The following is a 115343-nucleotide window of genomic DNA, read 5'->3' as shown; positions in this document are numbered from 1 at the left end:
AAGCAGGAATCAAAGTAATTGTATGTATTACTGAAGGTATTCCTGTAGCTGATATGGTAAAAGTAAAATCTTATATCGCTGACAGAGACTGCAGATTAATCGGACCAAACTGCCCTGGAATCATTACTTCTGAAGAAGCTAAAATTGGTATTATGCCTGGATTCGTTTTCAAAAAAGGAAAAGTTGGAATCGTTTCAAAATCAGGTACCCTTACTTACGAAGCTGCTGACCAGGTAGTAAGAGCAGGTTACGGTATTTCTACAGCAATTGGTATCGGTGGTGACCCAATCATCGGAACAACTACAAGAGAAGCTTTAGAATTATTCATCAATGACCCGGAAACGGAAGCGGTTGTAATGATCGGTGAAATCGGTGGTGGATTAGAGGCTGAAGCTGCTAGATGGTACAAAGCAAGCGGATCTAATAAGCCGGTTGTAGGATTTATCGCTGGACAAACAGCTCCAAAAGGTAGAACAATGGGACACGCTGGTGCTATCGTTGGTGGTGCAGAAGATACAGCTCAGGCAAAAATGGAGATCATGAGAGAGAATGGTATCAACGTTGTTGATTCTCCTGCTGATATCGGTGCTACTGTAGCTAAAATTCTAGGATAATACAAAACCCAAAAACATATGAAGAAACTTTTATTAGCCTCAGCTTTGACCCTCTCTGCTTTGTCTTTTGCGCAAGTGCAATGGAAAAGTACAAGATTTGGTCTTACTGCAGGTTTAAACTATTCAAGAGTAGCAAATGCTCATAATCCTTCAGGCCCGAGATACACTTTTCAAGGTGGAGCTTTGGCTTTAATTCCCGTAGGAAAATCAAATCAGTTCTTTATACAACCGGAAGTTTTATACTATGGTGCCGGAGAAACTGGTAAAGATAAAGATGCTAAAGGTAAAGATGGTTATGATGCAGTATATGCCAATAACTATCTGAGTGTACCTCTTTATTTTAAAGGATATTTTTCAGAAGCTGAATCAGAATTCTTTGGATTAGTGGGACCACGATTTAATTTTTTGGTTAATCAAAATGTTAAAAATGCACCTATAGGAAGACCTTATTATGATCCGGATGTTACCGATCCTAAGCAACCTGCTGGAGTAAGTGGCAAAGCCAATAGCTTTAACTGGGGAATAGGTCTTGGAATAGGATACAGCTACAAGAGACAACTGGAAGTTGCTCTTAAGTATGATTTAGGTCTATCTGATACCTATCCTGACCTGAAAAGAGAAACAGGAGGTACTGATAAGAAAAAATCAGAACAGGTGCTTGCACTTACCCTAAGCTACATATTCAAATAAATAATTATTCAGAATATAATAAAACCCCGGAAAGTAATTTCCGGGGTTTTTGTTTTCTATAGATTGAGAAAAATTAAATAAAAAGGCAAACTGCTTATTTGCCGATTTGCCTTTTTATATTCTGTACCTTCTCAGGCTTCTTCGGTTTTATCCTTTAATCCACTTCCAAACCTCTTTTAAGGTAGCTTTATTGCCGTACATTAAAATCCCTACACGATAGATTTTTCCAGCCAGGAATATCATAAAAATGGTTGTTCCCAATAAGAGTACAATAGATAAGGCAATCTGCCATGCCGGAACCCCAAAAGGGATTCTTGCAATCATTGCAACCGGTGAAGTAAACGGAATGATTGATAACCAAAAGCCCAAAGGACCGTCGGGATTATTCATTAATGAGAAACTTCCGTACATCCCCAAAGTCAGAGGCAAAATCGCAAATAAAGTAAACTGCTGGGTTTCGGTTTCATTATCCACTGCAGAGCCGATTGCGGCATAAATAGAACTGTAGAAAATATATCCCAACAGGAAAAAGACAATGAATACAAAAATGATTAACGGAAAGTTCATTTCCAATAAACTATGAGAAATTTGCGTCGCAAGATTGGCAATATCCAGCTTATCCGCTATCTCATTACTTCCTCCGGGAATATTTTTTTGAATGGGAGAAAAGCCTGTATTTAAAACTAAAGCTCCGATAACAGACATCGTAATCCAAATCAGAAACTGAGTCAATGCGACCAATGTTACTCCTAATATTTTTCCCATCATCAGCTCAAAAGGCTTTACGGAAGAAATAATAATTTCGACAACACGGTTATTCTTTTCTTCCAGAACACTTCTCATCACACGAACTCCATAAATAATAATAAACATGAAAGTAACATACATCAGAACCATACTAAGACCTGTTTTTACTCCGAAAGCAAGATCAGAATCTTCTTTATTATTATCCGTAACATTGATGGTTTTTAAGCTGAAACCTTTGTCCAGATCAATAAGCTGAGCTTCCTGAATACCTAATTGCTTGATCTTTTCTTTCTTAATAACATTATTGATATCAGAAACAATTTTTTGTTTTGTGTCAAGTCCTATTTTAGTATTGACTACCAGTCTTGTCTCTTTTTCAAGCTCATCAAAATTTTGATTTTTTAGTTCAGGTAAGATCAGAATGCCTGCCAGAGACTCATTTCCTTTTAAATTATTGATTTTTGATTTTTCGTCTGCTGCAGAAACATAGGCGTAATCTACTTTATCATTGGATTTCAGTTGGTTTGTAAATAAACCGCTTTTATCAACGACTTCAATAACACTGTGTGACTCATTGGCTTTAAACATCAATCCGATTACTGCTCCAAAAGCAATAATCATAACAGGCGCCAATAATGTCAATATGATGAAAGATTTTTTCTTAACCTGAGTAAGAAATTCCCTTTTTGTAATTAAAAAAATATTATTCATAAAACTTAAGAATGATTACTTACTGCGTTAATAAACACTTCATTCATACTAGGAATTCTTTCGTCGAATGATCTCACTTTACCTACATGTACCAGATCCAGAAGAATATTGTTCTGATCAGTCTCATTTTTCAGATCAAATGAAATAAGGTTATTGTCATTTGAAAAATTAAAAATTTCATATTTATTCTTAAAATTTTCAAATTGATCATTACTTACTTCAGATAGTGTAATTCCAAAAATATTTTTCTTGAATTTTTCCCTTACATCAAAAACTCTCCCGTCAATAATTTTCTTTGAGTTGTTGATCAGGGCGACATAATCGCACATTTCTTCCACACTTTCCATTCGGTGGGTTGAAAGAATGATGGTTGTGCCATTATTTTTAAGCTCGATAATCTGATCTTTGATTAAGTTGGCATTCACCGGATCAAAACCGGAGAAAGGTTCATCAAGAATTAAAAGATGAGGTCGGTGAAGCACCGTTACCACAAACTGAATTTTCTGAGCCATTCCTTTAGAAAGTTCAGAAAGCTTCTTCTTCCACCATTGGTCGATGTTCAGTTTTTCAAACCATTTTTTTGCTTCGGTGAGGGCATCATTTTTACTCATTCCTTTCAATTCTCCGAAATAAAGGATTTGATCACCCACGCTCATATTCTTATATAGCCCTCTTTCTTCAGGCATATAACCGATATCTTTAATATGGTTGGGATTCAGCTTTTCTCCATTGATGAATATATCTCCTGAGTCGGCCTGAGTAATTTGGTTGATGATACGGATAAAAGAAGTTTTTCCGGCTCCGTTAGGGCCTAACAGACCATAAATACTGCCTTTTGGAACATGGATGCTGAAATCATCCAAGGCGACCTTTTCCCCTGCACTATAGGTCTTTTTAATATGCTCAGCTTTTAACATTAAAATGTTCTTTTACAATTAGTATAAAAAAGTCCTGAAAGTTACGGAAATATTAAAGAGAATTGATGCAAAAGAAAAAATCCTGATGATTATCAGGATTTTAATTTATTGTTTCACGATTTGAGTAACTTTTTGCGTATTGTCACTTAAAATATAGCGAATCAGATATTTTCCGGGTTTTAATTTTTCAATATTAATCTCTCCGGAATTCATATTGACTGTATAATTAGCGACCTGCATACCCAAAATTGAATAGAAAGTTACGCTCTTGATTCTTAAAGCAGAATCCTTTGCCTTAATGATAAGGAAATCCTTTGCAGGATTTGGATAGGCAAGCAACACCCCATCATCTGCCTTCTGAGTGATGGAATTGGGCTCTCTAAGCTGTGCTTGTAAATTGTTGGAAAATCCAACAAAAGTGCCTAAAAATAAAATTAAAAGTAAAAGTTTTTTCATCAAATTTATATTTTCTCGAATATATATAACAAATATAAAAAATTCTACAATCTCTTACAATAGTTTTTTATAGAACTTGTAGTAAATTTGTAGAAACTTATTCAAAAAGTATTCCAAAATGATACATTCAAGAAATAGAAGACTTAGAGTTAACGAATCTATCAGAAGTTTGGTAAGAGAAAGTATTCTTACAACTAATGATTTTGTAATGCCTATCTTCGTTATGGAGGGCGAAAACATGCAGGAGCCAATCGCATCGATGCCGGGAATTTTCAGGCGGAGCATAGATTTGACAGTGAAGGAATGTAAGGAATTATTCTCTCTAGGTGTTAAAGCTGTCAATTTGTACATGAAAGTGTCAGATCATATGAAAGACAATACCGGAAAGGAAGCGTGGAACAAAGACGGGTTGATGCAGAATACCATTAAGGCAATCAAAGATGCTGTTCCGGGAATGATTGTTATGCCGGATGTGGCCTTGGATCCTTATTCAATCTACGGACATGACGGGATTATTGAAAATGGTAAAATTTTAAATGATGCTACCAATGATGCATTGGCCAGAATGTCAGTATCCCATGCTGAAGCAGGAGCAGATCTTGTGGCGCCAAGTGACATGATGGATGGCAGGGTCCTTACAATCAGAGAAGCTTTAGAAGAGAGCGGATTTACAGATGTAGGAATTGTAAGTTATGCTGCAAAATATGCAAGTTCATTCTACGGGCCTTTCAGAAGTGCTCTGGACAGTGCTCCAAAAGATGACATGGAAATACCGAAAGATAAAAAAACGTATCAGATGGATTTTCACAATTCCCGTGAAGCATTAAACGAAGTTTTTAAAGATATTGATGAGGGAGCTGACGTAATTATGATCAAACCGGGACTTCCTTATCTGGATATTGTTTCTAAGGTACGCGAAGCTATTGATCTGCCTATTGCTGTGTACAACGTAAGTGGAGAATATGCAATGGTAAAAGCTGCGGCTCAAAACGGATGGATTGATAATGACAAAACCATTATTGAAAGTCTTACCTGCTTCAAAAGAGCCGGAGCAGATATGATCTTTACCTACTTCGCAAAAGAAGCTGCGATATTGTTGAATAAATAATAGTTCATAAATTCTGATTTTTGAAAAAATGTTAATCTAAAGTTAATGACCTGAAAAGAGAGATTTCAAGCTTTTTTTACAAATAAAATTAGTTATATTTGAATGAACTTATTTCAATACATGAAATAATAAAAACAAAATAACCTATGAAAAATTTAAAAAAGATTGAGAGAAATCAATTAAAGGCAATTAAAGGAGGAGAAGTAGATAATCCCAATTGTGGAACATGGTGCAGAGATATTTGGTATCCGTGTGTTATTGAACATTTAGCATGTATTGATTAATCATATTCAATATAAAAAACAAAGGCTGTCTCATGAGACAGCCTTTTATATTACTCACCTGATGTGATTTTTTTATCTCCCCTGGCAGAAGGAATCTTCAGGGCGTATAGGATTCTCTGGATGATCTAAAAGACAAATTTTTGTCGGACATAAATACCATCCCGGAAAGCAATTCCCGTTTTTATCAGGATAGGTATAATAATAACCTCCTTTGGTTTCTTTTAAATTTTTTCTTGTTAACTTTTTCATGGTGAATATTTTATTAATTAGTTAAGCTAAAATTAATGAAAATATATCACATTGATTGGAAGTATATTAAAGCCAGCCTTTTCTGCCATACACATAGGTGTCATCAAACTGTTTGTCGCTCATAAATAAATATAGAATTCCTTCAATAAAAGGAATGACAGAGGCTGCTCCTAGGGTGACAATGTTTAAAACCAACTGGATGATACCTTCTTTAGTATATCCCAGGTAGAATTTGTTCAAAGCCAGCCATCCCACAATTATTCCCAATAAGGCAGCGGGTATTTTCTTTTCCGAGCGATATGGCATGTTATTTTGTTGGTTCTGAGAATTTTCTGTTTTTGTATAACTGTAATTTTCCATTTCTTACTATTTTAAACTGATTTCGTTACCATATAAGTAGCTCAGAATCATTAAAAGTTACAATATGATGAATGTAAGCAAGTTTAGGCTTTCAGATAAACAAAGTTTACATTGCTGCTAAGTGAATTTATATTTTTGATATATTTGCCTCATGATTTTACGCGGAGAAAACTTAATCAAAGAATACGGTCCTAAAAAAGTTGTAAAAGGCGTTTCTGTACAGGTTCAACAGGGAGAAATTGTTGGTTTGCTTGGCCCGAACGGGGCAGGAAAAACCACCTCGTTTTATATGATCGTAGGGTTGGTTAAGCCCACTTCAGGAAAGATTTTTCTGGATAAACAGGAAATTACAACCGATGCGATGTACCGCAGGGCTCAAAAAGGTATTGGATATCTTGCTCAGGAAGCTTCTGTTTTTAGAAAACTATCTGTTGAAGAAAACATCATGGGTGTTTTGCAATTAACAAAACTTTCCAAACGTGAACAGCAAATCAAATGCGATGAGTTGATCGAAGAATTTTCTTTGCAACATGTACGTAAAAACAGAGGGGATCTTCTTTCCGGAGGAGAAAGGCGTAGAACGGAAATTGCCCGCTGTCTTGCCACAAGCCCGAATTTTATTCTTTTGGATGAGCCTTTTGCAGGGGTAGACCCAATTGCCGTAGAAGATATTCAGAAGATTGTAAGAAGTCTGGTTGATAAAAATATCGGAATTCTGATTACCGACCACAACGTACAGCAAACGTTGGCAATTACCAATAAGACCTACATTATGTTTGAAGGAAAGATTCTGAAGGAAGGACTTCCGGAAGAGCTTGCTAATGATCCGCAGGTAAGAGAAGCTTATCTTGGTGAGAACTTCGTGTACCAGAGTATTTTGGATAAGCCTAAAAAGAAAAAATACGCTTATAATATCTGGGCAGGTAATTTCGATTCAAAAGCTCATTTTCAAGGATTTGTAAATGAAAACTTCAAACAGTTTGATGATCTGAGATTGATGTATGGATTTGAAGATATCAGCTTTGCCTCACTGGCAAATTCTGAAATTGAACATATCTTTAATGATGTTGTTGATAAAAATGCCAATAACTCGTTTGTTTTCCAGAAAAAAGAAATAAACTCCCAGTACTCTAAAGAACAGGCTGAAGCAGATTCTAAAGAAGTCAGCAGACCAGAACTGCACTACCTTACGACTTATATGTATGAAGGATAAATATTAAGCAATTTATTTGCTGAAAATAATAATAAAAACGTACCTTTTCTCTTGAAAACGGTACGTTTTTCAGTTTAAATAATTCCTATGGCAAAACCTTTCAACAGAACCGTTACTTTATTCGGAATTTATAAACAGCTTGTTCCCTTTATAAGACCTTATCGACCGATGATTTACGGAACTTTGTTTCTTACTTTTCTGGGAGCACTTGCCGCACAGGTCAACCCGATTGTTTTGAAATATACCGTAGATGAGGTGACCAATCTTACTCATCTTCCTGATCCAATGACGGAGGGAATTCATATCTTAATTATTATTTCCATCATCTTGTTAGGTAAGGAATTATTGAATATTTTCATCAATTTCGGACAGAAATTTTACGGAGAAAAAATCAGGATCAATATCAGTTCTGTATTGGCGCAATCGGCTATTGACAAAATTTTGATGTATAGGGTTGCTTATTTTAACGATGAAAATCATGAATCTGGTAAATTACAGATCAGGATTGATCGTGGTATTGAAAGTTTAACAAAATTGGTTCAAAATTTTTTCATTGATATTTTACCTCTTTTTTCTAACGCAATCATTGCCCTGATCATCATGTATATGCAGAATGTGTATGTGGGAATGGTTTCTACAGTGATTGTTCCCATCTATTTTTATATCAGTGCACTTCAGGCTAAGAAATTAAGCGGAGTACGTCGCCAATTAAGAAATCAAAGAGAAAAGAAAACTTCCGGACTTTTGAATCTGATCAATTCAATCATGGTGATCAAAAGTTTTGTCCGTGAAAAGTTTGAAGGCAAAAAACAGTATGATCTTCAGATGCAGTTGATGGAAAGCCAGATGTTTACCCGGAAGACCAACTTTATTTATGATGGATTGAAAACATTTATTGAACAGTTTGGAGTCGTTTTAATTATCATTTTAACGGTTTATCTCGTTCTTGATCAGCAGATGACCATAGGGGCGATTATGCTTCATATTATGCTTTTTAATAATGTTTCGGCTCCTATACGCCAATTACACAGGATTTATGACGATATGAACGATGCCATGATTTATGCTGAAGGATATTTTGATATTTTAAATGCTGATAACGAAACAGAACCCAACGGAGCCTTTGTAGAAAAAGAAATAAAAGGAACTTTCGAATTGAAAAATGTAGATTTTACTTATCCTAATGGCACAAAAGCATTACGCAATGTTTCCATGAAGATTGAAAACGGGAAAACGACCGCATTGGTTGGATTAAGTGGTGCGGGAAAATCAACAGTGATTAATTTGTTGTGTAAGTTCTATCTTCCGGATTCAGGGGAGATTATATTGGATGATGTTAATTTAAATGAGTTTGATAATACCTTTTTACGAAGTGATCTTGGGTTGGTGCTTCAGAAAAATCATATCTTTCAGGGAAGCATCGAGGATAATATCCGTTACGGAGATATGAATGCCAGTTTTGAGGAAATCCAGGAAGCTGCCAAAAAAGCGTATTTACATGAACAAATTATGGATCTTCCGGATCAGTATCAGCATGATGCGACCCAGCTGTCTGGAGGGCAACAACAAAGAATAGCCATTGCCAGATTATTTTTGAAAAATCCACCCATTATCTTTCTGGACGAGCCTACAGCAAGCCTTGATGCTATTGCTACCGAACAGATTAAAAATTCTCTGGATGCGATAAAAGAAGGCAGAACAGTTATTATTATTTCCCACTCATTATCTCAGATTTTGGATTCGGACACGATTTACGTGATGAAAAAAGGTCAGGTAGTAGAAAACGGAACCCACGATGAATTGTACAATAAAGATGGTGTTTATCGTGAAATTTTTGATGCTTCCGCCAGAAGTTTAAACCTCGATAAACTGGTGAATACTTTTAAAGAAAACTAAAGATAAAATGATAATTTTGCTGATTATTAATTATCTCCCAATACATGAACGACCATTATCTTAAGAAGCTTGACCGGGTAACGGCAATTCTTACCCAGCTGCAATCTAAGTCTGTCGTCAGGGCACAGGATCTGGCGGAAAAATTTGATGTCAGTATCAGAACAATTTATCGTGATGTAAAGACGTTGGAAAATGCTGGTATTCCTATTATCGGTGAAGCCGGAAATGGATATTCTTTAATGGATGGTTATAAACTTCCTCCCGTAATGTTTACCAAAGAGGAAGTGCTTAGTTTTATCACGGCTGAAAAACTGATGCAAAAGTTTTCTCATCAAAGTTTAGGCAACCATTACCAGACAGCCATGGAAAAAGTAAGGTCGGTATTGAGACATTCGGATAAAAATCTTATTCAGAATATTGAAAAACAAATCGATGTTTTTAACTTCCATACTCAACCCGGGGATTCCCTGAAAAATGTAATTCCCATTATCCTTGAAAGTATCGAGGAAAAGACACAGCTGAATATTGAATATCAAACGGTAGATTCCAGAGTTACCATCAGAATTATTGAAACAGTAGGGGTGTTTTTTGAATTTAATTTTTGGTATATCATGGCATATTGTACGTTGAGAAATGATTTCAGACAATTCCGGATTGACAGAATTTTGAAGATTTCCAAAACACAAACTCCTTTTTTACAGGAATATGGCCAGATCAATGACTATCGAAAAAGATCCAATGAAAATAAGGTAATAGCCAGACTTTTAGTAGACAAAAAAATAATGGCCCATCTTGTGAATTCTAAAAGATACTATGGATTGATTCAAGAAGAAGAAACACCTCAAGGGGTCGAACTGACTTTTGAAACAGAATGGATTAATGACGGATTTCCACGCTGGGTGGTCACTTTTGCAGATTATGCAACAATTCTTGAACCCGAGAGCCTTCGCACCCGACTTAATGAATTGCTTTTAAAAATGACTGAAAGACATCAATAAAACCCCAGCAAATACTGCTGAGGTTAATGACTTTTATTGACAAATAGATGAAATGGTTGTAAATTGAGTGAAGCAAAAAGTTAATTTGCTTTTTTAGTTTTATTAAAATCTTTCCCAGAAGAAAGGAGGTTCAATACCCAAAGCTCTTAAATAGGTATAGCCTTGTCCACGGTGGTGAATTTCGTTATCCACGAAATAAAGAATATTTTGATATACCGGGAATTCATATTCTCCGAATAAATTAAAAGTTTCCTGGAAACGTTCTTCAGAAATCTGCCCGAAATAATGATTGATTACTCCTGTTTCTTCGTCCCATTTTTTCAGGATTTCTTCTTTTGTTTTTGGATTAAAAGCTTCTTCGTTGTAAGCTTCTGTAGTCCCGTCAACAATTCCCTTTAAAGCAGGACCGCCAATACCGATCAGCTCTAATGCAAGTTTTGCGAAAGGTCTCATACCACCCACTGAAAATTCAAATAATTCTTTTTCAGGAAAAGCTTCAATCACTCTTCTAGTCAGATTTCTATGCCCTTGCCAATGCTCTAATAACTGTTCGGTAGACATGAATTGTTTTGTTGCTGTTGCTGTAGTTGTCATAATTGTATGGTTTTTGTTTGTTATTGTTGAAACAAAGGTAAGGGCAGGTTATGACAACAGTTTGTCAGCAGTATTTTGAACACCGGAAAAATATTTTATTTTTTGCTAAAATATCTGAACCTACTTTTACGTTAGAAAGAAAGTGAGTTAATAAAAAAAGAAAATTGACCTATTAGAATAGAATTATGAAGAAGTATATTTTGCCTGCAATGGCAGCTCTTTTATTAATATCATGTAATAAGATTGAAGAGAAAATAGACCAAACTGTTCAAAAAACAACGGAAACGGTACAACAAAAAGCTCAACAAGCGGTAGAGGAAACTGTTAAAAAGACAGTCAACGAATCTATCAATTCCTTAACCAACTCTCAGGACATTAAGTTTAATGATGTATTTCCTACTACCGGAACGCCGGTAGTTTCAGAAGACAAGGGGAAAAAGTTCAAATTTCCAACCGGTACGGAAGGGTTTATTTTAAAATACAAAGCAGATATTAATGTATTGCTTCCTTTTCTGGAAAGTCAGCCAACTTCTGATGAAAATAAGTCAGATAAAAAGGCTCGCAAAGTAGATGGGCAAAGTATTATTGATAAAATAGATTTTGTTGCCAAGTTTCTTCCGGAAAATACTTTTGATACCAGCTTTTTAGATGATATTAAAACGGATAAAAATATTCAGTATTATAAACTTAAAAGATTTCCGAACAGTAGTACTATTATCTACAATCCCCAAAATCAGACCATCATACAATACGTAGAGGTAAATAAATAATTTGGATTGGCCGGTTTCTACCGGCCGTTTTTTTCTGTCATTGCGAGCCGAAGGCGAAGCAATCTTATTGCAGTGGTTATTATGGGCAGCTAAAAACCACCCCGTCAAAAATTCTTTGAATTTTTGCCACCCCTCCGAAGGAGGGGAATATTCACTCTTTCAACTGAAATATTGGTAAAAATAGGAGATTTTCAAAAAGCTTACTTGTACTTCTCCAACATTTAGTAGTCACTTAAAAATAACTTAAATGTTTCAAAAAGCTTTGTGTTTTTTACAGTTGAACTTACACAAATAATGATTGGGAAGTACATCATCAAGACTTTAGTACACATAAGTAAGTTGAGAAACTATCGAATAAGTAAGTCCACTTCAAATGAAAATCAAAGATTTTCAAAAAGCTTAAGTGCACTTCTCTAACATTTAGTAGTCACTTAAAAATAACTTAAGTGTTCCAAAAATTTTTGTGTCTTTTGTAGTAAAACTTATGCTAATAATGATTGACAAGTACATCATCAACATATTTTACTTTTCACATTGTACAAAAAGAGGTATTTTAGTAGTATGAAAATTTATACAAAAACAGGAGATAAAGGTCAGACGGCTCTCTACGGTGGAACAAGAGTTTCCAAAGCCAGTGCAAGAGTCGACAGCTATGGAAATATAGATGAACTCAATTCATTCATCGGAATTGCAAAAAGTCATATTGAAGATGCAGAAGTGTTGAGGCAGTTGAAGAAAATACAGTTTGATCTGTTCACGGTAGGTTCAGAAGCTGCAACACCGGTAGATAAGTTGATGTTGGCTAATGGAAAATCGCGTCTTCCTATCATTATTTCAGAAACGGAGATTGAAGAACTGGAACAATGGATGGATGCTTTCGAGGAAAAATTAGAGCCGCTTCAGTATTTCATTCTGCCTGGTGGTGGGAAATCTGCAACATTTTTACATGCCGCAAGAACTATTTGCCGAAGAGCAGAACGTTCATTGGTATTTTTAAATGAATCTGAAGAAGTACGTCCTGAATTAATTAAATATTTAAACAGACTTTCCGACTATCTCTTTGTATTGGCAAGATATATTTCAAAATTGAATAACGAACCGGAAGAATACTGGAATCCGAATGAAAGATAAAGTATTACTTTTCATCAACGGAGATGCTCCGAAATCATTGCCCAATCCTGAACATTATGAGTTGATCGCCTGTACAGACGGTGCTTTTCATTATTTAAAAAGGATGGGATTCCCTTTGGAGAAGCTGGATTTTATTTCCGGGGATTTTGATTCGCATCCCGGGTCTGATGAAGATATGTATCGGGAGAAATTTATACTTACATTAGATCAGGATAAAACAGACTTTCATAAGGCATTGGAAATCATTCTTGAAAAAGGATTTTCTGATATAGATGTACTTGGTGGAAGTGGAGGAGAGCAGGATCATTTCCTTGGAAACCTTAGTGTTGCCTATACATTTAAGGACCGTGTGAACCTCAGATTTTTTGATGAGTTTTCAGAATATTATTTTATTCCTAAAGATTTTACATTGAAAGGGGTTAAAAATAGGATGATTTCTCTTTATCCTTTTCCCTCAGCGGAGAATATAACAACTAAGGGCTTGAATTGGCCTTTAACAAATGGAAATCTAAGCATTACAACAAGAATAGGCACTCGAAATTTTGCCGTTGAAGATGAAGTTTCAGTGAGATATGAAGCAGGAGATGTCTTATTTTTTGTAGGGATCGATGAAATAGAATATCCCTCAATTTATTAGAAATGAACTTTACTGATAATTATAAATGAAAGTGTGCTTTAGTCCGATTAATAAATTAAAAATAAACCCACCGGCTTTCCAAAACTTAAAAATAAGTATAATTTTAAAGTATAGAAGGTAGACAAGTGATTTAATAAACAAACCTATTGAATAAATTAATCAAAATATCAGTTACCACTATTTCATTATTTTGTATTTTATCTTGTAAAACTCAAAATTTTGAAACACCCGAATATGGTAAAAATGAAACTGAAAATGGAATTGCAATCAGGAAGGTATACAACTTTCGAACAGTTGGCAATATTAAAAATACTGAGGGAAAGGTTTTAAAAGATAGTGTACTGTATAGAAGTGGTCATCTTCATAAGCTGAAAAAAAAATCCTTTAATACTCTTGAAAAAATGGGTATAAAAGAAGTCATAGATTTAAGAAATTCAAAAGAAATTGCCCAGAAACCGGACGAACTGCCGAAGGAAATTGTTTATAAAAACTATTCTGCATTTGAAGATGAAGGAGACCAGCTTGATCAGGCCAAAAAGCTTGTCTTAAAAGGAAAAGTAAACGGTTCTGATGCCGACAAAAGGATGATCAATTTCTATCGTGAATATGTTACAGAAAAGCCTGAAACAATAAAGAGAATTATTACAGAGATTCTGGAATCTAAAGAACCGATCCTCTATCATTGTACCGCGGGAAAAGACCGAACAGGGATTATTACTGCTTTGATCCTGAGTATTCTAAAATTTGATAAACAAACTATTTATAACGAATACCTTCTGTCTAACAACTACAGAAAAGACCTGGTTCAAAAAAGACTGCACCTGGCCAATAATCTGCATTTTCTGTATCCTAAAATGGATGTACAGGTTTTGGAAAAATTAAGCTGGGTTGAAAAAAGGTATCTTGATGCTGCTTTTGAAGAGGTTAATAAAAAGTATGGCTCAATGGATGCATACATTCAACAGGCTTTAGGAATCTCTGAAAGCAAACGAAACGAATATATTGAAAAGTTTACACGTTGATTATCAGAATAAAAAAACGACAGAATACAATATCATGTAATTATAGAAAATTATAATAATTTTAACGCTCAAAAATCAAACTTTTTTAGCAATTTTGCATTTCTTAATTCACTTGTTTAGAAATGAAAATAAAGTACTCGGAACTTATTGATCAGACATTATATTTTCCTACGGAGGAATTTAATGTTTCTGAGAACAATTTGTTGTTTCACGATGTTCCATTGATGGATGTGGTTGAACAATTTGGCACTCCGCTAAAGATTAGCTATCTGCCGAGAATTTCTCAAAATATTCAGAAAGCCAAAAGCTGGTTTAAAGAAGCTTTTGAGAAAACCGAATATAGAAAGAATTATACCTACTGTTACTGTACAAAATCCAGTCATTTTAATTTTGTATTGGAAGAAGCTTTGAAAAATGATATTTCAATAGAAACTTCTTCTGCTTATGATATGGATATTGTAAAGTCTCTTTATGAAAAAGAGAAAGTAGATAAGAATATCGAAGTAATCTGTAATGGGTTCAAAACAGATGATTATCTGGCGAAGATCTCAGATATGATCAACAACGGTTTTGAAAATATTACGCCGATTCTGGATAATTATCGTGAGCTGGATAAGCTTACGGAAAGTATTGATTCAACATTTAATATCGGGATCAGAATTGCTTCTGAAGAAGAACCGAAGTTTGAATTTTATACCTCAAGATTAGGGATCGGATATAAGGATATCATTCCTTATTACAGTCAAAAAATCGCTGAACACCCGAATGCAAGATTGAAGATGCTTCATTTCTTCATTAATACGGGGATCAAAGATACTTCCTACTACTGGAACGAATTGTACAAATGTCTTCGTGTGTATGCCCGTCTGAAGAAAATTGCTCCGGAAGTAGATTCATTGAATATCGGTGGTGGTTTCCCAATCAAAACTTCTTTGAATTTTGACTACGATTACCAATATATGGTAGAAGAGATCGTTTCTCAGATCAAAAAGTTCTGCGAAGAAGAAGGAGTAGAAGAACCTAATATTTATACGGAATTTGGAAGCTTTACCGTTGGGGAAAGTGGTGCCAACCTTTATAAAATTATTTCTCAGAAACGTCAGAATGACAGAGAAAAGTGGAATATGATTGATTCTTCTTTCATGACTACACTTCCTGATACCTGGGCAATCTCAAGACACTTTATCATGCTTCCGTTAAACCGATGGGAAGATACCTATGAAAGAGTATTTTTGGGAGGATTAACATGTGATTCGGATGATTATTATAACTCTGAGCAGCATACCAATGCCATTTACTTACCGGTTTTCAGTGATACAAAGCCTTTATATATCGGTTTCTTCCATACGGGAGCTTATCAGGAAACAATTGGTGGTTATGGTGGCGTTCACCACTGTCTGATGCCTCAGCCAAGACACGTCCTGATTCAGAAAGATGAAAATGGTGAATTGCAATACGAGATTTTCCGTGAAAAGCAGGAACCTGAAGATATATTGAAACTTCTTGGGTATAAATAGACCTCAATCTGTCATTGCGAGGAACGAAAGTGACGTAGCAATCTCATTTTAAGATTCTTCATTCCACTTCGTTTCATTCAGAATGACAAATAGTAAATAAAAACAAAGCTCTCAATTTTTTTGAGAGCTTTTTATATTTAGAAATATTTAGAAATTTTATCCAGTTCAAGATCTTCATAATCGGAAATGACCGTATCAGCTAATGTATAATCCTGATTTTTTGAATGAGGACTTCTATACGCTGCACAAAATATTTTAGCCCGATGTGCTGCCAGAATTCCGTTGGTAGAGTCTTCAATCACCATGCAGTTTTTCTCAGGTTCTCCTGCCATTTCAGCAGCAAGTAAGAAAACTTCCGGATGAGGTTTGGATTCCTTTAAATCGGCACCGCTTATCTTTCCGCTGAAATATTTTTCCAGTTCAAACTTTTCAAAAACCATATCGATGGTCGTCATGGTTGCAGAAGAAGCCAGAATAAGTTTTATACCGTTTTCGTGATAATGTTCAATCAGTTGCCTTACTCCGGGAATTAAATCAAATTCATCATCATTATAAAAATAATCTTTGAAGTGAGCCCGTTTGATGCCTGCAATAGTTTCGTAGGTTTGATTTAAATTAAACTCATTGATTAATGTTTCAGAGACCCTTTTTGTAGAAGCTCCTGTAAAAGAAGTATATAGATCTTCGGAAACATTAATTTCCAATTCATCAAAAGTTTTGAAATAAGCTTTTCTATGCAATGGCTCTGTATCTACAATCACTCCATCCATATCGAAAAGAACAGCTTTTAAAGGCATATTTAAAGTTTTTGTAAAAATAAGGGTTTGAGTTGGAAATGGAAAATTAAAAGCCGAAAGTTGAAAATGAGAACAGATTGACTAAGATCAGTCATTTTATTTCTAACAAAGAGTGCTTTTCAATCTTTCCCAACCCAATTTTCAATTTTCCACTTTCAACTCTTAACTTCTTCGTATCTTTGTAGCCAATATTTCAATCTTAAAACATTAAAATTTTAAAATAAAGCATGAAAACATACGCTGGAATTCCCGAGGAAAACGCAACGTTGGAAAATTCGAAAATAATGTTGGTAACTGTTCCTTACGATGGAACATCAACATGGGGAAAAGGAGCTGATAAAGGGCCTGAGTTATTCTTAAACGCTTCAGAAAATATGGAGCTTTATGATATCGAAACACAGACAGAACCTTACCTTCAGGGAGTATACCTTGCAGGAGAAATTTCTGAAAATTCTACTCCGGAGGCAATGACAGAAGCTGTTTACCAGAAAACAAAAGAGCTTTTGAATAATGAAGGAAAGATATTTACGTTATTTGGAGGTGAACATTCTGTTTCTATCGGTTCTATTCGTGCGGTAGGAGAGAAGTTTGAGAACTTAACGGTTCTTCAGCTGGATGCTCACACAGATCTACGTCCTGATTTCCACGGTTCTACTTCAAACCATGCATGTGCTGTTTTTGAAGCGAACCAGAAACATAACTTAGTGCAGGTGGGAATCCGTTCTATGGATGTGGAAGAAGCTCAGTATTTACCGGAAGGAAGAGTATTCTTTGCTCACGAAATTGCAAACAATGAAAACTGGATTAATGATGTATTGGAGAAAGTTTCAGGAAATGTCTATATCACCATTGACCTTGATGCTTTTGATCCTTCCATTGCACCATCTACAGGAACTCCTGAGCCGGGTGGATTACAGTGGTATCCAACATTGGAATTATTAAGAAAAGTATTTGAAAAATGTAATGTAGTAGCATTTGACATTGTAGAATTAATGGATTCTCCGATGGCTAAGCCAACTGCTTTCTTAGCAGCAAAGTTATATTACAAAATGCTTGCTTACAACGATATTTATAACAACAACTAATATTCCGCAAGAATCGGATTTTTTCTGCCGTATATTCTTTGGAAATTTGTGAGGTAAAACAGAATAAAAATGTCCACACAAAATCAAATAGATTACAATAGAATTGCCAAAGCGATAGAGTATATCCAGAGCAATTTCAGACTTCAGCCAAGTTTGGAGGAAGTGGCAGAGAATATTCACTTGAGTCCCGCTCATTTTCAGAAAATCTTTACGGATTGGGCAGGAACAAGTCCGAAAAAATTTTTGCAGTTCATCAGTCTTGAACATGCTAAAAATTTATTGAAAGAAGAAAAAGCAAGCTTGTTTGATGCCGCTTACGAGACAGGATTTTCCAGTACAAGCAGACTTCATGATCTGTTTGTAAAAATAGAAGGAATGTCTCCGGCGGAATATAAAAACGGTGGAAAAAGCCTTGCTATCAATTATAGTTTTTCAGAAAGTCCTTTTGGAAATATATTGGTGGCATCTACAGAAAAAGGAATCTGTTATATGGCTTTTGAAAACGATAAAGAGGCAGCATTGGGAGATTTAAACGACAAATTTCCCAATGCTTCTTTTTTTGAAAGACAAGATGCACTTCAACAAAATGCATTGTCCATATTCGATAAAGACTGGACAAAACTCAATACAATTAAACTCCATTTAAAGGGAACCGATTTTCAACTTAAAGTCTGGGAAAGTCTGCTGACAATTCCAATGGGAAAGCTGTCTACTTATGGTAGTTTGGCAGAAAGAATAGGAAATCCAAAGGCTTCAAGGGCAGTAGGAACGGCAATTGGCAGCAATCCCGTCGCTTTTCTTATTCCCTGTCATCGTGTGATACAATCTACAGGACACCTTGGTGGATACCGATGGGGAAGCGACAGAAAACAGCTGATTGTGGGTTGGGAAAGTTCTCACGTTTATTCTTAATTATCTTAGCCAAAAGCACAATTTTTTTCATTTACAGAATATTCAATAATACGTTTTGGCTAAAGCCGATGGATTGATTATTTTTGATTGAACGGGCTTCCTTCATGAACTTCGTTCGTAAGCTTCCAGCTTATGCTCAGGATCATAGTCCGTTGTTATTCATAAACATGTAATCGTGTTATTTGTGAAAATATTTGTGTAATTTGTGTTTAATTAAATCATATAATTTTTCAAATTAAAAATGATAATGAGCCTCTTTGAAGATATCTCAGATTACCCGCTTAACATACTTCCGAACGACGGAACAGTTCATTATTATGGGAAAATCTTTTCAAAAGAAGAGTCTGATAGGTATTACGATTATCTTTTCAATCAGATTCCCTGGGAAAATGATGAAGCTATGATTTTTGGTAAATTGATTTTGACAAAGAGAAAAGTGGCCTGGTTTGGTGAAAAGGCTTTTGAATATACCTACTCAAAACGAACGAAATATGCTCAACTATGGACACCGGAATTACTGGAATTAAAACAGAGATGTGAACAAGTTTCCGGAGAGACCTACAACTCATGCCTTCTCAATTTATACCATGACGGTAGTGAAGGAATGGCTTACCATAGTGATGGGGAAACCGACCTGAAAAAACATGGTGCCATCGCTTCTTTGACCTTTGGAGCGGAGAGAAAGTTTCTATTCAAACATAAAACAACCGGAGAAAAAGTAGAAGTATTCCTCGAAAACGGAAGCTTGCTGATTATGAAGGGAACGACCCAGGAAAATTGGCTTCACAGACTTCCACCTACCACCAAAGTGAAAACCCCAAGGGTTAACCTTACTTTCAGAACAATTGAAGAATAAAGATCTTCGGGAGATTTCAACGCAAGCCTTGTCAAGGTTTTAAACCTTGACAAGGCTGCGTCGTCTACTAAATCATTAAAAACAAAAAAGCTGTTCAAACGAACAGCTTTTCAATTTATTTCAGGATATCAGCTTCAATAGAGCTGTCATCATAGACTTTAATAAACGCTTTTGTATAATCTTCTTTTGTAGCAAAATTCGGATTATCTAAAAATTTCTGTGGATTGATAGCAAATAATGGAAACCAGGTACTGCTGATCTGAATCTGGATTTTATGTCCTTTTTTAAACGTGTGAACAACATCCTGAAGTCGGAAATTGACTGCTGTTTTCTGACCGGGAACCAATGCTTCTCCTTTTTCTTTTGTATTTCTGAATCGGGCAGGCATTATTTCACTTCTTACCATCTGGTGATAGTTTCCGTAGATGACCCCTTCTTTCTTTTCAGCAGGTTTAAAGTCTTCAGGATACACGTCAATTAGTTTTACGGCAAAATCAGCGTCGGTAGAAGAGGAGGCAATATTTAATTTGGCCATTATTTCTCCGGCAAAAGCAATATCTTCGGTCAATATATCCGTTGTAAAGGTCAATACATCCGGTCTGCCTACAGCAAATCTCTGGTCTTCCGACATATAATTTCTTGGCGTGAACCCATTAAAATCCTTTAAATGATCAGAACTTACAACCGGATTATTCGGATCGCTATAATATTCTGAATATCCTTGTCCTGAAGTTTTCTTTAAGGTTTTGTCTGACAAATAAAAATTAATTTTTTGTGCATTTTTAGGAGGATAGGAAGCAAATTCTTTCCATACTTTAGCTCCGGTGTCATACATCAACGCTTCAGGAAGTCCGGCATCTTCTTTGGTGTTTCCTTTCAGGTAATGGTTGAAGAATTTTGTTTCAACATTTTTTTGGTAATAGGTGGCGATACTGTCTCCAAAATACGTTTCACTATGAAAATGTTTACCCTGCTCTTGTCCCCATCCACCATGAGAAAACGGTCCCATGACGATTGTGTTTTTTGCTTTCGGACTGGTCTTTTCAATAGTTTTATAGATATTTAATGGCCCTGAAAGATCTTCTGCATCAAACCATCCTCCGACAGTCATTACAGCATGATTGATGTTTTTCAGATGAGGAAGGAGCCCTCTTTTTTGCCAAAATTCATCATAGTTGGTATGATTCATAATTTCTGTCATGAAGAAATTATTCTTATAATATTTTTCATAAGCATCCTTTAATGTACCAAGATCCCTGTAGAACTTTAGTCCATCTTCAGAGGTTTGTTTGATGAAAGAATCCATATACCAGGCCTTGTTTTCCGGCTTTGTTTTTTGAACTCCAAACACGGGAAAGGTTCTGAAATAGCCTAACATAAATCTTCCGTTGTGCAGAAAATCGTCATTCCAGAAATCCGAAATCGGAGCCTGAGGCGATGAAGCTACTAAGGCAGGATGTTCTGCAAGAGTTCCAACCGCAGTATAAAATCCGGGATATGAGGTTCCGAATTGTCCTGCTTTTCCATTATTGTCTTTTATGTTTTTCAAAAGCCATTCAATGGTATCATACGTATCGGTGCTTTCATCGACATCTTTCTTGGTTTTATGTTCTACCTGCGGCGTCATATTGGTGAAAGTTCCCTCACTCATATATCTTCCACGTACATCCTGATAAACAAAGATGTATTTGTCCTTCATAAGATAGCTATTGGGACCAATTTTCGTTTTATATTCATTTTCACCATAAGGAGCAACACTGTAGCAGGTTCTCTGCATCAGAAATGGATATTTGTTTTTGTTTGAAATATCTTTTGGAATATACACCGAAGTAAAAAGTTTAACTCCATCACGCATCGGAATGTAAAATTCTTTTTTAGTGAAATTATCTTTCACAAAAGTGTCCTTCTGCTCGGTACTTTGGGCTTTCCCCAAAAGAAAAAATAGAATAAATAAAACTGAAATATGGATTTTCATAAAAAAAATTTACGGCTAATTTAAAAATAAAAATACTCTTATTACAGCTTATTCTGCGAATCTTCTTTTAAAAATTAAATATGCTTATACTCTTCAGATGAAAATTAAAGATTTTTAGAAAACTTACGTGTGCTTATCGAAGGGTTGCATTGCAGAAATTAGTAAGGCTGGATTACCGTGAAATGACAAAGAGAAGTTTGCATCATAAAATGAATGATTAAAGCAATAGGTGTCATTCCTCAGGAATCTAAACATGGTATCGGAACCTCCAATTGGTAAGAATAAGACTGAGATTGCTTCGCCTTCGGCTCGCAATGACGATTAAGAAATAGCCGGAAAAGTTTCCGGCCATTGATAGAAAATATATATAAAAGTATGGTGTTACATTTTTTTACCGGCAAATTTATTCAGCTTCATACTGATCGAGAACATAATATATCGTTTCAGAATAAGGTCTTCACGGTCTTCATAATAAGAATCTGTGATTGTTCTCCTTACACTTTGGTTCTGATTTAAAATGTCATAAACTTTTACTTTTGCAGTAAATTGTTTTTTAAAGAATGAATATCCCAGACTGGTATTCCAGAAGTAGAAATCCTTTTTGAAACCGGGTGCTATATTGGAGTTGGTATTGTATTCAAAATCATTTCCGAATACAAATCTGCTCTGGAACAGATAATTGGTAAGTTCCAGTTTTAAAGACTGATTGGCTGTATTGATCTTGTCAATGCTATAATTGGTGTAGTTGGAAAAGCTATATCCAAGGCGGTATGAAGGTTTTATCGTCATCTTATCTTTAATCTCATAAATAAGATTCAGTCCCGGATTGAGAGTATAGGAATTACTTGTAAATGCCTGTCCGTTGATAAAACCATTATTATAAGCGTAATTCATATTAAACCGGGGATTAATGGTAAACTTATTGTTATTCCATTTAAAGGTTTTGGTGAAGCCTCCGCCTGCATTAATGCTCTTATTCCCGCTTACATTGTCGTAGGTGATAATCTGTTTACCCGAGGCATCATATCTGGAATAATTAATAATATCATTATTTCTGTAAGTAAAACCGGCATTGACGAAGTAACTGATATTTTTAATCTTATTATAATTGCTGAAATAAAAAGATAGACTATTCGTCCATGTATTTTTCAAATCAGGATTTCCGGTAGAAGTAACCAAAGGATTAGATTCATCTTTATAGGGAGTCAACTGCTCTGCGCTGGGAATGGTGAAATTGGAATAGTTGTAGATACTTAGATTTTTACCTTCCGCAAGCTGATAATAAAAGTTTACATTATAGCCGGGCAATGCAAAATTTTTCTGCAGATCATATTGTTGTCCGTTAAAAATAGAATTAACCTTCATATCTGAAATATCAAGATTCAGGGAAGCCCAAATATTCAGCTTTTTTTTGCTAAGCTGATAAGTCAGTTCCGGAGAAATCTGATTGATTTTTTGCCTCATACTGTTAGATAAAAGCATATTGTATTTTGAATATTCTCCCGTGGCTATATCAAAATCATTTATATCCCTTATATCCCTTGACGATTTGGTAGTATATTTTACTTCAAGACTTACCGTTGCAGAGTCTGAAATGGGTTCAGTATATCCCGCATTGAAATTAAAATCATTATTCTGATTTTTACTTTTAGCCAGCTGATCCCGGTTATCTGTTGTATTTCCTGAGTTCTGATAAAATGTATTCTGAGACTGGCTTAGGTTGTCTCTATTGGATTCAGAAATAGTCGTGTTGATATTCGCAGAAACCACACGTCTTTCTTTCTTAAATTTCCTGGAAAAATAAATGGTGGGGTTAAATGAATTACTTTCCGATTGATTATTCGAATAAGAATTGCTTTCATTCAATAATGTGTTGTCTCTCAGGGTTGAAGATTGTGACTGGCTGACTGAAAAGGTACTGTTTTTACTAAACCTTGGGGAAATATAAATAGTTGTCAAAGAGTCCAGTTTAATCTTTGCTGAGGCGTCAAAACCATATTGCCTGGATTCATTTTTACCGGTATTTTCAGATTGAGTCTGAAGAGTATATTCCGGAAGAAGTGTAGCCCTGGAAACTTTAGATTTTGTATCTGTATTGGAGTTTGAATAGGTTAAACTAAAAGCATCCAGATGTGCATCTTTTCCCAATTTATCACTGTAGTTCAGTCCTAAGGTGGTAGATCTTTGTATGCCTTTTCCTCCGCCCTGGCTACCTCCGGATCCTCCCTGGCCCGTCCAGGAATTTCTGCCGCTTCCCATACTGTCAAAAACATCATCACGGGAAAAGCCCTGAGAATTGATATTATTTGACGAGGCTAAAACACTGATTTTCGTATCTCCTTTGAAATAACTTACAAGTCCGCTGGCTTCATACCGCTTGTCTGAACCATAACCAACAGAGAGTCTGGAAAGCAGTCCCTTGTTTTTCTTTTCATCAATATTAAAATTAATAGTAGTATTTTGAGACTTTGGTGTTTTTCCGCTAAGTTCTTCTTCTTTGGTTTTGGTGGTTGTAAACTGAATATTTTTAATGATGTCAGCCGGTAAATTCTGCAGGGCAATTTTACCGTCTTTATCAAAGAAAGGTTTCCCATTGATCATGATCTGATCCACATCTTTTCCGTTGACCGTTATTTTCCCGTCATTGTTGATTTCTACACCGGGAATCTGCTTCAGAAGTTCTTCAATTTTACTATCGGGACGCACCTTGATAGATGAGGCATTAAATTCTATGGTGTCTTTTTTAATTTTAACAGGAGATACTGTAATCTTGACCTCATCAATTTGGGTAACAGTATTGCTTTTACTGAGCTTAATATCTTCCAGGGATAGAGACTGAGAGATTGTTTCAAATTTTTTTGAGTAGGGTGATAATTTGTCAGCGTCAATTTTTAAAAGCGAAGGTTCTTTCATTTCATCCATTTTCAGAGAAAACTTACCTTCTTTATTGGTGGCGGTGTAGTTGATAATAGACGAATCCTTTTCTTTCAACAAATATACGGTAGCATTTTCTACAGGCTTTTTATCAAAACCCAATACTTTACCATCGATATGTATTTTCTGAGCGTGTAGAATAAAGGCTGTGAATACCAAAGCCAGTACCATTACTATTTTCTTCATTAGTCTTTTCACAGCGGTAAAAATAAAAAAACATCCCAATATAGGGATGTTTCTTTAAAAATATTTCTTTAAAATTGAATTTTTCAAAATTAAGCTTTCAAATATCTTGAATAAGCATATCCTTCCTGGCCATCGGCAGTTTTCACTTTCCACCAGTCATCAGAAGTTTGCTCAATTAAAGTTACTGATGCACCTTTCGCAGCTTTTCCTACTACAGCAGCTTCTGTAGAAGGCTCCTGTCTGATGTTAAGATTAGACTCGTCAGTTGCTACAGTTAAAGAAGCTCCTGAAGCAAGACCTGCTACCTGTACATCGATATTGATATCTGAAGCAGAGTATGTAGAATCAATTGCTCCTAAAGCATTCCATACTGCGTCTTTAGCAGCGGTGTTGGAAGCATTTCCGGAAACATAAAGAATTCCGTCCTGCTCCTGAACCTGTAGATTTGAAATTCCTGCAGATTGTGCTGCTGAAACTACTCCTGAATATTTATCTTGTAATTCGCTCATTTTAAATTATTTTACAATTAGGTTATTGTTATACTTCCCGATTTTCAAAGCATCTACAGATTCTTTGATTTTTCTTGCCTGTTGAGCAGAAACGTTTCCTGTAAGAGTTAATTGTCCGTTTACTACTTCTACTTTTACAGTAGGGAAATCTTTTACAGCATCCTGAACTTTTTTCTGAACAGCAGGATCTACAGCAGAAGCCGTATCAACTGGTGCCGGTGCCGGAGCTGCTACAGTAGACATATCCATAACATCTTTTACCCCGCTAATTGCTTTTAATTTTGCAATCATCGCATCTTTAGATTGTTGGTCTGCGAAAGTTCCGCTTAAGTGAGCAACACCTTCTTTTACTTCAACAGAAGCATTGGGATTAGAAGTTACTACAGTTGTAGCTTGAGTCTGAAGATCAGCATCAGAAACTTTCTTTTTGCAAGAAACTGCTCCGAAAGATACAGCTACAGCCAATGCAGCCATTGCGATAGTTTTTTTCATATTGTATATTTATTAATGTTGTTATACAATCAAATGTAATAATAAAATTTATACCAAAGGAATAAAAATTCAATAAATGTTTCTTAAATTTTTTGCAATATTTTCTAAACCAGGGAATTAATTTTTAAAGATTAAAAACTTAATATAAAATTAACCTCTATTGAATAAAATCTGATGCCAATTGAAAAACCATTATATTTGCGCAAATTGAACTATATATATGAAAGGACAAAATAAACTTTTTATAGCGATTGTCATTGCACTTATTCTGGGAGTAGGAATCGGAGGCATAGTACATGTGAAATATCCGGAAAGTGCAGAACCTTTTTCCAAGAACATAAAATTGTTGGGAACTGTTTTCATCAGGTTGGTACAGATGATTATAGCACCGTTGGTTTTTACGACCCTTGTAGTGGGAATTGCTAAAATGAGTGATATCAAAATGATCGGAAGAGTAGGAACGAAGGCAATGCTTTGGTTTATTTCCGCTTCTTTGGTTTCTCTTTTTATCGGATTAATGTTGGTGAACTGGCTTGAGCCGGGACATGTAACGAAATTACCAATTCAGGATGTGGCTTCTGCTGAAGATCTTCTTAAAAGCAGCAAAAGTTTTTCCATGGAAGACTTCGTAAAACATATGATCCCTAAAAGTTTATTTGAAGCTTTTGCAACCAATGAAGTTTTGCAGATCGTTGTATTTGCTATTATGTTTGGTGTTGCCCTGGCTAATTTGGGCGAAGAATATGCGCAGCCTGTAGTGAAACTTTTTGATATTATAGCCCATGCCATCCTTAAAATGGTAGGATATATCATGTGGTTTGCTCCTTTCGGTGTATTGGGAGCAATCGCTGCAGTAGTTGCGACCAACGGATTTGAAATTTTTAAAGTATATGCAATTTATTTGAGAGATTTCTTCTTTGCATTGGGAGTTCTTTGGCTGGTACTTTTATTGGTAGGTTATTTTATCTTAGGAAACCGTCTTTTCGATTTACTGAAGAGAATTAAAGAACCTTTATTGATTGCCTTCTCTACAACAAGTTCAGAAGCCGTATTCCCTAAACTGGTAGAAGAGCTTGAAAAATTCGGATGTAACAGCAGAGTAGTATCATTTATTTTACCCTTAGGATACTCTTTCAACCTGGATGGAAGTATGATGTATATGACATTTGCCTCTATCTTCATTGCACAGATTTATGGCATCGAAATGACGCTTGGACAGCAGATTACCATGCTTTTGGTGTTAATGCTTACCTCAAAAGGAATTGCGGGTGTCCCAAGAGCCTCATTGGTAATTATTGTAGCCACCTGCTCAATGTTCGGAATTCCACCGGAAGGTATTGCCTTAATCTTGCCAATTGACCATTTCTGTGATATGGGAAGAAGTATGACTAACGTATTAGGAAATACATTAGCGACGTCCGCAGTTTCCAAATGGGAAGGACAATTAACGGAACCTTTAGACAAAATCTAAATAATGAGTTTAAAAGACTTAGAATTATATAAAAGCCATATTCATGAATATGGCTTTTCTGTTATCAATACCGTTTTTTCTGAGGGAGAAATTGAAAAGATAATTGATGTTCTCAACAGTATTGATACCTCCAGAGAAAATTTCAGGAAATCTGAAGATCTGTTTGCTATCAGACAGTTTTTAAAAGAAATCCCGGAAATTAAGGATCTGATTTTTAATGACAATATCAAAAGAATCATAAAAGACATCTTTGGAGAAAAATATTTCGTGGTAAAAAGTATTTATTTTGATAAACCGGAAACTTCCAATTGGTATGTTGCCTATCATCAGGATCTGACAATTTCCGTGGATAAAAAAACAGAATTATCAGGCTTCGGACCATGGACGACAAAACAAAACCAGTTTGCTGTACAACCTCCGCTGAATGTGCTGGAAAATATATTCACCATCAGAATTCATCTGGACGATACGGATGAAAATAACGGAGCATTAAAGGTCGTTCCGGGCTCTCATGCCAAAGGAATCTACAGACCTGAAACGATTGATTGGACGGTAGAAAAAGAGAATATCTGCAAGGTGGAAAAGGGAGGAATTATGATCATGAAGCCTCTTATCCTTCACGGCTCCAACCGGACAACCAACGGAAAGAAGAGAAGAGTTATCCATATAGAATTTTCAGACATGGAACTTCCGGAAGTCCTGCAATGGTCAGAAAGAATGAATTAATAAAAACAAACCCTTCTTCAAAAATACTGAAGAAGGGTTTATTTTAGTTCTAATCAGAATATATTACTTCGCTTTCAGGATCTTCAATACTATTTTTATCGTAACAGAGAAATAACAGAAATTCTTTTGGTTCAGAATCTGAAGAACTGTGGGGCATGTCAACCTTAAATTTCGTTTTCAGAATATCCCTGATTGTTTCATCTTTATGGCTAAAACCTGCAATTGGAGAGATTTCCTGAATTCCAGCCAGATTATTAACTTTTACTTTATAAATAGCGAATTCCTGCTTTGGGTTGAAATCGCTGATTTTAGATAAATCCGATTTATCATCGGTTGGAGTTTCCTGGTAGCAGGTGGCAAACTGCAGATTTTGAAAACCTGATTTGTTTTTTTCTAAATAAGAAATGGCTTTACCCAAATATTCAAACCATGACTTTTCATCTTCTGTTACTCTGTTTTGTAGTTTGGACTTTGGTGTACAATAATCGATAGAATAAATGTTATCATATTTTTGTAAATAGATCAGGTATCTTTCTTGAGGTTTTACATTCAGCTCACATGCTGCAGATTTTGATTTTCCAATCAGTCCGCTCACAATAATTGTTTTGATTGATTTTCCTTTAAAAATTTCTTCGAATTCAATATCAACTTTATATGTTCTTCGCTGTTTATTTTGATCATATACTTTTACTATTTTAACCACACCAATTACATCAGCGTCCTGATAGTTCTGTGAAAAGGAATTGCCAATGCAACTGCAGGCAGATATTTCTACAATACTTAAAAGCAAAAAAAGTAATAATAAGAGTTTTTTCATAGATAGTTTTTATTTTGCAGAAATTTCATCAATAAAAATATAGGCATCCCCGCCTGCTCCCTGATGCCATTCCGGAAGTTTTCCGAAATAATAAGCTTTTACTTTGATGTAGCGAGCCTCTGTAGGAAGAATTTCAGTGGAAAATTCTTTGATCTGTACTTTTTCATCTTTGGGGTCAATATCATTATCGATCGTTTTCAACAGAAAGAAATCCTTGTTATTCATCGAGGCATAATATTCTACTTTTTTAGGCATCAGAATCCATGCTTTACTGTCCTGAAGATAGCCCGAAGATAATTTGGTAATTTGCTGAGGTGATTTAAAATCAATAACAGCTTCAAAATTCTGCCCCTGATATCCCTGCCATTCTCCTTTTCTCCAATTCACATCACCTCTGATTCCATCGATAAGAGCCAGCTTTCCGTTGGCTGTATATTGTGGAGTTACTTTTGAAAGAATATTAATGTCCCAATAATTAGGTCTTCTGTTGAAATTGGCAACAGTCACCGAACTTTTTTCACCCTTTCTTTCAGCATACGCCGTAACCTGGGTCGATTTACTGATGGTGAAAGGACCTTTATAAGGAATAAATGTTTTTCTTTTATTGGCATCACTGTCATCCAGAGTCATAAAATAAACTTTATCATCAGGATTCAAAGTAGTGATTGCTACCTTGGTAGAAAAATCGAAAATTCTATCGGCTACAATAACCGGAGACGTTGTAAGTTGGGCATACTTCAAGTCCTTTGAAGGTTGTATATTTTCAAATCCTAGCTTTTTAAGCTCTGCTTTTCCTGTATTTTTTGTGATAGTTCTGGTGGTTCCGTCTTCAAGATGGATTTTAATTTCGTCAAAATAAGGAGTCGTCGTTTCCCATTCCGGTAATCCCGGTGTTACTGAGTAAATGCCCATAGCACTCAAAATATACCAGGCGCTCATCTGGCCGCAATCTTCATTTCCGATTAATCCGTCCGGCGTGTTTTTATAGAAATTATCCAGAATATATTTGATTTTAGCATCAGTTTTTTCAGGTTTATCCACAAAATTATAGAGGTAAGCAATATGATGGCTTGGCTCATTACCCTGTGCATACTGGCCGATAAGACCCGTAATGTCCACCTGCTCTCTTCCTGTCGTTTTATCCGGAGCCGCAAAGATGGCATCAATAAACTGTTCAAACTTTTCTTTTCCGCCATGTGCTGCTATAAGTCCCGGAATATCCTGTTGCACTGAGTAGGAATAATGCCATGAATTCCCCTCGGTATAATTATTATTTACTTCTCGCGGATCAAAAGGCTCATACCAGTTTCCATTCTTTCTGGGTTGCATAAAACCATTGTTGGGGTTATAAAGATTTTTCCAGTTCTGAGAACGTTTCATAAAATACTGGTAATCATCTTTTTTGCCTAAAATCTTTGCCATTTGAGCAATACACCAGTCATCATAAGCATATTCCACGGTTTTGGAAACACTTTCAGATTCATCATCCATGCTGATATAGTTATTCTGTTTGTAGGCATTTAAACCAAAAATATCCAGCATGGCAGAGTTTTTAGAAGCCTGAAATGCTTTTTCATAATCAAAACCTTTGATTCCTTTAGCCATCGCATCAGCAATTACAGAAACAGCGTGGTAGCCGATCATGCATTCTGTTTCATTGGAAGCCAGTTCCCAGACCGGAAGTTTCCCGCCCTGTTCGTATTGTTTGATGAATGTATTGATAAAATCGGATGTTCTTTTTCTATCAATTAAAGTCATTAGTGGGTGCGCTGCTCTGAAGGTATCCCAAAGTGAAAATACCGTGTAATAATCGAAGTCTTTAGCTGTATAAAGCTTATTATCTCGGCCTCTGTATCTCCCATCAACATCCATATTGATATTGGGTTGTGTAAAAACATGATAAAGAGCTGTATAAAAAGTAGCGAGCTTATTTTTGTCATCAGATTTTACTTCAATTTTTGATAGCTCCTTATCCCAGTCAGTTTGCGCTTGTTTTTTTACAGATTCAAAATCTTTAGCTTGTCCTTCTGCCAGCATATTTTTCCCTGCTCCTTCATAACCTGTTGGAGAAATTGCTACTTTTATCTGGATTTTTTCTCCTTTCTTAACATCGGTTGAAAAGGCCAGTGCAAGTCTTGTTCCGGTAAAAAGGTTGTTGTCCTGTTTTCCATTCACTTCTTTTTTAGAGATCTTCATTGGTTTTGAAAATTCTATTCTGGCGTAGATATATTGATTAGTGGCCCAGGCTTCACTCCTCCGGAATACTTCAATGGTCTTATCGTCAATAATTTTAACCTCACCTTCAAGCAATTTATCCCGATGATTAAGATCTAAAATAATATTGGCATTCCCGGTATTATTGAAAGTATATTCATGATAGCCGACTCTTTTTGTTGTTGTAAGACGAACATCAATATTGTTTTTATCTAATTTCACTGTATAAAATCCTGCTGCAGCCTTTTCATTTTTATGAGAAAATTTTGACGAATAATCTTTACTGCTCAAGCTCGGATTTCCCATCGTCGGCATCAGCATAATATCCCCATAATCTGAAACTCCGGTTCCGTTCAGGTGAGTATGAGAGAATCCATAGATGAGAGAATCTGAATAATGATATCCGCTGCATCCGTCCCAGCTGCCGTCAATTCTGGTATCCGGGGAAAGCTGTACCATTCCGAACGGGATAATGGCTCCGGGAAAAGTATGTCCGTGGCCTCCGGTTCCGATGAAAGGATTTACGTATTGAGAATAGTTTTGAGCCCAAATAATCTGAGTAATAAACAGGGAAAATGCAACCAGATTTCTTTTCATATTTAAATTTTATAAAAGCTAATATATCGAAAAACCACAAAATAGATGTAATAAAGGGCAGAGATGGTTTGTCTTATTAAAAACTAGTAGAATCAATGAAGAAAATTGTACTTGCTGTAATGCTGCAGTTACCGATGCTGGCATTTTCCCAGACGCTAACGGGTAAGATCACTCAATCCGGAAAAACGCTGTCGTACGTTGAGGTAATAGCTGTTAAAGATCAAAAAAAACATACCGCAATTTCTGATGAAAGCGGAAATTACTCTCTGAAAGTTTTAGAAAACGGAAACTACAATATTAAGCTGATACAGGATGGTTCAGAAATATCCACTATTGATATGTTAATCAATGGAGATGTAAAACAGGATTTTTCTATTGAGAATAAAAAGGAAAAACAAATTGAAGGCGTAACGCTCACTGCCAGAAAAAAACTGATTGAAAGAAAAGCTGACCGATTGGTTTTCAATATCGTTAATTCGGTTGCCTCTCAGGGAATGGATGGTGCAGAGGCTATGGCTGCCACACCGCTGATTAAAGTGGATGACAATACCGGAATTTCGATCGCAGGGAAAAGCGGCGTCACTATTATGATCAATGAAAGAATACTGAATCTATCTGGAAGTGAACTGGTGACCTATCTTAAAAGTTTACGATCCGAAAATATTGAAAAAATAGAAGTAATCACTACACCTCCCGCCAAATATGAAGCTCAGGGAAACAGTGGCCTCATCAATATTGTTTTGAAGAAAAATCAGAATCTCGGATGGAGCGGAAGTCTTACAACATCACTCCAGCAGCAGACTTATACAGGATTTTCAAACAGTGTAACGGTGAATTATCAGAATGAAAAGCTGCGTTCCTCGATTAAATTGAGACAAAATAAATATGAAAAGCATTCTTACGAAAATTACAGGATAGATGGAGCAGACGGTCTTAAAAGTTCTGACGACAGAAGGGATTTTGGAGACGGATTAGGCGCTAATGTAAGTGTTGATTATTTACTGAGTTCCAGATCAAATATGGGATTTATTTACGATTATGGATTCGGGCATTCTAATATGGATATTGTGAATACTTCAGATTATTTTCAGAATGGAAATTATACCAATACCTTACTGACTTCAGCTGAGCACAGGGGTAGGAGTGTTCAGCAAACGATCAGTGCTTATTATGATCTTAAATTTGGAAAACAAGACAATAAATTGAGCATCACCGGAAATTATTTTTCTAACGTTCCCAAGACGACAATTGATTTTATGACAACGGAAAATTCCGGAGATCAGTTTACGGTAAAATCACCTTCTATGGTAGATTATAAAATTTATTCAGGGCAGGCTGATTTGACCTTGCCTTATCAATGGGCAAAGACAGAAGCAGGGGTGAAGTTTACCAATTTTGATAATAATTCAGAAATATCCTATAAAAATTTCACCGATGGGAATTATATCACCGATCCTGAAAAAAGTAATGCATTTAAGTACAATGAAAAAAATTATGCCGCTTATATCAGTTTTGAGAAGTCTTTCAATGAAAAATGGTCTGCCAAGGCAGGATTACGGTACGAATATGCTACGGTCACAGGAAATTCTCTGACTTCGGGGCAACAATCGGAAAATTCCTACGGGAAGTTCTTTCCAACGGCTTATGTCTCTTATAAAAGTAATGAAAGTAATACATTCAGTCTTACGTATTCAAAAAGGATCAACAGACCCGGGTTCCGTGCCATCAATCCATACCGGTGGTATATCAATATCAATTCTTATTTTACAGGAAATCCCTTCCTGAAGCCTTCTATTAACCATAATTTTGAACTTTCCTATGTATATAAAGGAAAATTATCTGCTTCAGCTTATTTCCAGAGAACCTTGGATGGATTCAGCCAGATTGTAAACCTTAGCGGAGAAAACAGGATCAGTACTTTCGCTAATTTCTTTAATCAGAACAGTGTTGGACTTACCCTGAATTATTCTGATACATTCTTCAAACGCTGGGAAGCCAATTATTCTGCAGATCTTTCATATATGGAAACAAAAGTATTTGCAACAGATGCTGCTTCCAGAAAAGGAAATGGGTTTGATTTTGATTTTCAGAACAATCTTTCCCTCAACAAAAGCAAAACAATTCAGTTTGTGCTTAACTACTGGTTCCGTTTACCGTCTAATTTTGAAATGATACACTGGGAGTATACCGGAAATGTAACTTCCGGGCTGAAGCTAAATCTTATGGAAAAAAGTCTTCAGATCAATGTGCTGGTATCTGATATTTTTAAACAATCGAGGAGCAGGGGGCAAATCTTTTATACGACGGGAACTCATTCTTTCAACAACTATTATGATGCAAGAAGACTTACGGTGTCGGCTACTTATACTTTCGGAAATAAAAAAATAAAAGGAACGGAGCGTAATGTGAAGTTCGATGAGAAAAACCGGGCGAATTAAAACCAGAAGTTTTGGAACAATCGAAGACTAATATTCATTTTAAGAAAGTTGTAATTATTGATTAATCCTATCCAACCAAAATGATACTTAGATTTCTACGAAATGACAAAACAAGTTGGCGTCACAAAATACATGATACATACAAACATTGTCATTGACTTCGTCGAATCTTTGATTTCCGTAGGAACTACAAGTATGCAATATGCTATTTTCTGTAATGATAGTGAAATTGAGCTCGAATTTGTATATACAGTACATATATAGTGTTTTTCGTTTTATTTTCCATTGCAATATATTTTATATAGTTCCATTGATATGTAAAAATATTGACACAAATTTTGACACAATATATCAGTTTTGTATATTTGTTTATACCTTAATATATAAACAGATGGCAACGGTTACTTATTACTTACGATCAAAAACAAAGAACAGCGTTATTCAGATGCAATTATCCGTTTCAAAGTCCCTGAAAATGCGTAATGCCACAGGTTTACAGATTAACTCTATAGATTGGAGCGATAAAACCTCTCTACCCAAACAAAATAATCCAGAGAATAAAAACCTGGTATCTGATTTAAATGATTTAAAAAACTTTGTACTGAAGGAATATAATCAGGATTTTGCCGCTGGTGTTTTATTTGATAGCCATTGGCTTAAAAAGAAAATAACTACCTTTTTTTCAAGAGTGGATATAAAAACGGATGATAATATTGTGGTCAATTATATGAGGGGTTATAATGAGCTTCGCCAATTGGCCAAATCCAAAAAGACGACTGATGCTCATTATGTAACACTTGAGGATAAATTTTCACGTTTTCAAAAGTTTCAAAAAAAGAATTATGTATTTTCTGAGATAGACAAAAGAGTGATGTTTGAGTTTAAGAACTGGATCATGGATGATTTAAGGTGTATGGAATCTACCTCGAATAGAATCTTAAAGAATTTCAAAACGATATTATATGATGCTCGGGGAAATGGAAAAACTATTCATCCTCAGATTAGTGGATTGATCATTGAAGAAGTTCCCTCGATAAAAGTATTTTTAAGTTTTGAGGAAATATCAAGAATTAAAAAGGCACAAATTATAGGGGAAGATTTACTCCATGCCCGGGACTGGCTTCTGATTGGTTGTTATACAGGCCAGCGTGTGAGTGATCTATTGGATATGAAAAAAACAAAGATTTTCAAGAAGACGGATTCTGATGGTGAGAGTTTCATGTTTATAGATTTGATCCAAATCAAGACAGGCAAACACGTGAGTATTCCCATCCATGATGAGGTGGAGCATATTCTACAAAAATATGATGGAGGTTTTCCTCCTTTATTCAGAGGATCAACCCTCAATAGCAATGCCACCCTCTTTAATGAGCATATTAAAAAAGTATGTGAACTCTCAGGAATCCATCAACTCATGAAAGGCAGGATTTATAATGATGAATTAAAAAGAAACGAAATCAGAGAAACGGCAAAATACAATCTGGTAAGCAGCCATATTTGCAGAAGAAGCTTTGCTACTAATTTTTATGGAGATAAAAGATTTACCACACCCCAAATCATGGCTATTACAGGACACAAGACAGAAACGACCTTTCTACAATACATCGGTAAAACCTCATCCGACCACGCTTTAAATACGGCAAAAACATTCAGGGAAATAAAAAATCAAAACAGGCAGGCTTTATAATCATCTATTACTAGGCCAAATCATTTGAATACTATCTTTTTTGGAGGCTTGGATCTTATTTTTCCTTTTTATTAAATGCATTTGTAATAAAGCGTAATGAAAGTTTAGATAGATCTATATCCAATAAGCTTTCATTTTCATTAACTATCCGCAACGTTCTGTTATTTAGGTCAAATTCTTCAACAAAACAAAAATAAAGAATTCGTGTAAGCACTTTTGGGTTTATATCTTCCTTGGCGTGCAGCCGAAAATAAAGATAGGGGGACTCAGCTTTCTTTAAGCAGAGAGAGAGAATCTGATCTTCTTCATAGAAATGAGTGCCAACGGTCCATCCGCTTAATCGTTTTATCCTTCCTTTATTGGAAATAACATATTTACCGCCAAAACCAGGTAATGGTTTCCAATATTCATCTGGTAAATCTCTTAGAGATAGATCCAAAATAGCAGGTGGATTTTTCATATTAATCCGGGGCCTATTCAGTTTCTCCCAGAGAGAATCGTTGAATACTTTTTTTGAATTAAGTATTTTTCTGATCTTGGTTTTATTTCTTTCTGTAAGTATATCATTAATGGACTGTAAGGAGAGTTTCAAAATATCGATATCCCATTGTGAATCATTTCCGTTTACAATTACCAGATTCCTATTTTTGAGATCAAATTTTTCAATAAAACAATAATAAAGCATTCGGGTAATTGCTATAGTATAGCTTTTTCCATTACAACTTAACTTAGTGTAAAGAAAATATTTTTCACTATCAGACCTGTGAACAAAGAGCGAGATGATATGTTCTTTCCAAAAAGTTTTATTTCTATTTTGTGTCCAGCTGTTTAATCGTTTTACTCTCCCTTTATTTGAAATCTCAAAATATTGTTCAAGATTGGGAAGTGGCTGCCAACTTTCACCAGGAAGAGTTTTGAGCAATAAATTCATACAGGCTGGAGGATTATTTTCATCAATTGGCGGCTGTCCGAGTCTTTTCCAAAGTCTTATATTGAGGGCCTTTTCAGGTTTACTTTTAGTTTCCGGTATAAAATCTTCTTTAGTAAGTGTATAATCTTTGGCAAACCATCGAAATTTTCCTGCAGTAGTCCTTTTTCTATTAATGACAGCTAAAATATGAGGGGGAGAGATTCCGAGACTTTCACTTGCTGCATAAATATTTTCATAGGTAGCTACAAAATCACCTTCAACTGTGTATTGGCTCACTGTCTGCTGATAATTCCCCTTCTTTCCTCTGCCTTTGTTCAGTGCTTTACTACGTACCTTATTGGCAGTTAACTTCTCTAGATTGCTAAAATGTACATTAAATCGATTATCATCTTTAAAAGACATACGAAATGAAAGATCGTCCATGTCAAATTTTTCAACAAAATGATAGTAGACCAAACGAGCTACTGATTTTCCATATATTTTCCCTTCAACACAGAGGTTACATCTCACATTATAAAAATGAGTATTTAGATATTTGTTAAAATATCTGAAGGCTTGTGGTTTTAAAATTCTATCTGATAGTTTTTGCATTCCTCCGTTGGGAGTTGCAACCCATCGTTCCAAGCTTTTTATCCGTCCGTAATTTGAAATAGCATAATTTTCAAAATCTTCTATCCATTTCCATTTTTCACCCGAAAGATTTTCTAAGGAAAAGTTAGAAAGGACTGTGTTTATATACTTATCTCCTAATTCAATAGGTAGTTTCATAACTCAAAAATTTCTTTTGTATACGTTGATATAATATCTAAATTTAAAACAAAATTTTATAAGATCGTTCAAAATTGTCTAATCTCTATAGACTTAACTTCAAAATTTATGAGCATTGATTCTGGATTGTATTTATTCCAAAAGCTTATCACCATGAATAGAGCATTGTGTTTACAATCGTATATGTATTGAAAATATATAAATAAGGTAGAAGTTCAAGAAGTACCGTTTGAATAAGCTCAACAATAGAAATATTAACGACATAAAAACTCACATTGCTTGAATGTATCAAAAATAGATCTAAATATTAAAATCTATGAGACCCAAAGCAAATAAAAAAACATAAAACATTACAATATAGCGATTTAATGCTTATTTAAGATTCTGCTTGTGTCGCACGTGCCGGATGTGTCGCAGAAAAAACAAAATTATTTTTCATAAAAAAAGTTACCAGAGTTACTCAAGTTACTCTCCAAAAAAACATTTTTTTTAAGAGCTATCTCATTGAAAGGAAAAAATAACATTCCAATTTTCCAAATTTTTTTAGACTTCGAAAATTGATATACAAGTAAATTATAATGCGCCATACTTTGACGCATTTGCTTTATACCTTAGCATTCCAAATCACAAGTTATGGAAATCCCGTTTTATTTAAGTTATAAAGAATTTGAAAAGAATTACCCCACAGACCTCTCTAAGTGGTTTGGATATTACGGTGATTCCGATGAGGTAGATTTTTTAAAAGAGCTGGTAGGCCAATATCATTACTTTTTAGATTATGATTGCACGCAGGATCAATTAATCCCTGATATTACCATTACCCTTACTGACTGTATTTTCCCTTATCATGAAAAAAGTGAGTGTAGATTTATTGCAGCATATCAGGACGGAAAGAAGAAAAAAGTATTTTGGGATGAAAATCAAAATGTGCTTGAGTGGAAGAAAGTTACCATGATGCAATATGCCGGGCATATTGTAGATAAAATACATAAATATTTCAAAGCCACTCATACTATTTTTCCTGAAAATAAAACATTGCATGACTATATGAATAATGAAGAGATTATTAAATATGATGAATTTTTCGGGTATCAGATTGATTATAGCCTTCATCAGAAAGCCCTTCCATTCTTAAAAGCTTATATGCCTTTGCATGGTAAGGAGGTTAGTGAATCACTATTTCGAAATTTTAATTTTGCTATTGTGAGGATAGCAGAGTACATTGATTGGAGACTAAAAGCATTAAAGGCCTTTCAATGGAGTATTTACCATAGGGTAAAATCCGGGGCAAAAGCAGATGTAGAAAAAAATGCTGAAGAGCAGCCCCCGCAGATTTCTTATGTACCTAAAATAAAAGTTAATGGCAGTTTACAGGCTTTGGGATATATTTTAACGGAGCTTATGGATAAGGGGTATATTGAACCTCAGCGTAAAAATGGCAGCCTCAATGTACAGGGAACAGCAAAAATGATTTTAGATCACTTTGAATTTACCAAGGAAGAGTTTCAGCCTCCCTTAGAAAGTGTCAGACAGTGCTTATTTACCCAAAATAAGTTTAGTAATGATAAACAGAATCTTTTTAAAATCCCTTCCTCCCAACAGTTAGAAAAATAGTTTTTGTTTTTAGGTAGAATGTACTCTATTCCCCGAAGCTTATTTTCGGGGAATGTTTTTTTAAGATATATCGTGCTGAAGATCAATATTATAGCATCAAAACTGGATACACTGTTACCAAAACTGGATAACACTTGCACCTTGCAATACTCCAATTTTGTACTCAACAATTAAAAACAATTTATTATGAGTGCAATACAGTTTATAGCCACTACGCCATCGGAATTAATCAAAGAGATTAAAGAAGAAATCATTCCTGAGCTAAAAGAGCAGCTCAAACAGGAATTTCAACCCAAAGAACCTACCCACTACCTGAGCCGTCAGGAAGTTTGCAAAATTCTCTCCATTGACTTAAGTACCCTTCACCGCTGGAGAAAAGAAGGAACTCTCATTGCCTATGGCCTTGGAAACAGAGTCTATTTCAAAAGAAATGAGATTGATGAGCTGATCAACCAAAACAGACTGAAGTAAAATCCATTATATACAGATACCTTATGAAACTCACTCCTGTATTTGAAGACCTCAACAATCCTGCTACTTTTACAAACCACATGGAGGAGTTGTTAAACTCACGTCCTCAGGTAACTCCCCACGACCAGGTACTGCAAGCGTTAAAAGCTCAGTTTGAGCAGTTGGATTTTCAGCTCTTGACCTTTCCACAGGTCGGGGAGCTCAGAAAAGAGCTAGAGAAGCTCCCAAGGGAAAGCGAACAGGCCAACCTCATCCGTAAAGAACTGGCCCGGCTCAAACTTACTCTCAAACATTATTTGATTCTATCTATTGAAAATGTATTGAGACTGGCAGAAAAGAATCGTTGGGGTTTGTGTAAGAATCACGATTTTATTTATCTCTACAATGGCAATTTCTGGAGTGAACTGGATAAAGAAGCCTTCCAGAAGTTTTTGGGAGAAACCTCAGAAGAAATGGGAGTCACTAAATTTTCAGCAAGGTTTTACCTATTCCGGGAACAATTATTTAAACAGTTTTTAGCCACTGCTTATTTACCTACTCCTGAAAGTAAAAAAGATGAGGTACTGATCAACCTTTTAAACGGAACTTTTGAAATTAGTTCCCAGGGAACCCAATTACGAGCCTTTAACCGCGATGATTTTATAAGCTATCAACTCCCATTTATCTACGATCCTAAAGCAGAAGCCCCATTATTTAAAGCGTATTTAAATAAAGTTTTACCGGACATGGAGCGCCAAAGGGTCTTAGCTGAGTACTTTGGTTTTGTATTTATCAAACATGGTAGTAATGCTTTGAAAGAGGAAAAGGCACTCATACTCTATGGAACAGGTGCCAATGGGAAAAGTGTCTTCTTTGAGATAGTTAATTCCCTCCTGGGTGAGGAAAATGTAAGCAGTTACTCTCTTCAAAGTCTAACCAATGAAAACGGATATTTTAGGGCAAAGATTGCTAATAAACTGGTGAACTATGCCAGTGAAATTAATGGAAACCTGGAAGCCTCAACCTTTAAACAGCTCGTTTCTGGAGAACCCGTAGAAGCCCGTTTACCGTATGGAGAGCCATTCATCTTAAAACAATATTCCAAGCTTATTTTTAACTGCAATGAGCTGCCTAAAGATGTAGAGCATACCAATGCCTATTTCAGAAGATTTTTAATTATTCCTTTTGATGTAACCATTCCACCGGAAGAGCAGGATAAAAACCTCCATACCAAAATCATTGAAAATGAACTCTCAGGAGTTTTTAACTGGGTACTGGAGGGATTAAACAGGTTATTGGAACAAAAACAGTTTTCTGAATGTGAAGCAGCACAAAAAGCTGTTGAAAATTACAGAATGGAAAGCAACAGCGTACAAATGTTTTTAAATGATCATGAATATCAAAGCAGTTTAAAAAGATATAGGCTCATTAAAGAACTCTACTATGAATACAGAGTCTTTTGCACAGATGAGGGGAATGTACCTTTTAAGAAAACCAATTTTATAAAACAGTTAAAGACATTAGGTTTGATTGTGGATAGAGTTGCACAAAACCAGTTGGCAGTATTTATTGAAACTTCTTAATAAAACTGTCATAAAAAAAATGTTTTTCTGGAGAGTAACTTTAGTAACTCTAGTAACTGATCTGGTTTTTCATTTGGTAAAAGCGAAAATCACAACTGTTTAATTACTATTTGCTTATGTTAAAAACACATTACAGTTATCATTTCAGACATTACTCAAGAATAATATATTAACTGGTTTTTCAAGCTTAACAAAAAAGTTACTGGAGTTACTAAAGTTACTTCCGTAAAACAAAAATATTTTTTATCAAAAAGTAGATCACAATACCAGAATATAGAAGAAAAGAGCAGGAAAAAAAGTTTTTTCTACAAGCGACATACCCGACATGACAAACAATTAATGCACTAAAGTACAATCATTTATATTTTATTCAAATTTCTATCCATGTCAGACATGACGGATATGTCGCAAGAAAAACAAAAAAAACTACTAAAATGAAAACAGAGTACAGGTATATATTAGAGAAAGGAAGCAAAAAATATCCTTGCCCTCATTGTAACAAAAAAAGCTTTGTCCGTTATCTCGATACTTTTGAGAGCGAATATTTACCAGAGCAATATGGGCGTTGTGACCGTGAAAGCAAATGTGAGTATCACCTCAGCCCCTATAAAGATGAATATGCAGAAACAATATCTGACCAAAGGGAAAAAGTTACTTCCACAAAACAAAAATATTTTTCTTTAGGATCTACATCACATGTTCACAATAAGCTTATGACAGTGAAAAAGCCCACATATTTTGATATTGATGTTTTTACGAAGACTTTAGAGAGTGAAGGCTATGACAAAAATATCTTTATTCTTAATCTTTTATATCATGTCCCTTTTCCTTTTCAGAGAGATGAGGTTGGAAAAGTAATAGATCTCTATCAGCTTGGAAGCATAACCAAAGGGTACAGAGCCGGAGCTGTTACTTTTCCTTTTATTGATTTTGATGGAAATATTAGAGCAGTACAGGTAAAACAATTTGATAAGGAGAATCATACCATAGGAACAGATTTTTTACATTCCATCATAGAAAAGCAGTATATCAAAAACAACCATCCATTACCCGGTTGGCTGAGTGCATATAATGGGAATGAAAAGAAAGTCTCTTGCCTCTTTGGTGAACATCTTTTGAAAAAGTACCCCCTGAATCCTGTTGCCCTGGTAGAAGCACCCAAGACGGCTGTTTATGGAAGTTTATATTTTGGAATGCCTCAGGAAAGTTCTAAGAATTTAATCTGGTTAGCGGTGTATAATAAAAGCAGCTTTTCACTAGGTAAGCTCAATGTTTTAAAAGACAGAGACGTTTTTGTTTTTCCTGATTTATCAAAAGACGGGAATACCTTTAAAGAATGGGAAACTAAAGCTAAAGCTATGGAGAATAAACTACCCGGTACCCGTTTTATTTTTTCAGATCTGTTAGAAACTCTATCTGGCGATGATGACAAAAACAAAGGCTATGATCTCGCTGATTTTTTAATAAAGCTGGATTGGAAGCTCTTTAGAAATAAGCCCAAAGCTAAACAGGAATATGACTGGCAAAAGTGGCAAGCAGAATCTATTGACCTTACCTCTTCCAGAGAAGAACCTTTTCACTTACCTGAGCCTTTAAAAGCTATGACTGAAGTAGAAAATACGGCAGAAAAAGCAGATACAATAGAACCTACTCAAATAATTTCATCCCATAGGGTATTTCCAGGAACCCAACCCAATACAAGAACTCAGAAAAAACAGGATAAAACATCAAAAATGTGGGATAAAAAAATTCAGGAGCTTGAAACATTCTTTTCGGACTGTGAGTTGTTAAATTGGAATTCCATTCCATTAGGCTCATATGGAAATATTTCTGATGTACAGCTATTTATTAAAAATCATCTTTCCATTGTAAAAGCAAATGCAGGTAAAACGGTATTTCTTCCCTATCTTCAAAGATTAGAAGAGCTAAGAAGCACTTTAAAGCTCAATCCGCCTTAGATGAGTTCGTTATCCAATGTAAAAAAAAATTGTTTCCAGCTTTTCATACTTTTCATGTTTTACATCGATCAGATCATTAAGGCAATATATAATAAGGTAAGGCCACTTTCAAACTATATTTTAAACAGTGATATGGGGTCTATAATGTCAAAAGGTACTTTACAACGTTCTACTTCTACGGGGCTGCGACCCCCGAAAAAATGCCAGACACAGAAATTTTTAGAGATTTCCACCTAGAGAATACCTATCAAAAACACAGTATTCATAGGATTTATGAAAAAAAAGACTGTTTTTTGGTTTCCACAGAAATAGAAATAGGAATGAAAAAGAATAGGTATCAATAAAAGCATATGCAAAGTTTGTAAGCATAAACCGCGCTGCTACCTAGAAAATGATTGATCCAGAGAAGAATGTAAAAAATATGATTCTCAGAATCAAAAACTAACTTATCGGGTTACAAATAAGCAATATGGTTTCCAGTATTTCATATTTTTCACTTCTCATGATTTCTTTAATCTGAAGACAAGACAGAAAGATTTTTTACTATCAAATTAGGCTGATATAGCTCCCGGAAATTATAGATGAGGCGTAAAAAATCTGATACAAATTATAATCCTCAAACCGGACAAAACCATACATTAAAAAAAACAAACCTATCTCAACCCAGAATTTAAAAATCATCCTTTACATCATTAATTTAAATTAAAAGCAAAATGAAAACAGATAAAAAATCCATTACAACAAATCATAAAGGTTTACAAAAGTTGACAGAATCAGAAAATAATTTAGATACCATACTGGCATTACATAAAATCACTTTAGAAGACCTGGGTACTCTCGATGAAACAAATAAAAATGAATTTCTAAACATAATGACTCAAAAACTTAATAGCTTAAAAGGAGATGAATTAGAAAATTTTTGTACTCAGATTGAAGACATCATGCATCCTAGGGTTAAAAATGAGCTTTGGGAAAAGAATCACATCAATATTATGTGGGGAATTTCTGTCCTTATCAGAGAGAATGGTCGTATGCCCACTAAAACAGAGATTTCAAGCAAAACCGAGCTGAGCAGGCAGACTGTACACAAACACCTGAAAGAATATAAAAACAGTATTTATTATACGGAGTTTCAGGAGCAATTCGGGATTCTGCAATCTAAAATAATGTCATCCGTATTTCAACATGCTATTGGTGGAGATATGAAAGCAGCTAAGTTATATCTAGAATGTATAGGAGCTTTGAAAAACACCTCATCAGCAAACCAGCAAAGTCACGTTAATAATACCTTGATACAAAATCAAAACAATATGATCCAGATTAATGGAATGATACTCAACCAGGAAACTATACAGAAGCTCAAACCAGAACAGTTAAACACCATTGAAGGAATTTTAAAGACTATAGAGATAAAAGAATCTGATCAAATATAATAAATTGGTTAATAGACTAAAGCACTAATACTGTCTATTCATAATTTGATCATAAAGAATGATTTAATATTTCTGCATAACAAAAAAGAATTATATTCGTATCGAAATAAATTTTCATTATTTTGTGGTTTAGCCTTCCTACATCAATACGGAAGGCTTTTTTATTACAATCCTTTAAAAGAAATTTAGCAAGGTTTTTGTAAGGTCACAACATGCGTTAGGAAAATAGATCATTTAAAATAAGAGATATTAAATCTAGCCGTTTTTCTTACCCATAAAAAAGCTTTTATCTCTACAGGGTAAGCTCTAATCACCTAATAAGTTCTAAGATAAGAATATCTATTTTCTAAATGTTAACAACAAGATTAATAAAATTTATCACTTTGAATTGAAATATATTTTTAATTTTGACCAAGCTTTTCATTAAGTACAAATGAAAAGAGAGTTTTGTTCTTCATAATCTAAATTCAAAAGCTTTACAGGACGGTTTTATTATTCTGTCCTGTTTTATTGAATTTTTTTCACCCTAAATTAATTAGTTTCCTGCCGGAAGTTAGCCTTCCGGCATTATTTTCTCCTATTCAAATAGAAAAACTAAAACAGTAAAGAGAAAACAAGAGAAAAATGACGTGGACTTTTCAGATCTACTTCAGAAATGACCTAAAGTATACATAAATTCTATATAGGGGCTGTTATTTTTATTCAAAGAAAAAAATATACACAAACCCCCATTAATAAAAAGAAAATCAAAAATAGAGTACTTAAAACAATTACTGAAAAATTACCATTTACTACTATTTTACTACCATTATACGACTGAAGAACTATAGAATAATGACTTGAATTACTATATTTGACATAAAGTATTACAAAAAAATACAATTGCTTATCTTTGAAACAAACTAAACGTTCCAACTAACTTTAATATTTGATTATTACCGGAGACTTAATTGTCTTCGGTAATTTTTTTTCATTCAAAGTTCTTTAGTATTTTAGGTTATCACAAACATTAAAACAAGTTTAAATAAACAATTCAACCGAGTTTATCCCTATCTCATTGCGTGTGCATAGGAAATAGTAATAGAGCATATTAAATCTATATCCCACCATCTAACATATGCAAATAACAATAATAGATTAGTTTTAATAATACATAACAGGTTATTTAATACTAATAAGAACAGTATACTGATCATCTGATGAAAATAAAAGGCAAAGATCATCCTTGTAATTATCTTCTTTGTAAAACTCCATAAATTCTTTCTGGTCGCTAATTAATTGTGGTACAATAATAAGTTTTACAACTGGTTGGTCATTTATCAATTTTTTTTCTGTTTCTTTTTTTTCTAGTAAAGCTTCTTCGTAAGTCATTTGTGATTTTTTAAATGGTTAAGTGATATTTATAATAATCTTTTGCTATAGCTACCTCTATTTTAATTTTCAATTTCTTCTGACAGTTAACCAAACTTTCTCCCAGTCTAATGGAAGATATTTATGCTGGAGACATTGTCAGGAATAATTGTAAATAAGCTAACTTTTATTGAGATGTTCGTTTCACCTGATAATTTTATTTCTTTTATTTTGTTTATAGACGTACTACAAAGTATAATGTATTTTCGTTTTGTACAATTTGGCATCAATCTGTCGTTATATCATCGGCTTATGCTTAAATCATATTCAATATTATATCACGAATATATGAGTTTAATTTCATTTTAAAATGAATCGTTTCAAAAAAATAATTACATTTGTGACATAGATTTTAACGAAATAAAGCGTAAGCTATCATTTGGAGCACAGAAAACCGCGAATTTTCTAAAACAGCCCTAAAAATGATAGACTTACGCCCTTGTACCTAATATGGGCACGAGGGCTGTAAGTCATATCTGGGCTGTTGGGTTCTTCGCGGTACCTCTGTAGCAGATTGACTTCAGCTTCGTGCCTTTCTTTTTATAAAAAAAAAGAAAAATTTATCGGGGTTGTAATATAATACGTCACGTTCTGTCGCTACGGATTAATAGCTTTGCTTCATGTTAAGAAACTCAAACTTTAAAACAATATTTTTATGGAAACAGTTTATTTATCGGGTTAGAAATAGCCTACAGTAAAAACCCCATATAATAAATGTGGTTTTCCCTATAGAGGGAGTTATAATTAGTTTTTAAATTCACATCAAAATTTCAAATACACATGAAAAAAAATTACTTAGGTGCATTATTCTTATGCATGTCTCTGGGCTATTTCGATGCCCAGGAACTTCTTTGGCAACGAGATATTAAGTCCTCCACGCAGGATTTTCTAAGCCAAATAACCACCACAATCGACGGTCAATACCTTATCACAGGAAGCAGTATTCAAGCCAAAGGCCAGTTGCAAGAAGCCAACAGCCAAAAGCCTAATACGGGTTACGAATTCCATTTGGTTAAACTTGACCAGCAAGGGAATCAGGCCTGGGAAAAATATTTCTCAGGAGGGAATCACGATTATTTGTCTTCCACGGTCAGTACCCAGGATGGAGGCTTTTTGATTTCAGGCACCTCATTTTCAGGGAAAGGTGGGGATAAGAAAGACGATTCCAAGGGAGGTTCGGACATCTGGCTTATCAGGCTCAATGAGTTTGGGGATGAACTCTGGCAAAGAACGCTGGGAACTTCAGCCGATGAAGAGGCAAAATCGGTTATTCAAACCACGGACTTAGGATTCTTTGTAGTGGGCGATATTCAAAAGCCCGGTTCTAAAGATGTTCTGTTGACTAAATTAGATAAGGACGGAAAAATACAATCAGAGATTATTATAAGTGGGTGTGGTGTGGATGAAGCTCAGAAGCTCATCCCTACGATGGACGGCGGAGCCCTCTTGGGCATGTATTCCAGAAGTGGTGTTTGCGATGTAAAGCAGCTCGCAGGTGCTCCAAAGCCATCGTCAGAAACTATCTACTCTAAGAAGACCGAAAACTATGGAGAAGGAGATTTTTGGGTGATAAAATTGGATAAAAACGGTAAGATTCAGTGGGAAAAGAACTATGGAGGGAAAGGAGATGATCATTTAAGAACCCTTGCTTTAACTTCTGGTGGATATATTATCGGTGGAGAATCCCGATCTGAAAAATCCGGCAATAAAACCGTTGGCATAGAAGAAGGAACGGATTTATGGCTTATCGCTCTTGATAATAATGGGAATGAGCAGTGGCAAAAGTCTTATAATTTGGGGAATCGCGATGTTTTAATGGGAATGAGCTCCATTCATTCAGCTGATGATAAAGAGACTAAAGGCCTTTTAATAGGCGGTTTTACGCAGGCTGAAGGAAGGATACAGGAGAACGATGAAACGTTCTGGCTCTTGTATATTGATTCCCAGGGGAATGAGAAATGGCGTAAACATGTCAAAGGTGAATCCCGCCAGCGTGAAGAGCGGCTTTCAGATCTTAAATTAAACAGAGACGGTTCTATCATCCTTGCCGGAACCAGCGCTGAAGAATCCGGAAAGGAGAACTGGAAAATTGTAAAGTTAGGAGACAAGCAAGTGGATCAATTAATCGAAAAATACGATATTAAGATTTATCCTAACCCTGTTTCTGACTATGCGTATGTAGAAATCGGGTTCAAGGATGTTAAGGAAGTCGAAATTTTACTCTATGATATGAGTGGAAGACAGCTTCAGAATCTTAAAACAAAGAACAAGGTCACTAAGATTAATACCCAGGCTTTGATTCAAGGAGCCTATCTGGTGACCATCAAAACAGATGCAGGCAAAACAGCCAGTGCTAAACTCATTAAAAAATAAACACCGATGAAAAAAACGTTAATATTAGCAGGAATCGTTCTTTCTGCTTTATTCTATGGGCAGAGTGCTCAGGATTTTACCACCAATACGAATAATGCTGGGAAACATATCCCTAAAATATCACCCACAAGCCCGGAATCTTTTAAATTCAGTCAGTACGGAAATATTCCTATCGGAATGTTCACCGGAGCCCCCAATATCAATATCCCCATTACGGAGCTTTCTGTGGATGGCACCAGTATTCCTATTTCATTAAATTATGCTTCCAACGGGATTAATGTTGATGAAATGAACGGCTCTGTAGGGCTAGGATGGACTTTTATCTCGGGTGGAGTGATCACCAGAACCATACGGGATAGAGCCGATGAAGAAAGTAGTTTTGGGAGCGGAGATGTCCCGCTAACCGAAAACTTTGCCACCCAACTGGATGCGTACCTGACATTTTGCGAAAATGATGATTTTGATTCTGAACCGGATCTGTACTCCGCCAATTTTGGTGGCTATAACGTGAAATTTTTGATTAATAAAGCGGGTAAAATCATCATGGTAGATCAAAAAGATTACCAAATTCTAAGAAATGATAGCGGAAATTTATTCTCTATTATTCTGGATAATGGGGTAAGATATAATTTCAATGCCACAGAGCATATACAAAACAGGACATTGAATACCGGAGGACATCAACCGCCACAACAGTATATACAATCCTGGTATCTTTCTTCCATTGTTACCACCAGTGGGCAGACCCTTACTTTGGAGTATCAGGATGTAAGTTATACCACCATTCTTTCACAATCTCAAACAATGACTTACACTAAAGTACAACAGTATAAGTATGGAGATTTAGTTACTGACGCTAATGGTCATTCTAGCTGTCCTCAAGTACCCTATACAATAGTCCCGAATTTAGGTCTTATTGCAGATTCAGAGCAGTATGCAGCGGGTAAACAGCTCAAAAAAATATATGATTCCAATAATAACTCGATTGTTTTTACCTATTCAGCTCAAAATGAAGATTATTCAAAACTTTCTAACATCAAAAAGTACCATAATAATATTGTTATAGATGATTATAGTTTTAATTATACCACGACTGGAGCTTCAAGGCTTTTCTTAAACGAAATACGGGATAATAAAACACAGTCATCCCATAAATTCACCTATTATAGTCCTGAGATTTTACCTTCGAGATTAAGTTTTTCCAGAGATGTATGGGGATATTATAATGGTTCAGTCAATACGAATCTTGTCCCGCAGTTATTTGTAAGTACTGATCCTACCGCCCCTCAATACAATGGAGCTAGCCAAGGTGTCAGTAAAATATTTGGGTATTTTGGCCTCTTAAAAATGGTGAGCTACCCTACAGGAGGAAATACTTTGTTTAACTATGAAAACCATAAAAGAAAGGAGAACGTTTTAATTCCCGCGGTAAGAACCAATGTGCAAATTAATACCTTTACGCCTCAAAATGACTTTTCTACTACTAAAGAAGTTATTGTGACCCCTCATAAAACAGGACCTGTTGAAGTTAATCTTTCTAACTATCTGTATCCTTATGGCAATTGTCAGGGTAGCCCTGATTTAGATACTCAAAAGCAAGAAGCCCATCTTGAAGTGCGTGATCAGGCGGGTAATCTTATAGCCAATTTGGATTCAAGTTTAAACAACAGCAGTCAGATTATTGTAAATGGGGTAAAAGATCAACCTTTGAAATTCACCCTGACGGCGATGTTTTTTTGTTGTAATGCCTATGCGCAAATATATTACTACGATCAGGAGGATCAGTATGAGCTAAGAGATGCACTCCTAGGTGGATATAGAATTTCTTCAACTATTGATACGCCTAATGATGGACTTCCTGTCACCAGAAAATATAATTATATCAGAGATAACGGGGAATATTCTATTCATGTTACCAGAGAACCTGTATTTGTTGAAGACAGATCGGTAGGTTCACTCTGTTACGGTTCTTTAAATTCGCAGCCTGCCATGTCCAGCTATACAGCCATTACTTCATCCAATATAGGCAGGCTATTTTCTTTTAATCCGAATATTTTTTATGACACTGTGGAAGAACAAATAGAAGGAAAAGGAAAAACCGTTCATTACTTCAGTTCCGATACGGATTATCCGGGTAATCCTATTAAAGGAGGTTCCATTATCTCGGCTCCCTGGACGAACTCAGGCTGGAAGAATGGGAAAGAACTACTCACCCTGTATAAAGATAATGCGGGAAGCACCTTAAAAACGGTTGAAACGAAGTATACCGAAGACCCTACCAGAACCTCTTACTTAGGAGGGATCAGCCGACGTAAAATTTATGAACCTATTGCCAATAATGGCACCTGGACTGGGGATTATCCCAATATGGATGTTGTCTATTATAAAAACATCAGCCGATTTGCCTATTTAGAATCTCAGAAAACAACAGATTATTTTAATGGGACTCCTCTTGAAAGCAAGACTGAATATTTCTATAATAATCCTGCCCATCACCAGCTGAGTAAAGAAAGAAGTACGACAAACGATGTAAGTCCTACTACTCAGGAAACCACTTACAGCTATGCTCAGGAAAAAGGAAACCCGCTGCTCATCAGTAAAAATATGGTAGGGATCTCCTTAGAAACGACAACAACGCTGACAACCCAAAATACAACCAAGACCTTAGATAAGACAGAGACGCTTTATCCCACCACATTACCGACTTCCTCAAGTGGAAACCTGGTATTACCATTATCGGTGATCTCCTATGATCAGTTAAATGGCAACTCTTCTACCGATATTACCTTTAATAAATATGACGATAAAGGAAATATCCTTCAGTATACCACGGAGGATGGAAATGTGGTGAGTTTTATTTGGGGGTATCATGGAACAGAGCCTATTGTAAAAGTGGAAGGCATGAGCTATGATCAGATTGTCTCTACTCCTTTAACTTCAGGAATTGTCTCGGCTTCTAATGAGGATTCTTCCGATCCTGCTAAGGAAGGTTTATTGCTTGATGTACTGACAAATTTTAGAAAACAAACGGCATTAACAGGAAAAAAGATAACCACCTATACGTATGATCCGCTCATTGGGGTAACCAGTATGACCTCTCCTTCAGGAATCAGACAGAGCTTTGTGTATGACCCGGCCGGAAAGCTTAAAGAAGCCCTAAGCAGGAAAAAAGAGCCTACCGGAGGCTTTACCGGGAAAAAAACGAAAACTTTGAATTACAATTACAAACAATAAACACCGATATGAAAAATCAATTACTATTAAAACTCCTTATGGTATGCGGGGTATTGTCTGCCGCTATATCAGTCCGGGGACAAAGTACTTCTGAAAACTTTGTACAATCCAAAGATTGTTTAAATCAGGATTGTAGCAAAAAAGTTGAATCCGTTGTCTATTATGATGGACTTGGAAGACCTAAGCAAGTGGTGAATGTCAAAGCGAGCCCAACAGGAAAAGATCTGGTGACCCCTGTAACCTATGATGGATTTGGAAGACAAACAAAAAATATTCTTCCCACTCCTGTGGGCTCTCAAAACTCAGCGATTCATTCAGGAATCACCAATGAAAATCAGGCCAATTCCTATTATGGTACAACTAATGCCTACAGCGAAAAGGTATTGGAAAACTCACCTTTGGATAGGGTCTTGGAGCAGGGGCAGGCAGGTGACCCCTGGAAAATAGGAGCAGGACATACACAGAAAATGAAGTATGAGGCCAATACCGGAAATGAAGTGATGAAGTTTTTAACCAGTACTTCCACCAATACGGTAAACACTGTTTCCAATACCGTTTCCTCCCTCTCCATCTATTCCAGTAATTCGGGAAATTATCCGGCGGGGATACTCTATAAAAATACGGTAACCGATGAAGATGGGAGTCCTGTTACCCGTTTTGAAAATGCCAGAGGGCAAACCATACTCATTCGTAAAACGGACGGAACACAGAATATTGATACGTATTATGTGTATGATGAATATAACAATAAAGCTTTTGTGATTCCTCCCAAGGCCATAGAACAGATTAAAGCCGGGAATAATACAATCACTCAAAATACGTTGGATGAGCTTTGTTATCAGTACCGGTATGACGGCAGGGGGCGTGAAGTAGAAAAGAAGCTTCCAGGAAAAGACTGGGACTATACCATCTATGATAAATCCGACAGAGCTATTCTTACCCAGGATGCCAATTTGCGTAAACAGGGCAACTGGCTGATGACTAAATACGACTCGTTTGGACGGGTGATCTATACCGGAATTGTTTCAGGAGGAAGCAGAGCAGATATACAGGTTCAATTGACTGATTTAGCTATTGTTGAATGGCCAACTCCCTCAGGCTTTACCAGAAATGGGATGGTAATCTATTATACCAACGGTTATTTTGAAGCTTTTCATACCATCCTTACGGTTAATTATTATGACTCTTACCCAAGGGACACTCCGGGATCAATTCCCACAAAAATACTGGATCAGTATACGGCAGGTTCAGATGATGAAGTGACTCCAAACGGAATGCAGACTGCTTCCTATGTAAAGAACGTAGAAGATGACAACTGGACAAAGACGTATCTATATTATGATACGGAAGGGAAATTAATTGGCCAGAATAGCCTGAATCATTTGGGAGGGTATACCAAAAAAGAGTTGAAGCTGGATTTCTCGGGGCAAGTACAGGAAAATTATACCTACCATAAAAAGAGCCCAAGCGACCCTGAAGTAAAGATTAAAGAAAGGTTTGTTTATGATGAGCAGAACAGACCCATTAAATATTACCATCAGGTAGACAGCCGCCCTGAAGAGCTGCTGGTTGAAAACACTTATAATGAAATAGGGCAGCTCGTTAATAAGAAAATCGGAAATACAACAGGAACACCTCTGCAATCTGTAGATATGACCTACAATATAAGGGGATGGCTGACCAAAGTCAATGATCCTCAGAATCTAAACGGGAAGCTTTTTGCCTATGAGATCAAATACCAGAATCCTGTCTACTCCAATGTTTCCACCGGAAAATACAACGGGAATATTTCAGAGATAGATTGGGCAAGTGCTGATAATGGAAAACTCAGACGTTATAATTATAAGTATGACAGCCTGGAAAGGTTAAAAAACGGAATTTATTCTGAGCCTAATACCACTGTACCTCAAAATAATTATTACAACGAAACCCTAAGCTATGATGTGAACGGAAATATCCTGAATCTTAAAAGAAACAGGTTTGTAGAGAACTTAGGCGTGCAGCTCATGGATGATCTGGACTACAAATATACCGGGAACAAATTGAGTAAGGTGGATGATACCTCAGGCAATTATGCAGGGTATCCCAGCCCTTCAGGTTCTCCTATGACCTATGACAGCAACGGAAATATGACCAGTCATATTGATAAAGGAATATTACAGATTGATTACAATTACCTTAATCTTCCCAATTATGTCAAGTTTTACAAGGAATATGTCTCTCATGATTGGGAGAACACTTATTATGTGAACACAAAATATTTGTATAATGCGGCAGGAGCCAAACTAAGAAAAATCTATACCTATGGATCAGGGAGAACCAATATGGAAACGGTTGAAAATACAGACTATCTGGATGGGTTTCAGTATTGGGGGGATGAATTAAGTTTCGTATCCACTTCGGAAGGCTATTATGATTTTAAAAAGAATACTTATATTTACAATTATACCGATCAGGTAGGAAACATCAGATTAGCGTATTACAAAGATGCTTCCGGAAATCCCAAAATAGACAGAGCAACTAATTTTTACCCTTTTGGGTTAGAGTTTGGAGGAGATTTAAGTACTTCCAATTCAATAACTCCCAATTATACCTATTCTTCTCAGGGACAGGAAAAGCAAAGAGAAACAGGGTGGAGTTCATACCGATGGAGGAATTATGATGCGACAATGGCAAGGTTCTTTAATGTTGACCCATTGGCAGAAAGCTATCATACATGGTCACCCTTTGCCTTTAGTGGAAACAGAGTCGTGGATGCAAGAGAATTGGAAGGGCTGGAACCTAAGAAAGTAAATGAGGTAAGCCTTCCAGGTGATCCTATAGAGTTTGCAGAATTTATTGGGGGAGGGATTAACAGTATCAGAGCTGCATTTTCTAATTCAGTAATTAGGACAGGAAATGTTGTTGCAAATAACCGCTTTAATAGTAAATACGAAGTCGATAACGAGGGATTTTTAACATTAATGACCGGAGTACCGAAGGAATCCTTCAAAGAAAAGGTTGTTAATGGTGCTATGGATTTAGCCACTTTAGGATTGGCTGCTTTTGGAGGTGTTGAAGGGGCGTTAACAGCGCAGGGAGGAAAAGTTCCTTTTTTAAAGGCGTTTGAATCAGTTAAGGAATTTCAGAAGATAGAAGCGAGAGCGGCAAGGTTGAATAAAGTTGGACGCGAAGGGAAAGATTTTACCAAGGCAGGTAAGCAAACTGTAATAAAGAAGAATGAAATAAAATATGGCAAGGTAAAATGTGAGAGTTGCGGAATTGAAACTACACCCGCTGAACAATCTAAAAAAGGAGTAGTTCCTAAGAAAAGCGAAAGACAAGTAGACCACCTTAAGAGAAAAAGAGAAGGAGGAAGAGGAAATCCAGATAATGGGCAAGTACTATGCAGGGGTTGCAATTTAGATAAACATTAAAAGAAAATAAAAATGGAAAATAAAGTTATTTTAACATATTATGACGTTGAAAATAAATTAGCAGAAGAATCCGTGTGGATCGAAGCACTAGATAACGAGAAGTATCAAGTAAAAAACGTGCCATTTTTTGCTCCAAACATTGCCTATAATGATATAATCACCGTAGAAAAAGATGACGGTTGTTTATATTTTGAGGAAATGGTTGAACCTTCCGAACATAGTACGATTCAGATTGTATTCTTTAACAATAAAAAAATAAAAGAAGTAACAAAAACGCTAGAAGAATTAGGCTGTTCTTGGGAAGGGATTGATGAACAGCAGATTTTAGCTGTGGATATTCCTCCTTCTGTTAATTATGCTGTTGTTCAAAACTTTTTGAAGAAGATGCTATCTGAAAATGCATTCGATTACAAAGAAGCTTGTCTTTCGGAAACTCATCAAAGTAATATATAAAATTCAATAACAGTTAGCTTGTAATAATAAGCTAACTGTTATATTAAATAGAACCTCTTCTTACTTCTAATTGAGCCATAAAATGGATTCATCCAAGATTAATAGATGAAAATAGTTGAACATTTAGAAAATTATATTGGTAAAATATCCAATGCAATTAATATTACAGATAAAAAGTATAATGTTACAATATCATTATATGAAAACACTCCTTTTAAGGAAGTACGAACATATTCCACTTTGGGAATGAATAGATATTTTATTGATTTTTACTATGAATTTATTATTGTTTGTGGGAATAATTTCAATAAAAATGAGGTTGCGCCTACAGGATCAATTTGGGAATAATGCAATGTGGACTGCTGTTTTCAACTCTGATGGAGGGTATGATATTGTTAAACTTCTAAAAGAATATGGATTTGATTCAAACTCTAAAAATAACAACGACAGATCCCCATTAGATTTTGCAAAGCAAATCGAAGATGAAGAGTTACAGAAGATATTAACTAGTAAATAATTGGGTAGAAATTTTAAATCCAATTATCTACAGAAATAGTGAGAATTGCAGTCTGCTTCGTTGTAGATTTAGCAAAATATTTTATATTTATTAAAACTAAATTTCATGTTTGAGAAAACTTCTATAGAAAACAAAAGTCTGGCTAAGTATATAACAAGTATAGTGGGAATTAACGAAAAGATTGACCGTCATTGGGATGAGGCTACCATAAATTTTATTGATATTTTTTCATGTGATGACCCGATTTATCCCAACATAAAAATTTTCGGCACAATAGGTGTGTCTGACCACTCCAATAGAATTGAAATGAAAGATGATAATTTTCAAGATATTCCTATTGAACTTCTTATTACCGGATATAAAGAGTTTGATTTGTTACCAAATATTCTATCCACAGCAGGATTTTATATTACTAAAAAAAGGTGGGACTGTCAACCGGGATCAGTCTTTATGCGAATTGTTGATATGTATTATGAAGATTCAGAAATGAAACACATTATGTTTGTATCACCATTTCTATGGGAAGATAAGTTGGAGCCATTGCATCTTGAAACAAAGACTGTACATTGGCTTTTAGGTACTCCGATTTCTGATAAGGAACTAGAATTCAGAATGAAAAATGGAGCATCCGCATTGGAAGACATATTTCAAGAGAAAGACATTGACATATTTGACATTAATAGAAAGTCAGTAATATAGCTATTATTTATTCTGTTGTAAAGATTAATAATGAATCACAAAGAGATAGAAAGAGTAGTCGCATTGAAACCAGCAGGAAGATATAAGCATTTTATCAAAAAAGTGGCTGATTCAGAAATCTTCTTCACATTGGTAAATGAATATGGAGAATATATTTTGTCTGAATTAGAAAACAAAAAATTATTCTCTATGTGGAGTGCGGAAGAATATGCCGCACTTTGCAAAGTAAGTGGATGGGAAAATGGTGTTATCAAGCAACTGAACCTGGATGATTTAGAAAATGAAATTATAGATTTTATTGCTGACGAGGATTGCCTGATCAATGTTTTCCCAGTTTCTGATAAAACCGGATTTGTAGTTAGCTTAACAGAATTCTCCAGAGATTTAAGTGAAGAACTCAAAAATTATAGCTAGTATACACTATTATTTAGTACAGGTCAATAAAAGTAGAAAGCCACCTTATTTTTGAGTGGCTTTCTTATTTTTATTCTTTATTTTTTTTGAGAATAGCAAAACAATTATTTTTATTAATCCATTGTTAAGAAATGATAAATTTTAAATCGAATTTGATTTATAAGTTATTAAATTTGGGTACCCATAGGACACAACCGTTGCTACAAATGTTGTTACAATAAAAAATAATACAACACAAAAAGCTGATAATCAATAACAATAAGTAGTCCCTCCAAGAATTAATCAGAAATTAAAAACAAAATATAATAATGATCCCAATATTGGTGGACGAGTTGTTAATGATAATCTGGGAAATAGAAAACAAGCTCTCGATTGGGAAAAAGGAAAAGTCAAGGATTTTAAAAATGAATATGGGGAAAAACCTAAAAGACAAATTAGACCTTAATAAAAGAATATGAATTTACATGAAATTAAATTAAGCGCTCAGTTTGGATTCACTAAACAGAAAGACTTTAATACTGAAACATGGGCGGTTTCTGAACTTTATTGGTCATTTCTTAAAGAATATGATACTTCAAAAGTTAAAAAGTGTGTGATCAGTGCTTCTGATGATTGGGGAGAAGAACAACAAAAATATACTAATTGGGAGGATTTAAAGGAGGTTAGTATTTCTTTCGATTTTGCAAAATATTTTACTTTAGATAAACAAGATAAAAAGCATATGCAATTAGAAGCCATCCATGATGGAATGCTGCAGATAGCCAAAAAAGAAAAATGGGAAAAGCAACCATTGATAGATGCTTATAATCAGTGCTTAGAAAAGGATCTGGAATATCAATTTTTTGTAGGAACTCCTAAATTATCTCCTGATAGAAAACTTAAAATAAATTTTTGGTGTAATTGGGATATAGATATTTTTGAGGTTTATTCAGTGCTTTATGATAAAAACAATAATGAACTAGAACGTAAAAAAATTATTGAAAAACCTCCTTATAATGGTGAATTTATATACTACGCAAAATGGAAGTGGCTGGATAGTAGTAAAGTTCTATTGGAAGATAAATACAAATATGGTAATAATGAGAAATGGGAGATAGAAATAAAGAATTAGTGTTCAACCACTTGAGATAACTCCTGCTTTAGTTTTATCCCTTCACTTATATCAAAAAATAATCAAAATGAGATTAGGAATAAACAAAGAAAAAATAAAAGAATGGCTACACTGCTATACTTAATATGCATAACAAATTAAGAGTAGATTTTTTCTGCTCTTTTTTATTTTAAATTTGAAGCATTCTTTTACGGTTTTCTTTTTAATTGACACAAATATTGACACGTATTATTTTAAAAATTATATAAAGTAATGATAATGAATGATATATGTTTAATACATCTGGTTCCGTAGGAATCCAAACTATTAATTAACCTTTTTCAGAACTTCAGTCTGTTTTAGAATAGAGAATATATTAAAAATTCTATACTTCCCCTTCAAACATATCACTCAAATATTGCTTTTTATCCTCTTCCTCCTTTGTGGTTCCAAGATACCTTTTCCATGCCTGAGATTCATGATAGACGATTCCCATCTCCCAGACACAGTACGTAGGAAGGTGATTTTTATTTCTGTCCCAGATTTCAAATTTTCCCGAACCGTCATGGTAAACGCTTTCCCATAATTCATTTTCACTTCGCCATGTGCAGACCAGAAGAAGGTAGTTTTCGCCGCAGCGGTGCAAAATCACAAAGCCGATATCATCAATGTCCTGAAATTTGTCATGTGCAGATTCTATACATGTTTTAGCGTTGCTGATGTCTTCAGGAGATACTTTTGAAAGGTCTTCTGCAAGGTTATACCATTTGAATCTGGTTTTTCCGACCTCGAATATTCCTTTAGGAGAAGCATATTTGGAAGGATAGGGTGTCGATTTCATAGCTTTTGTTTTTGGTGATTGAATGTTTCACAAAGGTAAAAAACAGGATCATAAAATTTTGAGCGATCTTATTTATCACCTTATGTTATAGATTTTATTGATTCTAAATTATCAAAAAAAAGCGTAAATTTGTGAACAATTTATATTAAGTATGTTGACGAAAGAAAAGGTTCAAGATTTCCTTAAAGAAATAGAAGTAGACGATTTGGTGAATAATCTTCAGATTGTGGGTAATGATGTTTATATTGACATGACTGCTCATTCGCCTGCAATGCACGAAAAGAAAAAACTGGAAGCCGCAATGAAACAAGCTTTTGCCAGTGAGTTTGGAGAAGATGTTCATTTAAAACTTAAAATCGTTTCTCCGGAACCTAGTGAAATTCAGCAAAGTCAGATTAAAGGAAAACAAATTCCCGGAATTCAAAATATTATCGCTATCGCTTCCGGTAAAGGAGGAGTAGGGAAGTCAACTGTTTCTGCAAATATGGCAGTTACTTTGGCTAAAATGGGCTTTAAAGTGGGATTATTGGACGCGGATATTTATGGTCCTTCAGTACCTACAATGTTCGATACAGAAGGTCAAAAGCCAATTTCTGTAGAAGTAAACGGTAAGAACATGATGAAACCTATTGAGAACTACGGGGTGAAAATGCTGTCAATAGGATATTTCTCAGGAGCAAACCAGGCTGTAGTATGGAGAGGACCAATGGCTTCAAAAGCATTGAATCAAATGATCAGAGATGCTGCATGGGGTGAGTTGGATTTCTTATTAATTGACCTTCCGCCGGGAACAGGAGATATTCACTTATCCATTATCCAGGAAGTTCCTGTAACAGGAGCTGTGATCGTGAGTACACCTCAGCATGTGGCATTGGCAGACGTAAGAAAAGGTATTGCGATGTTCCAGATGGAAAGTATTAATATTCCGGTTCTTGGATTAATCGAAAATATGGCGTATTTTACACCGGAAGAACTTCCTGAGAATAAATATTATATCTTTGGAAACCAGGGAGCACAGTATCTTGCTGAAGATCTTGGAATTCCTGTATTGGGAGAAATTCCTTTGATCCAAAGTATCAGAGAAGCAGGAGATGTAGGAAGACCGGCAGCGCTTCAGGATGATTCCAAAATTTCCGAAATCTATACTGAGACGGCAAGAAAAATGGTTGAAAGCTTGGTAGAAAGAAATAAAAGCCTTCCGCCGACTGAAGCAGTGAAAATCTCAACAATGGCCGGATGTTCGCCGAAAGCAAAAAAATAATGTTTCAATTAATTTTGAAAAAACCGAATTGAACTGAAAAAATATGGAAACAAACATAACACACGAAGATACAGTAACGAGAGTAATGGAGGCTCTGGAAAGCATCAGACCGTTTTTGAATAAAGACGGAGGTGATATAGAGCTTATTGACGTGAAAGATAATCAGGTTTTTGTGAAACTTTTGGGTAACTGTTCCGGGTGTTCGCTAAACTTTTCAACTTTGAAATTAGGAGTTGAAAATACCATCAAGCAACATGCTCCGGAGATCGAAAAGGTAATCAACGTAGAATAAAATTATATCTGAGATATTTTTAAAAAGACAGGCTTTGTTTACAAGGCCTGTCTTTTTTATTGTTCTTAGTGCATCTATGATTCTAGTTTACATTTATTGTTTTACTACTTTATTGCCTACTCCGGTAAGAGAAACATCCGGTTTTCCTGATTTTGTTCCGGAAGTCCGGTAGTATACTATATTATTGCCACCTTCTATTGCTACTTTATCCACTTTATCAATATAGACTTTGTTGCCTGTTCCGGATACGGAAATCTTTTTAGCACTTCCTTTAATAGTTACCGTGTTATCGCCACCTTCCACTTCTGCTACTCCTCCGTTGAGATTATAGGTGAGTTTATGGCCCACACCATCTACCTCTATTTTTTTATCGTTGTCGGATTTTTCTACCCCTTTCATCGTTTCTGTTTTCCTGGATTGAGAAAAAGCTGTTCCCGTTCCCAATAGAAGAATTGCCAGGATTCCTACTGTTTTAATACTTTTCATATTGAATTTGGTTCTTGTTCAAGGTAAATATAAGTATAAAATGTATTTTGGATACCGGGGTAAAAGTTAAATCATCTTAAATATTTAAAAGGTAAAAGCTCCGGATTTTCCGAAGCTTTTGTATTTAATTAAAGTGATTTCTCAATGAAATATTAGAGGTGACATTGACGCTCAGAGTACTGTTGGCGGTATCCCGCATTCTGTATTGAATCTGAACCTGGGTGCCTGCAGTAAGATTTCCCATCCAAAACAAAGGCATGCTTCCTCCTGTACCACCGCCACCGGTTCCGAAATAAGAAGTTGCCAATACGGTAGAAGTTGTGGTATTGATAATTTGAACTCCAAAAGTCTTAGCCGTTCCTGATGAGGTGGAGATCCCCAATTGCACAATTCCGGAAAAGGAGTATAAACCCGTTGTAGGAATGGTGAATGTTCCTGCATTGTGTACATTTCCGATATCGATGCTTTCTGTAGAAAAATTGAGAGTTGTCCACGCCGAATACGCCGGAGCAGTATATGCTGCAGTTGAGCCACCGGGACTTCCGGTAAATACTAATGAGGTGATGTTGCGATTGTCAATCTCTGTACGGGTATCGGTTACTTCTGCAATAGGTTCCCATGCAGTACCTGTCCATATATAAAAGGTGTCCTTAAGTACATTATTAGGTGTAGTTCCAGCATTCTGAAGATTATAAACCAACATTCCCCGATCCGGCGATGTTGCAGAAGAAGAAACCGGAACTGTAGTCGCATCATTCGTGCCTGATAATTGCAATCTCGGAATTAATAATCCCTTATTTGAACTCGATAAATCCAGAATAGTACCCGGATCAGGAGTAGTTGTCCCTATACCAACTTGAGCCTTTACTCCCCAATGAATAGTTAGTAAAAGGATCCATATAAATTTATATTTTGTGTTCATATTTTAATATTTATAGATGTTGACTGTTCCTGATTCCATTCTGTAGTTTCCCGCAGTAAAGGAATACTGAAAGCTTAAAAGATGATTAACAGTAAGGCTTCGGGTACTGATTAAAGTGGTGTACATTCTATTAAGAACAAACCTTCCCGAGATAAAACCGATATAGGAACCATTATTCAATAACCTGTTGGTACTTGTTCCTCCCGAGTTAGCTGCATTTGACATCACTGAAATAAATTCCACAACATATATTCCCGTTGCCGGAACTTTATACTGATTGGTAGCAAGATCCCAGCCTGAATACTTATCAACAAGAATTTCCTGAGCACCTAAAGTGAGAGGAGTTGGAGCTCCTGCGGAGGCTGTTCCCAGTACGGTATAAGGTTTTTGCGTTATAGCTGCAGTGAAAATCAGCAAAGGGATATTTGCAGAACTGATAATACTCTCAGTGGCCGTTGAAGTAGCCTGAGAATGATATTTATTATCGCTGCCCCAGTAGGCAATAGAGGGCGTAAGATCATTATTAATATCCATCGTTGTATTGTAAAGCATGACTCCCACAGCAGGGGCCGGGATTGGAGTAGTAATGCTGGTTTTATCAGTAACAGACAAGCTCGGAATTCTAAGTGCTTTATTGTTGGCATCCAGTTTCAGAATGGCTCCTGCAGAAACATTGGCAGACCCAATTACAACCTGCCCAAAATAAAATTGAGCCATAAACAGGAGTATTGATAGGTAGAAAAGTTTAGCTTTCATAAGGATCACAATTAGTTGTTTAATATTTTAGAAATAGAAACATTGGTATTGCCTATTTGGTAATTGGCTCCGTTGGATTGGACGCTAAAGGAGATAACATCCCCAACCACAAAACCTAACGTACAGGTACTCGACAGTCCTGCAAACTGGTAATCTCTTTCCATCGCATAGGTACATACCGTTGCTCCATTTTTTTGAACAAACAAGGCAGAACTTCCTCCCACATCTCCGGCAGTATTTCTGGTATCCACCGTGTAGGTAATAACGTACATTCCGTTTTCTTTAATACTATATCCGGTATAGGCACCGGCTGGACCTTGTGCTCCGATCGGGATATTTTGATAAAGAGAATTAAAAGTAAGATTGGTAGTTGTTCCTGCTGTGATACTGGATGACGTTGCAATATTACTTGCCGCAAAAACAGGAGTGATAAAAGGGATTTTTTCTACTTCTGTAATGACATTGGCTTTTGTAAACATTTTTTCCCATACTGTTCCGGTATACACATATAAACCTTTGTCTACAGCGGCCATTCCGGAACCTGCCGTGGCAATATTGTAGATGACAAATCCTCTTTTAGGAGCCAGAATAGTGGAAGTATCTGCGGTGGAAGTTAAAGAGACGACCGGGAGTTGTAGTCCTTTATTCGTTGCTGTTACATCAAGAATTGCCGACGGGTTGGGTGATGTATTGCCAATCCCTACCCCTCCTTGTTGTGCCTTGAAAAAAATTAAAAGGAACATGCAAAGGGGAATAAAAAATTTCTTTTGCATTTTTTTGATTTTATTAAAATTAGGTATTATTAACTGTATTTATTACTATTTTTTTGTTAAATTATTGTAATACTATTATGTGTATCGCTTTATTTTGTTGTTTTTTTATTGGCTTTATTTGGCTTTTTATTAAAAAATATATGTCCTCTTTTTTTGAATTATCTTTTATTATATACGATTTTATAGTCCTGCAGGATTCATTTTTAACAGGATAAGAGATTGTTATTAAAAAGTTGAATTAATTACTATAAAAAAGCTCCATATTTTTCTGGAAATTTTTATAATAAAAAATTAATTTCGTTTAAGTACATGAAAAAAGACTACCTCTTTTTGAGATAGTCTTTTGAATAAATGATAATAACTATTATTTTACTTCACTACAATTCTTTTTACGTGCCCTTCTGTCGTTTTGATAAGATAAACTCCTGTAGAAAGATGATCAGTGCTTATTGTTAAAGCATTTTTTTGCTTTCCGATCAGCTTTCCGGACATATCATACAATTCATAGTCCTGTTTTCTGTTAAAATAGACGATATTTCCTTTATGTACAGGATTTGGAAATACATTGAAAGTTGCCTTTTCAGCCTTTGTTTCATCAGTTCCCAATGTAGGAGGTGGCGTTACTTCATAGGTAGATAACGTTCCGCTGATTTCATTGGCGATAATGACATATCCTTTCCCTGTTGAGGTATTCTCCGGAGCAATATAGATAATACCTTCAGGACCGTTGTCGCCCCCATACGCTGAGGTAATACGGGAATGCTTATAATCAGTAAAGGTAGGATTATTGGGATCCGTGATATTATAAACCATCACACCACCTGTTCTTTCCAGGGTGATAAAGGCATAGGTTTGTCCGTTAATTGTTCCCAGTGCCACCCCTTCCGGTTCAGGACCTTTTGCACGGCTTCTGCTTTTAACCGTATTCGATTCATTATCTGCATTAAAAATTAATGGATGTTTGGCTGCAATATATCTTTCAAATTGATCTCCACTGTCATACACTCTCTGTTTTGTATCTGCATTAAAGATAGAGAACGAGCGTGCTCCTAAAGCCGCCATTTCTTCGAAATCCGGATCTGCATCTGTATTTCCGGTAGCTGTAGAAACCCGAAATCGTCCTAGATTATAAGATGCTTTCAATATCGCTGACTGTGGGAAAATAGCAGGATCCAACGTATAAGTATTGGCTCCGACTGTTGTTCTTTCGCTGTATCCTGAAAGGTCTTTTTCGTCACCTTCATTGGCTGTTACGATATAATTGGTATTTCCAACTTTATAATTTTGCACTGCATCCGGGATATAGTAGGCTTTTACAGGCCAGTTGGCAATTAATACTTCACCATTGTTATCGGAGGCATCAAAAACATTTCCGGGAAGACTCATATCTTTTTTGCCCAATCCCCAAATTCCGGTAATGGTTTTCGTTGAAAGATTAAGCTCTGCAATGGCATTATTTTCCTGAAGTGTTACCCATGCCTTTTGGCTATCTGCACTGATGGTAACGTATTCAGGTTCTAAATCCTGAGACAACGTATTGTTGGTTCTTACTTTTCTTAAGCCGGTTGCCGTGAGCGCTGCCACCTGAGAATCAAAATTATTGAAATTAAGAGTCGTAACATGAGTTTGAGAAAGATTACCAATTCCTCCGGAAATATCAATGATACTGATTGTTCCCTCAGGATCTACAGTATAAGCGTCATTAGGCTCTCCCTCATTAGCAGTAACAACTTTGGTTCCGTCAGGGCTGAACGTAATCATATCCGGTAAAGCGCCTACAGTAACCTGTTTCAGAAAATTACCATTGATGTCGAAAAATACTACAGATCCATTCTGCTGAGGATCAGCATTAGGAGAAGCCGCAGCAATGATTCCATTCTTCACGGCAATACTCGTAATACCGCCATAAGGTGCCATATTTACGGTTTTAACAACCGCCGGTGTACCTGGAGTACTAAAATCTATAATATCAAAAACATCTGTGATTGAACTGATGGTAAATAATCGTTGCGTTGCAGGATCGTGCACCACAATTTCTGTGGAGCTGTTGTTGGTTCCGGACGGATCAAAGCTTCCGATATAGTTCAGTTGAATCTGGTTGGAAGGTACCGGTGCCGGTTTATCGTTGTCTACAATGTAGATTGTTGCGGAATTATCTCCTGAAATAGTGGCTCCTACCGGGTTTTCAAGACTTACTACAAAATATTCAGCCTGTTGTTCTTCCTGAGTATCATCAATAATCGGAATATTGACGGTATAACTTGTCGTGGAAGGATTTATATTGATGGTTTGATTGGTTAAAGTAAAATCATTCTGATCAGCTGTACTGAACGGTGCCGGCTTTACAACAAGGTTTACCGTAGCCGCAGAAGGATTAGTTATATTAATTTTAAAAGCCAGATTTCCTGCATTTTCATTGACTTTAATAAAATTTTTATCTAAGGAGATAATGGTTCCGGCCGTTGTAAAAGTACTTGAAGTACTGCTGGTAACACTATTATCACTGAAATCTTCCACCATATTCGGTTTAAGAGCCAGATAGTAGGTCTGACCCGGCACTAAGCCGGAAGCTGGGATAATGGTGATGGTGTTGCTACTGAAAGCAGTAGTGAAGGGAACTTGTGTACCTGTAGAGTTTCCAAGACGTAGCTCTACAAGATTTTGTGCATTAGAATCGTTAATCGCGGAATTATCAGTCAATCTTACATTTTCATTGAAAGAAATGGTAGGATTGATGGTTGTTGAAGCATTATTTGTGTTGTTGGCAGGAAGATAAGTGACTGTAGGTGGAGTAGTATCTGTAGTTCCGGAAGAAGTAGCATCTACCGTAAAGTTATCAAAACGGTTATTGCCTCCCGTTCCTCCACCGGTAGCTGAGAATTCAACTTTTAATTTGAAATTCGGATTGTTGGAAACTCCTGAAATAGCAGAGAAATCAAACGTAATCAGTTGTGGGTTGGCATCCTGAGGAGTAACCGTCTGATATGGAATAAAGGTTGTTCCGTCTGTAGAATACGACCATGATTGTGTACCTGCACCCTGACCGGATCTTCTAGTCGTAAATTTTACAACGACATTATTGTATCCTGTTGTTGGAAGGTTAAATTGTAAAGCTCCGCCAATAGGATTATTGAATCTTAAATGTGTTCCGGAAGGATCTCCGTTTCTTGCATTTAAATTGCTTGTATTAAAATTCTGACCGGTTCCATTGGCAAAGTCTATTTCACTGGTTCCTCCGGCGATGGCTGTAAGAGAACCATTGGCCGGCGTAGAAGAAGGTGTGGTAATAGTAGCTGCGGAAGCATTGTCATTAAAATTCCAGTAATGGATGAGTGTCTGCCCGAAAAGTCCGCTCTGGAAAAAGAATGCGGCAATGACAGACCCCTTTAAGAGGTAATTGTTGATCATATGTTACTTCAATTAGATAAGTACAAAAATGATCTTTATATTTCGTAATTATTTTAATGGAATTTTAAGAAATGTTTAAAAAATAGGTTTGTTTCCGATAAAAGATAATAAAGTTGTTCAGAAGACTGATGTATTTCAGAATCGGGTTATTTATGTTGGCCGGAAAAGTTTAAAAGTTTTTCTGATTTATTTCCTTCCAGCGGATGTTTCTGCATGTAGAAAAACCCCGAAACTGCAGTCAGAACCAAGAGTACAAAAATAACCAGAATAATTCTTTTTAACATGTCTCTCATATCGCTAAATTTTTAATGTCTTTAATTTCTAAAGTTGATATCGGGTATCCTTTTTGTACCGCATGGATCATTGCTTTAGCCACTTCCTGTAAAGTTAGTGATTTTGACGGTAAAAAAATAGGAAAAAACCAAATAAAAGGTTTGAAAAACCATTTTACATTCAATTGACCGTCAACGGGTTTCATAAATCCGGGACGAAAATTGTATGCTCCTCTGAAATTCATCTTTTTCAAAGCATTTTCTGTTCGTCCTTTTACTCTTGCCCACATGATCTTTCCGCTTTCTGTGCGGTCGGTCTGAGCGCCTGAGACATAGTTAAAAACCATTTCCGGGTTTTGATTCAAAACGACTTTTGCGAAATGGATGGTGGTATCGTAAGTGATTTTCGTATAATCGTCTTCATTCATTCCTACGCTGCTAATCCCGGCACAAAAGAAACAGGCATCATAACCTTTAAGATTTTCATCATTAAGATCGATGGATAAAAAGTCCGGAACGAGGTATTCTTTTAGTTTAGGATGCTTTTTCCCTGACGGTTTTCTGCTTATGCTTAAAACTGCAGAAACATCAGGGTTTTCAAGACATTCCATCAGAACACCTTCGCCTACCATTCCTGTTGCACCGGTAAGAATTATTTTAATTGAGCTCATAATTTTGCTGTTGCTAGTTGTATGACGGGTGGGGATGAGGTTTTACTTTAAAGGTAATAAAAAAATATTTCAAAGATCTTTTTTTATTTCGGATGAGTAGGAGCAGGCTTTAGCCTGCTTTACTTTAATAAGAGATAAACCATCCATCGGCGTTAGCCAAAACTTAAGATGAAAAACCTTGCATTGTTTGAGGAGATTGCTTCGCTTTGCTCGCAATGACGGTGCAGGAGATCAATACAACTAAGAAAGGAAAAGGTGTCATTCTATGGGAAGCGACAATTATTGTTTGTATCATTTATTTAGTGATAGTGCCTATTCTTGTCATTCCGAGCGAAACGAAGTGCAGCGAGGAATCTCTTGTTATGTGAAATAATTTTTTTTAAAGTTGATAAGGCTGAGATTGCTTCGCTTCGCTCGCAATGACGGTGCAGGAGATTAATACAACTAAGAAAGGAAAAGTTGTCATTCTATAGGAAGCGACAAGTATTGTTTGTATCATCTACTTAGTGATAGTAGCTATTCTTGTCATTCCGAGCGAAACGAAGTGCAGCGAGGAATCTCTTGCTATGTGAAATAATTGTTTTAAAAGTTGATAAGGCTGAGATTGCTTCGCTTCGCTCGCAATGACGTTTTTTCTAGCCCCGATTGCAGCGGCATCCTTTTTCTTAAGGGGTTTCAGGCTGGCGAAAAAGATAAAGCGGAAAGCGGGAAACAGCTCCCAAAAAATAAAAACCGGACAAAGATTGCCCGGCATTGAAACGATTATATTTTTAAAAAACTATTTTTTGTGCTGTAACTGACTGTAGATATTCTGGATCAAACCATCTGCTACAGAAATTTTAGGAACAAAGATCCTGTTGATCTCCGACCATGACATGATATTGTTGAAAATACTCAAGGCATGCACCAATACGTCGGCTCTGTCTTCTCTGAGACTATATTTTGTCATTCTTTCTTCTACAGAAAGCTCATTGAATATTTTATAGACTTTTTTAAGGTGAGAGAGAGACATCGGTTTACCGTCTTTGGTTTTACTCATGGAGAATACCTTGTTGATGTTCCCTCCTGATCCGATGGCAACGATTGGTTTTTTACTGACGATGTTTTTTTTGATTTCATCTTTCATTTCTTTCCAGTTGTCCACTGTCACCAGATTGTTGAGAAGACGAATCGTTCCGATATTGAAAGATTTTTCGTATATCATTTTTCCGTTTTCGTAAAAGGTAAGTTCTGTAGAACCTCCTCCTACGTCGATATATAAATAAGCGAATTCTTTGTCAAGGCCTTCTGCTACATGGTTTTCATAGATCAGTGTCGCTTCTTCATCTCCGGAGATGATTTCGATATTAATTCCTGACGCTTCCTGAACCCGTTTGATGATTTCATTTCCGTTGGCTGCATCACGCATGGCGCTTGTCGCGCAGGCTCTGTAATGGTCAACTTTGTAGATTTTCATCAGGTCACTGAATATTTTCATAGAATCTACGACCATTTTCTCTCTTTCGCTGCCGATTTTTCCAATGGTGAATACATCCATTCCCAACCTGAGAGGAATTCTCAGAAGGTTTAATTTAATGAATTCAGGCCTATTATTATTTACTTTTACTTCATTAATAAGAAGTCGTGCGGCATTACTTCCTATGTCTATCGCTGCTATCTTCATTTTTTGTTGGTTTTAGCTTTTAAATATGTATAGGTTTCTATTTGTGAACGGCATTCTTTTTTATCGTTTCTTATGTATTCGTTGCTCAGTTTTTTGTCTAAAATTCTTGCTTTTACATTATCTCTAAGTTGGATGTCAAGAATGTCTTTCAGTTCTTTCTTTAGATTCTTATCTGTGATTTTGGCAGCGGCTTCAATTCTGTAATCAAGGTTTCTGGTCATCCAGTCAGCAGAGGAAATATATAAGTCTTCTGCGCCTTTGTTATAAAAATACATCACTCTGGCATGTTCCAGATATTCGTCTACAATACTTATGGCTTTTATTTTTTCTTTAAATTCTTTTTGGTTGACGGCGCAATAGATTCCTCTTACAATTAATCTTATGGATACTCCCACTGTTGCTGCATCATATAATTTCTCAATCAATAATCTGTCGCTTAAAGAGTTGGCTTTAACGATAATTTCAGCTTTTCTTCCTGCTTTGGCCTCTTCAATTTCCTTGTCGATATGGTGAACAATCTTTTCACGCATAAACTGGGGGCAAACTAATAAATTTTTACAAGTTTTCAAAACTGAAATGTAATCATCTTTCGGTTTTTTCAGGACGTTGAAGACTTTGTTGATATCTGCCATAATGCCACGGTCAGCTGTCAGCAGCAAATGGTCGCCGTAGATTCTTGCTGTTTTCTCATTGAAATTTCCCGTGCTTACGAATCCGTACTGAATGGTTTTATTATGAGCTCTTTTTTTGATGACACACAATTTAGCATGAACCTTTTTATTGGGAAGTCCTACCAGAACGTTGATGCCTTCAGGTTCCAGCATGTCTTTCCATTCAAGATTGGATTCTTCATCAAATCTTGCCTGAAGTTCCAGCATTACGGTTACTTCTTTACCATTTCTGGCAGCATAGATCAGGGCATTGATGATTTTTGAGCTGCTTGCCAGACGGTAGGCCGTGATTTGTATCGATTTTACATCCGGATCCATCGCCGCTTCACGGAGAAGGTCAATAACCGGATTGTATTTGTGGTAAGGGAACGTAAGCAGTACATCTTCTTTAAGGATGACATCAGTCACTCTTTCGCCATGTTCAAAAGCCTGATGAGTAAAGGAAGTTCTTTCTACCGGTCTTGTATAGGTTTCAAAAACGTCCGGAAAATCCATGAAATGTTTGAAATTATGGATTTTTCCTCCGGGAATAATACTGTCTTTTTTAGTCAGGTTTAATTTACGGATAAGGAGCTCCAGTAAAGCTTTATCCATATCTTTATCAAAAACAAAACGGGTCGGTTTTCCCTTTCTTCTGTTTTTGAGTCCTTTTTCTATTTTTTCTGCGAAGTTGGTCCGGATATCATTATCGAGATCCAGTTCTGCATCTTTTGTTACTTTAAAAGCATTGGCCGCAAATTCATCATAGCCGAAATAAGAGAAAATGTGAGGTAAGTTAAAAGTAATCACATCTTCCAGAAGCATTACATTTTTTTCTTCAGGATCTTCTGTGGGCAGTAACAGGAACCTTCCGACAAAACGGGAAGGAATCTCAATAATGGCATAGTTGCTGGAATACTGCCAGTCTTTTTTTCTCATTGCTACTCCAAGATAAAGACTTTTATCCCGCAGGTACGGCATTGGAGTGTTTTCATGAAGCAGGATAGGAATTACATTGGATTCTACCACCTCGTCAAAATAAGTTCTTACAAACTCTTTCTGTTTTGCTGTAAGGTTTTTTGAGTTTTTAATGAAAACTTTATGATCGGCCATTTCATCCTGAATTTTTTTCCAGGTTTTATCAAAATTAAGCTGCTGTCTCATCACCACCTCATTGATTCGCTGAAGGATTTTTGAAGGGGGCTGATAGAATGATTCGGCGATTACTTTTTCTTTAAAATCCATGGCACGCTTTAATCCGGCAACACGTACTCTGAAAAATTCGTCCAGATTGTTGGAGAAAATTCCAAGGAAACGTATTCTTAAATGCAAAGGAACTTTTTCGTCCATAGCCTCCTGTAAAACTCTTTCATTGAAGGCAAGCCATGTAATATCTCGCGGATTAAAGTGTAATGACATTCTTAAATGTATATATTTTATCAAAAATAATAATTCGTACAATTTCTACCCCTATTTCTTAGGTTAAACTTTAATTAATTTTAGAAGGGTTGGTGAATTATTATTTTTGAATGTGAATGTGTTTTGTTAAATTGATTGATTATCAATGTGTTTATATGTATGGAGAACTATTTACCATCACAAAAAGTATATTCATAATGCTGAAATTTCAGCTTACGGCTTCAAGTTCAATAACGCTGCTTTTCTGGCTACCATTTAAAAACCATTTAATTCCTGCTTTCATAAGAAAATCACCAGAAAATATTTTTCCATTTTGTGGAAACTGAGGATTATTTTCATCTTCCAGATTAAGCTCTTTAAGCTTATATTTTTTATCAGGATCAAGTCCTCTAAAATAAATAGGCGAGAAACGGTCTCCATGCTGAGTATGCAGGTTATAAAGATATAATACAGCTCTGTTTTTGGGTTTGTCAGTTATCATCCAGGCTGCACAATTGTTGTTATAAGGTGCTATGAGACGGTATATTTCACCTGTATTGATGATATCCTGAAGACTTTTATAATTCTTCAGTGCATTTTGGGAAAGTTTTAGTTCCTGGGGTGTCATTTCATTAACCCGGATATCAAATCCGAGCTTGCCGCTCATGGCAACATCCAGTTTAAATTTTAGCGACTGATTTCCCCAGCTTGTTACATGGGCACATTGTATTCCCATAGGAAAGAAATAAGAATATCCATATTGAATGAATATTCGCTGCAATGGATCAGTATTGTCGCTTGGCCAGAATTCATTGGTATATTTTAGCCCACCGTATTCCGCTCGTCCACCGCCACCGCTACACCACATCAGTTCTAAGTTCGGATATTTCTCACGAATTCGCTGTAACACTTTATAAAGCCCTAAAGTATAATCAATATAGAGATTGTTTTGTTTGTCTTTCAGATAGGGTGAAAAGCTATTGGTCATATAACGGTTACAATCCCATTTAATGTAGTTGATATCCGGATTTTCCTGAAGTATATTGTCTACCACTTTGAAAACATGTTCCTGAACTTTAGGATTCGTTAAATCCAATATTAATTGAGATCTTCGAAGGTTTTCCGGTCTGTTGGCAAGTTTTAGAATCCATTCGGGATGTTTCTCATACAATTCACTTTTTGGATTTACCATTTCAGGTTCTACCCAGATTCCAAATTTTATATTGCGTTTTTTAGCTTCATCCACCAAGTTGGGTAAACCATGGGGCAACTTTTTGCGGTTAACTTCCCAGTCACCTAATCCGGCTTTGTCATCATTTCTTGGGTATTTATTGCCAAACCATCCGTCGTCCAGAAGAAATATATTAACGCCTAAATTTTGTGCTTCACTCAGTAGAGCAGTAAGTTTTTGTTCATCGAAATCAAAAAAAGTGGCTTCCCAATTATTTAATAATGTAGATTTATTTTCTTTTCCTTTATATATTCCATAATTGACAGCCCATTGATGAAGGTTTCTGGATGCCTGCCCTTTTCCTGAATAAGAATAGGTGTAAATGAAAGAAGGTGTTATAAAAGAAGTGTCAGGATTTAGGGTGTAATCGGACGCATAATTATTGATGCCGGGGAGAATTTGTAAAAGATGACCAATATCTTCACTATAACGGATATTTTCAAAATCCAGATTGAAGTTACCACTCCATGCCAGTGTTCCTGCCAATACTTTTCCATCTTCTTCATTTGCCGGTTGGTCTATTGAAAGCATAAATGAAGGCATGTCAAAGTTAGTTGCGCGGGCGCCCAATTTGGATTCTATATGATGAATACCTTCCGGAAGGATACTTTCCTGCATGTGCATTTCATTTGCGTGATCGCCAAAGAAATGAGTGAGATAATAATTTTGGGCAGATAATTGAAGAAATGCCGAAGAAAAGTGTTTCAGCACAACAGGTTTCTTTTCCTGATGTCTGATTTCTGACCATTGCTCAATCACATTTTCATTTTTATATGCTTTAAAATGTAATGTCACAAAAAACGGATATTGCGGATCTTTAAGTTGAATTTCGGTGAATTGGATGTTTCCTTCCGTTTTTGTACTATGACTGGTGTATTGGAGATCCAGGGAAGGATTGTTGTCAGCATGCAGAACTCCCAACGCAGGTTCGTGGACAGGGCCGGTTCCTTGGGTAATAATTGTGGGGAAGGCATTTGGGTTTATCAAGGTGTAATCTGTACTACTTTTTAAAGCCTCTCCAAAATAGAGTTGAGTCAGCTGATTTTGAGCATTTGTTGTATAGACAAGTGCGGTGCTCTGAGTTGAGATAATAATAGGATTTATTTTCTTGTTTTGAGCCTTTCCGAGACATAGTAGTAAACAGCTGATTATGAGTAAGTAGATCTTTTTCATGTGTGTGTATTTTTTATAAATATAATGAAATATGCAACGTCACATCTTCACATTTTTATACTACTTACCTGAAAATATTTCCGTATTAACTCATATAAAAATCCGATGTAGTCAGGGTTTTTGTTTTTATTGTGTCATTTTGTCACAAATCTTTGAATGGTATAGATATTGAGAAATTGAGAATGTAAATTAAATTTAAAAATTAGAAAAAATATAAAATATTATGAGTAAAATAATTGGAATTGACTTAGGAACAACCAACTCTTGTGTTGCTGTAATGGAGGGTAAAGACCCTGTTGTTATCCCGAATGCAGAAGGTAAAAGAACAACGCCTTCAATTGTAGCTTTCACAGAAGACGGTGAAAGAAAAGTAGGTGATCCTGCAAAAAGACAGGCTGTAACGAATCCAACAAAGACTGTTTACTCTATCAAAAGATTTATTGGAACGCACTTTAAAGATGATGCTTCTGAAATCACAAGAGTACCTTATAAAGTAGTTTCCGGACCAAACGATACTGTAAAAGTAAAAATCGACGATAGAGAATATACACCACAGGAAATTTCTGCAATGACACTTCAGAAAATGAAGAAAACTGCTGAAGATTATCTTGGACAAGAGGTAACAAGAGCGGTAATCACTGTTCCTGCTTACTTCAACGATGCACAAAGACAAGCTACTAAAGAAGCTGGTGAAATTGCAGGCCTTAAAGTAGAAAGAATTATCAACGAACCTACAGCTGCAGCGTTAGCTTACGGTCTTGATAAAAACCATAAAGATCAGAAAATCGCAGTATATGACCTTGGTGGTGGTACTTTCGATATCTCTATCCTTGATTTGGGAGACGGTGTATTCGAAGTATTATCTACAAATGGTGATACTCACTTAGGAGGTGATGACTTTGATGATGTGATCATCAACTGGATGGCAGACGAATTCAAAGCTGAAGAAGGTGTAGATTTAAAAACTGACGCTATCGCTCTTCAAAGATTAAAAGAAGCTGCTGAAAAGGCAAAAATTGAATTATCTTCTTCTCCTCAAACTGAAATCAACTTACCATATATCACAGCTACAGCTACAGGTCCTAAGCACTTAGTGAAGACTTTAACTAAAGCTAAATTCGAGCAATTATCTGCTGATCTTGTAAGAAGATCTATGGAGCCGGTTGCTAAAGCATTAAAAGATGCAGGTTTATCTACTTCTGATATCGACGAAGTAATCCTGGTAGGTGGTTCTACAAGAATCCCGATCATCCAGGAAGAAGTTGAAAAATTCTTTGGTAAAAAACCATCTAAAGGAGTGAACCCTGATGAGGTTGTAGCTATTGGTGCTGCTATCCAGGGAGGTGTATTAACAGGTGATGTAAAAGATGTATTACTTCTTGACGTTACTCCACTTTCTTTAGGTATCGAAACAATGGGTTCTGTATTCACTAAATTAATTGAAGCGAACACCACAATCCCAACTAAAAAATCTGAAGTATTCTCTACAGCTTCTGACAATCAGCCGGCTGTAAGCATCAGAGTAGGACAGGGAGAAAGATCTATGTTCAACGATAACAAAGAAATCGGTAGATTTGATCTTGCTGATATTCCACCTGCACCAAGAGGAGTTCCTCAAATCGAAGTAACTTTCGATATTGATGCTAACGGTATCTTAAGTGTATCTGCTAAAGATAAAGGAACTGGTAAAGAGCAGACTATCAAAATTCAGGCTTCTTCAGGTCTTTCTGACGAAGAAATCGAAAGAATGAAAAAAGAAGCTCAGGAAAACTCTGCAGCAGATGCTAAGAGAAAAGAAGAAGTTGAAGTTTTCAACAAAGCTGACGGATTGATCTTCCAGACTGAAAAGCAATTGAAAGAATTCGGTGAAAAACTTTCTGCTGACAAAAAAGCAGCAATCGAAGCAGCTCACGGAGAATTGAAAACTGCTTTTGAAGCTAAAAATGTTGATGATGTAAAAGCTAAGACTGAAGCATTAGACGCAGCATGGATGGCCGCTTCTGAAGAATTATATGCAGCGGGTCAACAACCTGGTGCTGATGCAGGAGCTGGAGCTCAAAACCCTGGAGGTAATGCAGGAGGTGCTGATGATGTACAGGATGCAGACTTCGAAGAAGTTAAGTAATAAGAGATATCGGTAACGATTACTAATAATTGAAATCGCGGTAAACACAGTGTTTATCGCGATTTTTGTTTATAACTAAAAGTAAACTGTCAAGTTACTACACTTTCTAAATATAGAGCGTAATTATGCTCCCGCTTTATTTACTACATATTGAATAAACCAGTTGGGAATCTGTTCTTCATCAACACTAATGGTGAGTTCACTATTATCTTTTTCAGCAATCATCAGCATATCATCTGAGTTATCAAATAAGTAAGCCCTATCAACAAGTTTTAAGGCTGGATAAAGATTTTGAAGCGTATTTACATATCTTTTTTTTATTCTTTCAGGATCTACATTATGTCCTCCTTTTTTTACCCGGTCATTAACTCTGGATATATTTAAGGTAGCTTCATCTAAACAAATAAAATATAAATAGACTCTATATCCATTTCTTTGAGCCTCAATAATTTCATTAAGTTTTGAAGGATGGCTCATTACTGTTTCGAATGCATAAGAAATGCCTTTTTTTAGGAGATGTTCTCTTATGAAGGTTGTGATGAATGCTGCTTCGTAACTATGGGTATCGCGAGATTTATCTACTATGATATTTTCTTTTATTTCAATATCAATTTTATGGCCTTCTTCTTCGGATTTTTCCAAAAGTGTTTTTCCATTAGGGCTTTTATTAAAACGAATAAGATCATCCTGAGTAAGCTCAAGTCCATACGGTAATAAATCAAGAAATCCTTTTTCAAGGATTTCTTTTTCTACTATATCGGAATTGATGAAAATTCCGGGTTTATAATTTTTTTGCTGAAAGGTTTCAAACAGAGTAGATTTGCCAGAACCATTAGGCCCTGCAAAAATTCTCAACCTTCTTACTTTAGACATATTTTGCTTCCTTTAGTAAGTTTGCTTCTATCAGATTCTATTTTTTTTAATGAAGCTGTTTTAACCATTTTTCCATGTTGGAATTGATAAACTGCTCCATTTTTTATAATTTCAAATGGGATACCTAAAGCAATGGATGATCTTTTAGCATTTCGTGATGCAATAAGAGCAAAGCTGGCAAGTTCTTTTCTTGCACTGTTCTTGCGAGCTGTCCTTATTCTGCTTCTTAAGTCACTTCTACTTTTGCTCATTTTTGTAATTTTACTTAGCTAAAATACAAAAATTATTCCCCCTTTTGTTATTCTAATGAACTAAAAAAGATATCAATACAATATATTTCTTCAATGAAATTTATGCTAGAAAACTTTTTTAAAGCATCTCCGATATTTTAGGTTATGAATTTTGTGACGATCAGAAGTATTATTATCCCATTTTTATTTTTATAATTTTTTTATTTGTTGTTTTATTCTTTATATAGGGAATTGTGTACGTACTTTTATTTGTTTTAAGAAATAATAACTAAAATAATTTTAAAATTCTTTTTTTTATTTAGAATAATTATAATTAATTTTGCGGTCTAAATATTCTAAGGGTGAAAGTATCGTTATTAGCAGGTGTTGTTTTTCTTACGGCAAGCGGATTCATGTCTGCTCAGAAAGTAGAGTTTTTTCATAATGGACAACTTAAAAAAGGTTCTATTATCAACGATGAAGCAACGGGAAAGTGTAAGAGACTTTTTACAAAAGACCTTAAAATGTCTTTTAAAGGAACATGTAAGATTACTTTTCTGAATGATGAAACAAGAAAAGATGAAACAATCATCTTAAAAGAAGGAGAGGAGCTGAGTTTTAAAATTCTTTCAGGTAAAATAATTCCTCGTGACAGATCAGAAATCAGAATTGAGGGCGTACAACTTACTGCAAGAAAAAAACAGTTTTCTGAAATTGCAATCCAGCAGGAAGCGCTTCAAAATTTACAGTCTTTCTCTCTTGGGGACGTATTGCAGCAATTACCCGGTCAATATGTACAGCAATTTGACAATACCCAGTTTAAAAATATTGTTTTCAGAACAGCGAGCGGATCTTCTGTTACCGGTTCCGGAAATACTCCGGGTGGAGATGATTTTGGAAACAGGGCATTCGGGGTACAATTGATGGTTAACGATATTGCTTTATCCAATAATGAGAACATGCAGAGCTACGATTCTGCCAACAGCAGCCCTTTCGGTATCAATTTCAGTACTTCAACCCGTGGAGGAAACTTAACTCCGGGACAGCCCAATTATGGAGTCGATTTAAGAGAAGTACCCACTGAGAGTATCGAGAGTATAGAAGTCGTACAGGGGGTTCCTGATGCTAAATACGGGGACCTCACTTCCGGTCTTATTAAAGTGACAACAACAGCAAGACCTTCTGCCTTACGACTGGATGCCTCTCTTAGGGAAGGTACTTATCAGGTAGGCCTTACCAAAGGGTTTAAAATCAATCACAATAATGCTTTGAATGCATCTGTAGATTATATGAATTCCCTTTCCGACCCCAGATCAAATCTGGTTGGCTATGACAGAACGAATGTAAATTTGCTTTGGTCAAGCAATAAAAACGGTTTCCGTAATAAACTGTCTGCCTCATTTTCCACCAATTCAAGTAAAGGGAAAAGAGATCCGGATGATACCAATGGAATGATTATTAATGTGGATAATAAAAGCTTCTCCTTAGGAAATAACATCACTTATAATTTGGCTCAGAACAACAAGAAACCTTTTTTCAGGTCAATTACTGCAGACATTGGGATCAGTTATGCAACACAGCTTACAGAAAGAAGATATTGGTTGAACCAGGGGGCACGCCCTTACGGAAATGCCACAGGTAATGATGTTTACTATGCCCCGTATACACCGCCAAGTTATGAAAATCAGGCTTTTGCAGATGGAAAACCTCTCAATATTTATTCTAATTTTAGCATCAACGGAGGTAAACTAACTTCTTCCAAATGGGCTCACATATATAGCATGGGAGTTAATTTCCGATACGGAAACAACTTTGGAAAAGGAAGATACGGAACGGCAGGGCAGTTTACTACAATAAACACTGCAGGACAGGGATCAAACGGAATGAGAGATTTTAATTATAGAGATAATGTCTTTTCCAGTAAACAATATGCATTCTATATTCAGGATAATATTACAAAAGGTTTTGCTAATAAGCATATTTTCAGGGCCAATTTAGGTCTTCGTTATGATCTTCAGAATTCTTATTCTACATTTTCACCCAGGGTAAATACCTCTTACCAGATGGGAAAATTTTCAGTAAGAGGTGGATTTGGGTTAACTTCTAAAGCTCCATCCCTTAATCAGCTGTATACCTCACCCAGATATTTTGATTTCCTGTTAGGAGATTACCGTTTACCTGGATATTATTCCGCTGCTATTATGCAAACGGTAGTTACACCGGGAGATAATTCAGATCTGAAACCTTCAAGAAGCTGGAAGACAGAAATTGGCGTTGACTACAGATTCTCTTTTGCAACCTTTAATCTTACCGCTTATTATAACAGATTATTCGACGGTTTTACTACGATGAGTGTGCCTAAAATAATGGATAAAGCAAAGGTAGAGGTAAATATTTCCGGAACGCAGATTCCGACTTTTGAAATTGTAGGAACAGATAAGTTTAATTACCTCCAGAACAGAATTGTCAATGGCTTCGAATCTACCGATAAAGGATTAGAATTAATGGCAAGCTTTAAAAAGATAGAAGCTCTTAATCTTGTCATCGGGTTCAATGCCAGTTATGTAGAAACTTCTGGTAGAAAGGATGAAGGTCTTTACAAATTCAAAGCACCGGAAATTATGGACAAAGACTTCCAATATGGGATTTATAATGATTCTAAAAATAAAAGCTCCATGGCCAGAGCAAGCTTTAGTTTTGACTATCACCTTGCCAATGCAGGATTGATTATAGGCCTTAGAACAGATCATTTCCTTTCAGACAGAACGTTGACGGGAGCCAACGATATTTATCCGATAGGTTATCTTAAACACGACGGAGAATTGCAAATGATTCCTGAAAATGACAGAACAAACCCGAAATATCAGAGCTTATTTTTAAAACCCGATGCAGAAAAGCTTTCCGGTCTTTACAACAAAACCTTGCATAACGTTCATTTGAGGGTCACAAAGGATTTTTTAAGCGGTTTCAGACTTTCAGTATATGTGAGTAATGTTTTCAACTTAAAAGCATATGATGAAAGAGGTTCAGTATATGGCAACTTTACTTCTACTTCATTTGGAGCTAATATTTCCTACAAATTTTAATAATAAGAATAAAAATAAAACAATGAAACGAATAATACTACTGTTGATCATCCCCATCCTGACCTTTGTAGGGTGTAACAGAGATGATGATTTTGGCAAAAACAATGAAATTAAACCTGTGCCATTTACCGTCAATATTAAATATGATGCTTCAAAATATCCTCAGGTTGCTGATAAAGGAGTAGCCAATGTAACCATTACACTTGAAAATAAAGCGACAGGTGATAAAATTACCGGGAAAACAGATGCCAACGGAGACCTTAAACTGACTGCTGTACTTCCCGGAAGTTATAATGTACAGGCAGAACTACAAATGAAGAAAAGTCAGTATGAACAGGAAATCGGGGAAACAACCAGTTATGAAACTGTACATTTTGGAGGATTACAGGAAAAAGTAACGGTTAATGCTAATATATCTTCGACCCTGGTAAGAATTTCAAGTGGAAATCTGGGTGATCTTGTGATCAAACAATACTATTATGCGGGTTCAGACAAGAATGTGGGAGCCAATATCAGAGACCAGTTTATTGAAATCCATAACAATTCGGATCAGACTATTTATGCAGATGGCTTGCATCTGGTATTTCTTGAAGGGAATGTGAATAATAATGTCACTAATTATACCTTGCCAAGCGGGCAATACGACTGGAGTTTGACTGCCGGTGGCGGAACTGCGGCCAATACAGATTTTGTATACTGTAATATATTTATTAAAATCCCGGGAAATGGTAGCCAGTATCCTATTCTACCGGGTAAAAGTATTGTTATAGCTCAAACAGCGGTTAACCACAAAGCTCCTTATGATGATATCAATGGGAAATCGATCGCTATACAGGATCCAGGCAAAACGATTGATTTGAGCCAGGCTGATTTTGAGACTTATATGGGAACCTATAATACCAGTATCGGTAAAAAACCTTTTGCATGGGATATTCAGAATATTATGGTGCCGGACATGCTGGTTACATATTGGAGTATTGCCTCCAATGATTTGGTTCTCAACGTTACTTCTATGTTGGGTGTAGGAATTCTGAGAGCTACAGATGCCGAAGTGGCAAGCTGGAAAAGAGTAGCCGCTCCTAAAGATCCGAACGGGACATTATTTCTGCAAATTCCGAAGAAATATATTATTGATGGTATTGACATTACAGATAAAGAACAAAAAGCACCTAAAGATTTTCCTTCTGACATTGATGCATCAAGAACTTTCATCGTCAATAAAGATGGATTGGCAGAAGCTACCTTTACGGGGCTCTCTGTAATTCGTAAAACGAAGGAAATTATTAATAATCGTGTTGTGCTGCAGGATACCAATAATTCTGCTAATGATTTTATAACGATTGATGCGAACCCAAGAGGATATGCAAAATAAAAAAAAGAGAACAGTGAAAATTTTCCAATACAGTATGTTGGGACTGGCTGCATTGAGCAGCCAGTTCTTCCATGCTCAGACGGCTCATTTAGACAGTATTACAATCAGTTCAGTAGAGAAAAATATCAGGATAAATGATCCCTATATTTCTTTTTTTCAACCTTTGGATTTTTCTCAAACAAGTTTTCAGTATTCCAATGTAAAACAGAACTTTAAAAGGGTTCAGACTCCGGAGGAAACCGGAAGTTTTACCTTCCAATCTCAAGGTGTTTATCAACTTAATGATAAAATAGCACTTTCAGGAAAACTTCAGGCGGATAAAACCAACGAAGAGAATGTTCCTTATATACTGAATGATGAGAGAACAACCAATTCTTCCTTCATTTATAATCCTTCTTATTACTGGGCTCCCCGTTCAGGAAGGTGGCAGAAACAGAGTTACTTTATCAATGGCCAGCTGGCTTATAATCCTATAAAACCTGTTATTATTCAAATAGGAGGAGAAGGAAAATATGCTAAATCTTACCGGCAAAATGCTGATCCAAGGCCAAAAGTAGACAATTACCAATACAGAGCTTTTGCCAAACTGGGGTTAAAATGGAGACAACATTCTGTTTTCGGTAAACTGAGCTATGTCAACAATTACAAGAATAATGATATTTTGTTTGTGAGTCCAGGAGGAAATGTCCCGGCCAATGACAGTATTTATATCAGGTACAATGAAGGATATGGTAATCAGTATATAGGAAATACCCAATTCCGAACTTCCGAATATAAAATGGGAGGCTATATCTGGGGTGGAGAATATGCATTCAATAATAAAAATACCCATTTTTCTGCCGGATACGATTATAAAAATGTAATTGAACGTTTTTATAAGGTTTTTGAATATCAGGATGCTAAATTTATCTGGCACAGAGATTATGTAAAATATTCCGGATTGAAAACGGATCTTCATAGTTTCTACATGAATTTTTTAGGAAATTATAACGGAAAAAAATGGGCTTCTTCAGTGACGTATCAGGATCAGCTGGATACCAATTATAATTATCCTTTAGAATACAGAACCTATCGTCTGGCGCAACAAAATTTTACCTGGCAAAACAGTGTGACCTGGTTCAACCATAGAAATGAAGCATTTAAAGTTCTTTTCGATGCAGATTATGGAAGCAATCATGTAAGAGATTTATCTGTAGTTATGGATAGAAAACTTTCATTTTTTAATTATCGTCTCGGCGCACAAAAGGAATTTGCCATAATGCCTTCCCACAAACTATCTGTGGGTATTACACAAAGTCTTTATATTCCATTGAAAAAAGAATTCGATTATCAGCCGTATCAAAGCTCAAAAGAGAATATCTTTGTAACTAAGATCGCCCAGCCTGATTTTGCCTATGATTCAACACCTAAATTCGGGATGAATTTTAATGCAAGTTATCTTTTTGATAAAAATAAAATAAGGTATGAGCTATTCGGTTCCTTTACCCAGATCTGGTTGATGAACGGAACTTACAAAAATGCAGCAGACTATAATGGAAGAGCCAATCAGATTGCTTCTGTTGGGCTAAATGTTTATTACTAAAAGAGAAATGAAAGACAGATATCTCGCCTTTCTGGCGATTATTGGAGCCGTTTGTTTATTAAGTTATACCTCTGGTGATCCTACAGGTTACACCCTGGAGGAATTGCGTACATTATATAGTAGCGGAGACCAGTCGAAATGGCCTTCAGCTCATTTATTTGATGAAGCTAAAGAAGGTTTTCAGGATATAGGATCATTACCTAACATGAAATTTCCTGAAAATAATCCTTATTCCGAAGATAAAATGGAACTCGGGAAAATGCTTTTCTTTGATCCGAGACTTTCTAAAAGCGGACAAATTTCCTGTGCCAACTGCCATAATCCGGAAATAGGATGGTCAGACGGAAGCCGGGTTTCTTTCGGACACGATCGCCAGACAGGAACCAGAAATGCCCCTACATTAGTCAATATCGGATATGCTAAAACTTTCTTTTGGGATGGTCGTGCAGCAACTCTGGAAGAACAGGTGAAAGCTCCCATAGAAAACCCTGTGGAAATGAATCTCCATATGTCTCTGGCTGCTAAAAATATCAGAAAAATTAAAGAGTATAAACCTTTCTTTGTGAAGGCCTTCGGAAATGAAGATATTACAGAAGAGAAAATTGCAAAAGCAATTGCTACTTTCGAACGCTCTCTGATAAGCCCGCCGTCAAAATTTGATAAATTTGTTTCAGGGAAAAAAGATGCTTTAAATGATTCGGAACTGAATGGACTTCATTTATTCCGTACCAAAGCGAATTGTATCAACTGCCATAACACTCCTTATTTCTCAGATCAGAAATTCCACAATTTGGGGCTTACCTATTATGGAAGAAAATATGAAGATTTAGGAAGGTATATCGTTACTCAAAAAAATGAAGATGTAGGAAAGTTCAAGACGCCTACGCTTAGGGAGGTTTCGGAAAATAAACCTTATATGCATAATGGACTTTTTCCTGAGCTGGCTAATATTGTCATGATGTATAATGCCGGAATGGGAAGAGAAACTCCAAAAGGTGAACAGATCAACGATCCAAAATTTCCGCATAAATCGGGAATGATTGAAAAGCTTAATTTAACAGATGACGAAGTGTTTGATATTGTTGCTTTTTTAAAGACTTTGAACAGTTACAAATACAAAATGCGTCCACCGGAATTACCAAAATCTAATCCATAATTATAGAAATCCCCGGATCTTTTCCGGGGATTTTGGTGTTTATAAATATTGTCCTACAGGATTTATAGAATTTCCACCTCTTCCGGAATAACAAAAAGGATTAAACAGCCGTTTTCAGACTTTACGGAATGTTTGAAGCCGGGCGGAGTATACAAATAATCTCCTTTTTCTAAATGAGCACCGGCAATCAACGCATCTCCTTCCATAATAAAAAGCTCTTCGCCTGCGGGATGATTATGATACGGATAGCTTGCACCGGGGTCAAATTTTAAAAGAATAGTGGTAGAGCGGTTTTGCTCCGCATCAAATTTTAAAGATTTTACAAAAATGCCTTCATAATGAATTCCTTTTTCAATTAATGGCTGCCATTCTTTTTGTTCTGTTTTTACGATATAATCGTGGATGTTGGTATTCATAATAATTATTTTTAATTGTTATTTATAGATTTTAAATTTGTTCAATAGTCCATGTATGCTGGGGAAAAGTACTGAGTAAAAATGCTCCGGCGCTGAAAACAAAGACCGAGTAATCAAGAGGTTCTTTGAATCCAAAAGAAATACTCATGGCGATGGCAAACAAGAAGGTGAGAGCAGAGGCACACAGAGAGGTTTTGCCTACCTTATAGCCAATGAGAAGTAAGATGCCAATGGATAATTCTGCGACTGTTGAGCCTACAGCAATACCGGGTGCCCAGGATGAAGGCAAAAATGAGTTGGTATCAGTGGTATACTGTACAAAATTTTTCCAGCCTGATGATTTGGAACCCCAAAAACCCAGTCTGCTGGCTACTGCCGATAGAAAGCCTGTTGCCAATGCTATTCTTAATAAAAAAACGGCTATATCTTGTTTGGTTTTCATACTTATAATTTTTATGGTTTCAATTACAAGTACAAAGTTCAGCGAAAACCGTCGCCTAAAGAATAGACAATTCCGGGAAAAGCATATAATATTTGATAGAAGTTAAAATCAGGAAAAATCTTGTTCTGATACAAGCTCCGCCTATACCTTCCTTAGCGTCTTTTGGTAATCTTTGGGAGAAAGTGAAGTATGCTTTTTGAAAAAATTTGAAAAATAAAAGGGATCGTTGAAACCAAGCTGGTAGGCAATTTCTTTGACGGTTAATTTCTCATAAAGAAGCAACCTTTTTGCTTCAGAGACGATCAGACTATAGATAACATTCTGTGCCGTTTTATTGGTGTGAAGTTTAGAAACTTCATTCAGTTTGGCTTCGGTAGTGCTCAATATATCTGCAAATCGGGATACAGGGAAATTTTCTGTGAAGTGATGGCGGATACTTTCCAGAAATTTTAAAAATAAAGCGTCAGGTTTCCAGATTTCATCGCCGTTTGCAATTTTGCTGCGATTGATTTCTATTAATAATAATGAAACCAGAGAATGGGTTGAAATCAGGTATTGATAAGGTTTTTCATCGATCTCCTTTTCAATCAGGCTGAGTGTTTCAGAAAAGAAGGAAGCATTTTGAACGGTGATCTTCTCGTTCATCCCAAAATGGCAGAAGAGTCCGTTGTGGAAAATCAATTCAATATCACTGTCGCTTTTACTGAAAAAATCCAGGGTAAATTCCAGTGCGGTCAACTCACCGTCTACACTGATCAATTGGTGAAATTGTCCTGAAGTGATGGTCACCGTTTGATGAGCGTTCATGATAAAAATATTTTCATCAATCAGAATTTCGGCATTTCCGGAATGGCACCAAAAAAGAGTATATTTTATTACCCGTCGTGGTTCGGAATGGCCTGTTTCGTTTGAATATCTCTTTATTTCAATCATATTTTTTGGACAGTATATATCAAATATTGATTTGAATTTATAAGTGGTAAGTTACAAAAGATCTGATAACTAATTTTGAAATTTAGTATCTATTTCATCCATCTGTTTTACTGCATAAGTGATACTTTTAACTGTAATTCCACTATATCCCAGATCTTTAATTTGTTGTAATTGTATTTTAATAATAGGATCTGAAGATTTCTTTTTCGCCAGTAAAACATTTTTAAAGGAAATAATCTCTTTGGTAAAATATACTTCATCTTTCATAAATTCTGCAATATTTTTGTGATCACCTAAGCATCCCTTTGTATACTTAATGATCCTGGGATTTTGAGAATAAAATGTGTAGATATCAAAAAATCTTTTATCATTCCTTTTCCATAATTCCTCAGCTGAATAAACTCTTAAGGCATTACTTCCATTCTTCGCAAAATAATATAGTTCATCATTACTTGCAACTTTTGCTAATTGTCTGAATTGATTATAAATTTCACTTTCTTCTCCACCGACTCCAATACGAGATGATTCTGCATAAGAAATACTATCTAAAGGTTTTGCCAATTCTTTTACTTTGTCAGAAAGTTGAGCGTTGAACCATAAGAAATTAACTGTTAATAATAGGCTGGAAAGAGGTTTAAACATGATCGGGTTATTGCTGATTTAAAAGTAATTAAAATATCCTAATGATTGTATTTCTTTCTAAATGTCTACATTCGTATAAAATAAAAAAGATTCGAATGAAATATTCCAGAATTATTGTCGTGGCTGCTTTATTGTTTTTTCAATTAAGTCTGGCACAGGAAAAAGCAAGTGTGGTACTCAACAAGGCTCTTACAGAAGCGAAAACAAGCAAGAAAAATGTCTTATTGGTATTTCATGCTTCATGGTGCAAATGGTGTAAAATGATGGAAAAGAATATGGATCTTCCGGAGACCAAACCTATTTTCAATAAAAGATTTGTTACTGCCTATGTAGATGTTCAGGAAAGAGGTGAAAAGAAAAGTCTTGAAAATCCGGGCGGACAGGAATTGATGAATAAATACAAGGGTGAAAATGCCGGACTACCTTTCTGGTTGGTTCTTAATCCTAAAGGTGAGGTGCTTGCAGATTCTTTTAATGCTAAGGGCGAAAATTTAGGTTCACCGGCTACTTCAGAAGAAGTTTCTGCTTTCATTGCAAAACTTGGAAAAGCTTCTAAGCTCAATAAAGAAGAAAGTGCAACCATTCAAAAAGTATTTATGAAGAAATAAAACTTCCCAGTAATAAAAACAAATCCCCGAAGATCTATTTTCCGGGGATTTGTTTTTATTTGAATATTAGTGTCAAAAATGAACCTACAAGGCCTTATAATAATACTCAATATTACTCCATAAAACCTGATCTTCTGATTTCGTCATTTCTGAAGGAGTCTTAAAAACCTTTCCAAAAATGTTTTCTGGTTTTGTGGTTCCAAATAGCGTAGTTTGGGTAATCAATAACCCGTCGTTATCCTCTCTGGGTACCCTTTTTATATATTGGAACGTTCTTTTTAAAGTAAAAGAAGCTTCGTTTTTATTAAAATTACCTATATAGCTAGGTTTATTGCTGCCATTTTCATTGATGAAGACAGAATCATTGGACATTTTAAAATTATAGGTAAAGTCGGTAGTAGATTCTGCGACCAACTGAATAGAATTATTTTGCAAATCCAGGTTTATTTTCATCCATGCAGGCTCTTGGTATAAAGGCCAGTATGTATTCAGGAGAGATTCATCAGGATTTGATTTTTGAGTGCCTTTGTAAAGGACTGTATTGGTAACATGGTAATTTTTAAACTCGAAATGATAAGCTTTTTTATCTACGGGTCTGGGGTCATCAATCGTATTGTCATTATTCCCGCATGAGATGAATGATAGTAATGCCAGGGCGGCATACAAAGAGTATTTCATTGGTTTTTTTACAAAAATAGGGCTTTTGTGTGTATTGACGAAATCGGGGCAGGAGAAAAGAGCATAGAAGCTGAGAAAACAAAAGGGCAAATTCGCACACTTGCAAATTTGCCCTTTTCACTATAATTATTTTTTGGCGTTCTGGCAAAAGTCATTCAATAAATCAAGCTTTTGAGAGCTTTAAATATATTGCCTTATTGCATCTTGCCTTTTTATCCTTTGCTTCTTTGTCTTATTTCCCAAAATACATCTGATCCTGCTTTTGCTGGTCGTTATAAATAATCTGGAAGCTTACAGGCATATACTGATACAAGAGTTTCCAATGCTGGATCTTAGCATGCTTTTTAAAGCTTTCAAAAGATCTTACAAAAATATTTTCAATCATTGTTCTTACATAAGAATTTCCATTCGTATAGAGTGCATCCATTAATTTAATGTGATGGGCAATGATGTTGATCTTTGCTTCCTGCAGCAGCCCTTTCAGATAATTAACGGTAGCCTGCATGATTCCTGCAAAATTATCCTGAACAGATAACTGTGTGATTTCATTGCGAAGTCTAGGATAGAAAAATTTTAAGTATTCAACAGCTATTTTTTGATTAATAGTTTGCATTTGTACTTTCATCATAATTAAGAATTTTTCAAACACTTTTTATTGCAGCGAAATGTATACCAAAATTTAAAGACAGGCTGCAAAAATAAACACCCCTACAATCACTGCGATGTGAGTGAGTAATATCTCTGTATTGTGCTTGGTAGTGGTGTTTTTCCAGGTTTTCCAGTCTGAAATTCTTCTGATTTTATTTTTCATAATCCATTGATTGTGAGTTATTTTTAATTTTGTTTAATTTAAACACTTTGTAATGAAACAGGTAAATAATGTAACAAAGACTTTATATGCCATGACTGTAAATTTGTCTCGAATAGGTCGTCTGAAGAGTAGGGGAAATGTGACTAAATATCAGTTTTTTGTATTCTTCACTGCAAAATGCTGTACAATTGTCCAGAGAATAGATAAATGTAGTCTCAATTGCATTTTTTAACATGACATCTCCGTTCGTGTAAATTTTGTCCATTTTTTGTAAACTCTTAAACAACAGATTTCTGTCATTCTGGCGGATCATATTTTTTATACATCCTGTAAATGTCCGGATGATGTTATAAGAGTTTTGAATTTTAATTTCTTTCACTTCATTTTCAAAATCGGGAACCACGTCTGTGATTTCCTGTACGGCTTGTAAATAGTTCATCGTATTATATTTTAAATGTGGTTGATTTCCAGTACTTTCATGAGAGCTCCAAAGATGAAAACAATCAAAAAAGCAAAGAAGAGCATATGGTAAGGCTTTAGCCATGAAGGCGTTTTCGGTCCTCTGCTTTTTAATCTTCTTAATTTATCTATTCTGTTTAAAGTCTTTAAGTCCATTTTCTATGTTTTCAAATCATGATGCCAATGGTGTACCTTTGAATGTGGATTCTGTTTAATGTGTTTATATTTAAATAGTTATGGTTTTGTGATTTAATTTTTTGAGTAAAAAAGCATGTCAAAATGATAAGGAGTTTATCAAATTGGGAGAGGATGGTTTAATAAACCTGCTATATTTAGATTCCTTCGGAATGACAAAAAGAAGTTGATATCACCAAATAATATGATGCATAGAAACATTGTCATTCCGCAGGAATCTAGCCTAATAAACATTCTAAATTGAACTAAAATATTTTTAAATAAAAACTTTTATGGTTTAAAAGTTTGATACAATCCGGAACAAAATCGATCCCATTTTAAGTTTCGTGTAAAGGATAGAATGAATATCTTTGCAGTCCAAATATTCAGAAAAATGTTTTCAAAAATTATAGTACACAGAGTCGGAAATAAGATCAATGGAGATACCTTAACGCTTTCCCAGGAGGAATTGAAGCTGGAGGAAGGAATGGCAGAATTGCTTGAGGATTATTTTTTAGGATCATTCAAGTCAGAAGAAACTTTTCATTTTTACAGTGACACCTATCTGGTAAATAACCCGGTTTACAGTGCTGTATCTGAAATTTTTGATGATAAGTCCAAATTTATATGGGAATCTGAAAATATTGCAAAGCACTTATTCGAAGCAGCAGAAAACCCTAGAGTTCAAAGTGGAGAGTTGTTCATCGTACTTTTTGAAGATGAAAGCGATCGCCCGAACAAAGTAGATAAAATCGGTATTTTTAAAACTGAGAAAAGAGAATCTTTCCTTAAAATAAATCCTGCCGAAGAAACATTTGATATTGAAAAAGATCAGGGAATCGGATTATCTAAAATCGATAAAGCTGCTTTAATCTACAATAATGATAAAGAAACCGGGTATGTACTTTCCGTAGTGGATAACAACAAAAACGGTGATATGTATTACTGGTTTGAAGATTTCCTGAAAGTAAAACAACGTGACGATGAATATTTCCACACGCAAGAAGCTTTAATGGTTTACAAAGACTATATCACCAAACAGCTTCCACAGGAATTTGAAGTATCCAAAGCAGACCAGGCAGATTTTTTAAATAAATCTATTAATTTCTTTAAAGAAAAGGAAGAATTCAAACTGGATGATTTTGCCAAAGAAGTGTTGGGAGATGAGCATGTGATTGAAAGCTTCGTTAATTTCAAAACCGATTATGAACAGGATATGCAGGTAAATATTGCCGAAGAATTCCCGATCAGTGAAGCGGCGGTAAAGAAAACCCAGAGACATTTTAAAAGTATCATTAAACTTGATAAAAATTTTCACATTTACATCCACGGTGACCGACAAAAAATTGAAACCGGAGAAGATGACAAAGGAAAATACTATAGATTATACTTCGAAAAAGAAGTATAGGAAATAAACTTCCGGTAAATAATAATATCATAACTTTATCAAGCACTGCAAAATAACAGTTATGAAATTTATGATCATTTTCTGGACACTTTATATGCTGGTTTTCTGCATACCGTTTCCTATTTTCTTGTATGTGATGATCGAAGACATAAGTACAGAACCGAGAAATTCATTAGCCATCAGCTATGTCTATCTCGGTTTTTCTATTCTTATCTGGTTGTATGTTCTTTTTTTTATGATCAATAACCTTCTGGTGAAAACGTTTAAAGAGAAGAATGCCATCAGTAATATCATGCAAAACGGAATTCCCAGAGATGCAGAAATTACGAATTATAAGCTGGTAAAATACAGTCCGAAGACCAAGACCAATATGATTCATATTACTTTTTCTTTTCGGAATCTCAAAAATACCCTGATCCAACAGGAAATGATGTTTTATGATACAAAACCGCAGGAGAAAAGATTTGATGCCGGTAACACTATCAAAGTCCTTTTGAATCCTTCCCCATCAAAGGAACCTCATTATATTTTGAGTGGGAGCCAGACTAAATTTAAAGTCAATAATTTGTTGGTAAGAGTTTTGTTTATTGCTTTTCTGATTGCTTATGTGATCGGACTTTACGGGTATTTTTATATAAGAGAATCTTTTGATTTCGGATGGAGATTTCTGACGTTTATGCATCCCATTATTTTCAGTGGTATCATGTTTTTTTTAACGATACTGATCGTTAATTATATTGTAGGAAAGTTTGTGAAAAATAAAAAAGACGAATATATCTTATTCGCCGGAAGAAATACAAAAGCTACGATTATCAGTGTAAGCCAAACGGGACTGACTGTTAATGACCAACCTCAGATCATGTTTCAGGTGAGTTTTAAAGATTTTAGAGGGAATGAACACATCGCCGTCTATAAAAAGATTATCAGTCTTTTACACCTTTCCTCCGTTCCCAAAAATGGAAGTATAGAGGTTTTATATGATGAGAATGATCCTAAGAAGATTATGATTCCTAAGATTTTTTAATTTGATTTCTCTTTCGCTAGTCCATAATGGCTACAACTCTCGCCGGAGCTGCAGAACCACCCACAATTTTTAGAGGAAATACACAGATCTTAAATCCTGAAGGAGGCAGGGCACTGAGATTGGTAAGCTGTTCTATATGCAGATACTCTTTTTCAATTCCTACACGATGACCTTCCCAGAAATATTCCGGATCATTAAGCTCTTTGGCTTTTTTTGCCATATATTTTAAGGGAAGATCCCATCCCCATTGATCTATTCCCATTACTTTTACCCCTTGGTCAATCAGCCATTCTGTAGCTTCCCGGCTCATTCCTGTTCCTTTTTCTACAAAATCAGGCGTTCCCATCAATCGGTCACGATCCGTTCTGATCAGGACAATATTTCCTTGCTGAATGGTAATTCCATTTTTATCAAGATCCTTTTTCAGATCATCAACGGTAATGGCTACAAAATCTTCTTTGTGGGTGCAGTCGATTACAATTCCGTTTCCATAGCACCATTCCAATGGAATCTGGTCAATTGTTTTCGCCGGTTTTCCTTCTACTACAGGACCATAATGCCATGGTGCATCAATATGAGTGGTGGCATGCAGTCCCATATTTTTAATGGTGTCATCTGCCCATCCTATCCAGTTTTTGGGAAAAAGTCTGAAAGGAAGATTCAACGCCAAGCGGATCAGCCAATGTGATTTTTTATGAGGCTTATGCTTAATTTTAACCCTCATAAACCAGGGATCACCTGCATTATATTGAATGGGTTTGGATAAATCGATAATTGGTGTTTTCATAAGACAAAGGAAGGGAAAATGGGATTAAAAACAAAAAGGAACAATTGAAAAAGGGCAAATCCGCTTATCTGCAAATCTGCCCTTTTCTCAATACTTATAAGCTGGGAATTCTTTTATTTTTTGTTAAAAAACAAAGCTCTGTTGTATTCAAAATTCATTCTGGCAATATTCAGTACTGAAATTCCTTGCGGGCATTCTACCTCACAAGCTTCCGTGTTGGAGCAATGTCCGAATAATTCAGTGTCCATTTGAGCCACCATATCCATTACCCGTTTACTTCTTTCCTCCTTACCTTGAGGAAGTATAGCCATATGAGTGATTTTTGCAGAAGTAAATAATGCGGCACTTCCATTTTTACAGGTAGCAACACAAGCTCCGCATCCGATACACGCTGCAGAATCAAAAGCTTCTTCTGCAGTCTGGTGAGTGATGGGAATTGCCGTAGCATCGGGAGCCTGACCGGTATTCACAGATACAAATCCTCCTGATGAAATAATCCGGTCAAAAGCAGAACGATCGACTTTTAAATCCTTTTTTACAGGAAAAGCTTCCGCTCTGAAAGGTTCTATCAAAATAGTCTCACCATCCTTGAAAGATCGCAGGTGAAGCTGGCAGGTTGTTGTATGTTTTAAAGGACCATGCGCAATACCGTTAATCATCATTCCGCACTGTCCACAGATTCCTTCACGGCAGTCGTGGTCGAATTCTACGGGTTCATCGCCTTCTGTGATGAGTTTTTCATTTAAAGTATCCAGCATTTCAAGGAAAGACATATGGGAATTCAATCCTTTCAGATCATAATCTACCAGTTTCCCTTCGCCTTTTCTATCTTTCTGTCTCCATATCTTAAGATGTAAATCCATAATTTTTGTTTTTCTATTTATAACTTCTTACCGTTGGCTGAATTTCTTCAAAGATCAGTGGTTCCTTAATCAGTTCAGGCCCGCCATTCTTGCCTGTCCATGCCCATGCAGAAATGAATTGATAGTCCTCATCATTTCTCATCGCTTCACCATCCGGTGTCTGGAATTCTTCCCGGAAATGAGCACCACAGGACTCATTGCGGGTTAAGGCATCGTAGCACATCAGTTCACCGATTTCAAAATAATCGGCAACACGGCCGGCTTTTTCCAATTCCGTATTCATTTTATCTCCTTGTCCAGAAATTCGGACATCCTTATAAAATTCCTGTTTCAGTTTCCTGATTTCCTGGATAGCATATTTCAGTCCCTCTTCATTTCTTGCCAGTCCACAATAGTCATAGAGCAGTTTTCCTAACGTTTTATGAAAATGATCAACAGTCTTAGTTCCTTTGATATTGATTAAATCCTGGATCTGATTTTTAACAGTATTTTCAGCCTGTTCAAATTCCGGAGTATCCGATGAAATTTTTCCGGTGTGAATTTCATCCGCCAGATAATTGGCAATAGTATATGGAGCAATAAAATAACCATCTACGGAGGCTTGTAGCAATGAATTGGCTCCCAGTCTGTTGGCTCCATGATCGGCAAAATTGGCTTCTCCTAATGCAAATAATCCCGGAACGGTGGTCATCAATTCATAATCTACCCAAAGTCCTCCCATAGAAAAGTGGGCAGAAGGAGAGATCATCATCGGTTCATTATAAGCATCATATCCTGTAATTTTAAGATACATGTCAAATAAATTTCCATATTTTTCCTTGATTTTATCTTTTCCCTGCTCTTTGATCGCTTTGGAAAAATCAAGATAAACCGCATTTTTGAGAGGACCAATTCCAAATCCGGCATCAATTCTTTCTTTTGCTGCACGGGAAGAAATATCTCTTGGAGCCAAATTTCCAAATGCTGGATATCTTCTTTCCAGATAGTAGTCTCTTTCGTTTTCCGGAATGTCGTTGGGTGCTCTGTTTTCGTTTTGTTGTAAAGGAACCCAGATTCTTCCGTCATTACGCAATGACTCGGACATCAAGGTTAATTTGGATTGATAATCTCCGGATTGAGGAAGGGAAGTAGGGTGCACCTGAATCCAGCTTGGAGAAGCCATTAACGCCCCTTTTTTATGGGCTCTCCAGATTGCGGAACCATTACAACCCATCGCTAAGGTGGAAAGGTAATAGATCTTTCCATAGCCACCGGTCGCCAATACTACAGCATGTGCGGCATGTCTTTCAATTTCTCCTGTGTCCAGATTTCTTACAATAATTCCCCTTGCCTTGCCGTCAATAACAACCAGATCAAGCATTTCGTGTCTTGAAAACAGCTGTACAGAACCTTTTCCAACCTGTCTCATCAAGGCCTGATAAGCACCAAGGAGTAGCTGTTGTCCGGTTTGACCCCTCGCATAAAAAGTCCGGCTTACCTGAACTCCCCCGAATGAACGGTTATTGAGATATCCTCCATATTCACGTCCAAAAGGTACTCCCTGAGCGACTGATTGATCGATGAGGTTTAAAGAACATTCAGCCATTCGGTAAACATTTGCTTCACGGGCTCTGAAATCTCCTCCCTTCAAGGTGTCTACAAACATTCTGTAAACGCTGTCGCCATCATTTTTATAATTTTTGGCAGCATTTACTCCTCCTTGTGCAGCTACAGAGTGTGCTCTTCGTGGACTGTCCTGGAAACAAAATGATTTAACATTATATCCCATTTCTCCCAATGAAGCCGCAATAGAACTTCCTGCGAGGCCTGTTCCTACGACAATCACATCCAGCTTTTTACGATTGGCAGGATTCACGAGTTTGGCTTTCTTTTTATAATACGCCCATTTATGCTCTAACGGGCCTTGTGGTATTTTTGAATTTAAAATCATGATTGTTCTGTTTAATGATAAGTAAAGAATACATAAACCGGCATCAGGGCAAAACCTAAGCTGATAATGATAGAGTAGGCTGTTCCAATGATTTTAACCCATTTCACGAACTTAGGATGGTATAATCCAAGAGTTCTTACGGAACTGTATAATCCGTGAATCAGGTGGTAGCATAACGCAATCATCGATATAATATAAATGAGAACGTACCACCATTCTTTGAAGACAGTTACTACCAGAATGTATAAATCTTTATTTCCATTCTCATCCAAAGGCGGATTCCCGAATTTGTAGATATACCAGAAATTCTGAAAGTGAATCACAAGGAAAATAAGAATCAATGTTCCAAGAATTCCCATATTTCTGGAAGCCCATTGGCTGGCTCTTCCACGTTTATCAGACTGGTAACTTCCTCCTGTTTTTTTGTTTTTTAACGTAATGATCAGGCCATCTACAGCATGCAGGATAATACTGGCATACAAGACATAAGACACTATTTTGATAATGATATTTCCTGATAAAAAATGAGAATACGCGTTGAACTGAAGATGTGCCTGTTCCTGTGGCAGAAACAACTGGAGGTTTCCCAGAAAATGAATCAGAAGGAAGAATCCCAGAAAAAGTCCCGTAAGACACATCAGCATTTTTCTTGACAATGTTGATAACATAGAGTTGATTTAAATAATTAATAATATCCTAAAACTTTCATCCATAATCCTCCGACAACCATGTAGATTATTAATAATACAATCCCGATCTCAAGACCTCTCAGCCACCAGATTTTCAGATCGACATATCCGCTTCCGAAGAATACCGGTGCCGGACCGTGGCCGTAATGAGTAAGTACTCCATAAATTGAACCCATGAAACCCAGCATCATTGCCAGCAACATAGGAGGAATTCCCAAGGAAACCCCTACACCCAATAAAGCGGCGTACATTGCGGCAACGTGAGCGGTAGCACTTGCAAAAATATAGTGACTGAAGAAGTAAACGACAATGATAACAGGGAAGGCTACCTGCCAGCTCAGACCTCCGATTTGTATTTTGATCAGGTTACTGAACCAGCCAATGAATCCCAGCTCATTCAAAGAACTTGCCATCATCACCAGTACCGCAAACCAAACGATCGTATCCCATGCTCCTTTTTCACTTTTTACATCTTCCCAGGTTAACACGGATGTCAACAATAATAAAGTTAATCCGATGAAAGCAGTAGTCGTAGCATCGATAGAAAGGGCTCCACCAAATATCCAAAGGGCTAAAAGAATAAAGAATGCCAATAACATCAGCCATTCATTTCTGGAGATAGGACCCATTTCTTTCAGTTTTTGAGCAGCCATTTTAGGAGCATCACCGGTTTTTTTCAATTCCGGCGGATAGAGTTTATAAAGAACTAAAGGAACGACAAAGAAAGCTACTGCACCGGGAATAAACCCTGCCGCTGCCCAGGACATCCAGGTAATATCAATACCGAGGTTGGCCGCAAATTTCTGACACATCGGATTACTCGCTGTCCCAGTAAGGAACATGGATGAAGCGATGAGGTTCATATAATAACTGTTCAATGTTAAAAATGATCCCAGTTTTCTATGGGTTTCCGGTTTTTCCGGAACGGAATCAAAGCTGATGGCCATCGATTTCATGATAGGGTAGATAATTCCTCCACCTCTTGCCGTATTACTTGGAATAGCCGGTGCGAGACAAACGTCAGCAAGTCCTAATCCATACGCCAGCCCTAATGAACTTTTACCGAAAACCCTGATGAATAAAAACGCAATACGGTTTCCCAGCCCTGTTTTGATAAATCCTCTTGCTATAAAGAAGGAAATTCCGATCAGCCAGATGACTTTATCTCCAAATCCGGAAAGCGCTTTTGTAATTGATTTTCCGGCATCTCCCGGAGCAACAACCTGCGTTAATGCGGTAAAACCAATAGCCATCATACACATGGTGCCCATAGGAGCTGCTTTTAAGATAATTCCTAAAATGGTTGCTGCAAAGATGGCAAACAAATGCCAGGCATTCTCCGCAACGCCATCCGGAGCAGGAATGAACCATATAACTAATGCAACGGCAAATGTGATCGCTACATTTTTAATATTAATTTCTTTCATGATACTTTCTGTTTATTCTGTTAGAACCTACTCTGCACCTGCACAATGAATAGATTGTTGTTGTATTGTGATGTATTTTCTACCTGATGTTTGTAGCGGTCAAACTGGACCCCCAGCTGAATTCTTGCTCCGTAATTTTTCAGGAATTCCAGTCCGAACATTGGGGTAATGGTTTGTCTTGGATTGGAAGCCATTCTGAAATTGGTGTCAAGATATTCGTATCGGCAAGACAGTTCAAAAGCACTGAGGTTTTTATGGTTAATTTCATATCTCAGATTGGGCAGGAAATAGGCGCCACGTACCAGGTATTGATCTGGATTCGATGGCCTGATTTCCGGATCGATGGAGTTGTAAAGGATATGATTGGTAGCCTGCTTGGCTTCCAGTTGCATATCAAGACTCCATTTTGGATCAAACTTGATCAGAGAACTTAAATCAACTCCCACAGCGTATACTTTTTTGCTGAAGACTTCTCCGATACCACCATTCAGGCCAACGTTGAAATTGTATTTTTTTGAAAGTCCAAAAACCAACCTGGTAGAATATTGTTTGCCGTTATCATTGTCATTGATTTGATTTTTTCCATTTCCGTTCACTACAGAAACTGCATATTGGAAAGGAATTTCACCAAGTTGAAGTTGCCCTGTGGCAGACATTCCGATCTGGAAACTTGTCCAACCCAGTTTTCCGAATTCAGTATATTGATTGGACCAGTCCAGGGACTTGATAATGTCAATCGGGTAGGTTTCCTCAATACCAAACCATGGTCTGAACTGACCTACCGTAATGGCTAATTTCGGACTGAAAGAGTATTTTAGATAAGCATTTTCAAGAACTCTGCTTTTGGGATCATTTTTAAAATCCGCCAGGTTGGCCAAAACAACCACTTCTGTACGTTTGCTGATTTGTGCCCGTACCTGTACTCTCATGTACTTGAGCATAAAATTGTTGTCGGTACCGGAACCGTCAGCATGATGAACTCCGTTTACATCTACATCTTTAGACATTCCGACCAGATAACGAGCCTGGAAAAGGCCTTTGATCTGAAGTTGCGGATATTTTACATTGTCTTCTTCCTGTTGGGGTGCTTGGGTCTGAAGAGAATCCTGTATCTGTGCATGAGCTGATAACCAGCAGGTGAGAATGCAGAGTAGCAGGCTTCTCTTTTTGATTGAAAAAAAGGCCATATCTATTTTTGTTTTTTTATTGAGATTACTATTAACCATCTATCCATCCATCAGAGGGGAGTGGTCATCCATTCAACTACAATGAGGCATACTTAGATCCTTTCATCTGCTGGAGGCAGATTATTTTACTAAGTGTAAGCATCTTTTGTGGTAAATATTTATTTTAATCCTAAGAATGTAAACGGTGCGGATTCTTTAAAATCTGCGTTCGATTTACCATTATAAGTATGATTGTTGCTCAGGTCCAGTTTCATTACTTTTCCTTTAGAACTTAAATCGAAATCCTTAAGGTCAACCCAAAAAGTATTTGGGGTAAATACTGTTTCGAAATAATATACAAGGTTTTTTTGATCTGAAACAGAGCGCCATCTTGTAGAAGAAATATTGGGTTCTGTAGCTGAGGTAATTCCATAAGGGACAGAGCAGTTTCTGATGACACTGAATACACTGGCTACAGCTGTGCGGGTATCTGCCGTTTGAGGAATGGAATTAATATAGTAGGAAGCTCTTACGAACCGGTCTGCTGCACGGTTGGTTCCCGGAAGCATTACCGTTCCCGGAATTCCTTTCCAGTAGTTGTTAAGGGCCAATTGTTCTTCGAAAATAGGAGAATTGGTCATTACGGTATAAGACGGATCGTGGTGAATGACCAGTTTACCGTTGATATATTCAAATACGGCGTTGTCTCCTGATGCATCAGAAATGGAAAGGTGAACGGTTGTAAATCTTTCTGTTCCCGGAATATAATCGCTTACAACAACAAACGGTTCTTTTCGGGAAAATTCTACCGCTTCTTTTACGGTTGCAAAATTATCAAGAAAATACTGTGCCCATAATGAGATGGCAAGTCCCTTTTTACCTCCTTTAGGATCGAATTTCGGATATTGAGATTCTCCAAGCCACAGCAGGTTGGCAACCAATCCTTTTTCGTTCATTCCATCTGCTGAAGCGATGTCCCATGAAGAACTAATGAGGCTACCGTATTTAGAGGTCCATTTTACAGATTTCGGCCCGGTTTGTCCCGTACGGTCAATTCCTTTTGGGAAAACCCATAAGTTGGCGGGGATTTCATCACGCCAGTCCATAGATCGGGCGGTGATCACGGTGTTTTGAGGACCTTTGTAGACGACTCTTGTACAGGCTTCCGATGGATTCCATAATCCTACGGAGAGCATCAAAGAAAATAAAATTAATGGGAACTTTTTCATAATAGTATTATTTGAATTTAAAATTTATATTGAATTTATTGTGAATAATTCAATGTATTTGTCTTCATATTCATTATTTGGTGATATAAATTTAACAAAATTTGTTTAAAGAATACCATTATTCGGATTAATAATATGTAAATCATGTTATGAATCATGGTTAAATGATGAAAAACATAATTATTGGATTTTTTTTCGTATATTTTAGATAAATGCTATCAAAAAGCGGTAAAAAACATGAATGCTTTAATTTTTTTGGTTTTCATTTTTGGTAAAACATCGCTCAATCTGTCTTAAAAGCCATTCAATAATTAAAATACCACAAAATAGGAAGCTGTTCAAAAAAGCGGTATATTTGATTGATAGACTGAAGATAAATATGAATTTTGTAGAATGCCATGAAGAGCCCATCCATATTCCCGGGTATATACAAAGTTTTGGTTATTTGATTGGCATTGATGCGGAATCCCGTTCCATTACTTTTTTCAGCAGGAATATTTCGGATATTTTTAAAATCGATAGTGCAGAAAAACTTTTCGACAGGAAGCTTAGTGATTTTCCTGAAAGCTTTCAAAGTATTATTGATTCTGATATCTATACCTCTTTAGACCGGTTTACCAGACGAGACAATGAGACCTACTTTGATAAAATTTTTATTGAAGGAAAAGAGTATCATTTTTCTGTTTTTAAAAATGGAACTTCAATTTTTCTGGAATTTGAAGAAGTTTTGGTCAATCCCGATAAACGAATCTCCAATAAATATGATAATTTTTACATCATAGATAATGAAAAAGAACTCTGGAATCATCTGTTGGAAACCCTTTCAAGGGTTGTGAGCTATGACCGGATGATGGTTTATAAATTTATGATGGATGGATCCGGAAAAGTGATTGCGGAAAGGAAGAATGAGGATATGGAAAGCTTTTTGGGTCTCCATTATCCTGAGTCCGATATTCCTAAACAGGCTCGTGAGCTTTATCTTAAAAAAAGAAAAAGGATATTCAGCAATGTATATGCTGAGACGGTTCCGATTTTAAGCAAAAAAGAAAAAACAATTAATCTTACTTTTTCCGGTTCAAGAGGAATGTCGCCTGTTCATGGACAGTATCTCAAAAATTTTGGTGTTTCTTCTAGTTTCAGTGTCTCCATTATTATTGATGATCATTTGTGGGGATTAGTCACTTGCCAGAATATAGAACCCAAACATATTGACCTTGAAGACCGGGTGCAGGCCGGGATTTTTACAACTCTGGCTGCTAATGCCTATTCTTCATTTAAATCCAAAAGTGAATTAAATTACCGTCTGGAACTGAATGAAAAAATATCTCAGTTGAAAACGGAATTTTTGAAACACAACAATTTATTTGATTCTCTGATTGATAACAAAACTGAAATCAGAATTTTACCGGAAGCAGATGGTCTTGCTATTATTTCCGATGAAAATATTGTGACGGAAGGAATTACTCCAACTTTTGATTGTATTCATAAAATTGCAGAATGGGCGTTAGAGCATACCCAGGATCGCATTTATATCAACCGGAGCTTTCTTAAAGAGTATGGGAAAGAGTTGGGATTGTCTGACAATGCAGCAGGAATCGTCATCTATTTTATTGAAAGAGAGAAGAACGAATTGTTGATCTGGTTCAGAAAAGAATTTGATGAGCATATCAACTGGGCAGGAAATCCTGAAAAAAAGATTGGTGTATTTTCTCAAAATGGGGAAAATAAACAGATGGTATCTCCAAGAACGTCTTTCAGAATTTTTACAGAAAATATTAAAGGACATTCTAAAAGATGGAATTCCAGAAACAGTAGCGCTGTACAGGCTATCAGAGACCTGATTTTAGAAACATCCCATAAAAATTATAATGCAATCAAGAGGCTTAATGATGAGCTTAAAAAAGTGAACGAAGAGCTTGATAGTTTTTCATATACGATATCTCATGATCTGGGTACGCCTTTAACGGTTATGAAGCTGAATGCTCAAATGCTTTTGGGAAATCTTACGGATGGCTCAGACAAAAGCAAAACCAAGATCAATACGATCATTGAGGAAATTGACAATATGGCTGAAATGATGCAGGATGTTTTGCAGCTCAGCCGTGCCAAACACAGTGATCTGCAGCTTGAAAGCCTTAAGACGGCCCAAACAATTCAAAAGATTTCTGATAATGCAAAAATGACTTATGGAAGTCCGAATAGTCAAATTATTATCAAAGACTGCCCGGATGTACTGGCAGATAAGACCATGCTTCATCAGGTATTTTTAAATATTATCAATAATGCAGTAAAATATTCTTCCCACAAAGATCAGCCTAAAGTACAGATTGAAGGAACGGAAGATGGACAGACTATTATTTATAAAATTTCAGACAACGGAATTGGTATTCCTGAGGAAGAAAAACATAAAATGTTTAAGATTTTCAACAGAATGGATAATGCAAAAAAGTTTAAAGGAAACGGAATAGGCTTATCTATCGTCCATCGGATTATGAAAAGAATAGGTGGAAACGTGGATTATGAGAGTAATAAAGACGGTACTTCTTTCATTTTAACGTTCAAAAAGCCTTACATTTGAGAAACTTTTAAAACGTTATTATGGTATCAGAATATCTTAAACAAAATACGGCAGACTATCACGATGCAGCTGAAAAGCTTTTTAATTCTGAAAAAATTTTTAATAAAACCTTCACTTTAGAGGATTATAAGAAAATCATTCATACCAATTATCTGATGCTGCTTCACAGTGAAGATAAAATCTTCAACAGTCTTTCTGATAAGTATGCGGAAAAGCTCCAGCTTGATGAGAGAAAGAAACTTTCGCTGATTGAAAAGGATCTTAAAAGTCTTTCTTTGGAAAATCAGACTGCTGATCATCATCTTGAGTTTGATAACGAACATGAAGCCTTGGGAGCAATGTATGTGATCGAAGGTTCAACGTTGGGAGGAAATGTCATCGCCAAGCAGCTTTCAAAAACAGAAGGTTTTGATGAGGTGACTTTTAATTTCTTCGGATGTTACCGGGAGAATACGGGGCCAATGTGGAAGAATTTTAAAGAGGTTCTGGATACTGAAGTCGCTGAAGAAAACTATAATGAGGTGCTTTCCGGAGCTAAAAAACTTTATACGTTTTTACTGAACGTCAACTAATTTATTTTAATTCTAATTAAATTCCTGAAAAATTGCGCATTTTTTCAGGAATTGTTAAATTTGGAGAGTTTCAAATTTAAACTTAACTAACAAAAAATAATTTTAAAAAGTAACAATATGAAAGTAACTGTAGTAGGTGCAGGCGCTGTAGGAGCAAGCTGTGCAGAATACATCGCGATGAAGAACTTCTGTTCAGAAGTAGTTTTGGTAGATATTAAAGAAGGGTTTGCTGAAGGTAAAGCAATGGATTTGATGCAAACTGCATCTCTTAACGGGTTTGATACAAAAATTACCGGAACAACAGGAGATTACAGCAAAACTGCAGGTTCTCATGTAGCAGTAATCACTTCAGGTATTCCTAGAAAACCTGGAATGACAAGAGAAGAATTAATCGGTATCAACGCAGGTATCGTAAAAGAAGTTACTGAAAACTTAGTAAAACATTCTCCGGAAGTAATCATCATCGTGGTTTCTAACCCTATGGATACTATGGCTTATTTAGTACACAAAACTTCAGGTCTTCCTAAGCACAAAATCATCGGAATGGGTGGTGCATTAGACTCTGCAAGATTCAAATACAGATTGGCTGAAGCATTGGAATCTCCAATTTCTGATGTTGACGGAATGGTAATTGCTGCTCACAGTGATACAGGAATGCTTCCATTATTAAGCAAAGCAACAAGAAACGGGGTTCCTGTAACTGAATTCCTTGATGAAGAGCAACAAAAATATGTAATTGAAGAAACTAAAGTAGGAGGAGCAACCCTTACTAAATTATTAGGAACTTCTGCATGGTATGCACCAGGTGCAGCTGTTTCTGTAATGGTTCAGGCAATTGCATGCGACCAAAAGAAAATGATTCCTTGTTCTTTGATGCTTGAAGGAGAATACGGTCAAAACGATATCTGCTTAGGAGTTCCAGCAATCATTGGAGCCAACGGAGTAGAGAAAATCGTAAACGTAACACTTACTGCTGAAGAGCAATTGAAATTCGCTGAAGCTGCTAACGCAGTAAGAGAAGTGAATGGAGATCTTAAATTCTAATTTACAGAATTTTATATAAAAAGAACCCGCGCCCGAAGGGCGCGGGTTCTTTATTTTTAAGGTTCGGCGCGGCCGGAGGCCGCGCCGAACCTTAAAAATAATTCAATTACCTTATTCCGGAAGTAAAACGCCTCACAGCTTCCACAAACTCCCTATTTTTCTCATAATATAAAAGATGTCCACCATCAATGGAAACCACTTTTTGATCAGGAAACTGAAATGTTTTATAATGTTGAGTTCCCACAGCTTTATCCTTTTTTCCGGTGATGATTAACACCGGAACATGAATATCCTTTGTTGCCGGAGCATAATCGGTATAATATTCCGGAAATTCTTTAGGTCTGGAAATGACGGCCATGCCGAAGTCGATGATCCTTGGGTGAAGAGAATCTATTTTATCAGTTTGTTTTATCGTTTCAATATCATCGGTAAGAAATTTATAGCCAATTCTTTTTTTTCTCAATGCGCTGCTGATTTTTGAGAGCTCAGAAGAAAGGCTGTCTTTAGGAATGTTTTTGTTAGGTTGTTGCAGAAGGCTATTTCCGTATTCAATCTGTTCTTGGAGAGACTCATTATTCAGGAAGTGAAGAGTAATATTGGTAAGGATTAACCCTTTCGTATGCTGCGGATATTTTTTCGCATAACCGACCGCAATAATACCTCCAAAGGAATGTGCCAGTAAGAATACTTTTTTTAATTTCAGATGAAGCCTCAATTCTTCAATATCCTGAACCATTTTATCCAGATGATAATTCCCAGAAGTGCCGGAAGTTCCTGAGCCACGCTGATCCATGTAAATCATCTTAAGATTCTTTTCCAGGCTACTGCCTCCCATAAGTTCAAAAGATGGATATCCTTGCCCCGGACCTCCCGGAACATAAATACAAGCTTCTCCTTTTCCCGAGATTTTATATTGTATTCTCACATGATCTGAAGTTTCAAAAAATGTCCCGTTGTTTTGGGCTGAAATATCGGCGAATGATATAAAGAAACAGATAAGTAATAAGAGTGTTTTCATACTATAATAACATTTATAAAAGAGTTTCTATTACTTGAAATGAGTGTCTTTTATTTTACTTTCTATACAATTGCTGGTACTTTAAAGGACTTTTGCCGGTAATGGTTTTAAAACATTCATGAAAGCTGGTAAAATTGTTGAAGCCACTGGCAAAACAGATTTCTTTGACTGACATTTGATCTTCAATTAATTTTTGACAGGCATCTCCGATCCGTATTTCATTGACAAATTGAGTATAGGTTTTCCCGGTTTTAGATTTAAAAAATTTACAAAAGGAATTGGGATTAAGACTGGCAATTCTTGCAATTTCTTCCAGAGTAATCTTTTCCGTATACCGTGATAATGTATAATTGTAAATTTCCTGAATCCGCTGTTTTTCATCTTCATTAAAATGACATTTGAAATGAGATGAAGCCAGAAAATCACAATCCAATGAAGTGCTGATGAAAGATAAAGCCTCCAGTAATTTAATAATTTTGAGAGTTCCGGTATTGTTAATGATCTCAGGGATGAGTTGTACCAGCTTTTCGCGGGTTTCTCCTTTGATTTGTAGTCCCCTTGAACTTGCAAGAAGCATCTTTTTCAACTCGTGATTCTCAGGTAGCTTTAAAAACTCTTCACCACAGAAATTTTCATCGAAATGGATCACAAAGACTTCAACCTTATTTCTCTTGTTGTTTTCAAAATATTTCGGGTCAAACTGCCAGTAATGGGGCAAATTTTTTCCAATCAAGGCTACATCACCTTCTCTGAACCGTTCAATCGTGTTTCCTACATACTGTGTTCCCGAACCTTTCCGGAAATAAATAAGTTCCAGCACCATATGATAATGCCATTTATTATTCACATCAGGCATCACGTCCTTTCTAGCATTGAAAGAATGTAAAGTATGGGACGATATTTTCAGAAACTGCGGTTTCAATACTTAGCTATTTCATCAGATGAAACATAAAAATATAACTTTTTTGGATAAAATAACTTAATCATTGGATAAAATGATGGAATTTTATTCTCAGCAGAAAGTCTAATTTGGATGAATAAAATATAAATATTTATTTAAATTTTTATTGAATTGATATGAAAGTAGGCTTATTTATACCATGTTATATAGATGTACTGTATCCTCAGGTAGGAATAGCGACTTATACTTTGTTAAAAAGGCTCAAAGTCGATATCGTCTATCCGATGGGACAAACATGTTGCGGACAACCTATGGCTAATTCGGGGTATGAATATCTGGCTTGTGGAACCAATAAGAACTTTATTCAACAATTCAAAGAATTTGATAAGATTGTTGCTCCTTCAGGAAGTTGTGTCCTGCATATAAAAGAACATCTGAAAGGTGAAAGTGATCTTGAAAAAAATCAGGCACTGCATATTCAAAACAATATCTATGAACTGACCGAGTTTTTAACGGATGTTGTAAAGGTAGAAAACCTGAAAGCATCCTTTCCTCATAAGGTAGGATTTCATCAAAGTTGCCATGGCCAAAGAGGTTTGCACCTTTCTGGCATGAGCGAATTGACAGCTCCTTATTTTTCAAAGCCGGAACAATTATTACAACAAGTTGAAGGGATTGAATGGGTTAAGCTGGATAAAAAGGACGAATGTTGTGGCTTTGGCGGAACTTTTTGTGTTACCGAAGAAACCGTTTCCTCAAAAATGGGAAAAGACCGGTTAGCAGATCATGAGAAAAACGGAGCAGAATATATTACAGCATGTGATATGTCTTGTCTGATGCACCTGGAGGGCATTGCCAACAGAGAAAAGAGCCATGTAAAAGTCATTCACATCGCAGAAATTCTGAATACCCAAAACGCTGAGCAATGAGAAACCATGCCTCTTTAGCCGAACAGTTTAATCTCGATGAAAATCGGGTCGACTGGCATAATAAAACCTTGTGGTTTGTTCGTGAGAAAAGAGACAAGCAAAGTCATCAGGTGCCTGATTGGGAAAAATTGAGGGAAATCGCGTCAAAAATAAAACTCAACGTTCTTTCCAATCTGGATACCTATTTAATGGAATTTGAGAAAAATGCCTTAGCGAATGGTATTCAGATACATTGGGCTAAAGATGCCGAAGAGCACAACGAAATTGTCCTTTCTATTTTAAAAGATCACCAGGTAAAATACATGGTAAAGAGCAAATCCATGCTGACGGAAGAATGCCATCTGAATGAATATCTGGAAAAAAATGGAATTGAAGTAACCGATACTGATCTCGGAGAAAGGATTGTTCAGTTGGCTAAAGAACCGCCGAGTCACGTCGTTTTACCCTGCATTCACAAAAAGAAAGAAGAGATTGGAGAAATTTTTCATAAGCACCTCAACGCACCGGAAGGACTTTCCGATCCTCAACAGCTGACTGAAATCGCAAGACAGGATTTGAGAAAGAAGTTTTTACAAAGTCAGGCAGCTTTAACAGGGATTAATTTTGCCGTGGCAGAAACAGGAGAATTTGTAGTCTGCACCAATGAAGGAAACGCAGATATGGGAACTCATCTGGCTAACGTACATATTGCCTGTATGGGATTGGAGAAAATAATTCCGAAGCGTGAACATTTAGGCATTTTTCTTCGTCTGCTTGCCAGAAGTGGTACCGGACAGTCTATTACGACTTATTCCAGTCACTTTAGGAAACCGCGTGCCGGGCAGGATATGCATATTATTATTGTGGATAACGGAAGATCAGAACATTTGGGTAAGGAAAAGTTCAGAAATTCCTTGAAATGTATTCGATGCGGAGCCTGTTTCAATACCTGTCCAGTATATAGACGAAGCGGCGGACATAGCTATCATACAGCGGTTGCCGGTCCTATCGGATCAATTTTAAATCCAATACGGAATAGGGAAGACTACAAAGATCTGCCTTTTGCTTCTACCTTGTGTGGTTCCTGTACCAATGTCTGTCCTGTAAAAATCGATCTGCATAATCAATTGTATGAATTAAGACAGGAAATTATTGCATCAGGGTCAGGAGAATCAATAAAAGGGTTTTCTATGAAAATGATGGCGAGATCTTTAAGCAATATAAAAAAATATGAAAAGTTTAAACGAACAGTAAAATGGGGCTATCGTTACACCCCATTTTTATTGAAAAATAAAATAAATCCGTGGTATAAGCATAGAGAAATGCCGGAAATGCCAAAGGAAAGTTTTAAAGAATGGTATCAAAAAAATATAAGCGATGGGAAGTAGGGAAGATATTTTAACTAAAATAAAAAAAGCAAAACCGGCAGAAAATGAACTGCCAACTGATTTTTCATTTATTTCCACAGCCGAGAACCTGCTAGAAACCTTTGTGGCAGCAGCTCAAAGCAATGGTTCACAAGTAACATTAATAGAAGATGAAAAGGAGATTATTAATTATATCACTGAAAATATTGCCTCTGACGAAAGAATCATTTTTAATATTAAAGGATTTGAAGATGAAAATGAAGAACTGGAAGATCAATACATCAATGATCCTCATAAGTTGGAAAGTGTAGATGTCGCCGTGATAGAAGGAAGTATAGGCGTAGCAGAAAACGCGGCAGTCTGGATTACGGAAAATCAAATGAAGTATCGGGTTTTGCCCTTTATTACACAGCACTTATTTGTAATGCTGAAAGCAGATTCAATAGTTCCCTTACTACATGATGCCTATAAAATAACAAAGGTTGAAGACGGGTTTTCTCTTTTTATTTCCGGTCCGTCTAAAACAGCTGATATTGAACAATCATTAGTCATTGGGGCTCATGGAGCAAGAAGTCATCATTTATTTATTCTAAAATAACTTAACTTAAAACAACATATGTAGACTGAGATAATGAAGAGGATATAACCTATCAAACTATGCAAAATATACCACCGGAACAATCCACGTCCGTTTCATCAGAAAGGAAAAGTTATCTTTTTCCATTGATACTGGTGACCAGCCTTTTCTTTTTTTGGGGCTTTGTCCATAATTTGGATCCTGTGCTGATTCCTCATCTGAGAAAAGCATTTCAATTAACCGATCTGGAATCTTCCCTTGTAGATTTTTCCATATTTATTGCCTATTTTCTGATGGCAATTCCTGCCGGAAATATGATGCGAAAATATGGCTACAAAAGTGGAATTATATTCGGATTGTGCCTGTTTGCATTGGGTGCTTTCCTTTTCATTCCTGCAGCCAATACAAGAATGTATATTTTCTTTTTGGGAGCACTTTTTATAATCGCTTGCGGACTCGCATTCCTGGAAACGGCTGCTAATCCTTACGTAACGATATTAGGACCGGCAGAAACAGCCACCCGCAGACTTAATTTCTCACAATCTTTCAATGGGCTTGCCGCTTTTATTGCCCCGATTATAGGTGGAAAATATATTCTTACCGGGCAATCCCTTACGGATGCACAGATCAAAGCACTTTCTCCACAGGATCTGGAAATGTATATTACCCATGAATCTGCCAGTGTGAAGGGGCCTTACCTGATTTTGGGAATAATCATCGTGGTGGTTATGTTGCTATTTGTTTTTACCAAACTACCGGATATAAAACATGAAGATGAAGGAAATCCTACCAAAATTTCTGATGCTTGGAAACATAAACATCTGAGGTGGGCTGTTGTTGCTCAGTTCTTTTATGTAGGTGCTCAGGTCTGCGTACTCAGTTTTTTTATCCGTTTTATTGTTGTCTCTGCAGGAATTACAGAAAAAAATGCTGCCTTTTATTCCGGATTGGCGGGCTTAGCCTTTATGGTAGGACGTTTCGCCGGAACCTTTTTAATGAAGTATATAAAACCCAATAAATTATTGATGATATACGCTGTTCTAAGCATGGTATTGACTTTAGTTGCCATATTCGGAACCGGAACCATTACGATCTATGCATTAATAGGAGTTGCTTTTTTTATGTCTGTGATGTTTCCGACTATTTTTTCTCTGGGAATTGCCGGTTTGGGAAAAGATACTAAAATGGCTTCTTCACTCATCGTGATGTCTATTGTGGGCGGAGCCATTTTACCACTTGGATTGGGATATATTTCAGACGTTACCCAAAATATACAATACGGTTATATTGTACCATTCATATGCTTTATAGTTGTATTTGTATTCGGAATGTACGGCTGGAAACCGGTTGATCATATTGTAAAAAGACTATGAAAAATAAAGTTTTAAAAATCAACCCAAAAGATAATGTCCTGGTGGCATTGCAGGATATTCAAATTGGAGAAAAAATCCGGTTTGAAGGACAACACTATGAAGTGATGGAAAATATTCCGGCCAAACATAAATTCTTCATCGAGAATCTTCCAAAGGGAAGCGATGTATTGATGTATGGCATTTTGGTGGGAAAGACAGAATTTGAGGTGAAAAAAGGCGAACGAATGAGTGTGGGAAATACAAAACATGCAGCAGAACCTTATGCGTACAGAGCCAAAGACTATCATTGGACAGCTCCTGATATTTCTCAATTTAAAGGCAGAACATTCGACGGGTATTATCGAAGCAACGGGGAAGTAGGAACTGCCAATTACTGGCTTTTTATCCCTGCTGTTTTTTGTGAAAACCGAAACCTGGATATTATTAAAGAAGCCTTACACAACGAATTAGGCTATGCTGTAGGTGATAAATATAAAGAATATACCCACCATTTACTGGGAGCTTTTCAAAAAGGAGAGGATTTGGGGAATATTTCATTAGCCCCGGTGATAGAACCTAAGGAAAGGGTTTTTAAAAATATTGATGGAATTAAATTTTTAAATCATAGCGGAGGTTGTGGAGGAACAAGACAGGACTCTGCTCTATTGAGTAAACTGTTAGCGGCTTATGCCGATCATCCGAATGTGGCCGGAGTTACCGTTCTAAGTCTGGGTTGCCAGCATCTTCAGGTGGAGAATTTAAAAAAAGATTTACAGGAAAGAAATCCTGATTTTGATAAACCCTTGTTCGTATTTGAACAACAGACAGCACAAAGTGAAGAGACTTTAATCAAACAAGCTATTCATGATACTTTTATCGGATTGATTGAAATAAATAAGATGGAACGAAAACCTGCAGGACTAGAGAAACTTGTTTTGGGAGTAAAATGTGGTGGAAGTGACGGATTTAGCGGGATTTCTGCGAATCCGGCGGTGGGATATACTGCCGATTTACTGGTAAGCCTTGGCGGAAAAGTTTTGCTGGCTGAGTTCCCGGAACTTTGCGGTGCCGAACAGGAAATGATTGACAGGTCAGTAAGTAGGGAAATCGCAGAGAAATTTATTCGGTTGATGACAGAATATGATGCTCTGGCTCATCAAGCAGGTTCAGGTTTTTATATGAATCCTTCCCCCGGAAATATTAAAGACGGATTGATTACAGATGCTATAAAATCTGTTGGAGCAGCCAGAAAAGGAGGTCTTTCACCGGTTACGGATGTTCTTGATTATACGGAGAAAGCAACTCAGTCTGGACTCAATCTGGTATGTACGCCGGGAAATGATGTAGAAGCAACAACAGGAAAAGCTGCTGCAGGAGCTACCTTGATATTATTTACAACAGGATTGGGTACGCCAACAGGAAATCCCGTTTGTCCGACTATAAAAGTGGCAACCAATTCAGCGTTGGCTGTAAGAATGGCTGATATTATTGATATTGATACAGGGCCGATCATAGAGGGAGAAAAAACAATTGCCGAAATGGGCGAGGATATATTAAACTATTGCATCGAAGTCGCAAGTGGAAGAGCGATACCGAAGGCAGTATTATTAAATCAGGATGATTTTATTCCATGGAAAAAAGGAGTGAGTTTATAATTTTAAAAAAGATATGATGTTTTCATTAAAAAATAAAAAGGCAGTCATTACCGGAGGCGGTAGTGGAATCGGAAAAGCCATTTCCGAACTGTTTGCTGAGCAGGGTGCTGAAGTTCATATTCTGGAACTCAATGAAATGAATGGAGCTGAGGTTTTATCAAGCATAGAAAATCAAGGAGGAAAAGCCTTTGTTCATGCCTCTGATGTTTCTGATCATCAGCAGGTAAAAAAGGTGTTTACGGAAATCGGAGCGCTTCATATTCTGGTAAATAATGCCGGTATTGCCCATGTGGGAAAAGCTGATACCACTTCAGAAGAAGATTTTGACAAAATAATTTCTGTTAATATAAAAGGAGTATACAATTGTTTGCACGCTGCCATTCCACATCTTAAAAAATCCGGGAATGGAGTAGTGCTAAACCTGGCTTCTATCGCTGCTTTGGTGGGAATCCCCGACAGATTTGCCTACAGTACCGCGAAAGGAGCTGTGAAAGCAATGACAATGAGCGTGGCCAGAGACTATATCCATGAAAATATCCGCTGTAATTCTATTTCTCCGGCAAGGGTTCATACGCCTTTTGTAGATGGATTTTTACAAAAAAACTATCCGGATAATGTGGAAGAGATGTTTCAGAACCTTTCTAAAACACAACCCATAGGAAGAATGGCCTATCCGAAGGAAATTGCTGCATTAGCGTTATATTTATGCAGTGATGAGGCGTCTTTTATAACGGGATGCGATTATCCGATCGATGGAGGTTTTACGACTTTGAATAATTAAATTAAGTAGAAAAAATAAACTTATATAATTGATATGAAACTAATAAGATACGGAGCAGAAGGTCAGGAAAAACCGGGAGTCATCATAGGCGAAAAATACTATGATGTCTCTCATTTGGTTAATGAATACGATGAGCAGTTTTTTTCCGGTAATGCGATTGAAGAATTGAAACAAAAAATTGCGGAAGGAAATCTTCAGGAAATTAATAAAGATGTGAGATTAGGAGCGCCATTGGCAAGACCATCGAAGATTGTATGTGTAGGACTCAATTATAAAGATCATGCTGCAGAAACCAATATGCCGATTCCTTCTGAGCCAATTTTGTTTTTTAAAGCTACTTCAGCAATTGTAGGCCCTGATGATGATGTAATTATTCCTAAAAACAGTACAAAAACCGATTGGGAAGTGGAACTGGCGATCATCATTGGCAAAAAAGCCAGCTATGTAGAACCAGAGGATGCTTTTGATCATATTGCAGGTTATGCTTTGCACAATGATTATAGTGAAAGAGCTTTTCAGATTGAAAGAAACGGACAGTGGGTGAAAGGGAAAAGTGCCGATACTTTTGCTCCGATAGGGCCTTTCATTGCTACAAAAGATGAGATAGAGAATGTCAACAATTTGAAGCTTTGGTTGAAAGTGAATGGTACTTTAATGCAAAACGGGAATACTTCCAACTTTATTTTTGATGTAGCTTATATCGTCAGCTATATCAGCCAGTTTATGACTTTATTGCCGGGAGATGTTATTTCAACCGGTACTCCGGCCGGAGTAGGAATGGGGCAGAAACCTAAAGCGTGGTATTTACAACCTGGTGATGTGGTAGAACTAGGTATTGAGGGGCTGGGAACAAGTAAGCAAAACATTAAATCTTATTCTTAATGAAAAGATATGTGCTGGCTTTGGACCTTAAAGATGATGAACATCTGATCCGCGAATATGAAGAATATCATCAGAAAGTATGGCCGGAAATTCTTGACAGTATAAAGGCTTCAGGAATTTTGAATATGGAAATATACCGTACCGGAAACCGTCTTTTTATGATCATGGAAGTGGAAGATAATTTCTCTTTTGAAAGTAAGGTAAAAGCAGATAAATCCAACGCAAAAGTTCAGGAATGGGAAACATTAATGTGGAAATATCAGCAGGCATTACCACATTCTCAACCGGGAGAGAAATGGATTACCATGGATAAAATTTTTAATCTATAAAAAATGATTGATGCTCACGTACATTTCTGGAAATATGATAAGGTTCGGGATTCCTGGATCGATGACAGCATGACCGCAATCCGGCAGGATTTTTTGCCATCAGATATTGATGGAATACTGGTGGATCATCATATTCATGGAATTGTCGCAGTTCAGGCAGATCAAAGCTTGGAAGAGACCCGATTTCTACTGAAATTGGCAGAAAAATATCCAAAGATCAAAGGAGTTGTGGGCTGGATAGATTTTCTGAGCCATGATTTTGAAGATCAATTGCAGAAATTTAAAGAATATCCTGTAATAAAAGGCTGGCGTCATATTGTTCAGGCTGAGCCGAAAGGTTTTCTTTCCCAACCTCAATTTGTGGGTAATATCAGAAAACTTCAGGCTTATGGATATACGTATGATATTTTAATCTACCATTCTCAGATGGAAGAAGTGATTCAGTTTGTAAGACAAGTTCAGGATCAGAAGCTGATTTTGGACCATATGGGAAAACCTGATATAAAAAATCTGGAGATTGAAACATGGAAGAAAAATATTATCGCTTTAGCACGGTCAGAGAATGTACATTGTAAACTTTCCGGATTGGTGACTGAAGCGGCAAAGGGAAAATGGACAAAAGAAATGCTGGAGCCTTATCTGGATATTGTATTCACATATTTTGGAACCTCGAGAATTCTGTTTGGAAGTGACTGGCCCGTTATGCTTTTGAATACAAACTATTCTGAGTGGCTGCAACTTGTAAAAGAATATATACAGCAATTGAGCAGAGAGGAGCAACAACAGATTCTTGAAGAAAATGCTATTCATTTTTATAATTTATAATCTATGGATTTACAACTCGAAAATAAGATTATTATCGTAAGCGGTGGAGCTAAAGGAATAGGAGAAGGTATTGTAAAAGTGCTCGCGAGGGAAAAAGCTATTCCTGTAATTATTGGCAGAAACAGGGAAGATAATCAGCAATTAATCGATTTTCTGACATCAGAAAATCTGACGGCTCACGAGATAACGGCAGAACTTACGAATCCTGAAGAATGCAGGAAAGCCATTGATGAGGTGATGACAAAATTTAACAGAATAGACGGGCTTGTCAACAATGCAGGAGAAAATGATGGCATCGGGTTGGAGGATGGAAACTATGAAGCTTTTATGGAATCGCTGCATAAAAATCTTGTTCATTATTATCTTCTGGCTCATTACGTTCTTCCGGCTTTGAAGAAAAGCAAGGGAAGTATTGTTAATATCGGAAGCAAAACCGCCGAAACAGGACAGGGAGGAACATCAGCCTATGCGGCAGCCAATGGAGGAAGGAATGCATTAACCAGAGAATGGGCTGTAGAATTGTTGCCTTATCATATTCGAGTGAATGCCGTCATCGTTGCAGAAGCTTATACCCCATTATACGAAAAATGGATCAGCACTTTTGAAGACCCGCAAGGCCAACTGAAAAAGATAACCGATAAAATACCCTTTGAAAAAAGAATGACTAAAACGGAAGAAATTGCCCATATGGTGG

The 115343-nt window shown here is 36.3% G+C and carries 101 protein-coding genes and 1 pseudogene (2 of these 102 running past the window's edge); 55 read left to right on the top strand and 47 right to left on the bottom strand.

All coding sequences use genetic code 11. From position 1 onward, the window contains the following. Together sucD and EG342_RS24910 are read left to right on the top strand one after the other, a co-directional pair. Positions 1–614, top strand: partial view of a succinate--CoA ligase subunit alpha gene (gene sucD / locus EG342_RS24915; protein ID WP_047378735.1) — the 3' portion only. It extends 259 nt beyond the left edge of the window; 614 of the gene's 873 nt are visible here — the last part of the coding sequence; its start codon lies off the left edge, out of view; it ends in the stop codon at positions 612–614. 18 nt (positions 615–632) lie between these two features. Further along, complete coding sequence (locus EG342_RS24910) at positions 633–1304, top strand: porin family protein (protein WP_103293837.1); 672 nt, start codon at positions 633–635, stop codon at positions 1302–1304. 147 nt (positions 1305–1451) lie between these two features. On the opposite strand, the gene EG342_RS24905 is transcribed toward EG342_RS24910, so the two are convergent. The 3 genes from EG342_RS24905 to EG342_RS24895 all read right to left on the bottom strand — a co-directional run bounded on the left by EG342_RS24905 (position 1452) and on the right by EG342_RS24895 (position 4135). Next, positions 1452–2762: an ABC transporter permease gene (locus tag EG342_RS24905; RefSeq protein ID WP_103293836.1), complete on the bottom strand. Its 1311-nt coding sequence runs from the start codon at positions 2760–2762 to the stop codon at positions 1452–1454. A gap of 5 nt (positions 2763–2767) precedes the next feature. After that, positions 2768–3679, bottom strand: a complete 912-nt coding sequence (locus EG342_RS24900; protein WP_103293835.1) for an ABC transporter ATP-binding protein — start codon at positions 3677–3679, stop codon at positions 2768–2770. A gap of 105 nt (positions 3680–3784) precedes the next feature. Further along, on the bottom strand, positions 3785–4135 hold the full coding sequence (locus tag EG342_RS24895) for a T9SS type A sorting domain-containing protein (RefSeq protein WP_103293834.1): 351 nt from the start codon (positions 4133–4135) through the stop codon (positions 3785–3787). A 118-nt stretch (positions 4136–4253) separates the two neighbouring features. Here EG342_RS24895 and hemB point away from each other — a divergent pair, with 118 nt between their 5' ends. Together hemB and EG342_RS25335 are read left to right on the top strand one after the other, a co-directional pair. Next, positions 4254–5243, top strand: a complete 990-nt coding sequence (hemB, locus tag EG342_RS24890) for a porphobilinogen synthase (protein WP_103293833.1) — start codon at positions 4254–4256, stop codon at positions 5241–5243. Positions 5244–5389: 146 nt separating this feature from the next. Continuing rightward, entirely contained in the window at positions 5390–5527 is a 138-nt protein-coding gene (locus EG342_RS25335; protein ID WP_164465235.1) for a bacteriocin-like protein, read from the top strand. Between the two features lie 72 nt (positions 5528–5599). Here the strand turns inward: EG342_RS25335 and EG342_RS25330 are convergent, their stop codons facing one another. Then, positions 5600–5776 carry a hypothetical protein gene (locus tag EG342_RS25330; protein ID WP_164465234.1) on the bottom strand — a complete coding sequence of 59 codons (177 nt, stop codon included), beginning with the start codon at positions 5774–5776 and terminating at the stop codon, positions 5600–5602. A gap of 66 nt (positions 5777–5842) precedes the next feature. Further along, the gene (locus tag EG342_RS24885; protein WP_103293832.1) at positions 5843–6136 is read right to left on the bottom strand and encodes a TM2 domain-containing protein; all 294 of its coding nucleotides are present in this window, start codon (positions 6134–6136) and stop codon (positions 5843–5845) included. A 151-nt stretch (positions 6137–6287) separates the two neighbouring features. Between EG342_RS24885 and lptB the strand changes: the two are divergent. From lptB to EG342_RS24870, 3 genes and pseudogenes are all read left to right on the top strand, one after another. Beyond that, positions 6288–7013 (top strand): annotated as a pseudogene (lptB, locus tag EG342_RS24880) (LPS export ABC transporter ATP-binding protein); the annotation flags it as partial. A 504-nt stretch (positions 7014–7517) separates the two neighbouring features. Continuing rightward, on the top strand, positions 7518–9245 hold the full coding sequence (locus tag EG342_RS24875) for an ABC transporter ATP-binding protein (RefSeq protein WP_103293895.1): 1728 nt from the start codon (positions 7518–7520) through the stop codon (positions 9243–9245). Between the two features lie 44 nt (positions 9246–9289). Continuing rightward, positions 9290–10243, top strand: coding sequence for a helix-turn-helix transcriptional regulator (locus tag EG342_RS24870; RefSeq protein ID WP_103293830.1), 954 nt, complete (start codon positions 9290–9292; stop codon positions 10241–10243). Positions 10244–10345: 102 nt separating this feature from the next. Here EG342_RS24870 and EG342_RS24865 read toward each other — a convergent pair whose 3' ends face one another. Next, positions 10346–10837 carry a DinB family protein gene (locus EG342_RS24865; RefSeq protein WP_103293829.1) on the bottom strand — a complete coding sequence of 164 codons (492 nt, stop codon included), beginning with the start codon at positions 10835–10837 and terminating at the stop codon, positions 10346–10348. Between the two features lie 185 nt (positions 10838–11022). On the opposite strand from EG342_RS24865, the gene EG342_RS24860 reads away from it, so the two are divergent. The 5 genes from EG342_RS24860 (at position 11023) to EG342_RS24840 (ending at position 15914) form a co-directional block, all read left to right on the top strand. Next, the gene (locus EG342_RS24860) at positions 11023–11607 is read left to right on the top strand and encodes a hypothetical protein (protein WP_123868182.1); all 585 of its coding nucleotides are present in this window, start codon (positions 11023–11025) and stop codon (positions 11605–11607) included. A gap of 561 nt (positions 11608–12168) precedes the next feature. Then, positions 12169–12738 (top strand): cob(I)yrinic acid a,c-diamide adenosyltransferase, encoded by a 570-nt coding sequence (locus tag EG342_RS24855; RefSeq protein WP_103293827.1) that lies wholly within the window; start codon positions 12169–12171, stop codon positions 12736–12738. Then, on the top strand, positions 12728–13375 hold the full coding sequence (locus EG342_RS24850; RefSeq protein WP_103293826.1) for a thiamine diphosphokinase: 648 nt from the start codon (positions 12728–12730) through the stop codon (positions 13373–13375). Before EG342_RS24855 ends, EG342_RS24850 begins: the two co-directional genes overlap by 11 nt. A 146-nt stretch (positions 13376–13521) precedes the next feature. Beyond that, the gene (locus EG342_RS24845) at positions 13522–14397 is read left to right on the top strand and encodes a tyrosine-protein phosphatase (RefSeq protein ID WP_103293825.1); all 876 of its coding nucleotides are present in this window, start codon (positions 13522–13524) and stop codon (positions 14395–14397) included. 122 nt (positions 14398–14519) lie between these two features. Next, a complete protein-coding gene (locus EG342_RS24840) occupies positions 14520–15914 on the top strand; it encodes a type III PLP-dependent enzyme domain-containing protein (RefSeq protein ID WP_103293824.1) in 1395 nt (464 codons plus the stop codon). A 137-nt stretch (positions 15915–16051) separates the two neighbouring features. Here the strand turns inward: EG342_RS24840 and EG342_RS24835 are convergent, their stop codons facing one another. Continuing rightward, a complete protein-coding gene (locus EG342_RS24835; RefSeq protein WP_103293823.1) occupies positions 16052–16711 on the bottom strand; it encodes an HAD family hydrolase in 660 nt (219 codons plus the stop codon). Between the two features lie 227 nt (positions 16712–16938). On the opposite strand from EG342_RS24835, the gene speB reads away from it, so the two are divergent. From speB to EG342_RS24820, 3 genes are all read left to right on the top strand, one after another. Continuing rightward, the gene (gene speB / locus EG342_RS24830) at positions 16939–17796 is read left to right on the top strand and encodes an agmatinase (RefSeq protein ID WP_103293822.1); all 858 of its coding nucleotides are present in this window, start codon (positions 16939–16941) and stop codon (positions 17794–17796) included. Positions 17797–17865: 69 nt separating this feature from the next. After that, the gene (locus tag EG342_RS24825) at positions 17866–18708 is read left to right on the top strand and encodes a bifunctional helix-turn-helix domain-containing protein/methylated-DNA--[protein]-cysteine S-methyltransferase (protein WP_103293821.1); all 843 of its coding nucleotides are present in this window, start codon (positions 17866–17868) and stop codon (positions 18706–18708) included. 247 nt (positions 18709–18955) lie between these two features. Further along, the gene (locus EG342_RS24820; protein WP_103293820.1) at positions 18956–19564 is read left to right on the top strand and encodes an alpha-ketoglutarate-dependent dioxygenase AlkB family protein; all 609 of its coding nucleotides are present in this window, start codon (positions 18956–18958) and stop codon (positions 19562–19564) included. 115 nt (positions 19565–19679) lie between these two features. Here EG342_RS24820 and EG342_RS24815 read toward each other — a convergent pair whose 3' ends face one another. From EG342_RS24815 to EG342_RS24800, 4 genes are all read right to left on the bottom strand, one after another. Further along, on the bottom strand, positions 19680–21539 hold the full coding sequence (locus tag EG342_RS24815) for a CocE/NonD family hydrolase (RefSeq protein ID WP_103293819.1): 1860 nt from the start codon (positions 21537–21539) through the stop codon (positions 19680–19682). Between the two features lie 381 nt (positions 21540–21920). Then, positions 21921–24659, bottom strand: a complete 2739-nt coding sequence (locus EG342_RS24810) for a TonB-dependent receptor (protein WP_103293818.1) — start codon at positions 24657–24659, stop codon at positions 21921–21923. 89 nt (positions 24660–24748) lie between these two features. Next, complete coding sequence (locus EG342_RS24805) at positions 24749–25168, bottom strand: SH3 domain-containing protein (RefSeq protein WP_103293817.1); 420 nt, start codon at positions 25166–25168, stop codon at positions 24749–24751. Positions 25169–25174: 6 nt separating this feature from the next. Then, positions 25175–25660 (bottom strand): BON domain-containing protein, encoded by a 486-nt coding sequence (locus EG342_RS24800; RefSeq protein ID WP_103293816.1) that lies wholly within the window; start codon positions 25658–25660, stop codon positions 25175–25177. Between the two features lie 220 nt (positions 25661–25880). On the opposite strand from EG342_RS24800, the gene EG342_RS24795 reads away from it, so the two are divergent. Together EG342_RS24795 and EG342_RS24790 are read left to right on the top strand one after the other, a co-directional pair. Continuing rightward, a complete protein-coding gene (locus tag EG342_RS24795; protein WP_103293815.1) occupies positions 25881–27131 on the top strand; it encodes a dicarboxylate/amino acid:cation symporter in 1251 nt (416 codons plus the stop codon). 3 nt (positions 27132–27134) lie between these two features. Beyond that, the gene (locus EG342_RS24790) at positions 27135–27857 is read left to right on the top strand and encodes a phytanoyl-CoA dioxygenase family protein (RefSeq protein WP_103293814.1); all 723 of its coding nucleotides are present in this window, start codon (positions 27135–27137) and stop codon (positions 27855–27857) included. Positions 27858–27906: 49 nt separating this feature from the next. Here the strand turns inward: EG342_RS24790 and EG342_RS24785 are convergent, their stop codons facing one another. After that, positions 27907–28674 (bottom strand): hypothetical protein, encoded by a 768-nt coding sequence (locus tag EG342_RS24785; protein WP_103293813.1) that lies wholly within the window; start codon positions 28672–28674, stop codon positions 27907–27909. Between the two features lie 9 nt (positions 28675–28683). Next, positions 28684–31485, bottom strand: coding sequence for a GH92 family glycosyl hydrolase (locus tag EG342_RS24780; protein ID WP_103293812.1), 2802 nt, complete (start codon positions 31483–31485; stop codon positions 28684–28686). A gap of 95 nt (positions 31486–31580) precedes the next feature. On the opposite strand from EG342_RS24780, the gene EG342_RS24775 reads away from it, so the two are divergent. Both EG342_RS24775 and EG342_RS24770 read left to right on the top strand, forming a co-directional pair. Then, entirely contained in the window at positions 31581–33923 is a 2343-nt protein-coding gene (locus EG342_RS24775) for an outer membrane beta-barrel family protein (RefSeq protein WP_103293811.1), read from the top strand. A 391-nt stretch (positions 33924–34314) separates the two neighbouring features. Beyond that, positions 34315–35610, top strand: coding sequence for a phage integrase SAM-like domain-containing protein (locus EG342_RS24770; RefSeq protein WP_164465233.1), 1296 nt, complete (start codon positions 34315–34317; stop codon positions 35608–35610). 55 nt (positions 35611–35665) lie between these two features. On the opposite strand, the gene EG342_RS24765 is transcribed toward EG342_RS24770, so the two are convergent. Continuing rightward, positions 35666–37309: an NUMOD4 domain-containing protein gene (locus tag EG342_RS24765; RefSeq protein WP_103293809.1), complete on the bottom strand. Its 1644-nt coding sequence runs from the start codon at positions 37307–37309 to the stop codon at positions 35666–35668. Positions 37310–37942: 633 nt separating this feature from the next. On the opposite strand from EG342_RS24765, the gene EG342_RS24760 reads away from it, so the two are divergent. The 5 genes from EG342_RS24760 to EG342_RS24740 all read left to right on the top strand — a co-directional run bounded on the left by EG342_RS24760 (position 37943) and on the right by EG342_RS24740 (position 44347). Continuing rightward, a complete protein-coding gene (locus EG342_RS24760; RefSeq protein ID WP_103293808.1) occupies positions 37943–38923 on the top strand; it encodes a hypothetical protein in 981 nt (326 codons plus the stop codon). A 186-nt stretch (positions 38924–39109) separates the two neighbouring features. Next, a complete protein-coding gene (locus EG342_RS24755) occupies positions 39110–39394 on the top strand; it encodes a helix-turn-helix domain-containing protein (RefSeq protein ID WP_103293807.1) in 285 nt (94 codons plus the stop codon). A 23-nt stretch (positions 39395–39417) separates the two neighbouring features. After that, positions 39418–40956: a DNA primase family protein gene (locus EG342_RS24750; RefSeq protein WP_103293806.1), complete on the top strand. Its 1539-nt coding sequence runs from the start codon at positions 39418–39420 to the stop codon at positions 40954–40956. 434 nt (positions 40957–41390) lie between these two features. Further along, a complete protein-coding gene (locus EG342_RS24745) occupies positions 41391–42914 on the top strand; it encodes a DUF6965 family protein (RefSeq protein ID WP_185126924.1) in 1524 nt (507 codons plus the stop codon). 713 nt (positions 42915–43627) lie between these two features. After that, positions 43628–44347 carry a hypothetical protein gene (locus EG342_RS24740; protein ID WP_103293805.1) on the top strand — a complete coding sequence of 240 codons (720 nt, stop codon included), beginning with the start codon at positions 43628–43630 and terminating at the stop codon, positions 44345–44347. A 1161-nt stretch (positions 44348–45508) separates the two neighbouring features. Here the strand turns inward: EG342_RS24740 and EG342_RS24735 are convergent. Next, complete coding sequence (locus EG342_RS24735; RefSeq protein WP_103293804.1) at positions 45509–45718, bottom strand: hypothetical protein; 210 nt, start codon at positions 45716–45718, stop codon at positions 45509–45511. 819 nt (positions 45719–46537) lie between these two features. Between EG342_RS24735 and EG342_RS24730 the strand changes: the two genes are divergently transcribed. The 8 genes from EG342_RS24730 to EG342_RS24690 all read left to right on the top strand — a co-directional run bounded on the left by EG342_RS24730 (position 46538) and on the right by EG342_RS24690 (position 57974). Beyond that, positions 46538–48130, top strand: a complete 1593-nt coding sequence (locus EG342_RS24730; protein ID WP_103293803.1) for a T9SS type A sorting domain-containing protein — start codon at positions 46538–46540, stop codon at positions 48128–48130. Positions 48131–48136: 6 nt separating this feature from the next. After that, positions 48137–51364, top strand: a complete 3228-nt coding sequence (locus EG342_RS24725) for a hypothetical protein (protein ID WP_103293802.1) — start codon at positions 48137–48139, stop codon at positions 51362–51364. Positions 51365–51372: 8 nt separating this feature from the next. Further along, a complete protein-coding gene (locus EG342_RS24720; protein WP_103293801.1) occupies positions 51373–54780 on the top strand; it encodes a DUF6443 domain-containing protein in 3408 nt (1135 codons plus the stop codon). Between the two features lie 12 nt (positions 54781–54792). Continuing rightward, positions 54793–55233 (top strand): DUF4265 domain-containing protein, encoded by a 441-nt coding sequence (locus tag EG342_RS24715; RefSeq protein WP_103293800.1) that lies wholly within the window; start codon positions 54793–54795, stop codon positions 55231–55233. Between the two features lie 274 nt (positions 55234–55507). Then, the gene (locus tag EG342_RS24705) at positions 55508–55750 is read left to right on the top strand and encodes an ankyrin repeat domain-containing protein (RefSeq protein ID WP_103293799.1); all 243 of its coding nucleotides are present in this window, start codon (positions 55508–55510) and stop codon (positions 55748–55750) included. 105 nt (positions 55751–55855) lie between these two features. Continuing rightward, positions 55856–56449 carry a suppressor of fused domain protein gene (locus EG342_RS24700; protein WP_103293798.1) on the top strand — a complete coding sequence of 198 codons (594 nt, stop codon included), beginning with the start codon at positions 55856–55858 and terminating at the stop codon, positions 56447–56449. Positions 56450–56479: 30 nt separating this feature from the next. Next, positions 56480–56863 carry a DUF2750 domain-containing protein gene (locus EG342_RS24695; protein ID WP_103293797.1) on the top strand — a complete coding sequence of 128 codons (384 nt, stop codon included), beginning with the start codon at positions 56480–56482 and terminating at the stop codon, positions 56861–56863. Positions 56864–57317: 454 nt separating this feature from the next. Then, a complete protein-coding gene (locus EG342_RS24690) occupies positions 57318–57974 on the top strand; it encodes a hypothetical protein (RefSeq protein WP_103293796.1) in 657 nt (218 codons plus the stop codon). Between the two features lie 364 nt (positions 57975–58338). On the opposite strand, the gene EG342_RS24685 is transcribed toward EG342_RS24690, so the two are convergent. Next, the gene (locus tag EG342_RS24685) at positions 58339–58794 is read right to left on the bottom strand and encodes a hypothetical protein (protein WP_103293795.1); all 456 of its coding nucleotides are present in this window, start codon (positions 58792–58794) and stop codon (positions 58339–58341) included. 151 nt (positions 58795–58945) lie between these two features. On the opposite strand from EG342_RS24685, the gene EG342_RS24680 reads away from it, so the two are divergent. Both EG342_RS24680 and EG342_RS24675 read left to right on the top strand, forming a co-directional pair. Further along, a complete protein-coding gene (locus tag EG342_RS24680; RefSeq protein ID WP_103293794.1) occupies positions 58946–60055 on the top strand; it encodes an Mrp/NBP35 family ATP-binding protein in 1110 nt (369 codons plus the stop codon). A 43-nt stretch (positions 60056–60098) separates the two neighbouring features. Beyond that, complete coding sequence (locus tag EG342_RS24675; protein WP_002977212.1) at positions 60099–60347, top strand: NifU family protein; 249 nt, start codon at positions 60099–60101, stop codon at positions 60345–60347. A 93-nt stretch (positions 60348–60440) separates the two neighbouring features. On the opposite strand, the gene EG342_RS24670 is transcribed toward EG342_RS24675, so the two are convergent. The 11 genes from EG342_RS24670 to EG342_RS24625 all read right to left on the bottom strand — a co-directional run bounded on the left by EG342_RS24670 (position 60441) and on the right by EG342_RS24625 (position 73750). Beyond that, entirely contained in the window at positions 60441–60833 is a 393-nt protein-coding gene (locus tag EG342_RS24670; protein ID WP_103293793.1) for a DUF3060 domain-containing protein, read from the bottom strand. A gap of 124 nt (positions 60834–60957) precedes the next feature. Next, positions 60958–61755, bottom strand: coding sequence for a hypothetical protein (locus tag EG342_RS24665; RefSeq protein ID WP_103293792.1), 798 nt, complete (start codon positions 61753–61755; stop codon positions 60958–60960). 3 nt (positions 61756–61758) lie between these two features. Next, the gene (locus EG342_RS24660; RefSeq protein ID WP_123868179.1) at positions 61759–62511 is read right to left on the bottom strand and encodes a hypothetical protein; all 753 of its coding nucleotides are present in this window, start codon (positions 62509–62511) and stop codon (positions 61759–61761) included. An 11-nt stretch (positions 62512–62522) separates the two neighbouring features. Then, complete coding sequence (locus tag EG342_RS24655; RefSeq protein ID WP_123868178.1) at positions 62523–63284, bottom strand: hypothetical protein; 762 nt, start codon at positions 63282–63284, stop codon at positions 62523–62525. 369 nt (positions 63285–63653) lie between these two features. Continuing rightward, positions 63654–66692, bottom strand: a complete 3039-nt coding sequence (locus EG342_RS24650) for a choice-of-anchor I family protein (RefSeq protein WP_103293789.1) — start codon at positions 66690–66692, stop codon at positions 63654–63656. Positions 66693–66838: 146 nt separating this feature from the next. After that, positions 66839–66985, bottom strand: a complete 147-nt coding sequence (locus EG342_RS25325) for a hypothetical protein (RefSeq protein WP_164465232.1) — start codon at positions 66983–66985, stop codon at positions 66839–66841. Further along, positions 66982–67635 (bottom strand): NAD-dependent epimerase/dehydratase family protein, encoded by a 654-nt coding sequence (locus EG342_RS24645; protein WP_103293788.1) that lies wholly within the window; start codon positions 67633–67635, stop codon positions 66982–66984. The genes EG342_RS25325 and EG342_RS24645 overlap by 4 nt, the downstream gene beginning before the upstream one ends. A 499-nt stretch (positions 67636–68134) precedes the next feature. Next, positions 68135–68389 (bottom strand): hypothetical protein, encoded by a 255-nt coding sequence (locus EG342_RS24640; RefSeq protein ID WP_103293787.1) that lies wholly within the window; start codon positions 68387–68389, stop codon positions 68135–68137. 24 nt (positions 68390–68413) lie between these two features. Next, complete coding sequence (locus tag EG342_RS24635) at positions 68414–69298, bottom strand: Ppx/GppA phosphatase family protein (RefSeq protein WP_103293786.1); 885 nt, start codon at positions 69296–69298, stop codon at positions 68414–68416. After that, entirely contained in the window at positions 69295–71367 is a 2073-nt protein-coding gene (gene ppk1 / locus EG342_RS24630) for a polyphosphate kinase 1 (protein WP_103293785.1), read from the bottom strand. Before ppk1 ends, EG342_RS24635 begins: the two co-directional genes overlap by 4 nt. A gap of 208 nt (positions 71368–71575) precedes the next feature. Next, entirely contained in the window at positions 71576–73750 is a 2175-nt protein-coding gene (locus EG342_RS24625; RefSeq protein ID WP_103293784.1) for an alpha-galactosidase, read from the bottom strand. Positions 73751–73973: 223 nt separating this feature from the next. On the opposite strand from EG342_RS24625, the gene dnaK reads away from it, so the two are divergent. Continuing rightward, positions 73974–75875 (top strand): molecular chaperone DnaK, encoded by a 1902-nt coding sequence (dnaK, locus tag EG342_RS24620; RefSeq protein WP_103293783.1) that lies wholly within the window; start codon positions 73974–73976, stop codon positions 75873–75875. A 123-nt stretch (positions 75876–75998) separates the two neighbouring features. On the opposite strand, the gene EG342_RS24615 is transcribed toward dnaK, so the two are convergent. Both EG342_RS24615 and EG342_RS24610 read right to left on the bottom strand, forming a co-directional pair. Beyond that, positions 75999–76748, bottom strand: a complete 750-nt coding sequence (locus tag EG342_RS24615) for a zeta toxin family protein (protein WP_103293782.1) — start codon at positions 76746–76748, stop codon at positions 75999–76001. Next, the gene (locus EG342_RS24610; RefSeq protein ID WP_103293781.1) at positions 76736–76999 is read right to left on the bottom strand and encodes a hypothetical protein; all 264 of its coding nucleotides are present in this window, start codon (positions 76997–76999) and stop codon (positions 76736–76738) included. The genes EG342_RS24615 and EG342_RS24610 overlap by 13 nt, the downstream gene beginning before the upstream one ends. A 341-nt stretch (positions 77000–77340) precedes the next feature. On the opposite strand from EG342_RS24610, the gene EG342_RS24605 reads away from it, so the two are divergent. From EG342_RS24605 to EG342_RS24590, 4 genes are read left to right on the top strand one after another with little or no spacing between them, the layout of a single operon-like run. After that, positions 77341–80064 carry a TonB-dependent receptor plug domain-containing protein gene (locus EG342_RS24605; protein ID WP_246008695.1) on the top strand — a complete coding sequence of 908 codons (2724 nt, stop codon included), beginning with the start codon at positions 77341–77343 and terminating at the stop codon, positions 80062–80064. Positions 80065–80086: 22 nt separating this feature from the next. Further along, positions 80087–81436: a DUF4876 domain-containing protein gene (locus tag EG342_RS24600; RefSeq protein WP_103293893.1), complete on the top strand. Its 1350-nt coding sequence runs from the start codon at positions 80087–80089 to the stop codon at positions 81434–81436. Further along, positions 81426–83018 (top strand): DUF6850 family outer membrane beta-barrel protein, encoded by a 1593-nt coding sequence (locus EG342_RS24595; RefSeq protein WP_103293780.1) that lies wholly within the window; start codon positions 81426–81428, stop codon positions 83016–83018. Before EG342_RS24600 ends, EG342_RS24595 begins: the two co-directional genes overlap by 11 nt. 7 nt (positions 83019–83025) lie before the next feature. Next, positions 83026–84174: a cytochrome-c peroxidase gene (locus tag EG342_RS24590; protein WP_103293892.1), complete on the top strand. Its 1149-nt coding sequence runs from the start codon at positions 83026–83028 to the stop codon at positions 84172–84174. A 62-nt stretch (positions 84175–84236) separates the two neighbouring features. Here EG342_RS24590 and EG342_RS24585 read toward each other — a convergent pair whose 3' ends face one another. The 4 genes from EG342_RS24585 to EG342_RS24570 form a co-directional block, all read right to left on the bottom strand. Then, positions 84237–84590 carry a cupin domain-containing protein gene (locus EG342_RS24585; RefSeq protein WP_103293779.1) on the bottom strand — a complete coding sequence of 118 codons (354 nt, stop codon included), beginning with the start codon at positions 84588–84590 and terminating at the stop codon, positions 84237–84239. Between the two features lie 31 nt (positions 84591–84621). Beyond that, a complete protein-coding gene (locus tag EG342_RS24580) occupies positions 84622–85032 on the bottom strand; it encodes a DoxX protein (RefSeq protein WP_103293778.1) in 411 nt (136 codons plus the stop codon). A 141-nt stretch (positions 85033–85173) separates the two neighbouring features. After that, positions 85174–85965, bottom strand: a complete 792-nt coding sequence (locus tag EG342_RS24575) for a helix-turn-helix domain-containing protein (protein ID WP_103293777.1) — start codon at positions 85963–85965, stop codon at positions 85174–85176. 69 nt (positions 85966–86034) lie between these two features. Next, on the bottom strand, positions 86035–86607 hold the full coding sequence (locus EG342_RS24570; RefSeq protein WP_103293776.1) for a hypothetical protein: 573 nt from the start codon (positions 86605–86607) through the stop codon (positions 86035–86037). 95 nt (positions 86608–86702) lie between these two features. Here EG342_RS24570 and EG342_RS24565 point away from each other — a divergent pair, with 95 nt between their 5' ends. After that, positions 86703–87215 carry a thioredoxin family protein gene (locus EG342_RS24565; RefSeq protein ID WP_103293775.1) on the top strand — a complete coding sequence of 171 codons (513 nt, stop codon included), beginning with the start codon at positions 86703–86705 and terminating at the stop codon, positions 87213–87215. Between the two features lie 84 nt (positions 87216–87299). Here EG342_RS24565 and EG342_RS24560 read toward each other — a convergent pair whose 3' ends face one another. The 5 genes from EG342_RS24560 to EG342_RS25320 all read right to left on the bottom strand — a co-directional run bounded on the left by EG342_RS24560 (position 87300) and on the right by EG342_RS25320 (position 89319). Next, on the bottom strand, positions 87300–87893 hold the full coding sequence (locus tag EG342_RS24560; protein WP_103293774.1) for a hypothetical protein: 594 nt from the start codon (positions 87891–87893) through the stop codon (positions 87300–87302). Positions 87894–88125: 232 nt separating this feature from the next. After that, complete coding sequence (locus EG342_RS24555) at positions 88126–88521, bottom strand: DUF7674 family protein (protein ID WP_103293773.1); 396 nt, start codon at positions 88519–88521, stop codon at positions 88126–88128. 51 nt (positions 88522–88572) lie between these two features. Then, complete coding sequence (locus tag EG342_RS25660) at positions 88573–88704, bottom strand: hypothetical protein (RefSeq protein WP_260232379.1); 132 nt, start codon at positions 88702–88704, stop codon at positions 88573–88575. An 82-nt stretch (positions 88705–88786) separates the two neighbouring features. Further along, positions 88787–89143, bottom strand: coding sequence for a DUF7674 family protein (locus EG342_RS24550; RefSeq protein WP_103293772.1), 357 nt, complete (start codon positions 89141–89143; stop codon positions 88787–88789). Between the two features lie 11 nt (positions 89144–89154). Continuing rightward, entirely contained in the window at positions 89155–89319 is a 165-nt protein-coding gene (locus tag EG342_RS25320) for a hypothetical protein (RefSeq protein ID WP_164465231.1), read from the bottom strand. A 412-nt stretch (positions 89320–89731) separates the two neighbouring features. Here EG342_RS25320 and EG342_RS24545 point away from each other — a divergent pair, with 412 nt between their 5' ends. Both EG342_RS24545 and EG342_RS24540 read left to right on the top strand, forming a co-directional pair. Further along, the gene (locus EG342_RS24545) at positions 89732–90745 is read left to right on the top strand and encodes a nucleoid-associated protein (RefSeq protein WP_103293771.1); all 1014 of its coding nucleotides are present in this window, start codon (positions 89732–89734) and stop codon (positions 90743–90745) included. A gap of 61 nt (positions 90746–90806) precedes the next feature. Beyond that, positions 90807–91769, top strand: coding sequence for a hypothetical protein (locus tag EG342_RS24540; protein ID WP_103293770.1), 963 nt, complete (start codon positions 90807–90809; stop codon positions 91767–91769). Positions 91770–91785: 16 nt separating this feature from the next. On the opposite strand, the gene EG342_RS24535 is transcribed toward EG342_RS24540, so the two are convergent. From EG342_RS24535 to EG342_RS24505, 7 genes are all read right to left on the bottom strand, one after another. Further along, positions 91786–92556: a cyclase family protein gene (locus tag EG342_RS24535; protein WP_103293769.1), complete on the bottom strand. Its 771-nt coding sequence runs from the start codon at positions 92554–92556 to the stop codon at positions 91786–91788. A gap of 113 nt (positions 92557–92669) precedes the next feature. After that, on the bottom strand, positions 92670–93419 hold the full coding sequence (locus tag EG342_RS24530) for a succinate dehydrogenase/fumarate reductase iron-sulfur subunit (RefSeq protein ID WP_103293768.1): 750 nt from the start codon (positions 93417–93419) through the stop codon (positions 92670–92672). Positions 93420–93432: 13 nt separating this feature from the next. After that, entirely contained in the window at positions 93433–95349 is a 1917-nt protein-coding gene (locus EG342_RS24525; protein ID WP_103293767.1) for a fumarate reductase/succinate dehydrogenase flavoprotein subunit, read from the bottom strand. 11 nt (positions 95350–95360) lie between these two features. Continuing rightward, positions 95361–96017: a succinate dehydrogenase cytochrome b subunit gene (locus EG342_RS24520; protein WP_103293766.1), complete on the bottom strand. Its 657-nt coding sequence runs from the start codon at positions 96015–96017 to the stop codon at positions 95361–95363. A 17-nt stretch (positions 96018–96034) separates the two neighbouring features. Beyond that, positions 96035–97465 (bottom strand): anion permease, encoded by a 1431-nt coding sequence (locus EG342_RS24515; RefSeq protein ID WP_103293765.1) that lies wholly within the window; start codon positions 97463–97465, stop codon positions 96035–96037. Positions 97466–97485: 20 nt separating this feature from the next. Next, positions 97486–98652 carry a porin gene (locus tag EG342_RS24510; protein WP_103293891.1) on the bottom strand — a complete coding sequence of 389 codons (1167 nt, stop codon included), beginning with the start codon at positions 98650–98652 and terminating at the stop codon, positions 97486–97488. A gap of 158 nt (positions 98653–98810) precedes the next feature. Then, a complete protein-coding gene (locus tag EG342_RS24505) occupies positions 98811–99860 on the bottom strand; it encodes a linear amide C-N hydrolase (RefSeq protein ID WP_103293764.1) in 1050 nt (349 codons plus the stop codon). A gap of 379 nt (positions 99861–100239) precedes the next feature. Here EG342_RS24505 and EG342_RS24500 point away from each other — a divergent pair, with 379 nt between their 5' ends. From EG342_RS24500 to EG342_RS24490, 3 genes are all read left to right on the top strand, one after another. Next, positions 100240–102438: an ATP-binding protein gene (locus EG342_RS24500; protein WP_103293763.1), complete on the top strand. Its 2199-nt coding sequence runs from the start codon at positions 100240–100242 to the stop codon at positions 102436–102438. A 20-nt stretch (positions 102439–102458) separates the two neighbouring features. Continuing rightward, positions 102459–103010, top strand: a complete 552-nt coding sequence (locus EG342_RS24495; RefSeq protein WP_103293762.1) for a biliverdin-producing heme oxygenase — start codon at positions 102459–102461, stop codon at positions 103008–103010. A 117-nt stretch (positions 103011–103127) separates the two neighbouring features. Beyond that, the gene (locus tag EG342_RS24490; RefSeq protein WP_103293761.1) at positions 103128–104054 is read left to right on the top strand and encodes a malate dehydrogenase; all 927 of its coding nucleotides are present in this window, start codon (positions 103128–103130) and stop codon (positions 104052–104054) included. Between the two features lie 106 nt (positions 104055–104160). On the opposite strand, the gene EG342_RS24485 is transcribed toward EG342_RS24490, so the two are convergent. Beyond that, positions 104161–105072 carry an alpha/beta fold hydrolase gene (locus EG342_RS24485; RefSeq protein WP_103293275.1) on the bottom strand — a complete coding sequence of 304 codons (912 nt, stop codon included), beginning with the start codon at positions 105070–105072 and terminating at the stop codon, positions 104161–104163. A gap of 55 nt (positions 105073–105127) precedes the next feature. Next, complete coding sequence (locus tag EG342_RS24480; RefSeq protein ID WP_103293274.1) at positions 105128–105994, bottom strand: AraC family transcriptional regulator; 867 nt, start codon at positions 105992–105994, stop codon at positions 105128–105130. Between the two features lie 155 nt (positions 105995–106149). Here EG342_RS24480 and EG342_RS24475 point away from each other — a divergent pair, with 155 nt between their 5' ends. The 10 genes in view from EG342_RS24475 to EG342_RS24430 are tightly spaced (at most 59 nt apart) and all read left to right on the top strand, a layout consistent with a single transcriptional unit that may run on beyond the window. Then, positions 106150–106902, top strand: coding sequence for a (Fe-S)-binding protein (locus tag EG342_RS24475; protein WP_103293273.1), 753 nt, complete (start codon positions 106150–106152; stop codon positions 106900–106902). Then, the gene (locus tag EG342_RS24470) at positions 106899–108269 is read left to right on the top strand and encodes a lactate utilization protein B (RefSeq protein WP_103293272.1); all 1371 of its coding nucleotides are present in this window, start codon (positions 106899–106901) and stop codon (positions 108267–108269) included. The genes EG342_RS24475 and EG342_RS24470 overlap by 4 nt, the downstream gene beginning before the upstream one ends. After that, the gene (locus tag EG342_RS24465; RefSeq protein WP_103293271.1) at positions 108259–108846 is read left to right on the top strand and encodes a LutC/YkgG family protein; all 588 of its coding nucleotides are present in this window, start codon (positions 108259–108261) and stop codon (positions 108844–108846) included. The genes EG342_RS24470 and EG342_RS24465 overlap by 11 nt, the downstream gene beginning before the upstream one ends. Positions 108847–108905: 59 nt before the next feature. Further along, entirely contained in the window at positions 108906–110198 is a 1293-nt protein-coding gene (gene fucP, locus EG342_RS24460; protein WP_103293270.1) for an L-fucose:H+ symporter permease, read from the top strand. After that, the gene (locus EG342_RS24455) at positions 110195–111832 is read left to right on the top strand and encodes a UxaA family hydrolase (protein ID WP_103293269.1); all 1638 of its coding nucleotides are present in this window, start codon (positions 110195–110197) and stop codon (positions 111830–111832) included. Before fucP ends, EG342_RS24455 begins: the two co-directional genes overlap by 4 nt. Before the next feature lie 16 nt (positions 111833–111848). Continuing rightward, a complete protein-coding gene (locus EG342_RS24450; protein ID WP_103293268.1) occupies positions 111849–112613 on the top strand; it encodes an SDR family NAD(P)-dependent oxidoreductase in 765 nt (254 codons plus the stop codon). A gap of 33 nt (positions 112614–112646) precedes the next feature. Next, positions 112647–113495 (top strand): fumarylacetoacetate hydrolase family protein, encoded by an 849-nt coding sequence (locus EG342_RS24445; RefSeq protein ID WP_103293267.1) that lies wholly within the window; start codon positions 112647–112649, stop codon positions 113493–113495. Next, positions 113495–113824 carry an L-rhamnose mutarotase gene (locus EG342_RS24440; protein ID WP_103293266.1) on the top strand — a complete coding sequence of 110 codons (330 nt, stop codon included), beginning with the start codon at positions 113495–113497 and terminating at the stop codon, positions 113822–113824. Before EG342_RS24445 ends, EG342_RS24440 begins: the two co-directional genes overlap by 1 nt. 3 nt (positions 113825–113827) lie before the next feature. Next, a complete protein-coding gene (locus tag EG342_RS24435; RefSeq protein ID WP_103293265.1) occupies positions 113828–114649 on the top strand; it encodes an amidohydrolase family protein in 822 nt (273 codons plus the stop codon). A gap of 3 nt (positions 114650–114652) precedes the next feature. Further along, positions 114653–115343, top strand: partial view of an L-fucose dehydrogenase gene (locus EG342_RS24430; RefSeq protein ID WP_103293264.1) — the 5' portion only. Its footprint extends 89 nt past the window's final position; 691 of the gene's 780 nt are visible here — the first part of the coding sequence; it begins with the start codon at positions 114653–114655; its stop codon lies beyond the right edge, outside the window.

This window comes from Chryseobacterium lactis (genome assembly GCF_003815875.1).
In the GTDB taxonomy this organism is placed as follows: Bacteria; Bacteroidota; Bacteroidia; order Flavobacteriales; family Weeksellaceae; genus Chryseobacterium; species Chryseobacterium lactis.
Note: the sequence above shows the minus strand (reverse complement) of the source record. Positions and strands in the feature narration are given on the sequence as shown.

Coding starts and splice junctions, on each gene's coding strand:
- EG342_RS24910 (WP_103293837.1), top strand. CDS start 633: ATGAAGAAACTTTTATTAGCCTCAGCTTTGACCCTCTCTGCTTTGTCT.
- EG342_RS24905 (WP_103293836.1), bottom strand. CDS start 2,762: ATGAATAATATTTTTTTAATTACAAAAAGGGAATTTCTTACTCAGGTT.
- EG342_RS24900 (WP_103293835.1), bottom strand. CDS start 3,679: ATGTTAAAAGCTGAGCATATTAAAAAGACCTATAGTGCAGGGGAAAAG.
- EG342_RS24895 (WP_103293834.1), bottom strand. CDS start 4,135: ATGAAAAAACTTTTACTTTTAATTTTATTTTTAGGCACTTTTGTTGGA.
- hemB (WP_103293833.1), top strand. CDS start 4,254: ATGATACATTCAAGAAATAGAAGACTTAGAGTTAACGAATCTATCAGA.
- EG342_RS25335 (WP_164465235.1), top strand. CDS start 5,390: ATGAAAAATTTAAAAAAGATTGAGAGAAATCAATTAAAGGCAATTAAA.
- EG342_RS25330 (WP_164465234.1), bottom strand. CDS start 5,776: ATGAAAAAGTTAACAAGAAAAAATTTAAAAGAAACCAAAGGAGGTTAT.
- EG342_RS24885 (WP_103293832.1), bottom strand. CDS start 6,136: ATGGAAAATTACAGTTATACAAAAACAGAAAATTCTCAGAACCAACAA.
- EG342_RS24875 (WP_103293895.1), top strand. CDS start 7,518: ATGATTTACGGAACTTTGTTTCTTACTTTTCTGGGAGCACTTGCCGCA.
- EG342_RS24870 (WP_103293830.1), top strand. CDS start 9,290: ATGAACGACCATTATCTTAAGAAGCTTGACCGGGTAACGGCAATTCTT.
- EG342_RS24865 (WP_103293829.1), bottom strand. CDS start 10,837: ATGACAACTACAGCAACAGCAACAAAACAATTCATGTCTACCGAACAG.
- EG342_RS24860 (WP_123868182.1), top strand. CDS start 11,023: ATGAAGAAGTATATTTTGCCTGCAATGGCAGCTCTTTTATTAATATCA.
- EG342_RS24855 (WP_103293827.1), top strand. CDS start 12,169: ATGAAAATTTATACAAAAACAGGAGATAAAGGTCAGACGGCTCTCTAC.
- EG342_RS24850 (WP_103293826.1), top strand. CDS start 12,728: ATGAAAGATAAAGTATTACTTTTCATCAACGGAGATGCTCCGAAATCA.
- EG342_RS24840 (WP_103293824.1), top strand. CDS start 14,520: ATGAAAATAAAGTACTCGGAACTTATTGATCAGACATTATATTTTCCT.
- EG342_RS24835 (WP_103293823.1), bottom strand. CDS start 16,711: ATGCCTTTAAAAGCTGTTCTTTTCGATATGGATGGAGTGATTGTAGAT.
- speB (WP_103293822.1), top strand. CDS start 16,939: ATGAAAACATACGCTGGAATTCCCGAGGAAAACGCAACGTTGGAAAAT.
- EG342_RS24825 (WP_103293821.1), top strand. CDS start 17,866: ATGTCCACACAAAATCAAATAGATTACAATAGAATTGCCAAAGCGATA.
- EG342_RS24820 (WP_103293820.1), top strand. CDS start 18,956: ATGAGCCTCTTTGAAGATATCTCAGATTACCCGCTTAACATACTTCCG.
- EG342_RS24815 (WP_103293819.1), bottom strand. CDS start 21,539: ATGAAAATCCATATTTCAGTTTTATTTATTCTATTTTTTCTTTTGGGG.
- EG342_RS24810 (WP_103293818.1), bottom strand. CDS start 24,659: ATGAAGAAAATAGTAATGGTACTGGCTTTGGTATTCACAGCCTTTATT.
- EG342_RS24805 (WP_103293817.1), bottom strand. CDS start 25,168: ATGAGCGAATTACAAGATAAATATTCAGGAGTAGTTTCAGCAGCACAA.
- EG342_RS24800 (WP_103293816.1), bottom strand. CDS start 25,660: ATGAAAAAAACTATCGCAATGGCTGCATTGGCTGTAGCTGTATCTTTC.
- EG342_RS24795 (WP_103293815.1), top strand. CDS start 25,881: ATGAAAGGACAAAATAAACTTTTTATAGCGATTGTCATTGCACTTATT.
- EG342_RS24790 (WP_103293814.1), top strand. CDS start 27,135: ATGAGTTTAAAAGACTTAGAATTATATAAAAGCCATATTCATGAATAT.
- EG342_RS24785 (WP_103293813.1), bottom strand. CDS start 28,674: ATGAAAAAACTCTTATTATTACTTTTTTTGCTTTTAAGTATTGTAGAA.
- EG342_RS24780 (WP_103293812.1), bottom strand. CDS start 31,485: ATGAAAAGAAATCTGGTTGCATTTTCCCTGTTTATTACTCAGATTATT.
- EG342_RS24775 (WP_103293811.1), top strand. CDS start 31,581: ATGAAGAAAATTGTACTTGCTGTAATGCTGCAGTTACCGATGCTGGCA.
- EG342_RS24770 (WP_164465233.1), top strand. CDS start 34,315: ATGGCAACGGTTACTTATTACTTACGATCAAAAACAAAGAACAGCGTT.
- EG342_RS24765 (WP_103293809.1), bottom strand. CDS start 37,309: ATGAAACTACCTATTGAATTAGGAGATAAGTATATAAACACAGTCCTT.
- EG342_RS24760 (WP_103293808.1), top strand. CDS start 37,943: ATGGAAATCCCGTTTTATTTAAGTTATAAAGAATTTGAAAAGAATTAC.
- EG342_RS24755 (WP_103293807.1), top strand. CDS start 39,110: ATGAGTGCAATACAGTTTATAGCCACTACGCCATCGGAATTAATCAAA.
- EG342_RS24750 (WP_103293806.1), top strand. CDS start 39,418: ATGAAACTCACTCCTGTATTTGAAGACCTCAACAATCCTGCTACTTTT.
- EG342_RS24745 (WP_185126924.1), top strand. CDS start 41,391: ATGAAAACAGAGTACAGGTATATATTAGAGAAAGGAAGCAAAAAATAT.
- EG342_RS24740 (WP_103293805.1), top strand. CDS start 43,628: ATGAAAACAGATAAAAAATCCATTACAACAAATCATAAAGGTTTACAA.
- EG342_RS24735 (WP_103293804.1), bottom strand. CDS start 45,718: ATGACTTACGAAGAAGCTTTACTAGAAAAAAAAGAAACAGAAAAAAAA.
- EG342_RS24730 (WP_103293803.1), top strand. CDS start 46,538: ATGAAAAAAAATTACTTAGGTGCATTATTCTTATGCATGTCTCTGGGC.
- EG342_RS24725 (WP_103293802.1), top strand. CDS start 48,137: ATGAAAAAAACGTTAATATTAGCAGGAATCGTTCTTTCTGCTTTATTC.
- EG342_RS24720 (WP_103293801.1), top strand. CDS start 51,373: ATGAAAAATCAATTACTATTAAAACTCCTTATGGTATGCGGGGTATTG.
- EG342_RS24715 (WP_103293800.1), top strand. CDS start 54,793: ATGGAAAATAAAGTTATTTTAACATATTATGACGTTGAAAATAAATTA.
- EG342_RS24705 (WP_103293799.1), top strand. CDS start 55,508: ATGAATTTATTATTGTTTGTGGGAATAATTTCAATAAAAATGAGGTTG.
- EG342_RS24700 (WP_103293798.1), top strand. CDS start 55,856: ATGTTTGAGAAAACTTCTATAGAAAACAAAAGTCTGGCTAAGTATATA.
- EG342_RS24695 (WP_103293797.1), top strand. CDS start 56,480: ATGAATCACAAAGAGATAGAAAGAGTAGTCGCATTGAAACCAGCAGGA.
- EG342_RS24690 (WP_103293796.1), top strand. CDS start 57,318: ATGAATTTACATGAAATTAAATTAAGCGCTCAGTTTGGATTCACTAAA.
- EG342_RS24685 (WP_103293795.1), bottom strand. CDS start 58,794: ATGAAATCGACACCCTATCCTTCCAAATATGCTTCTCCTAAAGGAATA.
- EG342_RS24680 (WP_103293794.1), top strand. CDS start 58,946: ATGTTGACGAAAGAAAAGGTTCAAGATTTCCTTAAAGAAATAGAAGTA.
- EG342_RS24675 (WP_002977212.1), top strand. CDS start 60,099: ATGGAAACAAACATAACACACGAAGATACAGTAACGAGAGTAATGGAG.
- EG342_RS24670 (WP_103293793.1), bottom strand. CDS start 60,833: ATGAAAAGTATTAAAACAGTAGGAATCCTGGCAATTCTTCTATTGGGA.
- EG342_RS24665 (WP_103293792.1), bottom strand. CDS start 61,755: ATGAACACAAAATATAAATTTATATGGATCCTTTTACTAACTATTCAT.
- EG342_RS24660 (WP_123868179.1), bottom strand. CDS start 62,511: ATGAAAGCTAAACTTTTCTACCTATCAATACTCCTGTTTATGGCTCAA.
- EG342_RS24655 (WP_123868178.1), bottom strand. CDS start 63,284: ATGCAAAAGAAATTTTTTATTCCCCTTTGCATGTTCCTTTTAATTTTT.
- EG342_RS24650 (WP_103293789.1), bottom strand. CDS start 66,692: ATGATCAACAATTACCTCTTAAAGGGGTCTGTCATTGCCGCATTCTTT.
- EG342_RS25325 (WP_164465232.1), bottom strand. CDS start 66,985: ATGAGAGACATGTTAAAAAGAATTATTCTGGTTATTTTTGTACTCTTG.
- EG342_RS24645 (WP_103293788.1), bottom strand. CDS start 67,635: ATGAGCTCAATTAAAATAATTCTTACCGGTGCAACAGGAATGGTAGGC.
- EG342_RS24640 (WP_103293787.1), bottom strand. CDS start 68,389: ATGCCGGGCAATCTTTGTCCGGTTTTTATTTTTTGGGAGCTGTTTCCC.
- EG342_RS24635 (WP_103293786.1), bottom strand. CDS start 69,298: ATGAAGATAGCAGCGATAGACATAGGAAGTAATGCCGCACGACTTCTT.
- ppk1 (WP_103293785.1), bottom strand. CDS start 71,367: ATGTCATTACACTTTAATCCGCGAGATATTACATGGCTTGCCTTCAAT.
- EG342_RS24625 (WP_103293784.1), bottom strand. CDS start 73,750: ATGAAAAAGATCTACTTACTCATAATCAGCTGTTTACTACTATGTCTC.
- dnaK (WP_103293783.1), top strand. CDS start 73,974: ATGAGTAAAATAATTGGAATTGACTTAGGAACAACCAACTCTTGTGTT.
- EG342_RS24615 (WP_103293782.1), bottom strand. CDS start 76,748: ATGTCTAAAGTAAGAAGGTTGAGAATTTTTGCAGGGCCTAATGGTTCT.
- EG342_RS24610 (WP_103293781.1), bottom strand. CDS start 76,999: ATGAGCAAAAGTAGAAGTGACTTAAGAAGCAGAATAAGGACAGCTCGC.
- EG342_RS24600 (WP_103293893.1), top strand. CDS start 80,087: ATGAAACGAATAATACTACTGTTGATCATCCCCATCCTGACCTTTGTA.
- EG342_RS24595 (WP_103293780.1), top strand. CDS start 81,426: ATGCAAAATAAAAAAAAGAGAACAGTGAAAATTTTCCAATACAGTATG.
- EG342_RS24590 (WP_103293892.1), top strand. CDS start 83,026: ATGAAAGACAGATATCTCGCCTTTCTGGCGATTATTGGAGCCGTTTGT.
- EG342_RS24585 (WP_103293779.1), bottom strand. CDS start 84,590: ATGAATACCAACATCCACGATTATATCGTAAAAACAGAACAAAAAGAA.
- EG342_RS24580 (WP_103293778.1), bottom strand. CDS start 85,032: ATGAAAACCAAACAAGATATAGCCGTTTTTTTATTAAGAATAGCATTG.
- EG342_RS24575 (WP_103293777.1), bottom strand. CDS start 85,965: ATGATTGAAATAAAGAGATATTCAAACGAAACAGGCCATTCCGAACCA.
- EG342_RS24570 (WP_103293776.1), bottom strand. CDS start 86,607: ATGTTTAAACCTCTTTCCAGCCTATTATTAACAGTTAATTTCTTATGG.
- EG342_RS24565 (WP_103293775.1), top strand. CDS start 86,703: ATGAAATATTCCAGAATTATTGTCGTGGCTGCTTTATTGTTTTTTCAA.
- EG342_RS24560 (WP_103293774.1), bottom strand. CDS start 87,893: ATGAAATACTCTTTGTATGCCGCCCTGGCATTACTATCATTCATCTCA.
- EG342_RS24555 (WP_103293773.1), bottom strand. CDS start 88,521: ATGATGAAAGTACAAATGCAAACTATTAATCAAAAAATAGCTGTTGAA.
- EG342_RS25660 (WP_260232379.1), bottom strand. CDS start 88,704: ATGAAAAATAAAATCAGAAGAATTTCAGACTGGAAAACCTGGAAAAAC.
- EG342_RS24550 (WP_103293772.1), bottom strand. CDS start 89,143: ATGAACTATTTACAAGCCGTACAGGAAATCACAGACGTGGTTCCCGAT.
- EG342_RS25320 (WP_164465231.1), bottom strand. CDS start 89,319: ATGGACTTAAAGACTTTAAACAGAATAGATAAATTAAGAAGATTAAAA.
- EG342_RS24545 (WP_103293771.1), top strand. CDS start 89,732: ATGTTTTCAAAAATTATAGTACACAGAGTCGGAAATAAGATCAATGGA.
- EG342_RS24540 (WP_103293770.1), top strand. CDS start 90,807: ATGAAATTTATGATCATTTTCTGGACACTTTATATGCTGGTTTTCTGC.
- EG342_RS24535 (WP_103293769.1), bottom strand. CDS start 92,556: ATGAAAACACCAATTATCGATTTATCCAAACCCATTCAATATAATGCA.
- EG342_RS24530 (WP_103293768.1), bottom strand. CDS start 93,419: ATGGATTTACATCTTAAGATATGGAGACAGAAAGATAGAAAAGGCGAA.
- EG342_RS24525 (WP_103293767.1), bottom strand. CDS start 95,349: ATGATTTTAAATTCAAAAATACCACAAGGCCCGTTAGAGCATAAATGG.
- EG342_RS24520 (WP_103293766.1), bottom strand. CDS start 96,017: ATGTTATCAACATTGTCAAGAAAAATGCTGATGTGTCTTACGGGACTT.
- EG342_RS24515 (WP_103293765.1), bottom strand. CDS start 97,465: ATGAAAGAAATTAATATTAAAAATGTAGCGATCACATTTGCCGTTGCA.
- EG342_RS24510 (WP_103293891.1), bottom strand. CDS start 98,652: ATGGCCTTTTTTTCAATCAAAAAGAGAAGCCTGCTACTCTGCATTCTC.
- EG342_RS24505 (WP_103293764.1), bottom strand. CDS start 99,860: ATGAAAAAGTTCCCATTAATTTTATTTTCTTTGATGCTCTCCGTAGGA.
- EG342_RS24500 (WP_103293763.1), top strand. CDS start 100,240: ATGAATTTTGTAGAATGCCATGAAGAGCCCATCCATATTCCCGGGTAT.
- EG342_RS24495 (WP_103293762.1), top strand. CDS start 102,459: ATGGTATCAGAATATCTTAAACAAAATACGGCAGACTATCACGATGCA.
- EG342_RS24490 (WP_103293761.1), top strand. CDS start 103,128: ATGAAAGTAACTGTAGTAGGTGCAGGCGCTGTAGGAGCAAGCTGTGCA.
- EG342_RS24485 (WP_103293275.1), bottom strand. CDS start 105,072: ATGAAAACACTCTTATTACTTATCTGTTTCTTTATATCATTCGCCGAT.
- EG342_RS24475 (WP_103293273.1), top strand. CDS start 106,150: ATGAAAGTAGGCTTATTTATACCATGTTATATAGATGTACTGTATCCT.
- EG342_RS24470 (WP_103293272.1), top strand. CDS start 106,899: ATGAGAAACCATGCCTCTTTAGCCGAACAGTTTAATCTCGATGAAAAT.
- EG342_RS24465 (WP_103293271.1), top strand. CDS start 108,259: ATGGGAAGTAGGGAAGATATTTTAACTAAAATAAAAAAAGCAAAACCG.
- fucP (WP_103293270.1), top strand. CDS start 108,906: ATGCAAAATATACCACCGGAACAATCCACGTCCGTTTCATCAGAAAGG.
- EG342_RS24455 (WP_103293269.1), top strand. CDS start 110,195: ATGAAAAATAAAGTTTTAAAAATCAACCCAAAAGATAATGTCCTGGTG.
- EG342_RS24450 (WP_103293268.1), top strand. CDS start 111,849: ATGTTTTCATTAAAAAATAAAAAGGCAGTCATTACCGGAGGCGGTAGT.
- EG342_RS24445 (WP_103293267.1), top strand. CDS start 112,647: ATGAAACTAATAAGATACGGAGCAGAAGGTCAGGAAAAACCGGGAGTC.
- EG342_RS24440 (WP_103293266.1), top strand. CDS start 113,495: ATGAAAAGATATGTGCTGGCTTTGGACCTTAAAGATGATGAACATCTG.
- EG342_RS24435 (WP_103293265.1), top strand. CDS start 113,828: ATGATTGATGCTCACGTACATTTCTGGAAATATGATAAGGTTCGGGAT.